Genomic DNA, 115,343 nt, shown 5'->3' on the forward strand with positions numbered 1-115,343 from the left:
TCGAAGAAGCGCTGCGGAACGTCGCCGAACGCGAACCGCGGCCGGTGCGCGTCCAGATCGACGGCCCCGCGCGACCGTTGCCCAGCCGGGTTCAGTCCACCTTGGTGCGGATCGCGCAGGGGGCGCTGGCCAACGCGCGCGAACACGCCGACGCGTCGGGAGTGGCGCTCACCCTTACCTACCTAGACGATGAGGTCGTGCTGGACATCACCGACGACGGCCGCGGTTTCGACCCGGCTGCCCCCTCCGCCGACGGCCGCGGCCACGGCCTGCCCGCCATGCGCGCGCGGGCGAGTCAGCTCGGCGGCCGGTTGACCGTCGAATCCACGCCCGGGCAGGGCACCGCCATCTCGGCTGCGATTCCGTTGGGACCACACCATGTCTGACGAGCAGTCGATCCGCGTCGTGCTGTGTGACGACCATGCCATGGTCCGCGCCGGATTGCGTGCGCTGCTGGCCGGGGCTGGCGGGATCGAGGTCGTGGGGGAGGCGGCGACGGGGCAGGAGGCGATCAGTCTCGCTGCTGCGTTGCGGCCGGATGTGGTGTTGATGGATTTGCAGCTCGGTGACGGGATGGATGGTGTGGAGGCTATTCGGCGGATTCGTTCCGCTGCTGAATCGCCTCGGGTGCTGGTGTTGACCACTTACGACACTGATGCGGATATCACGCGGTCTATTGAGGCTGGGGCTACTGGGTATTTGCTCAAGGCTGAGTCGGCGGACGAGCTGTATGCGGCGATTCGGGCTGCTGCGGCGGGGAGGACGGCGCTGTCGGCTCCGGTGGCGGACCGGATGATGGCGCAGTTGCGTTCGCCTCGGCCTGCGTTGACTGATCGGGAGCGGGACATTCTCGGGCAGCTCGCGCAAGGGGTGGGGAATCGGGAGATCGCTCGGCGGTTGTTTATCAGCGAGGCTACCGTTAAGACGCATTTGGGGCGGATTTATGAGAAGCTGGGGGTGGATACCCGGGCTGGGGCGGTCGCGGTGGCCAAGGAGCGGCGGTTGCTGGCGTGAGGTTTGCCCCGGGAATCGGACACCGGTTTCCTGCCCGGAGAGCCTCGGCGAGCTCAAGCGAGGGTAATGACCGGAGATAACAGAAATCTCCGTCATTTCAGACGTCACCGCTTGCGCGCCACCCCGGCGAGCAGCAGCGACTCGTTGGCCGTGTCGAGCGGGAGGGTCTGCTCGCCCGGGCCAGCCTCTTCCGGATGCCACAGCGGAGTCCAGGTGACGCCAGGCTCGAGCAGGGCGAAGTCGCCGAACAGCCCGGTGATCTCGGCTCGGCTGCGGTAGATGAGGTCGGTGCCCGCGTCGGCGTACCGCTGCTTGGCGTCGGCGAGCAGCTGCTCGCTGCGCGGCGGGACGCCCTCGTCGGTGACGTGGGACAGCGCCAGGTACGACCCGGGCACGACGAGGTCGCGGTATTCGGCGGTGAGGCTGGGCCCGAGGTCCGCGGTGGCGCCGCTGCAGGGCGCGGGCGGCTGCTGGATGTGCAGGACGCAGATCAGCAGCAGCGCGACCGGCTGGTCCGGGTCGAAGACGCCCGAATCGGCGAGCAGGGACCACAGCCGCGGCGGGTCGCGCAGGTCGGCGTGCAGCGCGACGTGCCGCGCCGGGTCGCCCCTCTCCCGCAGCAGGCTGGTGGAATGCGCGACGGCGACCGGCTCGCTGTCGACGTACGCGACTTTCACCTCGCCCGGCGCGATTTGCTCGGCGATTTCGTGCGCGTGCCCCATCGTGGGGAGGCCGGAACCGAGGTCGACGATTTGCCGGACGCCCTTGCGCACCAGATGCCGGACCGCCCGGTGCAGAAACCGGCGATTGGCCTGCGCGATCGGGCGCACCACCGGATAATCGCGCAGCATGCGTTCCGCGAACTGCCGGTCGATTTCCCAATTCGCGGTTCCGCCGAGGTAATAATCGTAGACGCGCGCCACGCTGGGATGGCTGAGATCGATCCCCGGCGGCGGAAAGCGCTCTTGATCCAGGCCAGTCACAAGCGTCTCCTTGTGGTCGACGGCGCGGGATCAGCGTAGCGGCTCTCCGGGCCCTCCGGCAGCGGGCGGACGGGTGCTGATCAGATCGGCCTCGGCTTCTTCGAGAAGAATGGCCGATTCCTCCGCCGAAAGGGCGACACTCGAAAGGGATTCCCAGGATTGCAGATCGGTGTCGTAGGTTTCGGAGTCGTTCATGAAAGTCTGGACGCCGTTCGACGTTTCGGCGAACGAACGGTCGAGTTTGCTGTTGGCGAACTGCAAAATCGTGAAATCGGGCCCGACGTGCAGCGGGCCGTTTTCGAACGGCACGAACCGGATGGTCGCCCCGGGATGGTTGCGGGCGAGATGCAGCAGATGCCGGACCTGGCCGAGCGCGACGTACGGGTTGGCCGTGCGCGCCCAGGTCAGCCGGTGGAGCGCGCTTTCGCTGAGAATGAACTTGTACGTCCGTTCCGGGTAGTCGTCGAGGAGTTTGGCCCGCAGCTTGCGTTCGTGCACCGCGTCGTTCACGTCCGTGCGGCCGTAAGCCTGGAACTGTTCCATCATGTAGTCCTCGGTCTGCAGCATCCCGCTGATGCGCTCGCCGGTCCACTTCAGGATGATCGCGGCCTCCTGCTCGGCCTCGAACACCGGATGGAACCAGGCCGGGCTGGCCGCGAGGCGGTGGGCGTTCCACACCCGGTCGGCGCGGGCCGCCTGGTTGTACTGCCGCATCGGCTCCGCCTCGTCCGGGCCGATTCCGAGGACGTCGATCCATTTGTCGAGCAAATGCGGATGGATGCGGGTTTTGCCGCGTTCCATCTTGCTGATGTTCGGCTGCGTGTAGCCGAGTGCGTCGCCGAGCTCGCCTTGGGTCAGCCCGCGTTCGACGCGGGCGGCGACGAGAATTCTGCCCAGTTCGACGAGCTGGGCCTCGACGGAAAGACGGCTCACGAGGAGTGAGCCGTCCGATCGGGGGAGGGGGACACACCGTTGCCGGGCACGAATGCATAGTAGTCCTAGCATTACCGAGGGCCAAGGCGGCCGGGTCCGCCCGGGAGTCCGGGCTGGGCGCCGAATGGGGGCCGGGAGGACGAGTCGTGCGCGGTCAGCGGTCGAATTGCCCCTCGCGCAGCGCGCCGGCGAACGCCGCCCATTCCTGGTTGCCGAAGACGAGCGCGGGCGCGTGGCCGATCTTGGAATCCCGTACCGCGACGACGTCGGGATCGCTGAGATTGATCTCCACGCAGTCGCCGCCGTTGCCGCCGCACGCCGACGGACGCTGCCAGGCGGTGTCGTCGAGAGAAGAGCTCACGGTGTTCGGATCGTAGGAATTCATGATTCCGTCCTTGTCAAGCCGTTGGCCTTTTCCGGAATATTCAACCTCGATGATCGAGGAAGGAATATGCCGAAGCAAGGCGCGGACTTGCACAATGCCGAAATGGCCGGACGGGTTCACCTGTTTGGCGTCGGGACAGTTTTCTCGCGGTGATCGCGGCCGTGTTCCTGTCCTTTTCCTGGCCGGGATTTGTCCAGTGCGGCGGCGTTAGCGGCTGGTCGGCGGCTTTCGACAGGCGTTGGCAGGGGCGCCGGAAACCGTGGTGGCGAGGCATGTCAGAATATTCTGCCCAGGCTCGGCGGCATGCATATTCCAGTCGGCAGATGCCTTAAGGTATGCGGCGAACGGACGACTTCGCGGTAGGTTGGCTGAATGCCAATTTTCTGACCGCGGCCGGGTTTTCGCGGAAAAATCACTGGTCAGGGCTCCGTATGGGGTCGGGTGGCGCTGGTTTCCCGGTTCTTCGTGATCTTGTTCTCGGCAAGCTCATGCTACCACTCTTGTGAGTGATGAAAATCCGGCGCCGGTGCGCTAAAAATCGCCGCCTTCCGCAGGTGCGACGAGCTTTTCGCCCCTGTCGAGACGGTGCGTGCAATTCCTTGGTGCGACCGTTAACGCAGGTGGGGGCTGGTCAAAACCAGATTGGACACGCGTGAACCGGAGCTGAGCCGAGAGGTTCGCCGAGGCCGAAGTGTGCGGAACCGCTGGACTGAACCGGGGAACTGATATTGCGCACGGTAGTTCGCCGTGTCTCTTTGCCGTTAACCGACGGCTGAGTGCCGCTCAGCGAGGCAACCGTCAGTGGGTATCGAGGTCTGCGCGAGCTCCTGGCCAAGATAAGAAGCATCGATCTGGGTCGCGCGCCCGGAGAGATGGAAGTGGCCCCCTGCGGGAACAGGGGGCCACGGGAGTGTCTGAAACCCGCTGCTACGCAAAGGACAGACTCGATGACCCTACCGCTGGAGAACACCGGCCCGCTAGACGACGACGGCGCCGGAAGGGTGGAACGCGTCGAATTCGGCGCGGCCGTCGCCCCGGCCCGCGGCGGACGGCGGATCGCCACCCGGGACGAGATGATGGCCGCCGCGACCAAGGTCTTCGCCCGCCGCGGCCCGGGCCGGCACCGCAAACCCGTCGCCCGGGGCCGATGGGTGTGCGCGGCGTCGGATGCGCTGTCGTGGCTGGCGCCGGTGTTGTGGGGGTGCGTGCAGCTGTCGTTCGCCGCGAGCGTGATCAGCGCGGTGACGCTGCTGATCAGCCCGGTGGTGGGGGTCGCGGTCGCCGGGCTGGTGCTGATTTGCAGCGTGGTGCTGTTCAACCAGGCTCGGCCCAGTCATCGCCGGTAGGTTCGACCTCGGCGGCCCGTGTCATGCGCCGCCCACCCGGTCCGGCAAGCGCTTGGCCACGGCCTGATCGTCACCCTCAGCACGAACAGCCCGCCCCTCCCTTGTCCAGATGGAGTGTCAGGAGCGCTGCTGATTCACCCGGAAACCGCTTCCGCTAACTCGGAGCGCACCGAAACTTCAGAAAGTTCACCCGGCAAGGTGGCGGGCGTTGTCCAACTCAGAGAGCAGGGTATGACGGCTGTCCACGCTGACATCGATCCGACCACGCCGGAAACGGACCCGGTCGGCGGTGCTCGCGTCCTCGGCGCGATCGCCAACTACGGACCGGACCTGCAGCGCGCGCACGTAGCGATCGGCAAGGGCCTCGCGAAGGCGGAAGTCCCGGCGGCGAACCGCACTCTCGCGGTGACTGACGCGGGTGCCATCCCGTACTTCAGCGGCTGGGAATCGATCGACTACATCGGCCTGAATGATCGCGCGATCGCGCACGGAGCGGACCCGACCGACGTGGTCGCGAACGCCCGTCCGACGGTGGTCGTCGTGACTGCCGTCGAACCGGTGCCGACGGCAGGACGGTACGGCTTCGACCTGGCTCGCGGCACCGCCGGGTACGTGCGGGTCAACTCCGTGGAGCTGCGCAAGGGGTACTGGCAGGTGGTCTACGCGCTGCCGCAGTACGCGGGGACTGTGGGCTCGCAGGTTCAGGAGGCTGTTGCGCAGGCCGCTCCGGCTAACGACCCTGGGCAGTCGCAGGACACGGTCGAACGCTGGCTGAACCGGTTGCGGCGGCAGCTGCCGTTCTGACCGGGTCTTGGCTGCTCACTTGCCGAAGCAGCTTCAACGCTTCCTCCGAAGCCGACCCCGCCGGAGTTGTGCACACGATCAGCACCTGTTCCGGCGACCGCGCCACCGACAGCGTTTGCTGCGTCACCGTCACCCGGCCGATCACCGGGTGCCGTAGTTCGTACGAATCGGCGTCGCATGGGCTGACCCGGTGGTCCCGCCACAGCGAGACGAACTCCGGGCTTTTCATCGTCAGCTCGCCGATCAGCTCGGCCAGCAGCGGGTCGTCCGGGTGTTTCCCGACGGTGCTGCGCAGGTTGCCGACCACTGCGCGGGCCTTGCGTTTCCAATCCGCGTACAGCTCGCGGCAATGCGGGTCCAGGAACAGCATCCGGCTCAGGTTGGGGCGTTGGGCCAGGTCCAGGTGCCCGGCCAGCAAGGCGTGCCCGAGGGTGTTCCACGCCAGCACGTCTGTTCGGCGGCCGAGCACCAAGGCTGGGACGCTGTCGAGCGCGCGCAGGAGGTCGCGCGTTTCGTCGGCCAGCTTTTCCGGGCGTGGACGGCGCGGTTGCGGCGTGCGACGGGCGGCCTCGGCGAGGCGGTCGAGGTGGGCGCGTTCGTGGGTGTCCAGCTGGAGGGCGCGGGCGATCGCGTCGAGCACTTCGGCGGACGCGCCGCGGGAAAGTCCCTGCTCCAGCCGGGTGTAGTACGAGACGCTGACGCCGGCCAGGTGCGCCAGCTCTTCTCTGCGCAGCCCGGCGACCCGGCGGCGGGGGCCGACCTCCCGCAAGCCGACATCGGAGGGACGCAGCCGGGCGCGTCGTGCGTGCAGGAAGTCTCCTAGCGGGCCAGCGGTCATGGATTCCACTATCCGCCGCTTGAGATATTACTGCCACACCCTGCGCGGGGTAGGAAAACGGGGGAGTGGTCCGGCCGCGCCGGTCCGCGCAGGCTCGGTCGCATGGACGAGATCATTCTGGGCGACGTCACGGTCACCCGCGTCAAGGAGTTCTACGGTTCGGTCGAGATGGGCCCGGACCAGTTCTTCCCGGACAGCCCCGCGGGCTCGTGGGACGAGCATCGCGGCTGGCTGGCCCCCGACTTCTGGGACCCGGAGACCGGCGAGTGCCAGTCGGCGATCCAGTCCTGGCTCTTGCGCAGCGAAGGCCGCACGATCCTCGTCGACACCGGCGTCGGCAACCACAAGGACCGGCCGTACGCGCCGGTGTGGAGCCGCCTCGACACCGGGTACCTGGACCACCTCGGCGCCGCTGGTATCTCACCCGAGGACGTTGATGTCGTGATCAACACTCACTTGCATATCGATCACGTCGGGTGGAATACCCGCCTTGACGGCCGAGCCTGGGTGCCGACCTTTCCGAACGCCACGTACCTGATGCCGTTGCGGGACTTCGAGTTCTGGAACCCGGCTAACGAAAACGAGAGCGTGCTCGGACGCGGGAACCAGAACGTCTTCGAGGACAGCGTCGCACCGGTGCAGCAGGCGGGACAGGTCCGGCTGTGGGACGGGACTTACCAGATCGACAAGAACCTGCGGCTGGACCTCGCGCCCGGGCACACCCCAGGCTCGTCCGTGCTGACGCTGGACTCCGGCGGTGACCGGGCGGTGTTCGTCGGCGATCTGGTGCACACCCCGTTGCAGATCGCGGAGCCGGAGGTCAACTCGTGCTTCTGCGAGAACCCGGCGGAGGCGCGGGCGACCCGGCGCGCGCTGCTCGGGCGGGCCGCCGAGGACAACGCCTTGCTGTTCCCGGCGCACTTTCCCGGGGCCGGAGCGGCGGAGGTCGAACGGGACGGGTCCAAGTTCGCGATCAAGAAGTGGGCCGGGTTCTCCCGGATCTCCTGAAGGGATTCTCGTGGCTCAGAAAGAAAATCCAGTCGTCGAAACCCCGGCGGGCGCGGTGCGCGGTCTTCGTGACGCAGCGGGCGAACTCTACCGGGCCATTCCCTACGCGGCGGCCCCGATCGGTCTTGGCCGGTTCACCCCGCCCGCGCCGCACCCCGGCTGGTCCGGAGTCCGCGACGGTACTCAGCCGTCGCCGACCGCCCCGCAGCCGACGCGGGACTTCGGGCGACTCGACCTGACTCCCTACTTCGGCCCGGGTTGGGTCCCCGGCGAGGAATATCTGACGGTCGACGTTCGTACACCAGCCGCGGACGCTGGCCGTCGCCCAGTCATGGTTTTCGTGCACGGCGGCGGGTTTGTCACCGGATCGACCCGCGCCGCGCTCTACAACGGGAGTGCTTTCGCTCGCGACGGTGTCGTGCTCGTGACGGTGAACTACCGTATCGGCATTCCCGGTTTCCTTGCCCTGGAAGGAGCACCGGACAATCGCGGGCTGCTTGATGTCATCGCCGCGCTCCGGTGGGTGCGTGAGTCGATCGCCGCGTTCGGCGGGGATCCTGGGAACGTCACGGTGTTCGGCCAATCGGCGGGGGCCACGCTCACCTGTGCGTTGCTCGCGACCCCGGAGGCCAAGGGATTGTTCCGGCGCGCGATTGTCCAAAGTGGAAGCGGCACGGGTGCGTTCACTCCGGAACAGGCGCAGCGGGTTACCGCTGCCGCGGCTGCTGCATTGGGGATTGAGCCGACAGCAGCGGCGTTCGCTGAGATCTCAGACGAGCGGTTCCTGGATATCTTGCCCGCGCTGGCCGGGTTGGACTTACGCACCGATAGCGCCGCTGACCCGCTTGCCGGACTCAGCCCGTTCAGTCTCGTTTTGCCGGTGCAGGCCGCGGAATGTCTGCGCGGTGACGTCGATCTGATGATCGGTACGAACACTGAGGAAGGGCGGCTTTATCTGGTGCCGCAGGGAAAATCGGACGAGCCCGCCGACCAGTTGGGCGAATTGCTGTTCGGGGCTGGCACCGCTCGCATGGCACAGGCGCATGCTGAGATATCACCTGGTCGCACTTATGTCTATTCGTTCGGCTACCGCTCGACCGCGCTGGACGGACGGCTCGGTGCGGCGCACACCGTCGAGCTGCCGTTCGTCTTCGATCTCGCGGACGCACCGTGGCTGCACGGCGACACCGGGTTGCTCGGTCCGGACCCGGCTCCGGCGGGTCTTGCGGCGGAGGTGCATGGCGCTTGGGTGGCGTTCGCGCGGGATGGGAGTCCGGGCTGGGCGGCTTATGAGCGGTCGCGGCCTAAGGTGCGTCGCTTCGGTGGGTGAGGGTTATTGGGCTGGTTCGGCGGATGCCGGTGCGATTGGGCGGGTGCGCCTTGCACGGGGGAGACGGTGTGTCACCGGCAGCGGTATGAGGTGCGTTGCCTCAGTGGTTGAGCTGGTTCGGTGGCTGCTGGAGTCACGAATCCGCAGGGCCGATCTCCATCGGCGCGGCACCGCCACCGCCAAGCTGTCGCCGCTGGGTGACGGCATGGTCGAGCTGCCGCGCGAGATGCGGGACGTTCGCCGAGGTCAGGTAAGTTTCCGCACCGGCGTCGAGCAGCCGCCGGATCGGTCCGTGGTAGCTGACGCCCAGCTCCGCGTCCTCGACCTCGGCGAGGACGACCCGAGCCTTCGGGAACTTCGCCCGCAAGCCCCCGATCAGCTGCGGGCTGACCGGCGGCACGAGCAGCACGTCGGCGGTGGCGGGCGCCGAGTGCAGGTCCAGTACGAGATAGTCGGAGCCGAGCTCGGCGGACAGCGACATCCGGGCCGAGGCTGACAGCTTCATCGCGGTGGCGACCACGGTCACGTCGTCGTAGTCCGTCCGCGGCGGTTCGGAGCGGATGCCGGAGATGGTCGCGACCGGGGTACCGTCCCTGGTGAGGACCAGGTTTTCGCCGGGTTCGAGCGTCTCGATGAGGTCCGCGAGGTCTCGGGGAAGACGGCCGACGTCGATCTGCCGCATGCCCGGCACGGCGCGTTCGCCGGTCATGACCGGGCCGGTTGGCTGAGCAACTCTCTCAAGCTCACGGACTCGGCGGAGACAAGCGATAGCGTCGTCATGGAACTCGATCATCCCACAACAGCGAGCACCTCGTGGGGATCACGGGTGATGGCGTTTTCTCGCCAGCGTTCCCCGCCCCGCGCTTTCTACGCTCGGCCAGTGCATTCAGATATCACGCCGCGCCTTCGCGGTTCGGTCGTCGGATTCGTCTCGCTCGCCGCCGCGCTAGGCACTGCGGCCATCTACCCGTTGCAGCCCGCGATCGCCGAGGTTGGCGGTGCGCTCGGCGCCTCGCTCGGTTCGGTCGGCATCGCGCTCGCTTGCGGACCGGTCGGCTACCTGTGCGGGCTCGCGCTGCTGGTGCCGCTCGTCGACCAGTTTCCGCCGCGCTACGTCCTTTCCGCGCAGTTCGGCGCGCTTGCCGTCGCGCTGGGACTGAACGCGCTCGTCGGCCAGGTGTGGTTACTCGGCCTGGTGCTCGGCGTGCTCGGAGCGTGCTCGTCGGTCGGGGCTGGACTGAGTTCCGTGACCGCCCGGCTGGCCAGCCCGGACCGGCGCGCTACCGCACTGGGAATCGTCACCGCTGGTATCTCAGCGGGGATCCTCGCGGGCCGCATCGTCGGCGGCTGGCTGGCTGACCTGATCGGCTGGCGCGCCATGCTGGGCGTTTTCGCCGTCGCCTGCGCGATTGTCGCGGTCATGGTGCTGCTCGTGCTTCCTTCGGTGGCCGGCGCGAACCAGCGCGGCTACCTCGCCACTTTGCGCTCGATTCCCGGACTGTACCTGAGATACCCGGCTCTTCGGCTCGCGGCAGTCCGGGGGACGCTCTGGTTTTTCGCGTTCTGCGCGGTGTGGTCCGGAATCGCGGTCGCTCTGTCGAAGCCGCCCTTTGAGTACTCCGCCGAACGCATCGGGCTTTACGCTTTCGCTGGCATATTGGGAATCTTCGCTACCCGCGTCGCGGGTGCGTGGACCGATCGCGTGGGTGCGCGCCGGGTCGTCCTTTGTGGATTGAGTCTCGCTGGCCTTGTCAGTGCGGTGCTTGCCATCGCGCTGCCGAGCACTCTTTCGACGCTGGTCTGCCTGGCCCTGTTCGACGCCGGTCTTTTCGCTGCCCAGGTCGCGAACCAAAGCACGGTGCTGGCGATCGAGCCTAGCGCGCCAGCGCGGTTCAACAGTGCTTACATGGTCGTATATTTCGCGGGCGGAAGCCTCGGCACCGCATTCGGCGCGACGGCGGCTGAGCAGGTCGGCTGGCCGGTGACGGCGGTCGTCACCGTGGCGGTGATGGTGGCCGCCGCAATCGTCACTCTGCTCGCTCGAACACAGCACGCGGGAACCGAAAACCTGGCTGAGGACGCGGAACCAGCCGCACCGCGGAGTTAGGAACGAATCCCTCGCGCGCGGCGTCGGAGGATCGTATCCGCACCGCGCTTCGAAAGGACTCCATCGGTGAACGACGACTGGCCCGAGCAAATCGATGGCTGGGAACTCGCCCGGCACGACCGGGTCGAGGCCTACCGCAAACGCCTGGCCAACAACGTCACGGTCACCGCGACCTGGGACGGCGGTGCCGGTGCCGGCCGGGTGGAAGCCTACGTCGAACCGGCGGGGATCGGACGGACGTTGAGCCGGAGCCGCAAGGACATCCGCGGCAAAGAGGCATTCTGGACCGCCGCGCACTGCGTGGTCGAGATGGCCGCGAATCTGCCTTCGCTGAGCCAGGGACAGGAGAGCCCGGCCGAGCTGGTGGTGTTCGGAGACGTCGCGGGGACCGTCGAAGCCGAGCCGGGCAGTGCCGGAGTCCCGGAAGCGGAGCTGACGTTCACGCTGACCGACGGCCGCAGCGTGGCCCTGCGCATGTCCGACGAGCAGGCGTTCGACCTATGCCGTCGCATCGATCGGCTTGAGGACCATGTGTGGTCCGAAGAACGGGAAGAGGATGAGCCCGTCGAGGACTCCCTTGTGGACGCCGTCGCCGAGGTGCCGGACGCGAGCGGGCACCGGTCGAGCCCGGATACCGGCCATGACGTCGTCGGTCTTCTGGGCACGCGGTTCGGGGTCGCCGAGGACAATCTGCTGGCCCATGTCGACTGGTCGGCGGTGATCGTCGTCGGCGAACCCGCCGTCGGCCCGCTGATCGAGCGGGGCGACGAGCTGGCCGCTGCTGTCGGGCCGCGCTGGCATCCGGCGGTCGTCGACCGGCCGGGAGAGCAGTGGGTGGTGCTGCGTCGCGCGCTGAGCTGACATATTACGGCGCTGGACGCAGATAGGTCAGCGTGTGATGGGAGACCTGCCGTCCGCCGCCGTCGGTGACTGTCGCGGTGCCGTAGATCGTCCGGCGGCCGGTCCGGGTCAGGGACGACTCGCAGGTCAGGTCCGACCTCGCGGCGCCGAGGAACGCGGTCGTCATGTTCACCGTGACGGCCGGTTCCTCGGGCCCCAGGACGGAAAGGATCGCGATCCAGCAGGTGACGTCGGCGAGCGTCATGGCGCACCCGCCCTGCAGAACGTTGCCGGGGCGGAAAAACTCCGGCCGGGCGGGCAGGGAAAGAGCCGCGGCGCCCCGATCGACGGAGTTCACCCGGAACCCCCACCACGGCCCGAACGGGCTGCTGTCGATGATCTCCTGAGCCCGTACCGTATCCACACCCAAAAACATAACATGATTAGGTAGATGGATGCGGCGAACGAACGAGGAACGCTCCCGGACGACCCGGCAAGGCCTGGTCGAGGCCGCGCGCCGGCTCTTCGCTGAGCAGGGCTACGCGGGTGCCTCGCTGGCCCAGATCGCCGCCGCGGCGGGGACCACCACCGGTGCGGTCTACCACCACTGGGAGAACAAGCAGGAGTTGTTCCAGGCTGTGGTCGAGCAGGTGCACGCCGATTTGCACCGAGTGTTGCGCTCTCGGGGCGCCAGGGGAGCGCCGTCGGACCGGCTCAAGGCGTCTGGGTCGATCTTCCTCCGCCGGTGTGCGGACCCGGCCGTGGGGCGGATCCTCTTGGTCGACGGCCCGTCCGTGCTGGGCCAGGAAAAGTGGCGAAAGCTGGACGAACAGTGGTGGAGAGAACCGACTGTCGCGCTGCTGCGCGAGGCTGGCGGTTCCGGCAGCGGTCTCGAAGAGCTCGCGGTTGCCCTGCTGGGGTCGCTCACCGCGCTCGGGCAGGAGATCGCGCGCGATCCGCGTCCGAGCCGGATTCGGCGGTGCCAGCAGGCATACCGGATGCTGGTCGATGCGGTCTCAATCCAGGTGATCTGAGATATCACGGAGCGGCAAGAAGAAGCGCGGCCCGCACCGCTTCCTCGATGTGCGCGCTTGCCGTCCCGCCGTGCCGCAACGCGTCCTCTGCCAGCTTTTCCAGTCCGCCGAACAAAATCAGCGCGCGGTTCCGCGACAACGGAGTGCCTCCGGACTCCCGGAATTCGGTGCCGCCCGAGATGGCGCGGACCACGTTGACGTACGCGTCGCGGTTCAGGCCTGCGGAGATCGGGGCGTCCAGCAGCGGTACGTCACGGAGGTAGCTCAGCATGACGGCCGGCCGGGCGTCGACGACGCCGATCCAGGCTGTGACGAGCTGGCGGAGTTGCGTCTGCCAGGGCGCGGTGCGGTCGACCGCGGCGGCGATCTGCGCGGATCCCGTTTCGGCCGCTTCCTTGAGCAGGGCGAGCAGGCAGGCTTCTTTGGAATCGAAGTGCTCATAGAAGCCGCGGCGGGAGGTGTGCGCCCGGCCGACCAGATCGCCGATCGTGACCTTCGCGAACCGTTTTTCCGCCAGCAGCGACTCCAGCGCGCCGGTGAAGCGGCTCCGGTAGGCGCCGGGGCGCTCGACGGGCGTTTCCGGCTCTGCAGCGCGTGGCACCGCGCGGGTCCTTCCTGTCCGCGATTATCGCGCGATTCTACCAGTCCTGGAGCGGGTCGTATTCCGAAACGGGAGCGGGGTATTCGGCGAATGGAAGACGGAAAGCGGGCAGCGGCATTCGGCGGTGCTGGCTGGTCTGGGTGGCAGCGACCGGTGCGCCGCGCGAGGAGCGGTTGCGCCATCTCGGTGACATCATCGAGAGACCTTTGGCCGATTGCGGGCACGTTCGGTAGTGTTTTGTTCCAGCGTCAGATGGGGGAGTCGAGCGCTAGGGGGATTCAGGTGTTTTCACCGCTTTTCGCCGAGCCGCGCGGGAGACGCGGCACTCTGTGACGAACTGACTTTCACCGCAGGTCAGTGAACACGTGATGACGGGCGCGGGTGCGTCTGTCCGCGTAGAACGCGCCTGCTCGCCGGAATGCTCCGGCACGCGCGTCCCGTCGGCTGGGGGCTGACGGGCGGAACGCGGCTGTCCTCGTCCGGCATTACTGCGCCGGATTGAACCTGAATGTTTTTCATTCGGGTCAGGGGGTCGGTTTGCTCAGTGAAAATAAGGAAAAGAATGGGGAAATCATGACAATGGGGTCTGCTTCTCTGAAGATCGCCAGGGTGGCTTCGGTCGCTTCGCTCGCGGTCGTCATGTCCGCGGGGATCGTTTCGGCCGCGAACGCGGCGCCGTCCCGGACGGTGGTCCCGGCGGGCTGCGGCAGTGCCGGCGGCGGTACCTGGTGCCACGGTTCCGGCGCCGACGGGATCTGGAAGGGCTGCTACTCGAATTACAACCACCCGCGGAACTACCACAGCTCGACGGCGGCGATCGGGGCCGCCAACGACAAGCGGTACAACTACGCCGGTTCCTGGTCCAACGCGCACGCCCACGCCGGCTGGGCCTACACCTGCTACACGTACTACAACCCCAACGCGTGATCGTGTCCTGACGTTCCGGGCATGATCACCCCGGTGCGGTGCCGGGCCAACGGCGTCCCGGCATCGCATCTCCACCGCGTCTCCGCCACCGCAAGCACGCAGCGACGAGAGCGAGCCTCCCGTGCGACTGATCCTTTCTCTTCTTTTCGCGGGAATCCTGTTCGCCATTCCGGCGGTCGTGCTGATGGACGTCGCCCTTGACCAGGAAGCGCGAAGCGAGACCGCGGCGGACCGTGTCGGCGTGCCGTTCGAGTGGCCGGAACGTCCGCAGGCAGCCGATCCTGGTACCACGCTGCGCATTCTCACCGACGCGGCTGAAGAAACCGGTGCCACGGTGGTGCGCACCACCGTGAGCATCCAAGCGGACCGCAAACGCATTACGCACTACGTCTTGCTGGGTGGCGATCGGACCGCTCTGTTCAGTGAATTCCGCCTTGCGCAGGGGCGCTGGCTGACTGAGGCGGAGTCGCGCGGCAGTTCGGCTACCGTCTCGTCTGCGGGCGAGACGGCAAGCGTTGGATTGCCAGCGGTTTTCGCTGACCGATATGATCTTGCGTTCGCGCCGTTGTGGCAGGCGTTCGATTCCTTGCCCTCATCTGGTCGATACATTGTGGACGCGGGGCCAGCCACGGATCGCTTTCTCGGGCTCGTCCGCGAACGATTGGCCAAGGCAGGCGTCACGGGATTGACTCCTGCCGACTTGGTTCCGCCTGACCGTGGTGCGCAGTCAACGCCAACCGTTTCCGGGCTTCGAATCCTGACATATCTTCTGGCGGCTGTGTCCACTGTGGTCATCGCGTTCCGGTTGCTGCGCGAGGGAAAAAGGATCGGAATCCTCCGGTTGACCGGGTACTCCGCGCCCAGGATCTGGTACGCGATCGTGGGCAGGACACAGCTCGGCACTGTTCTCGTCGGACTGGGCGCGTGCGCCGCAGTCGTCCTCGTCGTTCCCGGCGCGGACTCGTCGTTTGGGTACGCGCTCGCCGCCGCGATGGCACCGGTGACCGTCGCCGGATTCGCGGCGACGCTGGGCATCGGACTGTTCATCGTCCACCGGGTGCGCGTTTCGGATCTCGTCAAAGGAAGTCTGCAGTGAAGCACAGGACGCGGCACCGTTCGCCGTTCGGCTTGGCGATCGCCGCACCGGCCGTGGTGAAAGCGGTGTGCGGAGCGATCCTCGCCGTGCTGGCCGTAGTGGTCTGGCAGCAGTTCTCCGAACTGGCGAAGCAGCGGGAGCTGCTGGCACCGTGGGAAAAAGTCCAAGGCTATGCCGTCTTTTACCCGCGGCTGATCGGAAACGACCAGCAGGAAATGGAAACCGGCGGCAACGCCTCGTCGGTCGCCGAAGCGCGAGACCTCTACCCGGTGCTCGACCGGGCAGGCGCGCTCTTCGTCGACGCCGCGAACTACGAGCCGGGCACGCCGCCGGACCCGACGTCGCGGTGGCCGGTGCCGCCGATCCGGGTCAACACGCATTACCTCGAGCAGTACCCGATTCTGGACACTGCGCGGAAGCCGATCACGGTCGCCGCCGACGATCCGGAATGGGTCGTCGCCGTTCCCGAGCAGTTCAAACCGCAGGAAGCTCAGCTCCGGCAGCTCCTTCAGGAAACCCGCACCGGCGGTCCGGAAATCACCGGTGCGACGCAGGCCGAACAACGTGTCACCGGCGACCGGCCGCGGTTCACCACCCAGCGGGTCCGGATCGTCTGGACCGCTTCCGGCCAGGGTGTGTTCAGTTACGATCCCCAGGTCAATCCGGGGCACGGAAACCTGATCACGGACCCGATCGTCGAGATCATGACCCCGGCGAACAGCCTCACTGTCGACCGGCTCAACGCGATCACCGGCGGCTTGGACACCGGGCTGAAGGTCCGCGTCGGCACCGATCCGGCGGGAACGCTGGCCGCACTCGGCCCGAAGCTCAAGGAACTCAAGCTCGACGACAACCTGCGGCACCTGGTCACCGTGCACGAAGCCATGGCCGCGCAGCTCGACCAGGTGCGCGGCGGCATCACCCAGATCACCGTGTTCGCGGGTGCGGCGCTGTTCGTCCTGATCGCCCTGACCGCGGTGATCGTGATCATCGGTTCCGACCGGCTGCGCCGGCGGCTCACCGTGCGGAGACTCCACGGCATCGGATTCGCCCGCTCGTACCGGGAACTGCTGGTCGCACTCGGCGGGACGTGGCTGGGCCAGACCGTGCTGGCTGGGATCGGACTGGCGGTGCTGGCGGCGAACACGCTGGCCCCGTCCGATGCCCAGACCAGCCCTCTGGACCGACTACCGGAACTGGTTGCCGTATCAGTGATATCTCTGGCGCTCGAGGTGATGTTCGTGGTGGTGACGGCCCGCGTAGTGGAACGCCGGAACACGGTCAAACGCTTGAAGGAGCTGTGACCCATGGAATTCGCGTGTGAGCTCCGGGAAATCCGGAAAAACTACGGTCGCCGCGAGGTCTTGGCCGGCTTCGGCGTCGGCATCGAAGCGGGCGAGTTCACCGCGCTGACCGGCGCGAGCGGGGCCGGGAAGTCGACGGTGCTGAACCTGATCGGCCTGCTGGAAGCGCCCGACGCCGGCGAGGTCCGGCTGTTCGGCGAGCGAGCGCCGCGACCCCGCTCCCGGGCGGCAAACCTCCTGCGCCGCAACCGGCTGGGATATCTGTTCCAGAACTTCGCCCTCATCGACAGCGAGACGGTCGAGCACAACCTGGAGGTCGCGCTCACCTACGCCAAACGCGGGACTCCGAAGCAGGACCGCATCCGGGAAGCTCTCGCGCAGGTCGGCTTGCGCCGGGCGGAACACCGGAAAATCCACTCGCTGTCCGGCGGCGAACAGCAGCGGGTCGCGGTGGCGCGGCTGCTGCTGAAACCGTGCGAGCTAGTCCTGGCCGACGAACCGACGGGCTCGCTCGACGCCAAGAACCGCGACCGGGTCCTGGACCTGCTGCAGAAGCTCAACGAGGCGGGTAAGACGGTCGTCGTGGCGACACACGACGAGGCGGTGGCTGAGCGGTGCTCGCGGGTGGTGGATCTTTCCGGATATGTCGCGGGGGCAGCGTCGGAGCGGGTTGGCAGCGGTCATTGAAGCTGGAGTACGGCTGGTTCCGCTGTGGCGCAGGGTGGTGCGGCTACGTGATTTAGCTCCGGGGGCCGGGGAGAGCGATCATGGTGGCGACGAGAGGGTGCGCGGGGCTGGAGGCAGTGTTGGAGCGGGTCGGCAGCGGTTATTGAAGTCGGGGCACGGCCGGTTCCGCTGTGGCGCAGGGTGGTGCGGCGGCCACGTGATCTAGATCCGGGACCTCGGGGAAGGTGATCGTGGTGGCGACCAGAGGGGTGCGGGGGGCTGGAGGCAGCGTAGGAGCGGGTCGGCAGGCGTCCTTGAAGCTGGAGTACGGCCGGTTCCGCTGCGGCGCAAGGTAGCGCGGCGGCCACGTGATCTAGATCCGGGACCCGGGAAAGGCGGTCGTGGTGGCGACGAGGCGATGCTCGGGGCTGGTGCCAGCGCAGGAGCCGGTCGGCAACGGTCATTGAAGCCGGAGCATCGCCGGTTCCGCCGCGGCGCACCCGGGTTCGTCGATCGGCGGCAGGATATTCGCCGGGTCCGCGCACACCCCGCGAATGACGTCCGCGACCCGGAGCAGCAAACCTAGCCGGGGATGGTGCGGCGGCCAGGCGATCCCGATTTCCCGCGGCGACACGATCTCGCTCAGCGAGAACCGTGTGACGCCCGGATGTCGTTGGCCCAGCGCGAGTTGCGGCACGATCGAATACCCGACGTCCGCGGCGACCAGCGGTTCCACGACGTGAATCTTGTCGGTGTCGAAGACCCAGTTCGGCTCGATGCCCTGACGACGGAGTTCGGCGGCGACCTCCAGTTGTTCGCTGGTCAGGCACACCATGGGCAGGCCGCGCAAATCCGCCGGGCGGATCCGGGCGGACGTCGCCAGCGGTGCGTTCCGGGGTGCGAGCAGGATGAACGGGTCGCTGAACAGTTCCAGGCCGTGGGCTTCCCCGCTTTGCAGGGGGAAGATGACGAACGCGATGTCGATCTCGCCGAACCGCAGCAGTTCCTGCAGGCGGACGTCGTCGTCGACCTCGATGGGCTTGATCCGGCACGGCAGGTGCTGCGCGCGCGTGGCGGCCAGCACGAGCGGCATCACCCGCACCGCGACGCTCGAGAACACGCCGATCCGGACCGTCGGCTCGCGGCCGTCCCGCATGTCCTGGATGTGCCTCGTCGCGGTGCGGAGGATGACCTGGACCTGTTCGGCGGCGTTGACCAGGGCGATCCCGGCGTCGGTGAGCCGCACCTGGCGTTGCCCGGACATCCGGCGGACCAGGACGACCCCGAGCCGGCGTTCGATCGACGCGATGCGCTGGCTGACCGCGGGCTGGCTGCACCCGAGCGCAGCCGCGGCGGCCGCGAAGGAACCTTCGTTCGCGACCGCGTAGAGCGCTCTCAGCTGCAGCAGGGTGAGGCGGCCGTTGTCGCACCAGATGGCGTCCAGCACAACCCGGCCGAGCCGGTTCCGTCGTTCCGCGCCGATCATGGGCTGGCCTCCTTGGCGGGTGGCGCCGGGTAGCTCAGGGTTCCCGCCGCGAGAAGTTCATCGGGTCCCTCCGGCGAGGCAGAACGCGGTCGCGAGATCGATCGTACTGGCCAGATCGGCGAGATCCGCCACCTCGCCGGAGCTGTGCATGTGCCGGATAGGGATATTAATGACGCCGCAACGGATACCAGCGGCGACAGCTGCCATGGCATCGGCGTCGGAGCCGCTTTCGTCGCCGTATGCTTCGATGGTGTAAGGGATTTCGAGTTCCTTCGCCAGGGTGCGCAAGCTGCGCGCCATGGTTTCGTCGGTGACGGCGCCGCGGCCGATCGCCGGTCCGGAGCCGAGCCGGTGTTCGCCGGTTTTGCGTTCGATGCCGTCTTCCGGGATGTCGCTGGCGAACGTGGTGTCGATCGCGAGCGCGAAATTCGGTTCCGTCGCGTACACGGCTCCCATCGCGCCGTGGTAGCTCGTTTCCTCGCGCACGCTGGCCACCACTGAGATCTCAGCGGTGACCGATGCCGTGGCTGCCGCGCGAGCCGCTTCGAGAACGGCCAGCGCGCCGAGGCGATTGTCGAGCGCGGGTGCGGCGATCCGTCCGTTGCGCAGGTCGACCGGGGCCGCGCCGAACACCACCGGGTCGCCGACGGTGATCACTGATTGCGCGTCGGACCGGCTGGTAGCGCCGATGTCGATCCACAGATCGGTCATCTTCGGTGACGAGTCTTCGTCGTTCAGATGCGGCGGCCGGGTGCCGATCACGCCGGGCACCCGGCCGTTTTCGGCGAGCACCACGACATGCTGGCCGTACAGGATCGCGGCGTCCCAGCAGCCGATGCTGACCGCCCACAGCCGTCCGGCGTCGTCGATATGGCTGACGCTCAGCCCGATTTCGTCGATGTGCCCGATCAAGGTGATCCGCGGGGTGCTGCCCGGATTCACCACCGCGTGCCCGCTGCCGAGCGGATCGACGTGCACGTCCGCGAATTCTGCCGCCAGTTCCATCCAGGCGCGCACCGGTTCGTCCTCGTAACCGGACGGCCCGCGCGCGGCGAGCAGCGGCAGGAGACGCCGGCGCAACGTGGCGGCGTCGGGCGCGTATCGCGAGGAACCGTCGGGGTTCGGCATGCCACTCCTTGTGCTGGGCGGGGATTGCGGGACGGGTCAGCGCAGCCAGGCGACCCCGGGCAGGAAGCCGAACTGGCCGCTGAACCGGTAATTGCCGAGCCGCGCCGAGGTGAAATCGATCCATTTCGGCACGTACATGGAGACCCACGGGGCCTGGTCGGTGACCGCGCGGTCCACCTCGGCCCACACCGCGTTCGCCGCGTCCGGGTCGGTGTTGGCCAGCCGCAGCGCCTCGGCCATCCGGGCGTCGACGGCCGGATCGCAGAAGCCGCCGACATTCGGGCTCGCGTCCGAATTCGGCACGAACGCGGCGCAGGACATCAGCACTTTCAGGAAATCGCTCGGAGCCGGATAGTCCTGGGACCAGTCGGTCAAGGCGGCTTCGACGTGGTTTCCGGAATTCTGGACAAAGGGATACTGCAATCCCTCGTCCATCGGTTTGAGTGTCGCACGGTAGCCCAAATCGGTCAACAGCGTTTGCATGTATTCGCCCATCGCGATATGCATCCGGTTGTTTCCCGGTACCACCGACACCGCGGCCCCGGCGGTACCGGATTCCGCGACCAGTTGTTTCGCTTTCGCGAGATCAGGTCCGCGCCACGGTCCGCGGCCGTTCGGGCCCGGGTTGCTCGTCCACGGGCAATACTGCTGGTAGCCGGGGATGTTCGGCACCAAAACCTGGCAGGTCGGCACCGCGAGTCCCGGACCGCCCGCCTGCAGCACTGCCGAATTGCGGTCGAAGGCATAATTCACCGCCTGTCTCGCCTTGAGATTGTCGAACGGCGGGATCCGGGTGTTCAGCGCCCAATACCAGACGTGCCCGAGCTGGTCGAGATGCAATTGCCGCGGATGGTCGACGCTGATCTCGTTCAACCGGTCCGGCGGCGGCTGGTCGGCCGCGAGATCGGCCTGGCCGTTGATCACCGCGGTGATCTGGTCGGTCGGTTCGAGACCGAATTTCTCCACGATCTGGTCCGGATATCCCTCCGGCGCGGCGAGCGGCGACCAGGAGCGGAAATACGGATTGCGTTTCAGCACGACGCGATCGGTCGGATCGTAGCTCGCCCAGTAATACGGTCCGGTCGAGCGCAGTTTCGCCACGTCCGAGCCGACGTCGGCCGGTGGGGTGTCCGCGGGCAGGATCGACGCCAGCGGCTGGCCGAGCTGCTGGGGGAGTTCGGGATCCGGTTCGGTCAGGGTGAAAGTGATCCTGCCGGTCGTCTCGTCGATCGCGATGCCTTTCGACAGATCGCAGGTTTCCGGCGTGTCGAGGCATTCCTTGGCTCCGGCGATGACGTCGAACTGCGAGGAAGTGGTCGGCCCGTGCACCTTGAACATCCGCTCGAATGACGCTTTGACGTCCGCGGGCCGGACCTCGCGGCCGTCGCTGAACCGGATCCCGGGACGCAGGGTGAATGTCCACTTGAGACCGTTGTCGGTGGGCTTCGGGATTTCGGTGACCAGATCCGGTGTGACGTGCTGGCCGGTTTCCGGACCGGACTTGGTGAACGCGGTGAGACCGTCGTAGGTGGCGGTGAACAGCGTCCAGGACGAAGTCGAGAAATTGACCATCGGATCGGCGGTGCCGACATTGCCCGACGACAGCAGCACCTCGATCCCGCCCTGGTGCCCGTGATCGCCGGGCGCGACCGACGTCAGATCCAGCGTGTCGTCCACCGCGCATCCGCTCGTGGTCAGCAGCACCAGCGTCGCGAGCACGGCTGACTTCCGTCTCATCGCGCCAGCCCTTCGCCGTCGACCGGCGGCAGGATCTCCGCCGAGCGAGCGCACACCCGCTGGATGATGTCGATGACTCCGCGGATGAACGCCAGCCTCGGGTGATACCGCCGCCAAGCGATTCCGACGGTTCGCGCCGGGACCGTGCCGGCGAGGGAAACCCTTGTTACGCCAGGGGTTCGGCCGCCGAGAGTGAGCCGGGGAACGGCGCCGTAGCCGAGGCCGGCGGCGACCATCGCCTCGACGGCGTGGTTGGTTTCCATTTCCAGCACCCAATTCAGCTCCATGCCCAGGGACGCGGCCCAGGCTTCCATCGGGTCCCGCTGGCCGCGCAAGCCGATCAACGGCAGCCGCGCGAGCCGGGCGGGCGAGACCGGCTCCGCGTCCGCCGGCCTGAGCAGCACGAACGGGTCGGTGAGCAGTTCCGCGGTGAGCAGCGCGGAATCGGCGATCGGCAGTTTCACGAAGGCGAGGTCGATGTCCCCGTTGCGCACCAGCCGGGATACTTCCGCTTGCTGGTCCAGTTCCACCAATTCGATCCGGTAGTCGACCGGCTGTCGCCGCAGCGCCGCCATCATCGGCGGGATCACGCGCTCGCTCGCGCTGGTGAACAGTCCGATCCGGACAGTCGCGTTGAGCCCCTTGCGGATCGTTTCCACCTGCCGGACGGCGACCGAGAGGATCCCGCCGACCTGTTCCGCGGCGGCGACCAGGGTGTCGCCCGCCTCGGTGAGCGACACGCGGCGCTGCTGCCGGGACCGGTGCACCAGCAGGACTCCGAGCCCGCGTTCCAGGCTCGCGACCCGCTGGCTCACCGCGGACTGCGTGCAGCCGAGCGCGGTCGCGGCCCCGGCGAACGACCCAGTGGCGGAGATCGCGATCAGCGCCGCGAGCTGCGGGAGCGTCGGACGGGCGGACTGGTCGGTCTCGGCGCTAGTCATCGCTCCCTGCCTTCGGTTCGGCTGGCACCGTCTGGACGGCCGGCTCAAGCGGATGGTGGCAGGCGACGTCGTGCCCCGGGTTTTCCTTCGCCAGCAACGGTTCCGTGGTCCGGCATACGCTGGTGGCCCGCGGGCAGCGGGGGTGGAACCGGCAGCCGCTCGGCGGGTCGAGCGGGCTCGGCACGTCCCCGGCCAGCGTGGTGTCCCGCCAGTCCGCGCCCGCCGCAGGATCCGGGATCGGTACCGAGGCCAGCAGCGCCGCGGTGTAGGGATGTCGCGGCGCGGCAAAGATCTCACCGGCCGGGGCCTGTTCGACGATCCGGCCGAGATACATCACCGCGACCCGGTCGGAGGTATGCCGGACGACGCCGAGGTCGTGCGCGATGAACACGTAGGTGAGACCGAACCGTTCCTTGAGATCGTCGAACAGATTGAGGATCTGCGCCTGCACCGAGACGTCCAGCGCGGATACCGGCTCGTCGGCGACCACGACGCGCGGCCGCAACGCCAGTGCCCGCGCGATCACCGCGCGCTGCCGTTGACCGCCGGAAAGCTCGTGCGGGAACCGGTCGGCGAGTTCGACGGAAAGGCCGTTCAGGGCAAGGAGTTCGGCGATGTCCGCTCGGGTCGCGGGCAGACGGTGCACTCGCAGCGGTTCGGCGATCGAATCGCCGATCCGGCGGCGAGGATTCAAGCTGGCGTACGGGTCCTGGAAGATCATTTGCACCGAGCGGCGCACGGGACGCAGCCCGCGCCGCCCGGTCCCGCTGATATCTCTGCCGTCGAAGGTGATGGAACCGCTGCTCGGCTGGTACAGCCGGACGAGACAGCGGCCGAGGGTGGATTTGCCGCAGCCGGATTCCCCCACGAGGCCGAGCGTTTCGCCGCGCCGCACGGACAGCGACACCCCGTCGACGGCGCGCAGCCGACCGGGACGGCCGAGCCGGTTGCCCCGTACCGGGAACCACTTGACGAGGTCCTTGGTCCCTAATATCTCAGCCGTCACGCCGGTCTCTTTTCGTCCGGGGTCGGCGCGTGCCGCAGGAGGCAGGCGTCCCAGTGCTCCACAGTGGACGGAAGCAGGACCGGCCGTTGCCGGACGCACACCGCCCGCGCCTCCGGGCAGCGCGGCGCGAACGCGCAGCCCGGTCCGATGTCCGCCGCGAGCGGCGGCAGGCCTTCGATGGACGGCAGCCGCGGCGGCCGGGGAAGGTCCAGCCGGGGAATCGAGCCGAGCAGCCCGGCCGTGTAGGGATGCCGCGGCCGGGCGAACAACTGCGCGGTCGGGGCCTGCTCGACAATCCGTCCGGCGTACATCACCTGCACCCGTGCCGCGATGCCGGCGAGCACGCCGAGATCGTGCGTGATCAGGATGACGCTGGTGCCGGTGCGGGCGCTCAGGTCGCGGATGATGCGCAGGATCTGGGCCTGCACCGAGACGTCCAGCGCGGTGGTCGGCTCGTCGGCGATCAGGACGTCGGGGTCGCAGGACAGCGCCATCGCGATCATCACCCGCTGCCGCATGCCGCCGGAGAACTGGTGCGGGTAGTCCCGCGCGCGGACGTCCGGGCTCGGGATGCCGACGAGGTCGAGCAGTTCGACCGCGCGGCGGCGGGCGGCTCGCATCCCTGTGCGGCGGTGCTGGCATATCTGCTCGGCGATCTGCCATCCCACGCGGTACACCGGGTTCAGCGAGGTCATCGGGTCCTGGAAGATCATCGCGATCCGGTTGCCGCGCAGGGAACGCAGTCCGGCCGGCGGCAGGGCGAGGAGGTCCTGCCCGTCGAACAGCACCCGGCCGCGCACGATCGCGTCGCCGTCGCGGAGCAGGCCGAGCAGCGCGAGCATGGTGACCGACTTCCCGGAGCCGGATTCGCCTGCCACGCCGAGGGTTTCGCCCTCCGCGAGCTCGAACGACACGTCGTCCACGACCCGGACGAGGCCGTCCGGCGTGCGGAACTCCACGGTCAGGCCTTCTGCGGAAAGGGTCGTCATCGCACTCGGATCCTCGGGTCGAGGGCGGCGTAGCCGAGGTCGACCAGGAGGTTCACCAGCACGACGGTGAACGCGCCGTAGAGCGTCACCGCCATCAGCACCGGCAGGTCGAACCGGCTGAGCGAGTGGAAGGTGAGGTTGCCGACCCCGGGCAAGCCGAACACCTGCTCGGTGAGCACCGCGGCCCCGCCGAGCATGGCCCCGAGGTCGAGGCCGAACAGGCTGACGAACGGGATCAGCGAATTCCGCAGGACGTGCCGGAGCAGCACCCGGGATTCGGAAAGTCCTTTCGCGCGCGCGGTGAGCACGAACTCGGACCGGTCGACCTCGATCAGGTCGGCCCGCAGCACGCGCGCGTACAGCCCGGCAGTGCCGATCGCCAGCGTGATCCACGGGAACAGCAGCTGCCCGAACCATTTCAGCGGATCCACGTTGATCGGCGTGTAGCCGAGTTCGGGCAGCCAGCTGAACACACTGGTATGCCAGGTGCCCTGCGTGAGCAGATTAACCACGCCGCCTAGCCAGAACACCGGAAGCGACATGCCGACCAGGCCGAGGCCCATCAGGAGCGGATCCACCGCCCGGCCGCGGAACACCGCCGCGAGCGTGCCCGCCCCCAGCGCGAGCAGCAGCCAGATCACCGCGGCTCCGCCGACCAGCGACAGCGTCACCGGGACCGCCTTGGCCACCCGGGAAAGCACCGGGCCGCGATCGGTGTATGACACCAGGTCCCGGTCGATGACCAGGCGTTTCATCATGGCGAAGTACTGCACCGGCAACGGCTGGTCGAGACCGAAGTCGGCCCGGATCTGCGCGATCACCTGCGGGGTGGCCTGTTTGCCCGCGATCTGCCGCGCCGGGTCGACGCCCGGGGTCTTGAAGAAGATCAGGAACACCAGGACGCTCACCGCGATCAGCACGCCCGCCGCGGAGAACACCCGGCGCACGACGTAGCCGATCACCGGGCACGCATCCGCAGCTCGGCCTTCGGGTCGAAGGCGTCCCGGATCGCGTCGCCGAGGATGTTGAGCACGCACACGGTGAGCGCGAGCAGCGCGCCGGGCACGATCGCCATCAGCGGCCGGTTGCGCAGCAATTGCGTGCCGTCCTCGATGATCGTGCCCCAGCTCGCGGCGGGCGGGTGCACGCCGATGCCGAGGAACGACAGGCCGGACTCCAGCAGCATCGCGGTCGCCGCCATCAGCGGGAACAGCACGATCACCCGGGACAGCACGTTCGGCAGGATTTCCCGGCGGATGATCCGGCCGTGCCCGGCCCCGTAGGACGTGGCCGCGCTGACGTAGTCCGCGGCGCGCACCGACAGCACCGCGCCGCGCACCGGTCTCGCCACATAAGGCACATAGACCACTCCGATAATCAGGACCGGCAGCGCGAGACTGCCGGAACCGACCCGGACGAAACCGAGGCTGATCCCGGACGCGAAGCTGATCGCGGAAATCGAGATCGCCAGCATCAGCACCGGGAACGCCCACACGACGTCCAGGATCCGGGACAGCACCCCGTCGATGACGCCGCCGACGTATCCGGCGATCAGCCCGACCACCAGGCCCCCGGCGCACGCGACGAGGCCGGCGAGCACACCGATCACTAGGGTGTTCCGGCCGCCGTACAGGATCCGCGCGGCGACGTCCCGGCCGTCCCCGTCCGCGCCGAGCAGGAAATGCGCCTGCCAGGTCGGCCCGATCGGCAGCACGCCGACGCCTTGGGACGCCGGCTGCAGCAGCGGCGCCACGGTCCCGTCGTCGAGCACGGCCGAGCCGACCGGGTTGGCCACGAACGGATCGGTGCCGGAGACCTGGCTGGCGTAGACCGGCGCGAACAGGCACAGCGCCACGATCACGGCGAGGACCGCCGCCGACACCATGACCCGGGAACTGCCGAGCAGCGTCCGGACGCCGCGCCGCCACGGTCCGCCGCCCGCTCGCGCGGCAGCGGTCGCCGGCTGCGCGGGATGGGGCTCGGTCACGCGGCCACCCCCTCGGATTCGCCCTCCTGTGGGCAAAAGCTAGAGAAGGTGCACGTTTACCGGCAAGAAGACCGGCATCGCATTCGATAAGAAAGCCTAATGGCCTGACCGATTCGTTCCCGCCCGGAACACTTTCCGGTAGGCGCCCGGCGGCACGCCGACGACCTGGCCGAACTGGGAACGGAAGTTGCTCGTCGTGGGAAATCCGGTCTGCGCGGCGATCCGGTCGACCGTGTGGTCGGTGGTTTCGAGCAGTTCCTGCGCCTGCCGGATGCGCACCCCGGCCACCCATTGCATGGGACTTTGCCCGGTTTCGTCCTTGAACCGCCTGGTCAGCGTGCGCACGCTCAGCCCGGCCGCGTCGGCGATGTCCGCGAGCGCGAGGTCCCGGTAGGCGTTTTCCTCGATCCACGGCAGAACGTGGTCGAGCGTGGTCGGGCGGCTGGGCGCGCGGTTGCGGACGATGTATTGCGCCTGTCCGCCGGGCCGGTGCAACGGTGCGACAGCGAGGCGGGCGGCATCGGCCGCGACAACGGTTCCGTAATCATTCGCGACGATGTGCAGGCACAGGTCAATTCCGGCTACCGCCCCCGCGGAAGTGAGGATTTTCCCGTTGTCGGTGTAAAGCACGTCGGGATTCAAGCGGACGGCCGGGTATCGGCGCTGGAATTCGTCGGCGGCGAGCCAATGCGTGGTCGCCTCCATGCCGTCGAGCAATCCTGTTTCGGCGAGCGTGAACGCCCCGACGCAGATCGACGCGATGCGCGTACCGCGGCCGGCGGCGGCTCGCAACGCTTCCCGCACCTCCGGCGGGGACGGCCGCAGCGGGTTGCTCCGGCCGGGCACCACGATGAGGTCGGCGCGCTCGAGAGCGTCCAGGCCCTCCTCGACCGCGAGCCGCAGCGGGCCCGACTCGATCTCGCGCTCCGGACCGGCGACCAGCGTGCGGTACCCCGGGCGGCCGTCGGGGAGGCGCACGCGGCCGAACGTCTCGATCGGAGTGGCCAGATCGAAGGGGATCGCGTCCGGGAGCGCGAGCACCACTGTGGTGTACATAGGTGCAGAGTAAGGCATCTCTGGGCTGGCCAGATCTAGGCGAAAGCTGTCCGGATAGTCATGGCGAAGATCATCGCCGATGGTTTTCGATGGACGAAAGCGTCCTTCGGAAGGAATCACTCATGCTGCGGGCCCAGTTTGTGCTCTTCGACGGGTTCGACCCGCTCGACGTCGTCGCCCCGTTCGAGGTGCTGACGGCCGGGAGCGAGTTCCTCGGAGGCAAACTCGCCGTGGAACTCGTGAGCGCGGACGGCCCCGGCGTCGTGCGCTCCGGCAACCCAGGGCTCACCCTGACCGCGACCGCCGCGTTCGACCCGGACGCGCCGGGCTACGTCCTGGTCCCCGGAGCGGCCGGCCCGGTGGACGGCGACCCGGACACCGGCGTCGAGACCATCCCTGTGCTGTTGTCGCGCTTCGCTTCGGGGGACGCGATGCCGCTGATGCGTCGCGCGTTCGACAATCCGGACTGCACGGTCGTGACCGTCTGCGGGGGTTCGCTCGCGCTGGCGATGGCGGGTTTGCTCGAAGGCCGGACCGCGACGACGCATGTGCTCGGCATCGACCTGCTCGAAGCCTCGGGAGTGCACGCCATCCGCGCCCGCGTCGTCGACGACGGCGACCTGATCAGCGGCGGCGGGGTCACCTCCGGTCTCGACACGGCGCTTTACGTGCTGGAGCGCGATTTCGGCTCACCGGCCGCGCACGCCGTCGAGGAGCTTTTCGAATACGAGCGGCGCGGCACCCCCTGGAAAGTGTCGAAATCCTGAAAGGAAATCCATGTCCACCATCGTCGGCACCTGGCTGCTGCGCATGAAAACCCCGATTGGCACGATGGAAGCCACTTATACCTTCACCGAAACGGACGGCGTGCTCGAAGGCAGCGCCAGCGGTGCCGGTGAAACGACGCCCCTTACCGATCTCGAGTCTTCTGGCGACCGGTTCACCTGGCGGCAGCGCATTACCCGGCCAATGCGCCTGAACCTCTCCTACGACGTCACCGTGACTGGCGAATCCCTAACCGGGGAATCCCGCGCCGGACGGCTTCCGCGCACCAGCGTGACCGGGGAGCGGATCGCCGCGTGAACGCTTTTCTGCTGTCGGTCCACGTACTGGCGGCCATTCTCGCCGTCGGCCCGGTCGCCGTGGCCGCGAGCATGTTCCCGGGCGTGGCCCGGCTCGCCGACGACAACCCGAAGAAGGCCGCGACCCTGCAGATCTTGCACCGCACGACCCGCGTCTACTCGGTGATCGGGATCCTGGTACCGGTCTTCGGCCTCGCGACCGGCGCGCGGATCGGAGTGCTGGGGAATGCCTGGCTGATCGTTTCGCTAGTCCTGACCGTCGCGGCTGCCGGGATTCTGCTCGCTTTCGTCCTGCCCGGGCAGAAACAGGTAGTCGACGCACTAGGCTCCGACCGGCCGGCGACTGTCCGGCTGGCGATGCCGACCGGAATTTTCAACCTGCTCTGGGCGGCGGTCGTCGTTTTGATGATCTACCGTCCGGGCTCGACGACAGGAGTGGGATTGTGAGCCCGCGAAGGATTTTGGAAATCATCGGCGTGGTGGAATTGGCGACGCTGGTGCTGATGCTGGCGAATGTGGCGACCGTGCACCAACCGCAGGTGTCGCAGGTGCTGGGGCCGGTGCACGGGCTGGCTTACATGACGTCGGTGATCGGAGCGGTTCTGGTGATGAACGGCAGGCATCGGGTGTGGCTGCTGGCGCTGATTCCGGGAATCGGCGGGCTTTTGTCGGTACGGGCCGCTTCGGCGCGGAGGTCTTCGCCGGCGGAAAGCGCTTAGTCCGCGTCGCGGAGGTCCGGCATATCTCTGAGCTGCCTCCGTGACGTGATACCGAGCTTCCGAAAGATATTACGCAGATGGGCGTCCACCGTCCGAGGGCTGAGGAACAGCCGCGTCGCCACCTCCTTCGACGTAGCTCCCGCAGCGACCTCGCGCGCGATGTGCGTCTCCTGCATGGTCAACCGGTCATAGGTATGCGAGGAGCGGCTGCGCGCCACCTCCCCGGTAGCGCGCAGCTCGTCGGCGGCTCGTTTAGTGAAAGCTTCCATCCCGATCTCCGACAGCTGCTCATGCGCGGTCCGCAGCTGTTCGCGCGCATCGCGACGCCGGCCCGCGCGGCGCAGCCATTCCCCGTACCGCAGGTGTGCCCGCGCGATCTGTACGGACAGCGGACTGTCCGTGAGATACGAGAGCGCGGCGACGTAGTCGTCCTCTGTATCGCTGACCATCGCCCGTGCGCCCGCCGCGACGCCGAGCGCGAAGTTGGTGCCCGCGGGTTCCGTGCGCTCGACCAGTGCTGCCAACGCCGACCGGGCAACGGCGTCCTCCCCGCACCGCACAGCTGCTTCGATCTGCTCGGGCAGTGCGATGCCGGTGAGGAAGAGGTCGCCGCTCGCCACTGCGTGCGTCGCGGCTTCCAGCGCGGCCGGGTAGTCGCCGAGGCCGTTGTACAGCACGGCCGTCGCCCAGTGGGCGTTCGCGGTCAGCTGGCCAGTGTTCCGGCTCGTGGCCTCGGCGAACAGGTCGAGCACCTCCTGCCGGCGGCCCCGCATCGCCGCCAGGTGCGCTCGCGGGTAGAGCTGCGGCGGGTCGCCGAGCGCGTCGGCGATCGCTTCTTCCTCGGCGATCGCGGACATCGCCTGTCCGAAGTTCCCGGTGAACACCGCGTACAGCGCCGCCTGGGACAGCCCGAGCCGGACGGTCATCGGCGATCCGGTTGATTCTCCGGCCCGCGCCAGCCAATCGACAATCCCGCGGTGCAGGCCGAGATCCCACAGTTCGCCCGCGAGCACCGTGGCCAGGGCGGGGGTGCGGGTCCACCCCTCGTCGTCGCCGGTGAGCGCTTGCCGGATCGCGGGCACCCCGGCGCGGTGTCCCTCGCTGGTCAAGCGCACGAGCGCGGTGAGGAGATCCGGTGGGCCGGCCGGAGGCGCGGCGGCGAGCACCCGGTCCAGCACTCCCGCGGCCCGCCCGACGACGAGCCCCATCTCCAGCGCCGCCACCAAGAACTCGCGCGACCGTTCCGGATCGCTGGCGGCGAGCTCTTGCGCGGCCCGCAGGATGATCTCCGGGCCGCGCACCGCCCCGTCCGCACCTTCGACGAAGGCGATCTGCCCGCGTAACAGGTCAGCGGAGGCGCGCTGAGATACCACCAACGTCGAGGTGTCGATGCTGTTCAGAAGGTCGGACGCGGCGCCGGTCCGGCCTGCCGCGAGTGTTGCTCGGGCGGCCGCGATCGTGCGTTCGACCTGCTTGCCGTGGTCGAGCGACAGCGCGGCGGCGCGCTCGAGAAAAGCGGCAGCGGCCGCGACCCCACCACGGGCCTGCGCGCGGGACGCCGACACTTCCAGCGCCGCCGCGACCTCTTCGTCCGGCCCCGCAGTCGCCTGCGCACGGTGCCAGGCGCGTCGGTCGCCAGCGGTCTTCGGGTCGGTCGAGTCCGCCAGTGCCCGGTGCACCGCGCGACGCTGTTTTGGCTCAGCCGCGCGGTAAGCGGCCGAACGGGCGAGCGGATGGCAGAACCGGGCCCGGGTGTCGAAAACGATCAGCCCGGACGCCTCGGCCGCGGCGCTCGCCGCGGGCACGTCGAGGTCCAGCTGGCGGGCGGCCGCCCAGAGGAGGCCCGGGTCGCCGGTGGGGTCGGCGCTCGCGAGAACCAGCAGCTCGCGGGCGTCCGGGGACAGCTCCGCCATTCTGGCAAGGAAACTCCGCTCGATCCGGCTCGCAATCGGCGACGGCGTCGGGAGGGCGAAGCCGCCTGCCTTCGGCAGCTCGATCAAGGCAAGCGGGTTGCCGCGGGCCTCGGCGAGCAGGCGATCGCGCACGCGCTCGTCCAGCGTGCCGGTCTTTTCCACGGCCAGCAGGGCGCGCGCCTGCGCGTCGCTCAGCCCGCCGAGGGTCAGCCCCGGCAGTTCGTCCAGGCCCGGGACCGGCTCCTGGTCGCGAGCGGCGAACACCATCGCGATCGGTTCCGCCGAGACGCGCCTGGCCAGGAACGTCAACGCACGGGCCGAGGCGGCGTCGAGCCAGTGCGCGTCATCGATCACACACAACAGCGGGCGTTCCGCGGCCGCGGCGGACAGCAGTTCGAGAGCGGCGAGACCGACGCGGAACGGGTCCGGCACGCCGTCTGCCAGCCCGAACGCGACCAGGAGGGAGTCGCGGTAGGGCGTCCCGAGGTGCGCCAGGAGCGGAACGCACAGCTGGTGCAGCGCCGCGAACGGCATCTCGCCCTCGAACTCCGACCCGGACGCCCGGACGCGGCGGAACCCGTCCGCCGCCTGTTCGACGTGGTCCAGCAGGGCGCTCTTGCCGATGCCCGGCTCGCCGCGGAGGACGAGAGCCCCGCCCTCGCTCCGCTCCGCGGCCCGGAGCAGCGCGAGAAGGCGCTCGATCTCGTCGTGGCGGCCGATGAGGGAGGACGTCGTAGGCATGGTCGAAACCTTAGAGGTAGGCGAAGTAGGCGATTGTCGCCGACGCGAGCGGGCGGGCACCGGGGCGAGAGTGATGGCAGGACATCGGAGAAAGGACTTTCCACAATGGACACCGTGCTCGTCACCGGCGCGACCGGGACCGTCGGCTCCGCGCTCATCCCCGCCCTGCAAGCCCGCGGCAGCACCGTCCGCGCCATGACGCGGGGCCGTCCCATCGACGGCGTCGAGACCGTCATCGCCGACTTGCAGGACCCGGCCTCGATCGCCGTGGCGCTGAAAGGCGTCGACGCGGTCTTCCTCAACAGCCCCTCCGCGCCGGACGCGGCCGCACTCCAGATCCAGTTCGCGAACCTGGCCCGCGACGCCGGTGTCGGCCGGCTCGTGCTGCTGTCCCAGCACGCGGCCCGCGCCGATTCGCCGGTGCGCTTCCTGCGCTGGCACGCCGAAGTCGAGGCGCACGTCGAGCAGCTCGGGCTCGACTACACCGTGCTCCGCCCGAACCTCTTCTTCCAAGGGCTGCTCAACTTCTCCGCCACCATCGCACAAGGCTTCTTCGCCGCTCCGATCGGCGACGCGGCCGTCAGCGCGATAGACACCAGAGATATCTCAGCCGCCGCCGCTGCCGTACTGACTTCCGCCGGACACTCCGGCCGCACCTACACCCTCACCGGACCGCGGGCCGTGACCCACCCGGAGATCGCCGCCGCGCTCTCCGCCGCCACCGGGCGGGACATCGCCTTCCACGACGCCTCCGCGGACCAGTTCGCCACCGCGCTGACCGGCTTGCTCCCGTCGTGGCAGATCGGCGGCCTCGCCGAGGACTACGCGCACTACTCCCGGGGCGAGGCCGCCGAGGTGCACACCTCCGTCGCCGACCTCACCGGGCGCCCCGCCCGGGATCTCACCGATTTCGCTCGTGACTACGCCACCGCTTTCGCGGCTTTCTGAAAGGAAATTCCGATGATCTACCACAGCATTCGCTTCACGTTCAAGCCCGGCGTCACGCCGGAGGAAAAGGCCGCGACCGGCGTGAAAATGCGCGAGCAGATCGACGCGATCCCGGCGGTCAAGGCGCGCGTCATCGGTCCCGATTTCGGCGGGAAGTACGAGTACGGCGCCGTCCTGGTGCTCGAGGACATCGAGGCGTACGCGGACTACATGAACCACCCGGCGCATCTCGAGCTGGACCGGATCGGGCTGCCGCTGGTGGAGGAGTTCATGTCGTCGGACATCACCGACGATCCGGATCCGGAGATCGGCGCGAAGATCGCCGAGGTCCACCGGACCCGGTTCGAGAACGTGCCGGACATCGCGGACCTCGTCTCCGGGCTCGCCTCGTACACCGGCAGCGCGGCCCCTGGGAAGCACGGCAACTGACTGGCAGCGGGCGCGGTCTCCCTGGGGACCGCGCCCGCCGCGTAAATTCGTTTGCGCGGCCTGGAGCCCGTTGCGTAAACTGGCACCACTTGCTGCCGTTCATCGGAGAGATGACCTTGATCTTCTGAGGTGTATAGACACCGCGACTCCGGGCTGTTCCTGCCCGTCGCGCGTCTGGCCTCGGATGACGGCAGCCGGAATCCGGCAATCCCGTCTCGGTGCACGCGTGTGTCCCGCGGTGTCTCCACGTTCTTGTCCCATCCGTGAACGGGGAGGTACGCCTATGTCTACGTCCATTGTGTGCTCGGACCTCAGTTTCGCCTGGCCGGACGGCGAGGTCGTGTTCGACCGGTTCAGCCTCGCGATCGGCGAGGGCCGCACCGGCCTGATCGGAGTGAACGGTTCGGGCAAATCCACCTTGCTGCGCTTGATCTGCGGGGAACTGCGGCCTGCCGCGGGCACGATCAGCGTGTCCGGCGAACTCGGCTACCTGCCGCAGAACCTCATCCTCGCCGCCGAACGCCGCGTGGACGAGGTGCTCGGCGTGGCGGAGGTCCGGTCGGCGCTCGCCGCGATCGAACGCGGGGAAACCGACGAACGTCATTTCGCGACCGTCGGCGAGCAGTGGGACGTCGAGGAACGTACCCGGGCGACGCTCGATCAGTTCGGCCTCACGCAGGTCGCCCTGGACGCGCGGGCGGGGGAGCTGTCGGGCGGCGAACTGATCCTGCTCGGCCTCGCCGCGCAGTTCGTCCGGCAGCCGGACGTGCTCGTGCTCGACGAACCGACCAACAATCTCGACCGGCGCGCCCGGCGGCTGGTCGGCGAGGCGGTCCAGGCGTGGAAAGGAGTGCTGATCCTGGTATCTCACGACCGCGAATTGCTGCGGCACGTTGACCGGATCGGCGATCTCCGGGCTGGGGAGGTGACCTTTTACGGCGGCAATCTGGAGGATTACGAGGCGGCGGTGGCCGTCCAGCAGGAGGCGGCCGCGCGCATGATGCGTGCCGCGGAGTCGGATCTCAAACGGCAGAAGCGGGAGCTGATCGAGGCGCGGACGAAGCTGGACCGGCGCGCCCGGTACGGCCGGAAACAGTGGGAGAACAAGCGCGAGCCGAAGGTCCGGATGCGCAAACGGCAGGAGGACGCGGAAATCGCCGCTGGCAAGCACCGCACGATGCACCTCGGCAAGGTGGCCGAGGCGAAGGACCGGTTGAAGGAGGCGGAGGAAGCGGTCCGCGTCGACGAGGAGATCCGGATCGAGCTGCCGGAAACCTCGGTGCCGTCCGGAAAAGAAGTGCTCACGCTGTCCGATGTGGAGCTTCGGAACGGGCTCGCGGTGAACCTCGCAGTGCGCGGGCCGGAACGCATCGCGCTCGTCGGGCCCAACGGTTCCGGCAAAACCACGCTGCTGCAAACGATCACCGGCGCGATCGAGCCGCGCTCCGGGACGGTCCGGGTCCCGGTACCGGTGCGCTGGCTGCCGCAACGGCTCGACCTCCTGGACGACACGGTGTCGGCCGCGGAGAACGTGGCCCGGGCGGCTCCTTCCGCTTCGAACAACGAGATCCGCGCGCAACTCGCGCGCTTCCTGCTGCGCGGCAGTCGGGCGGATTTGCCAGCCGGAAGCCTCTCCGGAGGCGAGCGTTTCCGGGCGACGCTGGCGACGCTGCTGCTGGCGGAACCCGCGCCGCAACTGCTGTTGCTGGACGAACCTACGAACAATCTGGACCTGTCCAGTGTCCGGCAGTTGTCGCAGGCGCTGGAGTCGTACGCTGGTGCGCTTGTCGTGGTCAGCCATGACGTGCCGTTCCTGCGCACGCTCGGGGCGACGAGGTGGGTGCGGCTTGGGGCCTCGGTGGAGGAAGTCGCGGCGGGGTAGGGGGCGGGGATCGTGAGCGTTCCCGCCGCGATCGCCTCGGCGGGAGTGAATCCGGCTGCCGAGTTTGGCGATCGTGGTGAATCCGGCGAACCCTGGGCTTCTGGGACGCCTTGGTTCGGGGCGTCAGCGGGGAAGTCGCGGCGGGGTAGCGGTTGGGGATAGTGGGCGTTCCTGCCGCGATCGCCTCGGCGGTGAATGCCGTCGCCGAGGTTGGTGATCGTGCGGGACCCGGCGCTCACGGTGGCGTGCAGCCCAGTCGTCGCCAAGGCCCGTTTCCGGCGGTGCCACTTCGAGGACACGCGCGGCTGGGCTGGCTTGGGCGAGCCTTCGGTCGCAGCCTCATGGCACCAGGTGTCATCGCTGAGGTATCGTGATGTCACCAGATGACATCACGGAGGTCCGGCATGGCGAAACGCATTCAGTACCACCAGTACGGCGGCCCCGAGGTGATGCGGCTGGAGGACTTCGAACCGGCCCGTCCCGGCGATGGCGAGGTGCTGGTCCGGGTGCGCGCCGCGGCGGCCAATCCGATGGACTGGGGGATCCGGCGCGGCAACCTGGAACCGGTGACCGGCCAGCGCTTTCCGCGCGGGCTGGGGCATGACTTCGCGGGTGTCGTCGAGGCGGTCGGCAGCGGCGTCGCCCGGCTCAGCGTCGGCGACGAAGTGCTGGGCGGGGCGCAGATCGAGGATTCCGGAGCCTTCGCCGAGGTGGTGGTCGCCGATGCGAAAGCCGTAGTGAAGAAGCCCGCGGGGCTCACGTTCGAGGAGGCCGCCGCGCTTCCGACCGTCGGGCTCACCGCTTTTCAGGCCTTGATCCGCGCCGGGGAGCTGCGATCCGGGCAAGCCGTTTTCGTGCACGGCTGTCTTGGCGGGGTCGGCCGGGCTGCTGTCCAGGTCGCGTTGGCGCACCACGCTCTGGTGGGCGGTAGTTGCCGTCCTGGCGCGGAGAAGGATGCGCACGACCTGGGGGTGACGCCGATTGTCGGGTTCGATTTCGATCCGGTGCCGCTCAGTGGACAGTTCGACCTCGTCCTTGCCACTGCTGGCACGCTTCCGTTTGAAACATCGCGAATGCTGCTGAAACCTGGCGGGCGCGTTCTCGACATCAATCCCACTCCGGAGAAATTCGCGAGAAGCGCCCAGCCGGGGCCGTTTCAGGTCTTGATCGCCCAGCCGGTCACCGAGGATCTCGAAGAGGTCGCGCGAGCTGCTGGGCAGGGCACGTTGCGGTTGCCGATCGGCCGCGCGGTAACGCTTTCCGGTGCGATCGAGGCGCTTACGGAGCTTGAACGCGACCGTACGCCGAAGGGTGGAAAACTCGTGATCGTGCCTTGAGGGTTCATTCGTTAATCGCGCGGGAATTCCGGTCGCAACGGCTCCGGTCAGCAAACCACCGGTGCGAGCAGGCTGACTATCGCCAGAATGTCTCGACAGTCGTATCCGCTCAAGGCGTGTCACCAGTGCGCCTGGGCGGCACTTCACCGGGCTTGCTCCGGTTTCTCTTCGTGGGGCTGGCGGATCCCTCGCCATGGGCGCACGGGTTCAAAGCCAGCAAGCCGCCGTTCAGGCCAGTTTTCCCGCGCCGCGGAGCTGGAGCCGCTGTTCGGCGGCGATGGTGTGGCGTTGCCGTCGCTGGACTTCGGCGGTCAGCCGCGCGGCTCCCGCTTCGGTCAGCCGGTAGTAGCGGCGCAGCCTGCTGTCCACGACTTCCTCGCGATCCACTTCCACCCAGCCCTCCGCGTGAAGCCGGTCCAGCGCGGCGTACAACGTTCCGGCGCGCAGGGTGACCTGGCCGTCCGAGATTGTCTCGACATCCCGCAGCACGCCGTAGCCGTGTTGCGGCTGGGCGGCGAGCGCGGTGAGGACCAGGAAGGTCGGCTCGCGTAGAGCACCGTCGTTCATGCCGGGAGCATATACCGGTGAACTGCATATGGAGAACCGGACGGCGCGCCAATGGTCCGGGCTGTCGGCGAACGGCGTTCGGTGAACGAACGGCGGCCACGCCAGGTTAGGGTGAGCCTGTGGACCCCAAGGAACGGCGTGCGGCCCGGCATCAGCCTTCGAAGACTGGAACCAGCCCGAAGCCTCGGCGGCGTACGGTGCCGATCACGGTCGAGCAGGTCGTCGACGCCGCGCTGGGGATCATCGCCACCGAGGGGTACGAGGCATTGTCCATGCGCCGGGTGGCCGACGCGCTGAATACCGGCCCGGCCTCGCTTTACGCGCACGTGGTCAACAAAACCGATCTCGACGAACTGCTCGTCGCGCGGCTGGCCGCGAAAATCGTCCTGCCGAAGCCGGACGCCGCGAACTGGCGCGGGCAGGTTCGCGACGTGTGCGTCCAGTTGCGCGACCTGTATCTGGCTTACCCCGGGATCTCCGGCGCGGCGTTCGCGGTGGCGCCTACGGACCGGGACACCGCGCGGCTCACCGAGGGGATGCTGGCGATCCTGCTGAACGGCGGAGTCCCGGCGCAGGCCGCGGCATGGGGCGTGGATTCCCTGCTGCTCTACGTGGCCGCGTACTGCCTTGAGACGTCGATCGTTCGGCGGCGGGTGGCGGAGAAGGACGCCGTGTGGGTGGTCGGGCGGGACGAGATGCAGCATCGGCTCGCCTCGCTGCCGGAGGATGAATTTCCTTATACCGCAAGCCATGCTGTCGAACTGACTGCCGGGGAGGGGCACGATCGGTTCGACTTCGCGCTTGAGGTGCTGATCGACGGTCTGGCTCGTCGGTAGGACGGTTCGGTCTCCCGGCGGTTTCATTGAGCGGCGAACCGGCCGCTAGATCGGTATTGGGCACGTCTGCCGAGCTCAGGGCCTGGCCCGATTAGTCGCGCGCTCTCTGTGAGTGTGTCCTCTGCGTCTTGACGGTGGGTCCGTGCGGTTTGACAAGAACACCGTTCGTTGATAGAACGGTGTTCGTAAGGCGACAGCAGGCCTCAGCCCAGCGCTGACGAGAGCGTCTGCCGGAACAGCCGCCCGCGAACCCGCGGGCGAGCCACGATTTCCCGTGGCTGCCTCTTCGATCCTCGGCATCGGCCGGGAAGGGAACACCTCGTGAAATCGGTCCGGTTCAGCACCTTCGGCGGCCCGGAAGTCCTCGAACTCGTGGACGTCCCGGACCCGCACCCCGGTCCCGGTGAGATCCGGATTTCCGTGCGTGCCGCGGGAATGAACGCGAGCGACTGGAAGAAACGCCAGGGCTTGCTGGACCAGGAACTCCCGCAGACCATGGGATACGAAGCGGCGGGCATCGTGGACGAGCTGGGCGAGGGCGTCACGGATGTCGCGCTCGGCGACCGCGTGTTCGGATTCGCTGCTTCCGGTGGTGCGCAAGCGGAACTGGCTGTGCTGTTCTGCTACGCGCCTATCCCGCCGTCGCTCGGCTTCGCGGAGGCCGCTGCACTGCCCGCCGCGGCTGAGACCGCCGCGCGTGCGCTCGATCAGCTCGACGTCGAGAGCGGCACTACGGTGCTCGTCAACGGTGCTTCCGGCACTGTCGGCAGCGCGGCGGTGCAGCTTGCCGTGGCCCGGGGCGCACGGGTGATCGGCACGGGAAGCCCTGCCACGCATGACTTTCTGCGCTCTCTTGGTGCTGAACCCATTGCCTACGGCTCTGGTATGTCAGAGCGGGTCCGAGCTATCGCGCCTGAGGGCGTCGACCTGGCGCTGGACGTCGCCGGAAGTGGTGTCCTGCCGGAGCTGATTCAGCTCGCGGGCGGTGCTGAGCATGTCATCACCGTCGCCGATTTCGCTGGCGCGCAGCACTACGGCGTGCGGTTCAGCCGCGGCGACGGCGGACACGCGCTCTATGTGATATCTCAACTTGGCGAGCTGGTCGAAGCTGGCCAGTTCACCCTGCCCGTCGGGCAGACGTTCCCGCTGACCGAGGTCGCGGAAGCGCATCGGGTCGGCGAATCGGGCCGCGTGCGCGGAAAACTCGTGCTCCTGCCCGGCTGACGGATCTCCTTCCTCAACCGAGAGAACTTCATGAATTCTGACCTCTCGCCGACCGGGACCACCCCGTCGGCTCCTCGGAGCGCGCCCGGAAACGCCCTGCGCCACAAGCATCGCTGGCTGGCGCTCGTCGTGCTGAGCCTCGCCCAGCTGATGGACATCCTCGACTCCACGATCGTCAACATCGCCCTGCCGAGCGCGCAGCACGCCCTCGGTTTCCCCGCCGATGACCGGCAATGGGTGCTGACCGGCTACGCGCTCGCGTTCGGCAGTCTGCTGCTCCTGGGCGGCCGGCTCTCCGACTACTTCGGCCGGAAGCGGCTTTTCCTCGTCGGCATCGGCGGGTTCGCGCTCGCCTCCGCGGTCGGCGGCGCCGCCGGGAGCTTCGCGACCCTGCTGGCCGCGCGGATCGGCCAAGGCGCGTTCGCCGCGCTGCTGGCCCCAGCCGCATTGTCCTTGCTGTCCATCACTTTCGCTGATGACGCGAAGGAACGCGGTCGCGCGTTCGGCATTTTCGGCGCGATCTCCGGCGCGGGCGGCGCGGTGGGACTCCTGCTAGGCGGCGTCCTTACGCAGAGCTTGTCGTGGCGCTGGTGTCTCTACGTCAACCTGATCATCGCCGCGTTCGCCTTCGTCGGCGGGCTGATTCTGCTTCACGACGGCGATCGGCCGCAGCGGGTCCGGCTCGACCTCGCGGGTACAACCGCCGTGGTACTGGGCCTGATCGGGGTTGTCTTCGGTCTCGGCACCGCGGAAAGGAACGGCTGGCACGACATCCGGACGTTCGGGCCGGTTCTCGCGGGCGTCGCGCTCATCGCCGCCTTCGTGGTCATCGAGCGCCGCGCCGCCCATCCGCTGCTGCCGCTGCGGGTGATCCTCGACCGCGTCCGCGGAGCGGCGTACCTGACCCTGGGCATCACCGGAACCGGCATGTTCGCCGTTTTCCTGTTCCTCACGTTCTATCTCGCGAACACGCTGGGATTCAGCCCAGTGCAGACCGGTGTCGCGTTTCTTCCGATGATCGCCCTGGTCATGGCGGGAGCGGTGTTCTCCGGGTCGGTGCTGCTGCCGCGCTGGGGGCCTCGGCCGATCGTCCCGCTGGGCTGTCTGCTCGCCGCGGCCGGCATGGTCGTCCTCACCGGAATCGGCGCGGATTCGAGTTACGCGGCCAATATCCTGCCCGCTCTGCTCGTGACCGGCGTGGGTTTCGGGTTCATCTTCGGGCCGGTGCAGAACGCCGCGACCAGCGGTGTCGAGCCGCACGACGCCGGGGTGGCGTCCGCGCTGGTGACGACCGCCCAGCAGATCGGCGGGTCCATCGGGACCGCGGTGTTCAGTTCGCTCACGACGTCCGCGGTCGCCGGATACCTGGCCGCGCACCCGGCGGATGCCACCCGGCCGGAGACCCTCGCCGCGGCGACTTTCGCCGGATACCACCTGGTGTTCTGGGTCGCGGCAGCGGTTTTCCTCGCCAGTGCGGTGCTGGCCGCGCTGCTTTTTCGGCGCGGACCATTGCCGTTGCCCGTTGATCCGGAAGCTGGCTGATGGCGGGGAATTTTACTTTGCGCAGCAAAAAATCCAGTTCAGTGAAGTGCCGGGCAAAGCCCTCGAAATACGCCGGGGGCGGCGTTTGCTCGCGGAGACGCCTGGACAGGGCGGAGCGCGCGGTTCTATCGTGGAGAATTCGAAACCTGGGGAGGGGTCATGATTCGCCGGACAATTGTGGTGCTCAGTGCGCTGGTGCTGGCCGGGATCGGGGTGGCGGCGCCCGCGTCGGCCACGTCGCAGCTGACGCTCGATCCGAACTCGGGCGCGCCCGGCGACACGGTGACGATGAGCTGGCAATGCAGCAAGGACGACGGTCCGCTGCGCCAGCTGTGGTCGAACGTGCTCACCGGTTTGCCGGACAATCCGCACACCTACGTCGGCACCGCGCTGGTGACGGTGCGGCCGGACGTGACCCCGGCGGGGAACGGAAATTACTGGGTGGCGCTGGACTGCCAGCATTCGTATTCGATTTTGCCGTTCACCGTCCGCTGAACCGGGTGGCCTAGACTGGGTCGCGTGCCCGGCCGCGAACTTCTTGCATTCCTCCGCGAGTTGCCGGCGACCACCGAGTGGACGGTGGTCGCCGACGACGCGCCGGTGAGATGGCAACTCAGCGGGCTGACCTGGCAGGCCACTGTGATCGTCGATCCCCGGCGCTGGCTCGGGGTGGAGTTCGAGGCACGCGATCCGGCGACCGGCACCCTGGTCACGTACGACATCGACACCGATCTGTACGACATTTCGCAGGACAAATACCGCGGATTCGCCGCGGAGATCGAACGCGACATCGTCGAGTTTCTCGGCACCCTCCGGAAGGGTTCGATGCTGCGCGGAACCGACGGGGCCAAGCTGGTGCTCGTCTTCCCTCTGGACGGTTCGTGGGTCCGCGTCGTCCGGGGGCGTTTCCTGACCACAGCCTCCACGCACGCCGATCTCGCCGCGGCTCGGGCTGGCAGCGACTATGTCGTAGTGCGATAGCCTGTTCGCCGCTGGGCCGATTGCTCCAAGGCTCCTGGTGCGTCACAGAGTTGCCGCCGCGAGGGCAGTTAGCGGTCTGGTGCTGGATGCCTGGGGCAGCAGTCGCGCGACGATGGCCCGACGAGCGATCAGGCCGGGCGCAACAGCCGTCCGCGGGCCGCGTTAGGCCTTTCGCCAGGGCGCTCCGCAGAAATGGGCGATTTGTCTTCGGCCAAGCAGGAGAGCGGCAAAACAGTTCTCGCGCACCGGGCACGATTGCCGCTATCATTCCCGGGCTGATGTCGACCTGTCGGGGGCAGGCCCAGAAGGAGGTCGAATTCCCCGTCCGTGGTCAATCCAAAGAAAACAGCGGAATGCGGTGCGGCCGAAAGAATGAGCAGCCGTGCTCCGAACGGCCGTGCCGCGACCGGGGCGGATCAATCCTTTTTCTTGTGTTGTGCCGAGTATGGAGTGGGTGATCAGCTGTCATGAAGAAGGTTATTGTCGCAGCGTTGTGTGCTCTCGGCTTGCTGGCCATGAGCACTTCCGCGAGCGCCGACCCGGCGCCGTCCAGCACCGTGAGCATTACGCCGGCCACTGTCGCGCCAGGGGCGGCCCTGTCCTTCTCGGTTACGCTGTCGAACGCGGACGCTGATCCGCTGAAAGGCGGAAAGCTGGGCCTCGAGGTGGCGAACGGCGCGATCAATCAGGTTTTGGACGTCAGCACGTGCGCCGGGTGCTATCAGGCCGGAAACACTATTCGGTACGACGTCGGCGATGTCCCGATCAACGGCAGCAAAACCTTCACCTTCTCCATCGGGGTTTTCGCCAACGCGCAGCTCGGCCAGTACGTGATTCAGCACCAGTTCGTCGGGGACAATTACTCGTACGAGATATTGGACGGTCCGACGATCACCGTCTCGCGGTAGCCAGCGAAGGGGTCACTGTGTCGCTGGGCTGAGCCGGGCGGCACAGTGACCCCGGGTGGTCGCCGAGAACGCGGTACTACGCGGCGGTGCCCTCGATGTGCGCCTTCAGCAATTCCAGTCCGGGCTGGATGCGCGCCGAGTCCTCGACCGGGTGCGGTCCGGCCGGTTCGGTGGGCGGGACCAGCCGCTCGAACAGGCGGCAGAACAGGGTCGTCCCGTCGCCGAGGTCGAAGGTGGTGAAGGTGGCGATCGCGTGCATCGCCGGGGCCAGGGAGCCGTCGTCGAGCACGTCGCGGCCGACCACCGTCCAGAGTTTTCCGGGGACCCGCGCGACCACCGTGTACAGCTTCGGCTTCTCGTTCAGGTCCGGAACGATGGTCTCGAGCAGCTCGTCGCCGAGTTCCGCGGGAACGTCCGCGGTGCCGCGGCGCACTTCGGTCCCGGTCGCCATCGGCAGCCACTTCGGCAGGTTCGACCAGGTGGTCACCCAGTCGTACACCTCCTGCGCCGGGCGGTCGACCACGATGCGGTTTTCGACGAAGCGGATGTTCAGGTTGTCCGGGATCTGCGGAACGTACAGTGCGGTGGACATGATTTCTTTCCTTTTCGGGGTTATTGGGGGGAATGCTGTCCGGTCATGAGCGCGCCGAGGTCGTCCGGTTCGAGGAACGACGGCGGCGGGGGCGGGCCCCAGCTGAACAGGCCCTGGGCGCCTTCGAAGACCTCCGGCGTCCAGACCTCGTCCTCGGGGATGCAGTCCATGTCGGCGTAGTACTCGCTGAAGTTCCCCGCCGGGTCTTTGAGATACCAGAAGAAATTGGAACCCGCGTGGTGGCGGCCGAGCCCCCAGACGTGCCGCTCGGGACGTCCCTTCAGCATCGCCGCGGCACCCCGGCCGACGTCGTCGATGTCGTCGACCTGCCAAGAGGTGTGGTGCAGGAAGTTCACCGGCGCGGCGAGTGCGAGCACGTTGTGGTGGTCGACCGAGCACCGCAGGAACGCGCCCTTGTGCCCGATGTAGTCGCTGACCTTGAAACCGAGGGCTTCGGTGAAGAACCGCATGGTGGCGTCGAGATCGGTGGTGCCCACTACGCAATGCCCGAGTTTTTTCGGCCGGATCGGGCTGTCGCGCAGCACGCCGGGCGCGCGGCCGGACCGCTCGATGCGGCCGGGCCCGTTGTACGGCGTGGCCAGGACGGGCTGCTGCGTGATCCGCGGCGAGATCTCGACCCGGACGGTGAATCCCGAAACCGGCTCGATCGCGGCGACCGCGGTCCCGGTCTCGGTGCTGACTACGCCGAGGCAGTTCAGGCGCGCCGCGATTCGCGCGATGTCGTCGGCGTCGTCGACCCCGACGCCGAGTTCGAGCAATTGCCGGTAAGGCGCGTGCCGGACGCGCAGCTGTTCACCGCCTTCGAGAGTGGTGAAGGATCCGTCGCCGACGTGCGTGAGCCCGAACTCGGCGTAGTAGGCAATGGTTTCCCTGACGTTCGGGACCCCCATCGTGACCCGGGTCAGCCGGTGCATTCCCATGTCAGTCCTCCCGCGCGGCCACGAAGGTCTGCCGCATTTCGCCGAGACCTTCGATCCGGCTGACCAGTTCCTCTCCGGCCCGCAGGAACCGTTGCGGCGTACGGCCGACGCCGACCCCGGCCGGGGTTCCGGTGAAGACGAGATCGCCCGGGTACAGGGTGATCGTCCGCGACAGTGCGGAAATCAGCTTCCCGACCGGGAAGATCAGCTCGCGAGTGCGGCCGTCTTGCACGGTCTCGCCGTCGACCGCGCAGCTCAGCGCCAGGTCGTCGCGGTCCGCCAGCTCGTCCGGCGTCACCAGCCACGGCCCGACCGGGGCGAAGCCCGGGAACGATTTGCCCAGGCTGAACTGCGGGGCCGGACCGGCCAGCTGCGAGACGCGCTCGGAGAGGTCCTGTCCGATCGTCACCCCGGCGATGTGGTCCCACGCCTCGGATTCCTCGACGCGGTAAGCAGTCCGGCCGATGACCGCGACCAGTTCCACCTCCCAGTCGACGTTGCCGCCCGGCGGCAGCACGACCTCGGTGTCCGGCCCGGTCAGCGCGGAAACGAACTTGGTGAACACTGGCGGAAGGCCGTCCGGGACGGCGAAACCGGACTCCGCCGCGTGGGCGTCGTAGTTGAGCCCGATCGCTACGATCTGCCGTGGCTCCGGGGAAGGTGGGCCCAGCTGGGGACGGGTGAAGACGACGTCGGGTTCGGCGGCGAGTTTCCCCGCCCAAGCCTGGAATTTGTCCCAGTTCTGGTAGAGGGAACCGAGACCGAACAGGCCTCCGGACGCCTTGGCGACGTCGATTCCCTTGTCCTGCTCGGTCAGCAGAACGGCACGGCCGTCCACATTGGCCAGTTTCACGGTTTTTCCCTTCAGAAGCAGAGCGTCAGAGCGATGCGGGTCGGCAGCGGGAGAGTGACGACGAGGTCGGTCCCCTCGGAGCGGACGCGCAGGCCGGGTGCTGCCGGCCCGGCGGAATCGGCGGCGAGCACGTCGTCGCGGAACAGTCGCCAGGGCCGGTCGACGTTGGCGATCCGCAGCGTCACGTCGGTCTGTTTTCCGGCCACCGGTCGCAAAGTCAGTGCCAGCAAAGACTTTTGCCGGTCGTACCAGGCGCGGAGGAACTCGGCCCGTCCGTCGACGCCGGTCACGCTGGGCTCGCGGAAGTGCTCCGCGGTCCACGGACGGTGATACATCTTCCACAGTCCGTCGGTGACGTTGAGCCGGGCGTAGCCGAGCATCGCGTTCCCGGTCAGCCGGTCCATGAAGATCATGTTGCCGTTCTCGTCGAACGACCGGTCTTCGCGCGGGTAGAACAGGCCGCCGTTCTCCCAGGTCGGATTCAGGTAGGCGTCGGCGTAGCCGAGCAGGCCGCGCAGGTTCTCGTGGTCGCCGACCTCGGCCATGCAGGCCGCGACGTATCCGAAAGCCGGTGCGCGCCAGGCGAACTCCAGGTCGCGGGTGAACTCCGGTTCCCGGCCGTCGTGGCGGGCCTTGCGGGCTTCCAGGGCCGCGGTCGGTTCGGCGAGGGTGACCAGGCCGTCCGGGGTGCGCCGGATCTCGTCGCGGATCTGGTCCGGGTAGAGCTGGTGCACCAGGTCGCGGTTCCAGGCGTTCAGGTTCAGCGCCGTCCAGGCGTTGCCGCCGCCTTCCAGCGGCATTTCCGGACGGTTCTGCTCGACCAGCCAGAGCCGCCAGTATTCGCCGTATTCGTTGAGGAATCCCCGTTCGTCCCACGCCGTCTGGTAGGCGCAGGTGACCTCGTCGGCGACCGAGGTGCCCTTCCGCAGGTCGAGGAACCGGAAACCGAGGATGGGGAACTGGTTGCAGACGAGGAAAAGACAGTTGGGTTCGCAGACGATGCCGTACCAGCCCTGTTCGGCCATCTGCCAGTACAGGTTGTCGGCGAGCGAGCTGAGCGAGTACTCGTAGACCTCGGTGCCGAGCCCTTGGAACAGCGGGTCCCAGCGGAAGGAAAGGGCCCCGTCGCGGTCGTACTGGTCGCTGTCGAAAAGCATGCTGTGCATGCCGAGGATCGCGAAGAACCGGCCGCTGTACATGATGTTTTCTTTGACGACCGGGTCACGCCAGCCTTCGCGCAGGCGCGTGAGGTCCGGATTGTTGCGGCGGCTTCCCCGGCTGGTCTCGCGCCAGTACGCCCACGCTTCCGGAAGCTGCATTTTCCGGATGATTTCCTCGAAGGCCGGACGGAACGCGCCGGGTGCCGCGGGAAGATGGTGGAAATGCGCGAAACCCAGCGTGTAGGCCATCTGGGTCAGCTGGTAGCGATAGGCGTCGGTCCATTCCTGGCCCCACAGCATGCTGCCCATGTTTGCCCATTCGTTGTCCTGCTGGGCGATCAGATTGCGCACGTGCTGGACGTGGCCCGCCTGGCGGTCGTCGAGCGCGGGATACCCCGAGACGTCCGGGGCCGCCGTCCTCACCGGGCCGCCAGGAAAGATTCCAGCGCGGCGACGATGTCATCGGTGCCCGCCGGAGGCGCGAAGTGGGTGAGGTATTCGCCCTCGGGACCCATGAGATAGGTGAACGCGCTGTGCGGCATCCGGTAGCCATCCGGGTCGTCGACGCGGCGGGAGTGCACGTGGTAAGCCTGCTGCGCCGACTCGATTTCCGCGGCGGATCCGGAGAGCCCGGTGATCCGCGGGTGATTGGCGGCCAGAAACGCGCGCATAACCTCCGGAGTGTCGTGTTCCGGATCGACTGTCACGTAAAGGGCTTGCACGCTATTCGCGAAATCGCCGAGTTCTTCGAGCGCCCGGTCTATCCGGGTCAGCGCGGGCGGGCATACCGTCCGGCACCGGATGAATCCGAAAAAGACGAGCAGATATTTGCCGAAATAGGAGCGCTCGGTGACCGCGGCGCCGGAATCGTCGATCAGCCGGAAACTTCCGCCGACTGTCGGAACCGGGCGCACCACTGTCGCCGAACCGGAACCGGGAGGGGTGCGGCAGGAGGAATTCATTTCCATGACTCACACGCTAAGAGCCGTGGACATGCCCGTCCAATGCCAGGGTGGCGCTCGGCTATGTCGGCTGGGCATAGCCGGTGATCGACGCCCGGATCTCGGCCGCGACCTCGTCCAGCTTCCGCGTCATCAGCAGCATCGTCGGGGTGAGCTGCCTGCCCGCGGGCAGCGTGACGCCGACCGATTCCACGATGCCGAGGTCGACCGGGAGCGCGGTCAGCCCCGGTTCGGTTTCGGCGACCAGTTGCGGCATCACGACCAGGGTGTCGGTCTCCAGCGCGATGGCGCGCACCGCGAGGAACGAACCGCATTCGATGCGGTTGGCCGGGGTCGAGAAGCCGCGGCGCAGAAGGTGCTCCTCCAGTTGCCGCCGCTGCGGGTTGTCGGCGGGCGGCAGAGACCAGAGTTCGTCGATCAGGTCGGCGATCGTGAGTCCCGGCCGCTGGTGCGCGGGATGCTGGCTGCGCGCCACCACGCGGGCGGGTTCGTAGTAGAGGTGGTGCTGGCGCAGCCGGTCGTTGTTCGCCGGTTCGAGCGTGCCGACGACGAGATCGACGTCCCCAGCGAGCAGGGACTCGTGCAGCGCGTCCGGGCCGCCGTGCCGGATGACGACGGTCAGGTCCGGCGCGACGGCTTTCACCCGCGCGACCGCGCGGGGCAGCAGCACGCTCGCCCCGGCGAGGAAGGCGCCGATCGTGACGGTGCCAGCGTGCCCTTCGACCAGTTCTCCGAGATGCCGCCCGGCCTGGCGGAGTTCGGCGAGCACCGCCCTCGCGTGGTCGGCGAAGACCTCCCCGAACAGGGTCGCCGTCATCCCGCGGGGGCCGCGCTCGAACAGTTCGACCCCGAGGATCGCCTCGAGTTCGCGCAGCCCCCGGGTCAGCACCGGCTGGGTGACGTGCAGCCGCTCGCCCGCGGCGACCAGCGAGCCTTGTTCGGCGATGGCGACGACGTAGCGCAGATGCCGCAGTTTGAGCCTGCCGTCGACGAGATCTGCTCGGTCGGTCATCGGGAGCCCTCGCGTCGCACTGGTCGCATGGGCTCGATTCTGCCGGTCTCCTCAGTGGTGGCCGCCCACCGGAACCATGAAACTGACGGTTTTGCTGTCGAGGACTTTGTGCGTCGGGTCGGCCAGCCCGATCCACACCTTGTGCGGTCCGGGCGGCAGCGCCTGGATGATCAGCGGTTCGCCGCTGCCGTCGGCCCAGTGCCACGGCGCGTCGTCGACCGTGACGTGGATGTGGCCGATGCGCGGGGAGACGTCGAGCGCGGCCGGGCCGTAGACCGGGACGATGCGCAGGTTCTCCGCTCGGTAACGCAGAACGACCAGGCCTTTGGCGAGCTGCTCCGGCAGCGGTGCGTCGACGACGAGTGCGGGCGGCGGCTGGCTCGGCAGCGGGACGACGGGCGCGGGCGGCCAATCCGAGGACGCCGCGGCAGGGGCGGGCGCCGGGGGTGCGGAGGGGGTGGCCGACGGGCTCGAAGGAGCGGAGCACGCGGCGAGGAAGACCGCTGAACTGAGGGCGGCGATGCGAAGAAAACGAGGCATAGCAAGAAAACTAGGCCGCTGTTGATCTTCTTCGCGGCCGTCGCCTGACTGTATTGCTGTACGTCACGAAGGAAGTGCCGTGCGTGCCGCTGGGGTCGGCACGCACGGCACAGGTCAGCGGCAGCGGTAGCTGGACGCTACGGCCGGGTCGCCGTAGCCCTGGTACCGCGAAACCCGCGGGTACGCGCACAGGTCGCGGGTCTGCTTCCCGTCCGCGGTCGCGGCCGCCAAGGTGGCCGGGGCCTTGCCGTGCTCGACCCAGTCGACCAGCGCGCCGAGCGGGTTCGTGGGCGCCGCGCCCGCCCCGCCGCCGCAGTGTTCGACGCCGGGGGCCAGGAAAAGCCGGTAGAAGTCGTTCACCCGGTGGGAGCCGCCCATCGCCCGTTCGACCTCGGCGCGGTAGCGCAGGGTGCCGCCGGGCGGGATGAGCTGGTCGTCCGAGCCGACGAAGGTCAGCAGCTTGCCGCCGGTCCGGCGGAAGGCCGAAAGGTCCGGGTCAGCGGTGCCGATGACGTCGTCGTACTCCCGCACCGACTGGCGGAACACCTGGGCGAACTGAGCGTAGCTGAGCTTCGAGACGTCGAAGTCGGCCTGCTTCTCCACGAACGACTGCACCCACTTGACCGCGACCGGGAAGCCGGTGGCGTACGGGCTGTCGCCGGTTCCGGCCAGCCAGGTGAAATCGGCGCCCTTCGGGAGGCCGTCCCACAGCTTGCGGCCGCGTTCGTCGGTCGGCCCGGCCCAGATCTTGCGCATGACGTCGGCGTCCTTGGCCGTGACGGTGACTTCCTTGCCGTCGCAGAGGACCTTCGTGCCGATCAGGGAGCGCGGGTCGTAGCTGCACTCGTCCGGCCGGTCGACGATGCCGTTCTTGACGCCGTCGTTCGCGTCGCACGCCTTGACCGCGGCCTGCCGGAACGCGGTGAAGACGCAGGAACTCGGGAAGTCGTGCTCCTGGTTCATCACGATCTGCGGCCAGAGCGTCGCGACCGCGAACTGCGTCCAGTGGACCGCAGGCGCGTTGGCCAGGATGCCGTCGAAGTCGCCGGGGTAGTTCTGCGCCTCGGAGTAGCCCTGACGGCCGCCGGTCGAGCAGCCGTTCCAGTACGAGTAGGTCACCGGCCGGTGGTAGAACCGCTGCGTGACGTCCTTGCCGATCAACGCCGCCTCGTGCACGGAGCGGGTCGCGAAGTTCGTCAGCAGCGGCTGGTTGACCTTGCCGGGCGCGGTGAGCGCCCACGAGGTGTCGAGGCCGGTCAGGACGCCGGCGTCGGTGGTCACGCCCGCGTAGCCGTCCTTGGCGGCCTGGGCCAGCGGTGCGCCGAAGTCACCGGCGGCGTACGCGCTTCCGCCGACTCCCTGCAGCCGTCCGGTCCATCCGGTTTGCGGCAGTGCGACGCCGACCTTGACGTGGTCGTTCGCCCCGGGGTGGGTGAGCGTGACGGTGATTTCGCAGTAGCCGGGCTTGGGCTCGGCCCGCACCGATTCGATCTTCGCGCCGCTGGGCGCGGTGACTCCGGTGGCGGCGCAGGAGGTGGTCTCGGCCGCGGCGGCGCTGGGCGCGAGCTGAGTGACGGTGGTCACCAGCAGCGCGGCGAGCGGCAATGCCGAGAGAAGTGTTCGGGTGCGTCTCATCGCTTTCCTTTGTGGAGGGTCGCTTTCGCCTGAAACTAAGGCGGCCGCCGCACCCTTCGCGCCCGTCGGACGACGCCGTCGACGTACGTCGTCTGCCGGTATCGTCGGGGATCATGACGCTGCGCGGACGGGACGCCGAGCTCAAGGAGCTGACCGAGCTGGTGGACGGCCCGGAAGGACGCGTCGGCGTCCTCATCCGGGGCGAGGCCGGCATCGGGAAGTCCGCGCTCGTCGCGGCGGCGGTCTCGGCTGCTTCGGTCGCCGGGACGCGGGTGCTGCGCACGACCGGCGCCGAGGCCGAGCAAGACCTCGCTTATGCCGGGCTGCACCAGCTGTTGCACCCCGTCCGCGCGGGCGTGGCCGGGCTGCCCGCGCCGCAGCGGACGGCGCTGGAGACCGCGCTCGGGCTCGCGGAGGGGCCGGAACCCAGCGCTTACCTCGTCGGGCTCGCCGCCTTGACGCTGCTGGCCGACACCGCCGCCGCGAAACCGGTGCTGGTCGTCGCCGAGGACGTGCACTGGCTGGACCGCGCCAGCGCGGACGTCCTGGCGTTCGTCGCCCGGCGGATCGAGACCGAGCCGGTCGCGCTGATCGCGACGCTCCGGGACGGACCCGGCCCGCTGCTCGACGCCGGTCTCTCCCCGATGCCGCTCGACCGGCTTCCCGGCGACGCCGCCGCGGACCTGCTCGACGCGGTCGCGCCACGGCTCGACCCGATGGTCCGGACGCGGCTGCTCGCCGAGTCCGCGGGCCATCCGCTCGCCCTGACCGAGCTTCCCGCGGCGGTGGCCGACCTCGACGTGCTCGATCCGGTCCTGCCGCTGACCGACCGGCTCGAGCGGACGTTCGCCTCGCGGGTCGCGACGCTGCCCGAAGCCACCCGCGCCGCGCTGCTGGTCGCGGCGCTCAACGAGACCGGCTCGATCGCCGAAACCCTTGCCGCGACGGGGGTTTTCCTCGGCACGCCGGTCGAACCCGAGGTGCTGAGCCCCGCCGTCGAGGCCCGGCTGATCGAGTTCGCGGTCGGCTGCGTGACCTTCCGGCACCCGCTGATGCGGTCGGCCATCCCCGCCGCGGCGACGCTCGCGGACCGGCGGCGGGCGCAGCTCGCGTTGGCCGAGACGGTGCGCGAACAGCCCGATCGGCACGCCTGGCACCAAGCCCGGGCGGCCGCCGGTCCGGACGAAACCGTGGCCGCGGCCCTGGAATCGGCCGCCGACCGGGCTCGCCGGAGGGGCGGGGCAGCGGCGGCGATCTCGGCACTGGAGCAGGCGGCGCGGCTCAGCGAAGACCCGGACGCGCGGGCGGAGCGGTTGCTGCGGGCCGCCGAGCTGGCGGTCGAATCGGGCCGCCGCGAGACCGCCGAACGCTTGGTGCGAGACGCTCGGAGCGGCCCGCTTTCCGCGCGGCTGAAAGCGACCGCGAGCCAGTTGCTCAGCGGTTTCGAGGACGGTGTCCGCGAGGACCCCGCTCGGATCGGGGAGCTGGCGGCGCTCGCCGAATCCGTCGCCGCCGACGGGCAGGACGACGCCGCGATACGGATCCTGTGGGGCGCGGCGATGCGGTGTTTCTGGGCCGAACCCGGCGCGGCGGCCCGCAGGACGCTGCTGGACGTGGCCTCGGCGCTGCCCATCCCGGACGACGACCCGCGCCTGATCGCAGTCGCCGCGTACGTCGCGCCGTTCGAACGCGGCACCGCCGTGCTGGAGCAGCTTCGAGTGCTCGCCGGGGCGGCCGGAGCTGACCCGGAAACCGACCGCTACCTGGGCAGCGCGTCCATGCAGGTAGGCGCGTTCGACCTGGCCGCCCGCTTCTCGACGGCCGCGGTGCCGGGTTTGCGGGCGCAAGGCAAGCTCGGGGTGTTGCCGCGGGCGCTGGCCGTCCAGGCGTGGAGCCGGGTCCGGCTCGGCGATCTGGCCGGTGCCGCGCCGTCCGCCGCGGAGGCGGTCCGGCTCGCCCACGAGACCGGTCAGCCGTTCATGGGCGGGCTGGCGCTGGCGGTGCAGGCCGAGATCGCGGCTTTGCGCGGCGACCACAAGCAGGCGAACGCCCTGGCCGACGAGGCGGAACGCGCCGGGCTCGCCGCCGGTGCGCGTCCGGTGCTGGCCACCGTCCAGCTCGCGCGCGGGCTCGTGGGGTTGAGCGAAGGCCGGTACGAGGACGCGTTCGCCGACCTGCGCCGGTTGCTCGACCCCGCCGACCCGGCTTACCAGCTGGCGTTGCGCGCGTACTGCGTCGCGGAGCTGACCGAAGCCGCAGTGCGGGCTGGGCAGACCGACGCGATGCGGGAAATCCTGGCCGAGCTGGAACCGTTGGCCGTTACGTCGTCCGCACCGGCGTTGCACATCGGGCTGCGGTACGCGCGGGCCGTGCTCGCGCCGAAGGAAACCGCCGAAGACCTGTTCACGGCCGCCTTGCAAGCGGACTTGAGCGGGTGGCCCGCCGAGCGCGGGCGGGTCCACCTAGCCTTCGGAGAGTGGTTGCGGCGACAGCGCCGGGTCGTCGAATCGCGCGCGCACCTGCGTACCGCTCGGGAGGCTTTCGACGCGCTCGGCCTGACGGCGTGGGCCGAGCGGGCGCGGCGGGAACTGCGCAGCGCGGGGGAGTCGAGCCCGAACCGGAGCCCGGACGCGCGCGACAAGCTGACCCCGCACGAGCTGAGCATCGCGCAGCTGGCCGCGGAGGGGCTGACGAACCGGGAGATCGGGCAGCGGCTCTATCTTTCGCACCGGACCGTCGGGACCCACCTGCACCGGATCTTCCCGAAGCTCGGCGTGAGCTCCCGCGCCGAGCTGGCCGACGCGGTGCGGGCGCTCGGCGGCTGACTTACGCCGGTTGCGTCATCCGACGGGCGCGGGCGGCGGCCGGGCTCCCTAGCGTCGAGACCGTCCGACGGTTTCGCGCACAGGAGTTCAGATGATCAGCAGGAGACGATTCACCCAGATGTTCGCGGCCGGGGTGGCGGCGACCTCTCTCGCTGCCTGCTCTTCGCCTGCCTCCCCGCAGCCCGCCGCTCGGGCCGATCTGCGCGCGGGCTCGGGCGAGCACACCTCGCTGGGCACGATCAAGCACGCCGACGCCGGTCTCGTGAGCATGGCGTACGCCGAGTTTGGTCCCGCGGGTGGCAAGCCGGTGATCCTGCTGCACGGCTGGCCGTATGACCCGTACAGCTACGCCGACGTCGCGCCATTGCTTGCCGCGCAAGGGTTTCGAGTGATCATCCCCTTCCTGCGCGGGTTCGGGCCGACGGTGTTCAAGTCGGCTGACACGGTCCGCAACGGCCAGCAGACGGCTATCGCGCTCGACGTCGTCGCGCTGATGGACACGTTGAAGATCGACAAAGCGATTCTTGGCGGGTACGACTGGGGTTCCCGGACGGCCGCGGTGATCGCGGCGCTGTGGCCCGAGCGGTGCCAGGCGGTCGTCCCGGTCAGCGGGTACATCGTCGCCAACCTGAAAGCCAACCTCCAGCCGCTGCCCCCGGCCGCCGAACTGGGCTGGTGGTATCAGTACTACTTCGCGACCGAGCGCGGGCGCGCGGGCTACGCGGCGAACCGGCACGATTTCAACAAGCTGATCTGGAAGACGGCCTCGCCCGCGTGGAACTTCGACGACGCGACGTATAACCGCAGCGCGGCGGCGTTCGACAACCCGGACCACGTCGCGATCGTCATCCACAACTACCGCTGGCGGCTCAGCCTTGCTCCGGGCGAACCGCAATACGACGCCTACGAACAGAAACTCGCCGCCGGCGCGACCATCGGCGTCCCGGCGATCACGCTGTCCAGCGACTTCGACGGCGCGGCCAAGGACGGCAAGGCCTACCGGGCCAAGTTCACCGGAAAATACGAGCACCGGATCCTCGACGGCATCGGGCACAACGTGCCGCAGGAGGCGCCGCGGCCGTTCGCGCAGGCGATCGCGGACGCGGCCAAGCTCTGACGGTTCGCGGCCGGGTGCCCTGCTGCTTCTTCTGCGGGTTCATCGAAGTTTGATCGGGGGCGGATATTTTGCGCACGCCTCTCGCCGGAAACCGCTGTGCCCGTTCGGGATTCGGCGAACCCGGCGACCGTCGAACTGAGGAGTGCGATGAGACGCAGAGCGTTCGGAACCGTTGCGGTGGCCGTAGCGGCGGCCTTGACCGGGCTGGCCGCCCCGGCCTCGGCGGAAACCCCGGCCGAAATCCTCCAGGCCGGGGCCCAAGCCGGAGTCAGCGCGGGATACCCCGGCGTGATCGGACTGGTCCGGAACGGCGACAGCGCGCAGTACATCCACGCCGGGTACGGAAATCTCACCACCAAGACCCCGGCGGACCCGAAAGCGCAGTTCCGGATCGGCAGCGACACCAAGGCGTTCACCGCGGCCGTGCTTCTGCAACTGGAAGGCGAGGGCAGGCTCTCCCTCGACGACACCGTCGCGCGCTGGCTGCCCGGCGCGGTGAACGCCAACGGGAACGACGGCACGAAGATCACCGTGCGGCAGGTGCTGCACCAAACCTCCGGCCTGCCCGACTACGCCGGAGACCTCCGGTTCCTCAGCCCGTACGTCGCGAACACCAATCCGCGACAGGCGTGGCCGCCGCAGACGTTGCTGGACATCGCGACGTCGCATCCGTCCTTGAGCACGCCCGGCGCGGCGTTCCACTACTCGAACACCAACTACGTCATCGCCGGCATGGTGATCAAGGCGGTGACCGGGAACGAACCGGCCGCGGAGATCCAGCGGCGGATCTTCGAGCCGCTCGGCTTGCGCGGCACCTCGTTCCCGACCGCCGATCCCGGTCTGACCGGCAACTACCTCAACGGCTACTACATCTCGTTCGGCGCGTTCTACAACGACTTCACGGTTTCCAATGTGCAGGCGTTCGGCACCGCGGGCGCGATCGTGTCCACAGAGGACGATCTGGCGACCTTCGAACGCGCACTGTTGAGCGGAAAACTCCTGCCGCCGCAGCAGCAGACGGAGCTGAAGACGACGGTGCCGATCGACAACGCGGGCAACGGGTACGGGCTGGGCATCGGCCTGTCGCAGACGGCCTGCGGGCCGGTGTGGAATCACAGCGGCGGGGTGCTGGGATATTACAATCTGTGGCTGACCAGCGATGACGGTGCCAAGCAAGTCCTGGTGGCGGCCAACGAGAACCATCTGGCTGGTGCCGCGACGCGTGGCCAGACCACGCTGGGCAATGCCGCGCTCAAGGCTTATTGCGCATCCTGATCCTGTTCCGGCTTTCTACGACCGGGCGGCCGCCGGACTCGGTGGCCGCCCGATCCGTCCCGGGCGCGGAAGCGACGCGCTGTTCGGCTCACGTCCCACGAGGCGGGTCACGCCAAGTGCCATTCCACCGGACCTCGGTGAGATCTCAACACGGTCGCCTGGTGTCGCCGCCCCGCGACGCGAGACCCCAGACTGATCTGTCCGATATGTCCTGCCCCCTTGGTCCGATGTGGACACCCGGCGGCCCGCTCGTTCCGTTCAGCGGGAGCCGTTCCGGGCAGATTCCCAGCATCAGGCGGTCGCCGCGAATTTTCTCCAGGTCACCTCGTGACAACGACTGGTCACGGGTGGTTCACTTCATTAGGAAGTTTTCCTAATGAAGGCTGGAGGTCGCCCGGTCATGTCATCCTCCCGTAGGCGTTTCGCTGTGGTCGGCGCCGCTCTGGCGCTCGCCGTACCGCTCGCGGTCAACTCGGCCCACGCGGCCACCGCGGAAGCCACTGCCAAGTCCTATACGGCCGCAGAAGTGCTGGCCGGCGTCAAGAAGAACAGCACGGACGCGAACAAGGTCAACTCCAAACCGCACATCAACACCATGACGCGGGCCAAGAACGTCAACGTCTACCAGGTGGCGAAGGGCGTCTACGCCTACGGTTCCGGCCTGGCCGTCGACACCGACGGAAGCGACCCCGACCCCGATCCCGACCACCAGGGCACCACGACTTTCAAGGACAGCAACGGAAAATCGCTCGGCGCGCACCACGTGCCGTTCTACGTCCTCGGCGACGACTGCTACGACAAGAAGAGCCCCTGCCCGCATTTCTTCTACAAGGAACACGGCATCAAGGGCAGGCAGTTCGCGCTGATGTTCTACAAGAGCAAGGTCATCGGCGCGATCTTCGGCGACACGCAGACCGCGAACGACCAGGACACCTCGGACAACGACTCCCGCGAATTGGGCGAAGCCTCGGTCAAGGCGGCGTCGCTGCTCGGAATCAACAGCAGCGGCACTGACGGCGGCGTCGACAACGGCGTAACCGTCGTGATCTTCTCCGGCCCGGACTGGGTCGTGAACGGCACCAACTCCAACCTGAACGCCGCTGCGCAGGGCTTGGTCAACAAGGCACTGGACAGCCTGGGCGCGAGCATGGGCATCTAGTTTCCGGCACCGAATGCGGTCACTGCTGAAGGTTGGCAGTGACCGCATTCCAGGTTGCGTTCCAGCTCTCATGGCGAAGCGTGACTGCGACATCCGCCGGAAAACGTTCTACGGTGAGGCGCGCCGGGCGGGTAGCTTGCTGGCCCGCTGATGGACCGCCTGGAGGTATTGGCATTGAGCCCGCAGGCGCCCCGCGCCGCTCCGGCCGGTTATCGAAGCGGAATCGGCTCGAATGCGGTGGAAGTTGTCGCACACCCTCTACGCATAAGGCGATTCCGCTCGATGCGCTCAACACGTTCCGGCGTCAGCGGAGATCGGGCGCAGACGACTGCTTCGCGATCGGCGGCTGGTCCCGCCGGGGAAGCGCGGCCAAGTCGTTGCACGCCCCGACTACCACGTTCCACGCGATGCGTGCGGCATCCGCGGTGGGGCGGTACGACTGGGTCCACTGCTTCTTCGGGTGGACCAGGTTGCGGTGATTCCGCAGAACGTCTGCGTATTCGGTCACTTCGCGGGAAATCCACTTTTCCTCTCGCGCGGTGATGATCAGCTGTTCCAGCCGGTCTGTCGGCTTGGGCCCGGTGGTGTGCATGCTGAGCGCGACGTCGTACAACACGCCCTCCAGCAAGCTGCCGAGCATGATGATCGCGGCCGTGGGAGCGCCTGTCTGCCAGCAGTGATAAGCCTCGTCAAGTCTGCTCTTGAGCTGTGCGCCGAAGTCCTCGTCGCTGACGATGTCCGCCAGGCTGGCGGTGAGCTCGGCGGGAGACTCGGCAAGAACGCGGTTGACCGTCGGATCCTGCTGCCCCAGCTTCGGGCGGCCGCGCTCGTAGCTGATCCGGTACCCCTCGACCGCAAGGATCCGGTTCAGCTCCGCCACTGTCGCTACCCTGGCCTCTTCGTCGTCAAGGTACTCGCGGGAGTCGGCGAGCCGCAGCAGCAGGCTGCGCAAAGCCGCGGGATCGTCTTTGCGTTCGAACAGCCGGTCCTGAGTCCACGCGCGACGGTAGCCATCGACTTCGCCAACATCGCTCCACCCTGCGTTCCGAAAGAATTTCTCGATCTGATAGCCCTTGCGGTAATACGGAGTCGTCTCGTCGCCGCAGATCACCCAGGCGAGGCTCTCCAGGACGTTTTCGTCGAGAGTGACCGGGAAGTCGTCGTCAGGCAAGGGAATTCTCCTCCGAGGCTTCACTGTCCGCGAGACGCACCGGGTTCCAGGATCCGGCTTCACCGGCGGAGTGTTCGCGGGGCTCGATGTTCTTGTCCGACAACGCTTTCCACAGCGGAGCCAGTTCCAGGTCAGGGTCGTAGGAGAACTCGCTTTCCCGGATCCGGATCGTGCACCAGCCCATTCGCGCCAATTCCCGGTCTCGCCGGGCGTCGTTGATCTGTCCGTCGGCGCTGGCGTGCCAGACGTGCCCGTCGCATTCCACGGCGATTCTGCCGCCTTCCCCCGCGACGACCAGGTCCAGGGTCCGCCTTCCGACGGGGTACTGCGGCACGACGTGATAGCCGCGTTTCTTGATCTCACGGAATACTTTCTGCTCGAACAACGACTCGAACGGCTCGGTGAGGGTTTTCTCGCTGACCTCGTCCAGTCCGGGGGACCGGCCGAAGACCGGCGGCGGATCCAGCAGATAGCTCATCAACGAGGCCCGAAGATCGTGCGGCCGGAGATCGGCCAGAGCCACCGAGGAGAACAGCCAAAGCTGGTCCTTGGCGCGGCTTGCCGCGACGTTGTAGGACTGCCGGTAGCTTTCGGCCGTGGCTACCTGCGGAGTGCTCGCGACTACCATGGACAGGAAGATCACGTCTCTCTCGTCGCCCTGGAAGTTGGGTGCCGTTCCTACCCTGATCTGCCGTTCCTGGCGTACTTCCACCGGAATCGACTCGCTGATCAAGTGGTCGAGCAGGTGAATGTGGCCCACGGCGTTCTGTAACACGACGATCCCGAACGTCTTCCCGGCGTAGGCCGGGTCGGCCAGGCACGCGGCCAGGGTTTCGACGATCTTTCGGGCTTCGACCGGGTTGCGTTTCCTGCTCTCCCGCCCTTCGACGGTCGCGTCGTCGACTTTTGTCACCTTCAGCGGAGCCAGGCTGTCCGAGGTGCGTTCCCGGAGTGGAATGAGCGCCGATCCACCTGTCCCGTCGTCGTAGAACTGCGTGGAGGACCAGGTGATGATCTCCGGGACACACCGGAAATGCTCGCGGAGGCGGACCAGTGCCCCCTTGCCCGCGCGCGCGGACAGGACGTCGTACAGATTCGACTTCGGGGTGATGACCCGCCGGATCTCCGGTGCGATGTCAGCAAGGTGCTCGTCGTTGCGGGCGAAGACGACATCGAGCTGGCCGAGCCCGGAAGCACCAGGCGTGCACTGTTTTTCGTCGCCGACGACGATCACCCTCGGCGCCATCCAGAGCAGGTACAGGTGCTCGATGCCGACCTGGCTGGCCTCGTCGACGATGACCACGTCGAACCGGTCGCGCTCAGGCCGGATGTTTTCCAGGAGATGCGGCAGCGGGACGACCCAGGCCGGCACCGCGTCCTGGGCCTTGTCCATCGCGGCGCGCGCGGCACGGCGGAATTCGTTGGTCTTCCGCCCGGTGCCGGCTCCGATCTTGCTCATGTGCGACCGGTAAGTGTTGAGTGCCCGCTGCTGATCTTCGGTCAGCCGCCGGAGGCATTCGCGCGTCGCTTCTGTTGCGCCGAGCCAGGTGGTCACCTGCTTCAGCCGGTCTTCGGTGGTCTCGAACTCCTCCGACAGCCGCCGTTCTTCCTCAGCATTGCGGTGTGCCGTGGCGAAGCGGTCGGCCAGTGACCACGCCCATGCCGCGGCGACGTCCCGGTTCGTCCACTCCGGGCTGTCCGGTTCCTGCTCGATCAGCCGGAGCAATTCCGGGTGAACCCCGGCGAGGGTGCGTTGCAGGCTCCGGCAGCGGTTCTCGTCGAGTTGCTCGGCGGCAGCCTTGGCGAGGTCGGCGAGGCCTCCTGCGTAGACCTCCGGTTCACGGTCCGCCACAGCGGCGATAACCCGCCCGAATTCGGGACAGGTCGACTGGTCGGACGCGACCGCGCTGAGCCGGGCATGCATCGCGTCGATAGCGCGCTGGGCAGCGGCGAACTCGTGTCGCCGCCGCGCTGCCGGGACAGCCTGGAACACTTGGAACAGCGATTCTGGGGTGGAGGTGTCCAGCGTGGCTTTACCCTCGGACAGCAGCTCGGCCACCGTGCGCCGGACCTCGGCGAGCTGTTGGGCGGCTTCGAGTGTTTTCCCGTGGTCAGCGAGCTCCGAAAGCACCGTGATCGCGGAACTCGCGTGAACTGGGACGCCGAGTTCGGTCCAGTGCCGAGCCAGTTGCATCGCGGCGACTTCCGCTTCGATGCGGTTCAGCGCCGCCAGCAGCTGGGCCTCGGTCTGCGGAGGTTTGCCGTCCACCAGAACCGCGTTCAGCAGCGATTCCGCCTCTTTCTGCGCCCTCGCGGGCATTCGCTTGCGCAGTTTGCCGCCGCCGCGGTAGTACGCGAGCAGCGGCTGGCCGACGTTGAGCCAGCTTCGCGCAATGCCGAGAGACGACGGGGTGATGGACTGCCGGAAGTCGATGACGAACTCGACTCCTTGGCTCTGCAACGCTGTCAGGAGACGCTCCGGCTCGGCGCGAACGGCCCAAAGCTGACTCCAGACCCCCGCGTTTCTGCCGCTGAACATGTCTCGGACGGCTCGCCACACCCATGGCCGCTCGGATGCGTCCGGACTGGCGTTGAGGCCGGCGTGCTGGAAGACGGCCCAAGCCTGCTGCCACAACTGCTCCAGCCGGTCGAGCCGTTCCGACTCGAACGTGGCAAGCTCTCGTGAGATCGCGGTTTCCGCTTCGCTGCTGAGTTCGGCGGCGGTGCGCTCCCGGTGCACCAGTTCGGCGAGCTCACCCGGCGAAGGCAGTTGGTCGAGGCTCGGTATGAATTGCCCGGCGCGAAGGGCGCGCTCGGGGGAGCGCGTGGCTAGCAGCTGACGCAATTCTTCGAGGTCGGCTGAGCCCAGCGGAGGGACGTCGCGCACGTTGTCGCCGCCGGGTACAGCAGGCATCCAGTCGTGCAGCCTGGAATCGTCGCGGACCTCTTGGACTATCTCCGCCAGGGTCCCGCGGTAGCGGTCTGTGCGGTAACCGGGCGCGACCGGCGGATGCTTGACGAGCTCGACAGCCCTCAGCTCGCGAATGCGTTCATTGAGCGCGGCGCTCTTGCCTTGCAGGACTTCACGTTCCTCAGCGTGCGCACGGGCGCGGGAGGCCAGATCGCGCTCGTCGGTCAGCGCGAAGTTCGAGGACAGGGCGTCGAGGCCGCGTTGCAGTTCGGCCGACGCGTCCCGGCTGCCGCCGGTGAGCAAGACGCAGAGCTTCCGAAGATCCGGCGGAATCTTCTCCCGGAGCACGCGCAGGGCCTGGTCCTTCTGGCTGGTCACCAGCACTCGTTGGCCTCGTGCCAGCAAGGCTGAGATCAGGTTGGCGATCGTGTGTGTCTTCCCGGTTCCCGGCGGCCCCTGCACGACGACGCCGGTCTCAGTCCGCAGCAAGTCGATGACCCGTGTCTGCTCCGCGTTGGCGGGAAGGGGAAACAGGGGATTTTCGCCGAGGACGTCGCCGCGAGTGGCACCGCGAGCCTCCAGCCAGCCTTCGCGCTCGGCTCGGTCGGTGTCGACCACGAGCTGGGCCAGTGCCACCGGGACGTCGGCATCGTCGTCCCGCAGCGACGCGGCGATTCGTCGGTAGGCCTCCGGCAGCTGTGCTTTGGTACGCCGGCGCAGCAGCAGCGCAGGAGCCGGGCTGAAGACCAGATCGGCCGTGGGAAGCGCGGACAGCGGCGGACGAACCGTGCGCTCTTCCCAAGTCGCGTCGATCGCCAGGGCCAGCCACTCGCGCAGCGCCGCCGTCGTTTCGTCGCCAACCGAGGGGTTGTCGCTCTCCGCCAGCGCGGCTTTGGGGGCTTGCGCCCGGTCCGGCCTGTATTCGGCCAGCCCCTCGAACAACTCGCGATCCTCCAGGCGGCGCAGTCCGCCGAGCCGGGTGACGGTGATCGTCCCGTTCCGGTCCAAGGCGGGGGCCACCTGTTCGGTCAGCAGATGCCGGCGGATCTGCCTGCCGTCCGGGCCGAGCCAGGTGACCAGCCCGGCGGCCAGCACGAACTCGAACTCGTCGTCTTGCTGTTCGACCTGCTTCGCCGCCTTTTCGAGCCGGTCGTAGAACTCCCGCAGCCGACGCCGCCGCGGCTCCTGCCCGGCCCACGCCCTCCATTGCCGCAGCCATCGCTCGAACCCGGGCCGCAGCCGGGCGAGGTCCACGGCCGCCTTCTCTTCCAGTTGTGCGGACGGGGGCTGGATGGTCGGTTCCGGGCCTTCGGCCGATCGAACGCTGGAAGGGTCGACCCAGTCCGTCAACTCCTCCGGCACGGCGGGAGGTGCCTCCATCCGGACCGGCGCGAGATCCAGGAGAACCTGGTCTGCGTCGGCGCGGAAGACGACGCCTTCCGGAAACTCGTCCAGCCACAGCAGGGGATCCGGCGCACGGGCGGTGTCGGCTGTGATGTCGCGGACCGGGTCGCGGTTGGCCGCGTCCGTGAGGTCCGCGAGATAGTCGATCAAACTGGTCGTCTTGCGCAGCACATCGGCCGCGCGGTCGTCCACCGGCACCTTTTGTCCTCCCTCGGCCAGGCAACGGATCAGAATGCAGGCCGACAGCAAAACTGGCAACGGCTCGTTGTCGGGTTCACTCGAATGCCGTTGTCGCTTGTTTCGCGAGGAATGCAAGACGTGCCTGCGAACCCGCGTCCTGGGGAGGTGTCGGCCGCCGCCGTTGCCGAGCGGTGTGCGTGAATATTCCACCGTGACGTGGCGCTGATCGGCATTCCGTTGCAGAACTGGTCGCTCGCATCCGCTGCGGTACGGGACAGCGTTGTCAGGCTCTGACCAGCCTCTTTCCCGCGCCAGTCTAGGTTAAACGACAGTGCGCCCGGCTGTGAAGCCTATTTATTGCCAGAGTAGGGACAAAAACATGACAGCGGTTCGCCGGAACGAGTGGTTGGTGCTTGCAATAGTGGTTCGACTGGTGGAAATCTGTTGCTGGAACGATCCGTGGTCCGTATCTTGATGCCTGCCGAGTCGTAGTTTTCCTTTGGCGTTTTCAGTGGCGATGAATCCGGCTGTCAAACCAGTGGGGCCAGTGCCAACACGAGCGGCGGGAATCACGACGCCGACCAGGGTGCCGGGCGCGAGTGCCACTCGTCGGCCAGCTGCCGATGACCACAATTACCGGACTCGGCGCAGCGATCCGGTCGACAACAGCGCCAGGGCGGAACGGTGGCGAAACCTGAGCGGTACTCCTTCGCCAGTCCGCGAGGGGGGAGAGAACGTCGTCCTGTCCGCGCCGTCGAGCCCGGGCAGCCCGGCGACGCGACAAGTCTGTAGGCGTGTCGTGCCCGCGGCGTTCACGGCCCGAGGGCCTCGGTGAGCGCCATCCGGATGGTCGCTTCCTGTTCGACCGGGTAGCCGCGGCTGAGACAAGCTCGGGCGAATCGCGCGATCTGACCGGTCCCTTCGGCCATCGCGGCGAGTCCGGATACGCTCGTCTCGCCGAACGGCGACCGGGCCGGGTGGGGATGCACGCCGGCGTCTGCGACGAGCACGTTCGGATGGCCGGCCAAAGCCGCGTCGATCCGGCTCGCGATACGGACGCCACCGAGGTCGGCATCGGTCGCGATGATCACTCGTTCGACGCTCGAGGCCAGACGGGCCACCAAGCCGACGACTGCGTCGGCGGGCTGTCCCGCGCACCACGTCACTGCGATCTCCGGGAAGCGGTCGCACACCGCTTCGGCTGCCTGCAGGTTCTCGACCACCGCCATTGTCGCGGTACCAGGGCGGATGGCGGGGGCGAGTACTGGCAGACCGCTTGCGCGGAACTGGACCGGTCCGGCCAGCCCTGCGAGGAGGAGCTCGTGGCGGTTCAGGTCACGGACGGTCATGGGGCCGCCCAGGCCCACGTACGGACTGCGGAGCAGCCCGAGGGCAGTGAGCGTCGTTTCCGTTGCACCACAGTCAGCAAGGATCTTCGCAGCGTTCTCGCGGTCCTTGGTTCCGTCGAAATAGGCCTGGCTGAAGGCTCGAGGCCCGTCGTGGACGACTCCGCCGACGAGGTCTTCGGCGGCATGGGCGAGGACACTCAAACGTGCGTTCGTCGCCGGAGCGGTTCTTAGCGCCTCAGCCAAGCCTGGATCGATCGCCTCGACGAGTTCGGCCGCGGTCTCGGCACGGCTCCGCCAGCTTCCGGCCTCGTTTCGCTGGAATTCCTCACGACTCCGCCGCTGTGCTTCCCAGCCGGCGGTGAGATCCCAGCGCCGCAGTTGGCCGAGGCGGAGGTCTTCGCCGATCGTGCAGACGAGATCGACGACTCCGGCCGCGGTCAGCCTCAACGCCACCTCCCACGCCGCCGAGCCAAAACGCCGCTCGAGAGATCTCCAGTACCTCCGGGAGCGGTCGAGCACCCACTTCTGGTCGTTGGCGCCGATGCCGTCTATGCGCGTTCCTGGCACGACACCACCGTCGCTCGCGGTCAGCCGGACATGGGTGGTCTTCGGACGGCCACGCCGATCGCGGGGGACGCTGCCGTCCTCGCGGGCGACGGCGGTGGCGACCACCCCGTCCGGCAACCCGCCGATCGGGATGCGCTGCTCAGACAAGGGACCGGCCCGCGGTGAGCCAGTCGCGCACCAGTTCCACGCGTTCGCCGTTCGCGTCATAGCCCCAGACCCGGGTCGGCTGGTTGTAGGCCTCGGTGTGCGACTGGTGACAGAACCAGAGGATTTCCCCGCATACGCCGGCCGCGTCGCCGATCACGGAGTCCTGGCACGTGCCGAGAATCGTCACCTGCTGCTGCGCGGCCACTTCGTTGAGGTCCCGCAGAACGTCCTTGCGGTTGACGTCGCCGAGACTGTTGCCGAGCTCGTCCAGCACCAGGACCCGGCCGCTGGCCCCGTCCGCGGCGAGGAGCGCTGCAAGCACGAGCTGGATGGCGAAAACCTTGACCTGCGCCCCGTTGGCGACTTCGCGGTAGGAGACCATTCCCCCCGACGGCGACCGCCGCCAGCGGGGCGAAACTTCCCACGCCCACGGAGAGGTGGCTGCCGGCGGTCTGGTCTGGGTGATGCGCAGTTCGGCGCCGAAGCCTCCGCGAGCCCGGTTGAGCCGGTCGAGGGCCTTGCTGATTCTGTCCAAGGACGCTTCGATCCGGCTGCCGATCGCGTCCTGGAGCCGGCCCATCTCTTCGTCCAGCAGCGTGGTTTCCGCCGTCATTTCCTCGATCTGCGCAGCGCGTTCGCGCTGTGACCGGACGATGCGGTCTTCGAGGATGCGGTCTGAGTCCCTGCGGGAGTCGAGCAAGTCGCGCAGGGGCTGGGCGATGCTCGTGAAGTCGGAGTCGCGTGCGGCGACCCCCGGCTCGCCGTCGGCGAAGCGCTGCCGCCGTTCCTTGGCCTCTGCGAGCTCGGCCGGGATTCGCGGCGACGCGGCAAGGTATGCGTCGAGAGCTTCTTTGAGCTTCTCCGCCGCACGGTGCCGCAATGACCGAGGCCGCAGTGCACGGACCCGGTCAGGCTGGGCGTCCAGCAGTTCCGTGGCGGCCTCCGGTGTGTCCGCCCATCCTGCGAGCCAGTAGGAGACGTTGAGGTTCTCCCGCTCAGTCTGGCGTTGTCCGATCTTGTCCCGGACTTGTTTCAGTGTGCCGTCGAGTTGACGCACGGCTGCTGCTGCGGCTTCGACCTGCAAGCGGTGGCTTTCTACGGCAGTAGCGGCCGCAAGCCAGGCTTCCTCTGCGGCTTGAAGGTCTGTCCGGAGGGTCTTCAGAGATTCGTCGAGGGCGGCGACGGCGGTTTGCAGTCTGCGTTCTTCTTCGGCGATACCGGCCAGCTCGACGGAGGCCTCAGCGGCGGCGAGCTTTTCGCACGCAGCTTCGAGAGCCAGGCCTGCTGTCCTTTCGGTGTTTCGAGCGCCATCCAGCTGGATCGATGCGCGCTGCGTCTCGCGTTCCGCAGCAGCGATCCTGGCTGCACGTCCGGCGATTTCCTCGGCAAACCCTCCGATGACGGCTTCGCCGAGGGCGGAGTCGACAGCTCGATCGGGCGCGGGAACGAATTCTGTCCGAGTGGCCAAAGCGTTCAGGAAACCAGCCACCGGGACATCCGCGGTGACCCCGTCGGGAAGCTGGGCCGGGAGCTCCGTGAGCGCAGCGTCGGCGACGACGACACTGACCCCGGGGAATGCCTCGATCAGCCTCAGTGCGGCTGTTTCGTCATCGGGACCGACGACTACGGCGTGTCGGTGCGGCCACAGGCGCGGTTCCCACGAGGGACGCGCGTCCGGTGCCAGTGTGATCTCGTCCAGCAGCAATGCCGCCGGGACGTCCCGCGAGCGCAACCGGGCGAGCGCGGCGCCGGCAGGACCGCCATCGCCGGACTGAGCAGCCCGTAGCTCGTCCTCGGCTTTGCCGAGCCGCTGGTCCGCCTCACGACGGTCGACTCGTGCCTGGGCAAGCACTTCCTCCGCCTCGGCAACGAGATCTTTCGCGGCGTCGACGGTCGTTCCCGTCCATGCGTCCAGGCGCGGCAGGAGGTCGGCACGCCGGTCCGCCAGCTCGCGAAGCCGTCGTGCTTCGTCCCCGCGCTTGTCGCGGCAAGCATCGAACCGTCCCTGTGCCTGCTCGCGCAGAGACGCTGCCTCCTTCAACCGCTGATCGAGGTTCTGCTGACCGCGGAGCGCGTCCAAAGCTTCTTGCCCGGCTTCCCGCTGCCCGGTCAGCTCGTCGATCTGCTCCTCGAGTTCCTCGACCATCTCAGCCAGTTCGACCTCTTTGCTGCTCACTTCGAGGAAGCCCCTGGCGAAGTGCAGCCGCCACATGTGTTCGCCCTCAGCCAGGCATCGCCTCGACTGTTCTCGGTCTTGAACGGCCTCAAGGTCGGCCTGTTCGTCCACCCGGGCGCGTGCATCCGCCTCCTCGCGTTCAGCGAGCAGGGCCTTCTGCTCGGCCAGCTTGCGACGCTGGTCGGCCTCCGTCTCCAGCAGGCGTTGCCGGCCGGTGAGTTCGATGAGGGCTTCACCGATCCTGGCGGGAGTCATTTCCGTCATTTGCTGGGACAGCAGCGACGGAGCAGAGGGCCGCATGGGAGTGTCGAGGTAAGCCATGCAGCGCGGGGCGTCGCCGTAGAGGTCCGTGGCGAACCGCTTGGGGCCCAGTTCATGCGCCCGGGGCAGGGTTTCCCAGAGACCGTCGGCCAGCGCGTCTCGCTCGAGGTCGCTGTCCGCGATCGCGACGTGCAACCCGTGCGCCCAGCGGATCTTCAGATATGGCGTCGTCGCGGAGATCCGGACCCACACGGTCAAGGCTGTTTCCCCGGGAGCGGACGGATCGGCGAAGACGCCCACGACGTAACCGCGGTCGGCCTGGGCGTACCGGTGGGTCGGGTCCAGGCCCGCGGACTCGGGTTTGAAAAGCAAGTTGGCCGCGTACTGCGAGCCGTTGGCCTCCAGCCTCCATTGGGCTTCGCCGAGGAGGAGCGACACCGCCGCGAGGAACGACGTCTTGCCCGAACCGTTGGAGTCGCCTTTGGGGCCTTGACCGGACACCGCGACGAAGGCACCGGGCACCAGCGGCACCGCGTGGGTGGTCAATCGGGCGATGTCGAAGGTCTGCACGGCGACCAGGTGCCGGTTGCCGACGATGCCCGTCGCGGCCGAGGGCTGTCGGGACTCGGTCATGGCTTCCCCTTCTTCGGGTGTTCCTCGCGGGCAAGGCGTCGTCGGCGGATGACGTCGCCCATCACTCCATCGGGCTGCGCGAGGAGAATGAGGTTTTCCCATAGCTGCGCCGAGACCTGTGGGGTGAGCCGAGCGAACTGTGGTCCCGGCAGAATGCTTCGGCGGGCGCCGTAGCGAAGGATGCCGGCGTTGCGCAACCGCTGGACCGCGCCGCGCACCTTCGACTCGGGGACTTGAGAGAGCACCAGGTCCTGCTTCCTGACTGGTTCGGCGTCGAGCCAGGAGTCGCTTCGCAGCCGCCCGGCTGCGCGCGGGATGGCGACGCAATGCAACAGGATCAGCGCTAGTACGGCGCGGTCGTCGGGAGGCAGGACTCCAGTGCCTTCGGCGGCGAGGCGCTGGCCGATGTCGTCCTCATACCCGGACAGAAACCCGTCCCCGACTTTCAACAGGACCCGTCCCTGGGCACGCAGACACCGTTCCAGAGTCGCGCGCAGCGACGGGTCGAGCAGTCCGCGGAACCCCTCGGACGCCACCGGCTGATCCGCGGTCTCCACTGCCGCGAGCGCAGCAAGGACAGCGACCTGTCTGCTTGCGGGCAGGTCGCTCAATGCCATTGCCGTCATTCGAGCTCCTTCTCCCGGGGAAGGCGGTCGTAAACCGATCGCAATGCCATCACTTGCTCCTCCGGCCAGAGCGCCACAGCCGGGCCTAGACGGACCTCCGGCCCGTTGACGGCGACCAGCCGCGCATTGTCGAGCCTGCGGAGCGCGCCCTTGCTGTGGTGGCGGCCGGATGCGCTGCCCTCGGCCGCCGCCACGGTGATGGGTCCTAGTGCGGAGACGGCGGAGAGAACAGTGTCTTCGTCGGTCGCGACGCCGGGAAACGGATGCTCCGACCGGTCGGTCCAGCACGTTCCGAGCACCGCGGCGAAGGTCAGCAGGACGACTTGGGATGTTCTGGTCCGCTCGACACCGGTGTCGCCGCCCGCGATCGGTTCGGCGCCGTCCAGCCATCCGAGCAGCACCACCGGGAGCTGGCCGGGCACCGCGACCTCGACCAGCCGCCGTCCGGCGTCGGCGGCCTGCCGGTGCCAGGCGGCAGGCACCTGAGCGGAGCGTGGAACCGGCACTTGCCCCGCCGCGCGCATTCTGGCCAGAGCCAGCGCCTCCGGCTCAGCCACGGCCTGCCTCCTCGGTCGGTTCGGGAATCGGCAGCGGAGATCCGGTGACGCGGTAGGCGATGACCGGCGTCAGGTGTGTCACCGGGCCGTCGGGCTCGACGAGGAGCTCGTCGCTCATCCGGACCCGGTACGGGAGAGCCGGATCGGCGTGGACGGCGAGCAGTTCGACCAGAACGGCCGCGAGACCCGGCCAGCCCGCTGCTCGAAGCCCGCTGGTCAAATCGGCCTCGGTGCCGCCCTGAAGATGCAGCTCGGCGGCTCTTGCCCGGCGCGCCCGGGCAGCAGCCGCCCGTTCTTCGACCCGCGCCATCGGGTCCGGGCCGGGCGGCGGGTCGGCTGGGCGGGCAGGACGACGGCGAACCGTGGCGCGAGGCTGGAAGCCGGCTACGCCCTCCGCGATCACGCCCGGGTCCAGCCAGGGCTGCGGCGGGTCGAACACCGTGCACGCGAACACCTCAGCCAGTTCGTCGGGGGAAGCGCCCCGGGCCGCTTCCAGGTATTCCTCCGGATCCAGCAGGGAGAAGTCACGCGCCGCGGCGCCTTCGTCGAGCAACCGGCCGACGAACTGCTCGCGGGCGCCGACATAGCGCTGGGTCTCCACGACGAGGCGGTAAGCCTCCGGGTCCAGTTCCGGGAAGGCATCTCTTACCTGTTCGTTCAGCTCGAAGACGTCGTCCATCAACGAAGCGTGCCGATGGTGCTTGCGTTCGGCCACGAGTTCGGAAAGGGGGCTGGCAGCGACCATCCGGAGCAGCTCGTCCGCCGAGATCGTCATCATTCTGCGAGCCTGGAGCAGGCAGGTGCGGATCTCCTCCGCACCGGCCCGCCCGGACGCGAGCGCGGATCGAGTCCTGTCCAGGAGGGTGACCAGTTCGTCGACCCCGCCGCGTTCGCTCAGCCGCTCGAACACCAGCAGGCCCGCCGCGCTGGTCGGGTTGAACACGTAACGCTGCTGGTGCGCTTTCTCGAAATGAGGACGCAGCATTCCGAGCTTGCAGAACAGCTCGAACCGGCTCTGGAAAGCGCTTTCGGGGCACACGTCAGCGCAAGCGTCCGCCAGCTGGGAGCGCGTCAGCCCGCCGATCGCGTCCTGGTCGCCGAATGCCTCGTACACTGCTCGTGCTACGTCGAGAAGCCCTGGGTCGTCGATTATCGCGCCGGCGTTCGCCGCGATCGGCGCGACCAGCGCTGAAACGCGGTGCAGGAAAGCTTCCCGCTCCGCGTCGTCGTCCGGGTCGAACAACGGGGCTTTCACGCTCTCCCCAGTCGGAAATGGAGTCCGCCGTGTTACTGGCGGCGCGGGAAAGCATGAATCGGAGTGTTCGCTCGGCACCGCCCCCGAATCGTCGGGGGAGTGAGGCATGCTGTGCATCTCAGGCTTAGGGAGGAAAGCGTGAAGGGTGATCTGCGAGCGGCGATGCGGTCTGGGCCGAGGTGGGCTCGTGCATGACGCCGTATGGGGAACGCTGGCCGGGCTTTCGTCGCTGTCCGGCGCACAGCTGAGCGGTCTCATCACCGCGCTCGCGACCGTCCGGCCCCAGTTGCTGCGCCAAATCGCGCTCCGGGAGGACCTCACCGAGGAGCACCGGATCCGGCTTGTCGAAGCCGCGCCGGACTATCTGGTCGTCGATCTGCTGGAATTGCTGCCCGCCGAGCCAGAGCTGATCGAGACAGCGGCTCGCGCACACCGAATGCTCCCGGCCCTGATCGGGTTGTGCGGCAGGCGCGGCTGGCACGCGAAAGCAGTCGAGCTGGCAGGCGGCGCGGAGGCGGCGGAAGCCAGCCAGGTCGCCGATCACTGGAAGCACGTGGTCGGCGAGGAGCTGCCGGAACCACTCCTCGTCGCACTCGTGAACTCGGCGCTGACCAGAAGAGGTGAACCTCCGGCATTCGAAGGCTTGAACCGGTGGCAGCGCAACCGCTTGCTCGAACAGCTCAGGGCTGACCACGAACAACGCGAGCAGGCGGCATGGTCGCTGATCGAGGACCGGCCGGCCGTGTGGCTGGTGCTGATCGCCGGGCCGCACGGAGACACAGTCCGCTCGATTCTGCTGGGCCGGGCTGCCACCCTCTCCGACGAACTGCTCATGGACTGTTTGCCACTCCTGACCCGTCGTCTGCCGGGCGATTCCAAATACGTCGAGGGCATCCGGCTGCAGGTGGCTGGGGACCATGTCCGTCGCTGGCCCAGGCTCAAGCAGATCGCTGCCGCACCGCTTGCCGAACTCGTCCGGGAGGTCCTGGCGAACGAGTGGGTTCCGGTGCGGGAGTTCTTCGGTCCGGACTGGAACGACATCGCCGCGCTGGCCGAACTCACTGAAGACAGCGAACTTCTCGGCTCTGTCGTCGACGCGGTGCGCGAGAGTTGCGCGAACGGTGACCGCAACCGAGCACTTTCGCCGGAAGGCGCCGATGCGCGAGCGAATGCGGTCGAGCTGCTCGTCGCGAATCCCGGCACCCCTCGCGAACCGCTTATCGAACTTGTTCCGCTGCTCGACGAGCCGTCGCTCCATGCCGTCGTTCGCCGCAGCGACGGGGAGTTGAACTCCGCGACTAGGTCTCGGTTGGCACAGCTCAACCAGCGGTCCGCAAAGAAGCCGCCCCTGATCCGGATACCGAGCGATGCCGAACTAGAAAAGGAGAGCGACCCTGCCGCAGTGCTGGCCGGGCATCTGCGAAATCTCCGCGGTCGCGCGGCGCAGCGAGACGTTACGGTCGCCGGGCTTCTCCAGTCCCGGTATACGACTTCTGAGCTGCTGCGCGCACTGCCTGCCCGGCAGGTGCTCGACAGTCCTGGCCAGGTGAGGCACGTTGCAGAGATGGTCGCCGATGTCTGCGGCGCAGCGGAGAAAAACTGGTCTTCGGTGGCGACGACGGACTACGAGAACATCCCCCGCGCACTGACCTTCGGCAAGTGGCTGGATCAGCTCAAGGAGTCCGACGGCCGGTGACGATGGACGCCCAGTCTCCGTGGGAATCCGGCAAAGGCCAGGTCGATGCGTTCGCCAAGCGAGCTGACAACAGCCAGATCCCCGCATCGTCGTCCGGCCCTGCTGTGCGGATTCGGCGGCGGGATGCCTGTCGGAGCAGTCCTGCTGAACTGGACTGCAGTCCCCTCAGGAGGTGAGGGAACTGCGATCGCAGCACCATGGGGACACCAGCTGGAGCGCTCGTGTGAGAGCTAGGGCGCCGTCAGCGGGGCCAAGAAGGCGATCCCGCTGCGCTGCCCGGCATGGGGAATGCCGGGCACCTGCCTACTGGTCCTGACGCCCGCTCGACCGGACTGAGCGGTCAGCCATCGGCGGGTTCATCCCAGGTGAGCTCAGCGCCAAGCGCCGCCGCGAGACGGCCGACGAGCTGACGGCTGGCGTGGTCGTCGGCATGCTCCGGCAGCCAAGCGCAAGCGAAGTAAGCACCGGCCAAGTCCACAATGTCGCGGACAGCAGCGAGGCATTCCTCAATGCGCGCGAGCGACGGACCGGGTCCCGAAGGGAAGCGCGCGCCGGGAAGTTCGGTGCCGTCGATGACGTCGATGTCGAGGTGCAGGTACACGGGAACCGGGCCGAGGTCGGCGAGGGCGGCGGAGATCGCGGCGGGATCGGCGGGTACGCGGCGGACCTGGCTGGCGGTGAGCGCGTCGCGTTCGGCGGGGTCGAGGTCGCGGGCGTCGGCGAGCACGACGCTGGTGTCGGGGACGGGGCGCAGGCCGAGTGCGTCGTCGAACAGGTCCGGGGTGCGACCGGTCACCATCGCCAGTGCCATGCCGCCGAGGTAGCCGCTGGTGGAGATGGCGGGGGTGTTGAAGTCGCCGTGCGCGTCGAGCCACAGCACGGCCAGGTCGCGATGGCGTTGCTGCAGCGCGGCTAGGGCCCCTCGACTGGTGGGGCAGTCGCCGGAGAGCACCAAGGGCCGGACGGTTTGCGTGACTGCGTCGGCGGTCGCGCGGTGGAGCAGGTTCATCCGGGCGGGGACGGGTCCGGCGGGCAGGTCCGGCGGGATGACCCGCGTCGCGGTGGCGGGGACGGGGAAGCGGGGGATGGGCTGGTCTAGGTGCCAGGGCGTGACGATCAGGTCCCAGGTGCGGTCAGCCACGAGGTTTCTCTCTTTCGTCGCGATCGGCGAGCAAATCGAGCAGTCGCCCCAATTCGGCGGCACCGGCTTTCAGGTGCGCAGTGAGTTCGGCCCTGGCTTGGCGCGGGCTGCCGTGCAGGGCGTCGAGCAGGCGGCGGTGATCGTCCGCGGTGCGGCCGAGTTCGCGGCGCGAGCGTTCGGCCAGTGCGAGGGCGAGGCGTTGTTCTTGCTGGAGTTGTGCGTGGAAGCGGCACAGCCGGGGGCTTCCGGTGGCCGTGACCAAAGTGGCGTGGAAGAGCCGGTCCCCGTCGAGCGCGGCGGTGGTGTCACCGAGCTCGAAGGCTTGCTCGATCTGGTCGACCAGCTCGGCCAGTTTCCGGTAGATCGCCGGATCCCGGTGCTTGGTGAGGGCGTCCGCCGCGGTCAGCTCCACGGAGGTGCGGGCGGCGTAGATATCCGCGACGTCCGGCCCGGTGACGTCGGCGACGACGATGCCGCGGTTCATCTGATACCGGACCAGCCCCTCGCTTTCCAGGGTCCGCGCGGCCTCGCGCAGCGTGCTGCGGGAGACCCCGAGTTCAGCGGCGAGCGCGGCCTCGCGCAAGGGGGTGCCCGGTGGCAGCCTGCCGGACAGGATCGCCTGCCGCATGGCTTCCGCGGCCTGCCCGGCGGTGCTCTGCCGCCGGATGCCCGCGCCCAGGCCGTCGATCGGGTTCGAGGTCATCAGCGCTCCTGGGGCCGGGGTGCGGCCCAGGTTGCCAGATTGTCCGACAATCTGGCAAGGCAGGGTTTGCCGTTCAGCGAGGCTCAGGCGTCGATCACCGCGAGCACGGTGCGGCAATCGCGCTGGAAGGCTTCGTCCCCGGCGATATCGAGGTCGTTGCCTAGGCCGTCATCGGACTCGCCGACGTGTTCGATGAGATAGCGTCTTGGCGACGCGAGCGCCTCCCGCAGCAATGGCGCGGCAGGGGCCGCCGCCGACCCGAGTTCGGCGAGGTCACGTGCGATGTCAGGCCACCGGTGCCGGCTGCGCGACCACACCGACCGCAGGACGGCGACTGCGGGCTCGGGGTCGCCGGTGATCCGCCACAACGCGGTGGCGGCGTCTTGGTGCAGCCACCCGTATTCGTCGTCACGATCGAGCAGGGCACGCAGTGCTGGAATCGCGGCAACGGCGGCCGGGCCCAGGTCTCGCACACCTGCCGCGGCCGCGCTGGCCGTGAACACGCTGTCCCCGCTCAGCGCTCGAAGAAACACCGACAGTGCGGCGGCGGTATCCCCGTCCAACCGCCAAAGTGTCGTCGCGGCGGCGACCGCAGTGCTGATGTCGGGGCTTTCGAGCAGTGGCCGCAGCAAGGGCACAGCCTCGGCACCGGCGCCGATCTTGACCAGGATCGAGGCGGCCAGCTCCGGTTTGGACTCCAGCGCGGCCAGGACCTCCGGGGTCGCTTCGGCCGAGGCAGGCACGATCTCGGCCAAGGCGTAGCACAACGAGTCTCGCACTCGCTCGTGGTTTTTTCCGTTGCCCGTAACGAGATCTCGCAGGCGGTGCCGGATCAGAGGCACCAGCTCCGCCGCCATCGGACCCAGGCCGGCGACGTGCGAACGGAGGGAGTCCGGTAACGGTTCCTGTTCGAGAAGCCATCGCAGCACCGGTACTGCCCGGCTGTCGCCGATGCGGCACAGCGCGTGGATCGCCGGGCTGATTTCGCCGCCGGTGTAGGGATTCGGTGTTATCCACGCCAAAGAGGATTCGCCCGTGCGAGGCGCCGATTCGATACTGACCGCGAGCGCGTCCGCCGCCGGAGCGGCGAATTCCCCGATGATCGCCAACTTGCTGGCGGCCTGCTTCCGCAGCCGGGTGTCGCTCAAGTGGTCGCCGATCAAGGAAACCAGTTCGCTGTGGTCGCCTCGCCAGCCGAACATGAGTGTCTGCGCGGCCTCGAGAGCGTGGTAGCGCTGCGTCCAGCCGCGGGCGCGCAACTGCGCCGCCAGGAATGTCCGGCGCTCCGCGACCCGATCACCGAATGCCCAGCTGACGTCCCCGATGAGGCGCTCAAGATGCGGCGCCGGCACGCTGTGCCCGGAGAGCAGCCGACGCTGGTGGAGCATGCCGCGCAAGGTTCCGGTGCTGATCGGATCCGGCCGCGACGGTGGCGGCTCCTCGGCGTAAGCGTTCTCCATCGCCACCGTGAGAGCGGCGACGACACCGTCCGGAACCTGCACGGGTCCGCTGCGGACGCTTTCGGCCAGCGCAGCGACCCGAACCCGGACGGACTGCGCTTCGACGGCCAGCACCTCCAACGCGGCTCTGATTTCCTCGGCCGCCACGCCCGGCGCTTTGCCCGCACGGGCGTGCTTGGCCACCGCGCCCGCCGCTTCGACCAGCGCAACCTGCACCTCGGCGTCGGACTCGATCGGCAACCGGGCCAGCACCGCCGAAGCCACGCGGGCCAGATCGTCGCGGCAGCCGGGCAGGACCGCGGCGACCACCCGGCGCACCTCGCGATCAGCGTCCGAGAGCAAGCCCAGCAGGACCGGGCCCGCCGACGCCAGCGTCCGTGCCGCGTCCGCGGCATGGCCGGGACGCGTTCCCTCCTGGCCCACGCCGCCGATGCTGGCCATCAGCCCCAAGATCTCGGCGCGGCCGGGCAACCCTGGCGCCGCCGCCGCTTCCAGCAGGAACGGCATCGCCGCGACCGTGCTGTCGTACACGTCGGACTGGTGATGGACCGCGCCCTCCATACCGTCCAGGGCTCGCTCCCGCACCGCCGGATCCGGCGAGACTAATCCCCGCAGCAAATCCGGGACATCGGTCGCCGCCCCGTACGCGTGCGTCATCCGCGCCCAGTCGACCTTGTCGAGACCGGAGAACACCGGCTACCCCCATTCGGCTCCGAGACGAAAATACCGGGAAGGTTCAGCGACGCACCGCAGCCCGGTAATCGCAAATTCCCACAACGGCCAATGCCACAGCGACCACCCCGGCACAGCAGACCTGCGCGAGCACCGTCGTGTCGAACGGGATGATCTCGTTTTTCAGCACCAGGTTATGGACCACCGCCAGTGCGATGCACAGGGCCAGCGCCAGCATTCGCGGCGGGTGGGTGCCGCGGCGGTACCGGAGCAGCAGATACCCGGCCCCGGCGATCGCGCACAGCCAGACGAGGGGCGACAACCCGGTGAGCCGGTCCAGATCGCTCCGGAGGCTGTACCGGAACGCGAGGGCGGAGGCGAGGACCAGGCTTCCGCCGACGGCCCACCACCATGGCCGCGTCGGCGGCAGTGGGGCATCCGTGTGGAAAGCCGCTAGCAGCAACAGCAGCGGAACCCACAACGGAGCGAAGTACACGGCCGATTCGAGGGAGAAGGAATGCTTGGCCAGGAACCAGATCGCGCCTGCCGCGAGGATCGCGCCGGTGGCGATCCGGGCTGTCCGGCGCCATCCGTCGACGAGCAGCACGAGCGGGATCAGCGCGACCGCGAGCAGGACGAGGTCCGTGCTCAGGCCGGAGGTCAACGACGCGCGGAAGTTCCCGGGATAAGAGCCGGAAAACGAGAAGAGCAGCCAGAGCGTCAGGCCGACGTTGCTGGCTGACCTGAGCACGTCCCAGAGCAGGCCGAGAAGCGCGATCTGCCGCACAAGGTCGCCGAGTGCGATCGTTCGCGCGGGGGCCGCTCTGGCCGCAAGCCGGGTGCGCACGCCCAGCGCCAGCAACGACCCCAGCTCGCTCCACAGTGCCTTGCGGTCCCGTTCGCCGTGCAGGTCAAGGAGGGTGCCGACCATTTCGTCGCCGCGTTCGGCGCGGTACCACGCCGGGAGCACCCGGACCAGTGCGCGGTAGTGAGCCTCGGTGCCGATCATGCCCGCCCTTTCGTCGCGCCTGGCCGCTGGCCAGCGCCGGGAAGGCCGGTTCGAAGACGACTCGCTCCGCCATGGGCTCGCATACCTCCTAAGACGGTACATACCGGCTGGCGTTGCTTCTCCGGCGGCGAAATTTCCCGGAGCGGCCGAGGGGCGGATCTTCATCCGGTTGGTCTAGCTCTGTAACGCCGCTGTCCGGATGGCGACCCATTCGTCGAACCGGCGGCGACAGTGGGGAGGACGAGTGGTCGATTCGGGCACTCGCGTCGAGGTTGCCGGGGACTTCCGCGGGCAGCTGGTGGTCGGCGACCACAACATCACCGTCTACGCCGAGCAATCGGTGGTCACTGTCGTGCCCCCGGGCGAGCAGCCGCGACCGCAGCGGCGGCCCAGCGCACGGCTGCTGCCGCGGAAGACGACCCCGCCGGTCGGCCGGGAGCAGGAAATGGCCGCGGTGCGCGCTGCGGTCGCTGAACACGATTTGGTGCAGCTGTACGGGGTCTCGGGCGCGGGCAAGAGCACGCTGCTGCGCCACGCCGCCAGGGTGCTGGCCAAGGACCGTGCGGACGTGGTGTTCCTGCCTGCCCGCGGGCGGGACGTCGCGGATTTGGCGCAGGAAGTCTTCGAAGCCTGTTACGAAGCACCTGGTTACCGTCCGTCCCCGGCGGAACTTCGCCGTCTGATGGCCGACGTGCCGTTGGTGCTGCTGGTCGACGACCTCGACCGGCCTGCCGACGAGCGGGCCGTGTTGCTGGACGGGGCGCCCGAGGCCACGGTGGTGTGCACGGCCGTCGAGCGCAGCGTGTGGAACGACGGCGTGGCGCTGCCCGTAAACGGTCTACCCGAGGAATCCGCGCGCAGTCTGCTGGCCGCCGCGTTGGGGCGGCCGTTGCGGGCGGATGAACAAGCCGCTGCGGCGGAGTTGTGGCAGGCCAGCGACGGACTCCCGTTGTTGCTGCTGCGCGCGGTCGTTGCCGGAGCGGGCGGCGAGGCGGCATTGGCAACCGCGGCGAGCATGGGGGCATTGCTGCCCCGGATGCTGAGTGTCCTCAGTGGACCGGCGAAGGAAGCGATCGCGTTGCTGGGCCTGCCTGGTACGCCGGTGCTCTCGCCGGTGGTGCTGCCTTGGCTGGTCGAGGACGCGGCCGCGCTGCCCGCGGCGCTGGCCGAATTGACCGCGCGCGGCCTGGCGCTGGAGGACGACTGCGGTTACCGGCTCGCTCCCGGTGTTGCCGACGCGCTTGAGCCGGACATCAGACCGGATACTGCGGAACGTCTTGCCTCCGGCCTGTTGTCCTGGCTCGGTTCGCCGCAGCTGCCGCCGCGATTGGTCGCCGAGCACGCCGAATTGATCGGCGCGGTCGTCGACGCCACGGTGGCCGCCGGAGTCGCCGACGCGGGCGCGCGGCTGGCCAAGGCGGCAGCTCCGTTCGCCGCGTGTTCACTGCGGCTGAGCGCCTGGGAGCGCATCCTCGGCCGAGGGAAGATCGCCGCCGAGCGCGCCGGAAACCGTTCGATACTGGCGTATCTCACCCATGAGGATGGGATTCGCGGCCTGGTGACCGGAAAACGGGCGGCCGCGGCGGTCGCTATCGGGGCGGCGGTGGCGGTATGGCATGAGCTTGGCCAGTCCGCCCAGGTCGCCGTCGCCCAGCACACCCAGGCGATCACCGGCTCGGCCGTGCACGCGGCGGGGCACACGGCCGTTCCTGCCGCGAAGGCAGCGGCGGTCGGTGCGAAAGGCGTTGCGGGAGCGGCCAAAGGCACGGCGTTCGGGATGAAGGCCGGGGTCGGATTGGGGACGAAACTCGCCGTCGCCGGGGTGGCGACGGCGGTCGTCGGCGGGGCTGGTTACCTTGGGGTGCAAGCCTTTCTGCCCTCTGCCGCGCCACCCGCGACGGCCGAACGACCGGCTGCGGTGGCCGCGCCGCGACTGACCGGTGCCCAGCTGGCCTCCGCGCTGCCGCCGCAATCCTCTTTCCCTGACGACATGGGGATCGTGCCGGGCAGCGAAGTGAGCAGCGGCCCGGCCCCGAATCCGGCTCAACCGCAGCACAATCTGGCCGCGATGAGCTGTACCGACTGGTCGGTGCTGCTGCTGAAGACCACGTTCGGGCAAGGTTTCGGCGAGTCGGCGTTCGCCGCGAACACCCATGCCGACGATCCCGACCGCCAGCAGGCCATCTTCGTGGACCAGGCGATCTACCAGTTCCCGTCGGCCGCCGCCGCGTCGGCGTTCTTCACCGGGCTGCGCCGGGTGCTGTCCAGCTGTGGCAAACTGGACAGTCAAAGCGGGCCTCCGGTGAGCGATGCCGCCCTCGACGGACATCCAGGGTTCACCGCCACCCTGACCCCGTTGCTGCGCACGGCCAATAGCTACGACCTGTACGGCGTGACCAATCCGCGTTACGTGCTCGACGGTGCCTACGTGTACGCGATGGCCGAAGGAGTCGGGCGCGACAGAGCCGTCGGCAAGCTCACCGGACTCGATTACCTGATCCCGCAGGGATTGTCGCACATGATCAGCAAGGTCGCCGCGTTGAACCCGGACGCGAAACCCGCCCCGGCAACCACTTCCGCCACGAGTGCGCCGCCGAGCACCGCGCCGCCGTCCGGACCGGCCGACGTGGTGCGAAGCTACATCGACGCGATCAACGCCCGTCACTATCAGCAAGCGTGGACGCTCGGCGGCGACAACCTGCACGAAACGTACGGCCAGTTCGTCGCTGGCTTCGCCAAAACCGACCACGACGAGCTGACGATCGTAGGCGTCCAGGGCAACGTGGTCACCGTCGAGCTCACCGCGACGCAGACCGACCGTACGCGGCAGACCTACGCTGGCACCTACACCGTCAGCGGCGGTGCCATCACCGCCCACTCGATCCACCGCACCGGCTGATTCCCCCTCGCGCAAGGAAAGGCCAGACCTGATGACCGAACCAGGACAGGACCGGATCACCATCCACGTCGGAGGCGATCTCGCCGGCCAGGTGGTGTTCGGCAACGACAACGTCACCACCTCCGGCGACCGCCGCACCGTCGATCCGGTCGGCCGAGCCGAGCTGGAGACCCTTCTCGCGCTGCTGGGCGAGATCCGCGCGGCACTGCCCGCCGACCTTGCCGGGACCGGCGGTGACCAGCTCGACGACCTCGAAGAGGCGATCACCGCGGACACCCCGGATCTGACTGCCATGCAACGGGTCCGGGAGTGGTTCGCCCTGCACATTCCAGCGCTCGCCGGGGCGATCAGCCGGGTCGTGCTGCATCCGATCATGGTCCGGCTGGTCGACGCGGCGGGCGAGACTTTGTCCGCTGATTTCCGTCGCCGCTTCGGCAATTGAGACCCTGGACCGGAACGCGCCGCGCTGCCGGGTCACGGGCAGAACATCGCGGTCAGAATCCCGCTTTCCGTGCCATGCGCCGGGTTCTTGTCGGTGGTGACCGAGAACGCGCCCTGACGGCTGCCATCGGCGCTGGCGAAGGCGTGGGTCGCGTATCCGGGGATGCCGCCGGTGTGGCCCCAGACCGTGGTTCCGCACGGCAAGGTGGCGCTCATGATGCCCAAGCCGTAACGGATTCCGAGGTTCGTTTCGCGGGGCGTGAGCATCTCGGCCAGCTGGGCGGGCAAGAGCAGCCGTCCGCCGAGCAGGGCGCGGAAGAACTCGTCCAGGTCGGCGGTGGTGGAGATCATCGACCCGGCGGCACCCGCCACGGTGGGGTTCATTTCGGTCACGTCGACGGCTTTGCCGTCGAGCCGGGCGTATCCGCGCGCGTACGGCCACGGCAGGGTCGCGCTGTCGCCGGGTTCACTGGTGGCGTGCAGGCCCAGCGGCCGGATGATCCGGTTGGTCACCTCGGTGCCCCAGGAGCGGCCCGTGATTTTCTTGATGAGCAGACCGGCCACGAGGTAATTGGTGTCGGAATACGACCAGTCTTTCCCCGGCTCGAACAGCAGCGGCTTCGCCACGGCCATGGCGACGAGCTGCTCGGGAGCGAAGTGCCGGAACCGGATTGCGGGGAAGCCGCGCGTGATCTGGGTGGCGCCTTCCCCGAACGGCAGATCGTCGGAGTAGCTGTACAGCCCGCTCGTGTGCTGCAGGATCATGCGCACGGTGATCCGGTTCCCGCCGGGCAGCAGACCCGGCAGGTAGTGGTTCACGGGGGTGTCGAGCCCGACCTTGCCTTCCCCGGCCAGCTGCAGGATCACCGTGGCCACAAAGGTTTTCGTGACGCTGCCGATCCGGAACCTGCCGTCGGTCGAGACCGGCTGGCCGCTGCCCAGCGCGCGGACTCCGGCGCTGGCGGCCCAGTCGCCCCGGCTGTCGTGCGTCCGCGCCTGGACTCCCGCGACTCCGCTGGCGACGACTCGGCCGATCGCCTGCCGCAAGGGCGTGTCGTCCCGGCCGGCGGCGGACGCGGCAGGTGCGGCCAGGACGTTGAACGTCAGAACGCCGGCGGCCGCCGCCGAGAGAACCTTCTGCCATCCCTGTGCGAGCACGGGCAACTCCTGCGAAATCGGTGGAAAGCAACGGTCGTTGCTGGCACCAAGGATGGCGGGGCGCGACTGCCCGTGTCGTTGTCCCTGACCTCCGTTTTCCGGTAGTGCTACCCCTACCCGGAGCGCTACTGGCAGGCAGACGCTCCGGGAGGAGAGCATTACTCGAAGGGGAACCGGTCGCTGAAGGCGGGTTTGAGATCGCTCAGCCAGACCGCGGCAGGGTCGTATTCGGCGTAGAAGGGCTTGCCGACCAGGCCGGGATCGCGGGCCTGGATCAAATGCAGCGCGAAAACCTGGCGCCCCGCCAGCTCGGCCACCCCGTCCACGCACACCTTGCCCGCCGTCGTCGACATGGAGGGTCCCCGCACGGTCCGCGCCAGGCCGGAAACCGCGGCGTAGGCGTCGCGGAAGATCTCGTGCGCCCGCGCGAGCGGCACCGCGAAGTAGTCCGCGGGGCCGGTGTCGCGCTCCACGAACATGTAGTACGGGACCATGCCCAGGCGCACCTGCCGCCGCCACATCGATTCCCACGCCTGCGCCGAGTCGTTGATGCCGCGGATCAGCGGCGCCTGGGTGCGGATGACGGCCCCGGTGTCCCGGATCGCGGCGATCGCCTGCTCGACGATCGGGGTTTCGAGCTCTCGCGGATGGGAGAAGTGCGCCATCAGGGCCAGGTTCTTGCCCGAGCGGACGACCTTCTCGAACAGCGCGAGCAGATCCGCGGCATCCGGGTCGGTCACGAACTTGCGCGGCCAGAACGCCAATGCCTTGGTGCCCACCCGGATCGACTCGAGCTGGTCGAGTTCGAGCAGGGGTTCCACGTGCTGGCGCAGCACCGCGGCGCTCATGATCATCGCGTCGCCGCCGGTGATCAGCACGTTGGTGACCTCGGGATGGGCGCGCAGGTAGTCGACGAGTTCCTGGACGCCGCCGTCGGCGGCCATCCGCAGGCCGGGTTCGCCGACGAACTGCGGCCAGCGGAAGCAGTAACTGCAATAGGCGTGGCAGGTCTGCCCCTGGCGGGGGAAGAACAGCACCGTCTCGCGGTATTTGTGCTGCAAGCCCTCCAGCACGTGTCCGTCCAGGACAGGCCGGTTGAGCTGCATCTGGCCCGCCGGGTGCGGGTTCAGCCGCACCCGCACCCGGTGCGCGGCCTGCTGGACCTCCTGGGGCGGCGCGTCGCGGCGCAGCAGATCGGCGATGCGGGCGACGTCCTCCTCCGGCAGCATGTCCTTCTGCGGGAACATCAGCCGGTAGATCGGGTCGTCCGGGGCCGCCGACCAGTCGATCAGCTCGTCGACCACGTAGTTGTTGGTCCGGAACGGCAGGACTTCCGCGACGGCCCGCACCGCCAGCCGCTCGTCGGGCGACAATCCTGCGCGGGCGGTCAGCTTATCGAGGTGTCTCGCGCTGTAGGCACGGAAGCCGCGGCCCACGGGGGTGGTCTGGGCGGTATCCAGCAAAGTCACGTGCGCGCCTCCATTCCGCTGGTGAAGGCCGCGAAGCCCTCGTCAATCCTGGCCAGGCGCCGCGCCGCGGAGGGCGGCGCCAGCGGGTCGGGGTGGTGAGGACGTCTTCGCTGCGCAGCGTTCATGATCGTCGTGTTCCTCCTCGAGAAAAGGGCGTCGAGAAGCCATCGCGAAAGAGCGGCCCGCCAGAAAAGAGCCCGAAACTGCCCCAGAGGACTCCGCGCGCTGCTGTTATGGCCAGACGCCACCTATTTCGGCCACCCGAAAGGGTCGCCTCCCCCATTCAGCCGAGCCCGGACGACCGGCTCAGCGTCGATTTCCGTTTCCAGGGCGGGCATCCGCCCCGGAAACGGCACTGCTGGTCACTCGGCTGATCACGCCACCATCGGACTCCTCACGGCCGAGATCAGCGGTTCTTGAACTGCGGTGTGCGTTTGGCGAGGAAAGCGTCCATGCCCTCGCGCTGGTTTTCCGTGCCGAACACCGCGTGGAAGGTGCGCCGCTCGTAGGCCAGCCCTTCGGACAGCGGGCTTTCGAACGCCCGGTTCACGCATTCTTTCGCCAGCATCACAGTGGACATGCCGAGGCCGCAAATGGTTTCGGCGGCGGCGAGCGCTTCCCGCATCAGGTCGTCGGCGGCCACCACCCGCGACACCAGCCCGGCGCGCTCGGCCTCGGCGGCGTCCATCATCCGGCCGGTCAGCACCATGTCCATCGCCTTGGCCTTGCCGACCGCACGCGGAAGCCGCTGCGTCCCGCCCGCTCCGGGAACCACGCCGACGGTGATCTCGGGCTGGCCGAACTTGGCGGTGTCGGCGGCGATGATGAAATCGGCCATCATCGCCACCTCGCAGCCTCCGCCGAGTGCGTACCCGGCCACCGCGGCGATGACGGGCTTGCGTACCTGGCGCAGCGTTTCCCAGTTGCGCGAGATGAAGTTGGTTGTGTAGGCCTCCATGAAGTCGTAGTCCTTCATCGCCGCGATGTCGGCCCCCGCGGCAAAAGCTTTTTCGGTTCCGGTCAGCACCAGGCACCCGATGCTCTCGTCCTGGTCGAAGGCGAGCAGTGCCGCGCTCAGTTCGTCCATGACCTGGTCGTTGAGGGCATTCATCTGCTTCGGCCGGTTGAGCTGGATCACGCCGGTTTTCAGCGAGCCTTCGCCGTGCTCGCTGATCAGCAGATATTCGTAGGGCATGCCGTTCCTCCCGGGCTGGTGGTCACGAGGGCTGACCGCTGTGCTCATCGTAGGATTGGATCAGCCGCTCCGCGGCCGGACGCTGCAGCAGATTCACGCCCGCGGCCGCCGCCAGCATCACCGGCGACACCCAGAATCCGGCGGAAATGTTTCCGGTGGCGTCGGAGATCGCCCCCGCCAGCATGGGGGAGACGGCCTGCCCGAACGCGAAGGAAACCGTCAGCAACGCGATGGCAGCCGTCCACGACGAAACCGGAAGCTGCCGCTGGGCCACGATGGTGATCGCGGTCGGCCCGGCCAGGAAGCTGCCCCCGAAAAGAATCGCGGACACGAACATCGCCGCCGCGCTCGACGGGAAGAGCAGCACCGGCAACGTCCCCAGCATGACCGTCGCGAACACCATGGACGGCCCCCGGGCCTCCCGGAGCGCTCCCAGCACCTTTCCCCACAGCAAAGTCGCCACGGCCGACACGAGCCCCAGCACGGACCAGAACCAGATCACCTGCCCGCTGCTGCGCCCCTGCGCCTGCAACAGCGCGATGATGAACGTCATGTAGCCGACATAACCGGCGCCGAACAGCCCGTACCCGATGAAGGTGGGCAGGATCTGGCGGAATTCCCGGCCTTTCAGCAAAGCGACGCGCCCGCCCGCCGGCTCGCGCACGCTGCGGGCGGCCCACCAAGCCCCCGGCAGGCACACCGCGCCGATGACGCCGAGAACAATCCATCCCGCCGGCCACTGCCGCGCACCGCCGTCCAGAACGATCGGAATGGCCACGCCCGACACGAGAATGCCGACACCGACGCCCGCGACATAAAGACCGACCAGCGTGCCGCGCCGGCGCGGATCCTGTGCCGGGCAGATCGCCGACGCCAATCCGGCTCCTAGGATAAAAGTCAGAGCCGTCGAAGCGCCTCCGACAGTCCGCAGCGCCATCAGCAGGAACACATTCGTGGTCGCCGCGGTAACCAGCAGAATTAGGACACTTACGGCGAAACCTAGAAGAAACGTACGAGCCATTCCCCAGCGGTAAGCGATCCAGGCCGCGACGAGTGCCCCCACCACGTAGCCCGCGCCGTTCGCCGTGTTCATCGCGCCGGCTTCGACGTAGCTCCATCCCAGGTCCGTGCGCATCGGCGGCAGCAGCAGGCCGTAGGAAAACCGGGAGAGCCCCAAGGCGACCGCCGCGCCGCCGGACAACCCCAGCGCCGTGACGACCTCCCTCCACCTTCGCCTGCTGCTGTCGTCAGCTTTCGGGGGCAACTCTGCTGTCACGGCCAATTACCTCGAGACGCGGTCGGAAAGGAACACCGGCAAGCTCGGCTCCGCGAGCCCGGCGAACGTTACCGCTCGCCGGCAAAGCCCGCAGACTCCCTCTTGGACGCGGACTCGTCCGCGGCCCGGTCCAAGCGGGAGCCTGCTGGCTCGCCTTCGCTACGGAGCAGCCCGTTCCACTGTAGCGAGCGGCTTCTCGTTGTTCACGACGAAGAAGCACAGCACCTTCAACGGGTCGGGGCCGGGGACCCGCGCGTAATGCACGGCGTCGGCCGGAACCGTGTAGGAACTGCCCACCACGTGGTGCTGATCAGGCTGGCCTTCGACGCACAAGTAGAACTCGCCGCCGATCACGTAGCCGGTTTCGATGCCGGGGTGGGTGTGCGGGGACGCGCTCGTGCCGGCCGGGACCTCGATGACGCTCGTGTTGAGGACGTAGCCGTCGGGGAACTCGGTCTTCTCCAGAAGCGTCCGCTTGATGCCTCCCTGGACGTGTACCGCGCCGGACGCCGTCCCGACGGCCGGTTCGTTGGTTGCTGCGACGTCTCCCATGCTGCTCCTCCTAGGGCGGATTTCCTGCGTTGCCTGGTCAGTCACTGCGTGGGCACTACCTCTTGACCCCGATCGCGGCCAGCGCGGTCCGCGGGACTTCCGCGACGTAGTGCTCTTGTTCGCGCCGGACCGAGACCGGTCCGAGCGTTTTCTCGACGAGAGGTTCCAGGCTCGCCACGATGTCCTGCGGCGATCCGGAGATTTTGCAGAGGTCGTATGCGGTGGACAAATGCATCAGCGCGTTGCGTTTCGCTTCCCCAGCCGTCTGCCCCTCCAGTCTATACGGGTCGTTCATTTCCTGCATTCTCACCTCGGGAAATCCCGCGTCGGCGAAAAGACCGCGGATCTCTTCGCGGGTGAGATGTTCGTGGGGGTGGCCCGTGCGCGAATACGGATGCACGACCTCGTCGAAGAACAGCGCCGCGGGTTGGCCGGCCTCGAACGCGTGCAGCACGAGCCGGGCTCCGGGCTTGAGCGTGCGGTGTGCTTCTGCGACGGCCAGCCGCCGGACCTCCGGACTCAGAAGCTGCGTGCCGTAGCCGATGAGCACGCCGTCCAGCGAGTCGTTGCGAAACAAGCTTTTCGCCGCGGACTGGCGAATATAGGGAAGGCCGTGCGCGCGGCACGAGCTGATCATCAGGTTCGAGATGTCAGCGGTGAATACCGTGGGCGTATTGCTTCCGAGGGTCGCCGCCAGCCGCGCGACCGTGCCGCTGCCGCCAAGGACGTCGAGCACCCGAAGTGCGGAGCCGGGCGTTTCCGGAGAGAACTGTTCCAGGAGGCTCTTCATGCCGGTGCTCCGGCTGTTCGAGCTGTTCTGCGCTTGGCTCCAAGCCTGCCCGCGGCCCCCGGTGTCCTGGCTTTCGAACTCCCAGGACAACGCGTTCAGTTCCTTGAGGTAGTCCTCGATCGCGGCGCCCTCGATGCGCTCGGGGTCGAGCAGCTCGTGCAGGTCGGGATGCTTTTCGCGGATTTCCCGCAGATACTCCGGAAAGGTGAGTTCGGCGATGTAGTTGTCGCTGGTCATCGGACTGCCTCCGAACGAATATCAGGCGCAGCCGTCGAGCGCGCGGGGTCAGTGGTGGCGATGTCGTCGAAAATCCCGAGCACGATCCGTTCAGCATCGGCCGTTTGTCTCGACGCGATTCCCGGACGGGGCAGGGCATGGGTGTAGAAGTGCGGCCCTTCGACCACGAACCCGAGGGCCCACAGCCCGGGATGAACCCGGCCGTCGGCCTTTTTCACCCGCAGGTCCTCGTCGATGTCGATCCCGGACGGATGGTAATCGCCGTTCCGGAACGGCCTGACCAGGCCGCGCCGCAGGAGGTTCGCCGACAGCGGGGAAGAGTCGGTGCACGGCGAGTACTTGTCGAGCCTCGCGGCGACGACCACGTCGGCCGGGACGGATACCGGGCCGTCGGGGAAATCCAGCGAGATCCGATAGCTGGGCTCGTCGCCGGGCGTCTCGATCCTGCTGGCCGCTCCACCGGCGACCTCGAGGATCCCGGCTTCGAACAGGGCCAGCCATTCTTCGTTGCGGCGCAACGGCGGGCCAAACGCGACCCGGTTTACGATCGGATCGAATCGCTCGACGAAATAGCGATGCGAGGCCGGGGTCAAGCCGCCGTACTCCACCGCCGCGCGGAACGCCTCACGAGCATCCCGCAAGACGTCCGTCGCGGCCTTGACCCCGCTGGTGCAGTTGCCGCGATACGCTTCGCCGAGATCGTCGGTCATGAGTTCCAGGAACCAGCGGCGAAACTCCGATGGCGAACGGAAACTCTGGTCCTCCAGCGGCCACAGAATCTGCCGGATCAACCGGATTTCCTCTGGTGTCGCCGTGAAGCCGGTGACGTCGACGGGCTGACCGCTTTCCGCGGTGCGATAGGCGTAGGCCATTTCAGTGAGGAGCAGCGGCAGGAGATCGGCGGTGAAGTCGATCCGCGCGTCGCCGAGTGCCGCGGCGCGGGCGCGCAGCCGAGCCACGGCTTGCGGAGTGAAGAACTGGCAAACGTGGCGTCCCGTCCGTCCCTTCTGGTTGATACCACGGGCCGCGAAAGGCAGCGCCTGCCGGGAGCAGAGCCAAAGCCGGGGCTCGCGTCCGGAAGCCTGGTAGACCAGCTTTCCCTGTTCGGTCTGATACTTGCCGCCACGACCGAGGGTAAGCGCTGAAACCACGTCGTGAGCAGTAAGACCGAGGCCTTGGATCGCTACTCGCGCGTCACTGCTGATCGCGTCCAGCTTACTAATGGGGTAGGGCGACGCGAAGTAGGCGAGACGCGGATTCGCGGCGCTGTTGTCCTGCGCGAAGGCTGCCAGCCGTCGATCCTCGTCTGTCTGCGCACGGAAACCGTGTCCCATGGCCAGCACGGAATAGTGCGCGAAGATGGTCTGCCCGTCGTCGAGGACAATCGCGTACAGATCATTCTCGAATCGCACGTCAATCGCCCGTGCGCGCACGTGCAGGACACGCATGTTGCGGGGCAGCGCGGAGACGACCTGGTGGCCGAAAGCGGCCAGGTATTCGCCAAGGACGACGCGAGAGAGGTGGCTTCGCTCCGTCAACGGCGGCTCTTCGGAATCCTGGCCTCCCGCCTGCTGGCGGTGGCGCCGTTCCGCAGCCCAGTCGAGCACCGATGGCGTGCTGTCGTCCCCGACGGAACTCAGCGGCGGGCGCATGGTGACCTGGGACGCGAGGGTGTTGATCAAAAGATGGCTGGGCTGATTCGTGGGATGGCTTCCCTCGCCGAGGTTTCCGGGATCGATCACCAGCACCTCGAGGCTGGTGGGGGACGGCAGCCGTTTCCGGTGCTCCACAAGTCGTTCGAGGATGCTCAGCGCCCGGGGACCGCCGCCGACGACGGCGAGCCGGAAGCTAGACATTGGCCGCGTCCGCACGCGAATCCTCGAAAGCCAGGCTGCTGACCGGATCGCGGTGCACCAACGAGATGTCCTGGCTGAACTCAGAGCGGGGGAATGCGGTCAGGGCCAGCGGATCGTGCCCCGGGATGATGTGGCCGAGGTCTTTCGCCCGCTCGGTGATCCGCGCGAAGCCGTCGAGATACTCCGCGATGTCGACGAAGCTCGGGAAGGGCACGTTCCGGCGAAGATTCTCGTAATAGTGCGCGGCATCGCTGGCGAGGATGATCTCCCCGCGCTCGGTGGCGACGGTGACGAACTGCAGGCCTTTGGTGTGGCCGCCGCACAGGTGCACCGAGATGCCCGGCGCGATCTCTTCGTCTCCGTCGACGAAGTGCACCCGGCCCTCGTACAAGCTCTGCACGGCGGCGGACACGTCCGCGGCCTCGTAGTTCTTCCGCAATTCCGGATGCCGCATGCTGTGCCCGGTGCAATACTGCATCTCGGTCGTTTGCAAGTGAATTCGCGCGGCCGGGAACGCGGCGATGTTCCCCGCGTGGTCGTAATGCATGTGAGTCACGATCACGTCGCTGACGTCCTGCGCGGCGACCCCCAGGCGCCCCAGCAGTTCGACCGGATGCGCGTGGTAGTGCCGCCCGCGCCGGACCGCGGTCTCCGGCGTGAAACCGGTGTCGACCAGCACTGTGCGTCCTTGTCCGCGAATAAGCCAGACAAAGAAGTCGAGCGGCATTTCCGACTGGTGGAGCGGATCCGCGCCGAGAAAGTTGGCGGAGCTCGTGCGGCCGTAGTGCGAGGCGTAGCGCAGGGCGAAAACCTCGTACCCGGGTGAAGGGGAAACCGCCGGGGTCATCGCCGGGCCGCCGGGGAAGATGCGATGGGCATGGTGGGGACTTTCGGCAGACCTAGGAAGATCATAGCTGTAAAACCTAGCCCATCTCGAAGATCAACGGCAATAGGTCGCGTTGACACGTGAGTTCGTCTCAGTGTTTTCTGGATAGTCCATTATGGACTCCTGCTGCCGTGCGGACGACGGCAGAAGTCCATTGTGGAATCATCTTCTCATGGGGAAAAGGGAAACTCTGTCCGGAATGGATTATAGTGTTGCTGGGGCGAATATTTTCGCCGCTTCGCTACCCGGCATTGCGTTTCGGCTGCTTGAGCTCCATGGCGAGATCTTTCCACCGTTCGGCGCACACCAGGGCGAGTTCGGCGAAGTTGTCGCGACGGTATTCCGGGACACCTTGAATGAGATTGTGTCGCTGGTCGTCGTTGATTTCACAGATGCTGAGCCACTGCAGCAATGTCCGCGCGACGGCATTGAACCGCAGTGCGGGATCCTTGCGGAGGCCCTGCAGGTCCGGGCCGGCTGGGCCGTGCCGAAGCGGCTCCGGGGCGATCTTGTTTTTCGCGTACTTCGCGGGCACCGGATCGTCGCCGCGCCGCAGCCGGTCGCGGACGTCGCGGGCCGTCCCCGTCGAAATCCCGGCCTTGCTCGCGATCTCGCGCAACGGGGCGTCCGGCCGTTCCGCGATGATCTTGGCGGCCGCCCGCCGCCCTTCCGCGGTGGACAACGGCCGGATCCTGCCGTCTTTGCCGATCCGGGCGTGCGACTGTGCGGAATTCGCAGTCGCACGGCTCCGGATCGCCGCCACCGTCGGCGCGCTCAATCCCGCCACCTCGGCGATCGCCCGATCCGACCACGTCGCCCGCGTCCGCAGGATCCGCACGACCGCCGCCTCGCGATCCGCTCGGCTCAGCGGGAGGCCATGCTGCACATTCGACTGCACAGACTGCACGAATGCTTCGAAATCCGTGCCGTCAAAGTAAGTAACCGAGATTTCCGTATCTCCGCGCAGGCGGGCCGCGTGCACCCGATGCGCCCCGTCGATCACTCGCATAGTGGGCCGGTGCACCAGAACCGGCGGCAGGCGCGCACCCGTGCCCGCGAGCAATTCGACGTGCTTCGGATCCTCCCCGTCCAGCCGCGGCGAGTCGGCGAGCACCAACGCGTCAAGCGACACTGATTCCGACATCTTTTCCCCCAGGATGCCCGAGCCGGCCACCGCCGACCGAGTTACCACTCTCGCAGACATGCTCCCTTGTTGGCAAACGTTTCCCCGGCTCAGCCGATGGTTCATGCCTCACTAACCGCACGCAGCTCTACCGCCTGCCCGAAGCGGAGGCGCGCACTTGCCGTGAGCGTGACGGCTCCCTAGTCCGAATGGCTGGAACAGGCATTCGGGCCAGGACTGGCGGCTTCGCTGCGTGACTGCGAATTTTGTCGGATCTCACCTTTATTTCGCGTTCGACCGCGAATGCGCAGGAGGGCGCGGAAATCGGATGGGACGCCTTCAGCCAGCGTTCGGGCTGTATTCGCGGGGGAGCGCGGCGGCGAAGTCCAGGATGAGTTCGCTGACCGCGGCGGGCTGCTCCAGTGGGGCGAGATGCCCGGCGCCGGGGATGACGACGAGGCCGCTCGTGCGGAGGTCGTGGGCCAATGCGTTGCCTCCCTGGAAAAAGTCCGGCATGTCGTGCTCGCCGACCCCCACCATCGCCGGGATGGACAATCCGTGCAGCGCTGCCGGGTCCTGGGCGAGCGGGTCCTCCGCCTGGGGTATTTCGCCGTGGGCGAGCTGAGCTTCCAGTTGGTCGCGCATCATGCGGGCCGCGTGCGCTTTCACTTCGGGGGAGGCGTTGTCGGCCGTCCACGCTTCGATTCCGGCCTGCACGGCCGCGTCGAGATCGCCGCTCGCCAATGCCGCTTTTTCGCGGTCCCAAGCTGTTTGCAGCCGCGCGGAGGGTTTTTGCTCATGGGGGCGGTATCCGATGAGCACCAAGCCCTCGACCCGATCGCGTGCGGTGACAGCGACCTGCAGCGAGACCAGCGCGCCAAGGGAGTTGCCCGCCAACACGAATCGGTCGATCCCGAGATCGTCGAGGGTGTCCAGGACGTCCGCCCATGGCGCCGCCTCGTGTTGGTCGCGCGCGGTCGCCGCACCATGGCCCGGCAGATCCAGGGCTATCGCGCGGACGCCACCCGCGGCGAGCAAGGGCAGGTGCGCCTTCCACATGGTGCGGTCTGTCGGACGAGCGTGCAGCAGCACGACCGTTCGTCCGTGACCGGCTTCGTCACCGGGCAAAAGCATCAGAAGGTTCCTCTCGATGAATGCGCTCGGCCACGTTCACGCCGCGTTGGTGAGGTCATTGACGTCCTGAGGGCTCAAACGCAGCGTCGCCGCCGCGATGTTGTCCTCCAGGTGCGCGACCTTGGACGTGCCGGGGATGGGCAGCATGACCTCGGACTTGGCCAGCAACCAGGCGAGCGCGACCTGACCGGTGGTGCTCCGGTGGGCCGCGGCGATCTGGTCCGCTGCCCCGCCCGGCTCGGCGAGTGCACCCGCTCCGACCGGTGCCCACGGGATGAAGCCGATGCCCTCGCGGGTGCAGTAGTCGAGCACGTCGGCCGAGCTGCGGTCGGCGAGGTTGTAGCGGTTCTGGACGGTCGCGATGTCCGCGATCCGGCGGGCCCGCTCGATCTGGCCGACCGTCACCTGGGACAGGCCGATCGCGGCGATCTTGCCTTCGTCCTGGAGGTTTTTCAGTTCGCCGACCTGGTCCTCCAGCGGCACCTCCGGGTCGACCCGGTGCAGCTGGAACAGGTCGATCCGCTCCAAGCCGAGGCGGCGCAGGCTCAGCAGCGCCTGCTGCCGCAGGTATTCCGGGCGCCCCAGCGGCGGCCAGGCCTTGGGGCCCAAGCGCACCAGGCCGTGCTCGGTTTCGACTACGTCCGGCCCGTTGCGGGTGAGGCCGGCCTTGGTCGCGATCAGCACGTCGTCGGGGTAGGGATGGATGGCTTCGCGGATGATGTCCTCGCTGACGTGCGGCCCGTAGGAATCGGCGGTGTCGATCAGCTGGACACCGAGCTCGACCGCGCGGCGCACCACGCGCACGCACTCGGCACGGTCGCGGGGTTCGCCCCACACGCCGAGTCCAGTGAGCCGCATGGCCCCGAAGCCGAGCCGGGCGACCTTCTTGCCCGCGATAGCGAAGCTTCCGGCGGCGTGGGCTGATAGTTCGTTCACTGGTAAAGGTTTCCTATTTCCGTGTCGTTCTCCTGGTCGGCCAGCCTGCGCAGCAGGAGCAGGCCGTCGGCGCTGGCGCTGCCGGGTTCGGCGCTGTAGACGGACAAGTGCTGCCCGGGAGCACTGGTCACCGCCAGCGCCTCGAAGTGCAGATGCAGCTCGCCCACCTGCGGGTGGCGGAAGTGTTTGTCCTCCTTGGTGCGCGGGCGGACCTCATACCGGGCCCAGAGGGTTGCGAAGGCGGGGCTGCGCACGCTGATTTCGCCGACCGTCCGCTCGACGCGCTCGTCGTCAGCGAACCGGGTCGAGACGTCCCGCAAATTGGCGACGGCTGTTTCGGCCGCGGTGTCCCAGTTGCCGTAGAACTCCCGCGCGAAGGGATCGAGGAAGATCATCCGCAGCAGGTTGTCGAAGCGCGCGAATCCGCTGTAGAGGGCTTCCGCCATCGAGTTGGCGGCCAAGATGTCCTGAGCTGGCCCCACGACGAACGCCGGGACGTCGTGCAGGTTGTTCAGCAGCCGCAGGAGTTCGGCACTGACGGTCACCGTGCTCGTCGCCGGTGCTGGCGTGGGCAAACCCAGCCGGAACAGATGGCCGGCCGCGGCTTCGTCGAGCCGCAGCGCCCGCGCGATCGCCTGGAGCACCTGCTCGGAGGGATGCCGCTCCCGACCCTGTTCGAGGCGAATGTAGTAGTCCGTGCTGACACCAGCGAGCAGGGCGACCTCCTCCCGCCGCAAGCCCGGCACGCGCCTGCTGGAGTCGTCGGGCAGACCGACGTCCCGCGGCGCCGTCAGATGGCGGCGGGCCCGTAGATAGTCACCGAACTTGTTGTCGTGTTCCACGGGATTCACACTAAGCGGGGTTGCTGGTCGACGGGTGGGTGTGCCGCACCCACCTTCGTGTGGCCGCGATGGGGTACTGCGGCGGCAGCTTGACGCCCGATGCAAAGCCAGACCTCGAAGATCGTAAAGTAGATTTTACTCAAGAGCCCGTCGCCGCGAGCCGGGCCGAATCGACCGATCTTGACGAAAGCGAGTCATGAGCGAGACACCCGACCGACTCCACCGAACTCGGTGGTCGCGCCGAGTCTGGGTCTACCTCGCACTCGCCGCCATGACGCTCGTCAACGTCATCTCTCACGCCGACGTCCAGAAGGACTCGCACACGCGCCTCTACGGCGACGCCCTGAACTACTACCGGATGTCAGTGCAGACCGGCGCGCCAGTCGACAACCCGTTCGCGCTGCGGATGCTCAGCCCTTGGCTGGTGCACCGCGCCCACCAGTTCAGCGGGCTGTCGCTCGACGCGCTCTGGCTCACCCTCACCGTCACCGCGACCTTCGCGGCGATCCTCGTTTTCTTCGAATTCCTGTGGAACCATTTGCACCTGCGGCTGTTCACCGCCGCGCTCACGGCGCTCGCGCTGTCCTGCACGTTCTGGTACGCGCCGTACGTATTCTCCAACGCCGACCTCGTCGACCCGCTCAACAACCTGATCTACGTGATCGCGCTCTGGCTCGCGTTCCGCGGCAAACTGATCGTTTTCACGATTGTCGTGATCATCGGTTCGGTGAATAAGGAAACGGCACTGCTGCTGGCCCCGCTCTACCCCCTTCTCGCCTGGACCCGGCAACGATCCTGGCGCGACCGTCAGGTCCTTTTCGGCTCCGCCGCGACCGTCCTCGCCGTCGGCGTGTATCTCGGCTACCGTGCGTGGGCCGAGCACCTGATCGGCGGAAACTACAGTCTCGGCGCCGGCCAGGCCAACATCAGCCTGCTGGACAACATTCGCTTCGCCCTGGCCGCAGGACAACGCACCTCGCTCGGCATCTTTTCCACATTCCACTTCTTCTGGCTGATTTTCGCCTACGGCCTCTACCGCTACTGCCGTCGCGGCGGCTCGCACAGCGACCTGCTGACCGCCAGCGTCTGGCTGCTCGCCTGCTGTCTAGCCGGACGATTGCTGGCCACCGACACCGAACGCGTGTTCGTCATGATGGCCCCGCTCGTCCTCGCCGTCACGGCCATCGTTTTCGACCAGCACCGCAACGAGAAAACCCGCTTGTGGATCGGGTTGCTCGTCGCTGGTTACCTTGCCCTCAACCTGCGGTGGGTTCCTGCTCCTGCCAGTCTGATTGTCGACGCGCTCGCGGCGATCGGCTTTGGGCTTCTGGTCCAGACCGGTCAGCTCGGTACGCCGCACCACCGGGCAATGATTGGTCTGGAGAGCTACCAGCCGATGGCAAAGAACTCCTGAATCGCTTACCGGCCGGTGTATCTCGCAGGCTGCGGGAACTGACGGTCAAGCCGGAACCGTAAGTACGTGCCGCAGCAAGCCAAAAGCCTCCGGTCATGCCCCAAAAGACGCTTGGCGTGTGTGGTCGGCGAAGTCCGGAAGACACCAGTGCCTGCCGGTGGTCCATCCGAGGAAACGCCGTCCTGTTCCGCCGTCCATCTGCCCAGCCGGGTCGAACTGGCCGCCTTCCACCACGTGCGCCAAGCCGGTGACGGCTGGCGTGAACCGGTCGGCCAGGCCCGCTCGGGCCACCTGCTCGGCGAGCTGGTTTACGGTCGCGCGCTGAGTGTCGGTGTCGCAGAAGCTCAGGAAGAACAACGCCTGCCGCCAGGCGTAGGCCGCGTTCTTGATCGCTTGCAGCGCCGCGTGGTGGTGGTCAGTGCGGATCGCGAGCCGGCTGACCACCCACGTCAGCGATTCCGCGGCCAGCTCAGGCGCCGACGCCCGGATCCGTTTCCGCAAATCCAGCGTGTGCACCAAGACCGCCAGGTTCTGCGTCGTGAGGATCTGGCTCTGCTCCAGCACTGTGCCGTTCGCGGCCACCGAACCGGGCCTGCGCTCCGGCCAGGCTTCGGCGGCGCGGGCCACGCACACGTCGGCGAAGTCGTCGGCGGTGCGCTTCGCGAATGCGCGGAAGGGGCGCGGGCGTGGTGCCGCAGTCCAGGCTTCCGGCAGGTCGTAGTAGCGGGCGTAGAGCGTGCCCGCCATCGTGCGGCTGGCGAGTTCCGCCGCCGTGCGCCATTTAGCGGTGAACGTTCCCATGAAGATGTCGGCCGCGACCTCCTCCACCAGCGGCATCGGCAGCTCGGCCTGGTTCGCCAGCGCGCCCAGTTCGCGCACCAGAGTGTTCGGCAAGATCGCCTGCGGGAACGCGCTGAGCGCCAGCAACACCGTCTGGGCCAACGTCTGGCGTGCCGCCCGCGCGGCGTCTGGACGCCGCGCTCGCAACAGATCGATCGCGTTGACCCAGGGCAGTTCCTCGATGCGGACCTGGTGCTCCAAGTCGAGCAGCAGCAAGCTTCGCCGACGACGGAAGGCAGCGTAAGTCTGGGCGTAAAGCGTCGAAAGCTGCTCGTTTTCGAAGTTCGCGGCCAGCAGTTGCGCGGTGATCTGCGGCAGAACCGTCGCGAGCACGTCCGCTGAGGTGATCACGTCCCGCGCGACCAGTTCCTCGATCGGCGCCTCCAACGCGCGGGCGACCTTGGCGACCAGGTGCGTCGGCGCGTCCCCGACGACCGGCTCGATCGCCGGGATCCCGCCGTCGGCCGGGAAGCGGTCCAGCCGCTCGGCCAGCGCGGCCGCGAGTTCGGCGTGGGTGGGCCGCGCGGCGACCGAGGCCTGCAACGATCGCAGCGCCGCCCGCGGTTCCGAGCCCGGCTCGCCGTGCTTGGTGATCGTGTTCGCCAGGGCACGACGGATCCAGCCCACGTCCCGGCCGGTCAGTCCCGTGCTGTCGTGCTCGCACAACAGCAACGCGCGGTGCAGCCGGGCGAAGTTGCTCTTCGGGCGGGTGTGGGCTTCCGACGCGGTGTGCCGGACGCTCGCGCTCGCATAGTCCGCGAGCCACTGGGCGCGCCGCTGTGCCCAATCCTGCGGCCAGGTACGGCACGGCCAGCCGCCGGTGACGCCGGTTCCGGACAGCCGCGGCAGATCACCCTCTACGGTGTCGCACCACAGCGCGACCAGCCGGTCGAACAACGGATGCCACACCTTTAGCGTCTCCAGCATCGCCGCGATCGCGGGCCGGGTGGCCGCCGACCGCAGCGATTCCCGGACCTCACCGACTGTGCTCAGCCGCACCAGCGCACCCGCCGGCCGCGGCGCCGCGCCGGGCAACGGAGCCAGGCGCAGGCGATGCAGGTGCGGACGAAGCTCAGCGACCAGATCGAGCGCGGCTTCGGCGTGCCCGTGCTCCAGCAACCACGCCACGACCGGCAACGCGGCGTCCTCCGGAACCTCGATGCGGTAGGACTCGGTGGCCAGCATGGCGCGCAGCGCGGCGAGCCCGGCGTCGGTGAGATACCAGAGGTTGAGCCGCTCGCGCTCGGTCGTGCCCGGCCCGTCCGCACACAGAGCGGCCTCGGCGGGGGAAAGCGGGACCTCCGCGAGGAAACGGCCGGTGGCGAACCCGCCGTGCGCGACTTCGAGCGTCACCCACGCCGGAGTGTCCGCGACCGGGACCCGCGAGCCGATCCGCAGGGACCCGTCGGCCATCCCGGCCAAGACGTCCCGCCACCGGTTCGCCTTCTCCCGCGCACGCTGGCGCGCCACCATGCCCTTCGCGGACGCGGCGGTGCGCAGCGCCCGCTCAAGCTGCCCGTACGCGTACCCCGGCGACGCTGTGTGTCCCATGTGGATTCCCCCTGCGGTCAAGACTTGGAGGCAGGATTCGAACCTGCGCCCTCCCGGAGAAAAGCCGGGTGTTCTGCCTGCTGAACTACTCCAAGGCGCGGAGGGACCGACATGGAGGCAGGACTCGAACCCGCGACCTCCCGGTCCTGAGCCGGGCGATCTGCCGCTGATCTACTCCATGCTGTTCCCCGCGCGGGGAAGCCTATGCCGCCGAGGGACGGCACCGCCACTGATATCCGGCGGCTCCCGACGCCTATCCGGTGATCCAGTAGCGCGGTCTGCGGCGCGGTGACATCGGCGGCTGGGGGGATGAAGGTGCTGCGGCGTTGCCAGACGACCGGCACCTAGGCGTCGTGAGACGGTTTCGGTCGGCAGGAGAACTGGGTTCCTCTCGCCGTGCCGGCTACGGTTTCGGCAGCCATACCGCGACCTCGGCCAGGGCATCGAGCACATCATTGTCAACGTGGCCTCCTATGGTCTCCGTTTCAGCGATGGCCACCTTGGTGCCGTCGCGGTGAGATTGATAGTGGTGGCCGGTGAAGTGGACCCCGGTGGGGCCGAGCAGCGCACCGGCGAGCGGGGTGATGTCACCACTGCCTTGAACCGCTTCGACTTTTTCGAAAGCGTTTGAGTCAGCACGGTTCGCGAAACTGGTCCACACCACGGAGATGACTGCGGAATTCCCCGCGGTGTCGCCTACGGCCAGAAGTATCCGGTCCAGCGACTTGCACGGGGTGCGGAGGAAGAAGTCGCGTACCTGGCCGGTGGATGCTGCGACGCATTTCAGATCTCGCTTCAAAGTCTTCTTCAGCGTCCGCATGCCCATACGGTGCAACGCTTCGTCAGTTTTGCCGGATCGTGCGGATTTCTTGCTTTCGTTCGTGCGTTTGCCGAGATCCTTCGCATTCAGTGAGCTGTCGGCGGCCGCACCGGTTTCCGTTGCCGTCCCGCCTGCGCCCAGCACTCCACTGGTTCCGCTGGCGAGTGCGAGGGCGACGGCACCCGCGGCGACAAGCCGACCTGCGCCGCTGCCAGGGCCAGGATCTGAGCCACCTCCTGCACCACCGATACGTCGCGCCACACCCAGCCCCCAAAGCGGTGTCATCACTGCAAGTGAGACGAGGCTACGGACAGGCATCAGTTGTTGCTGCCGCCGAATGGGCGACGTCCGATCGCGGTGGCTTTGAGCGCGGCCCTGTACTGGGCGTATTGCGCTTCCCTTTCGACGCTGCGAGCAGTTTCACGGCCGGGGCGGGCTACGCCTGCTCCATTTCATCCTTTACGGACTAGCGAGGGACGGCTGCCATGGTTTTGGTGTGCACCGGCTTGGGTGAGCCGAAAACGGACGAGTCAGTGAACGCGGTCGCGATCGACCAGGATGCCGCACGGTGCGGCCACGCTAGCGGCGGGCGTGGAGGTGAAGGCGGTGCTGCGGCACTCCTCGACCACCGTCACCTACACCACGGTCCCGCCTCAGGTGGTGTCATCGACGGCGGCGGGCGGTGAGCGTCAGTCGCGCTGACTTCTGTCCACAAGGCCGGTTCTGCTGTACTCAGCTTCTTCATCGTCGTCCTTCCGCAGATCCCCGTGGCCGACCACCAGCAGGTCAGCCGGGGGCAAGCACCTGGGCCAGTGCCGCGGCGAGCGTTTCTGCGGTTTCGTCGCTGTGCCAGGCTACGATTCCGTCGGGCCGGATCAGGACGGCGGCCCGCGGCGAGCCGTAACGGCTGGGCCATTGGCCGTCGAGGTCCGTGACGTCCGTGCCGATCCGGTACACGTCGAGCCGGACCCCGGCGGGCGAGCCGGTCGGGTCCTCAGCTTCCGGCCCGAGCAACAGCACGAAGTTCTTCCCGAACAGATCGAGCATGGACAGCTCCGCGCCATCGCGGCGGATCCAGCAGTGTGGCGCCCTGGTTCCGGGTTGTGCAGCCAGTTCCGTGGCCAGCACGGGATCAGCCGGCGAGCCCGGAGCGGACAGCACGGCTGTCGAGCGGTAACGGCAGCCGAACACGACCGCGTCCCTGTCCAGCGCGGCCGACTCGCCGGCCAGCGTCGTGTTCGTTCGCTCCCGCAGGTGCACCATGGCCTGGCCGAGGGCAAGCTCGTCCGCCGGATGCCGTTCGGCATGGTACGTCGCCAGCAGTTTCTCCGTGGCGGTTCCGCGGAGCACCGCGGCGAGCTTCCACGCAAGGTTGTACCCGTCCTGGATACCCGAACTAGCCCCGAACGCGCCCATCGGAGGCATCACGTGTGCTGCGTCGCCGACCAGGAAGACCCGTCCTTTGGAAAACTTCCTGGCCAGCTGAGCGCCGATTTCGAACTCCAGCGCGGTGGCCCGGCCGCCCGCCGACTGCGGGCAGACTGTCACATCGAGGTCGTCGACGCCTACCGCGGCACGCACCAGATCGGCGCATCGATCGGTCAATTTCTCCGCCGGAGTCTCGTCCGACGGGTCACGCGGCATGGAGAACACCCACCGCCGGTACCCGTCGTAGGCCATGAGCGACGTGCCCGGCACGGGTTCGTCTACATAGCACAGGTTGACCGGCCGGCCGCGGAGCGCGGGACCGAGATCCGCCTCGAACACGAAGGTGAGCCGGCGCATCAGCGCGCCAGGGCCGTCCATCGGGATCGCCAGCCGTTTGCGCACCAGGCTGCGATATCCGTCGCAGCCCAGGAGGTACCGGCAGTGCACAGTGGACACTTCGCCGGTCGCGCTGTCCGCGATCCTGGCCTGCACTCCGTCCCCGCGCCGAGTGAAGTCCACCAGTTCGGTCCCGAACCGCACGTCCACGCCGCGGTCTTCGGCACGCGCCAGCAGCACCCGTTCCAGCCGGTCCTGGTCGATCGGCGCGCGCTGGGCCGGGCTGATGTCGTTCTCCTCGCGCCGTTCGCGCTGCTCCGACCAGTGGATGTCCGGGCTGGCCAATGTCCGCGCCCGCAAGGTCAGCCATTGCCGCACGGCATTCAGAGCGGACGCGCGAGGGTTGGCCTCGATGATGGCTTCTTCGAGGCCGACCGACCGGTACAGCTCCATGCACCTCCGATTCAGCCCGCGTACCCGCGGGTGGGCGAGGATGTCCCGGTGCCTTTCCACCACTGTGCACGGAACACCATGGTGGGCAAGGAAAACTGCCGACGACAGGCCGGTGAGCGCGCCGCCTGCGATCAGCACGGGCGTGGTCGTCTCCCGCATGATTCCTCCCCACGTCCGGCACCGGGACACCGCTGCTCAGCGGGCTTCGATCAGGTTCCAGCCGGTCAGGCCGTCGTGGAACGAGGTGATCCCGTTCACCTCGAAACCCGCGCCGCGCAACAGTTCTTCGAACTGCCCGCGGTTGCGTACCTTGCCGCCGGACGCGATGAGCAGGCCGAAGTTGGCCATCGGCAGGTTCGCGGCCGGGTCGGGGCGGCGCGGGTCGTCCACGATCATCCAGTCGATCACCAGCAACCGGCCGCCGGGTTCGATCACCTTCCGCGCGTTCGCCAGGATCTGCGCGACGTGCTCGTCCGACCAGTCGCAGAGCACGCTCTTGATCGTGTAGACGTCGCCGCCCGAGGGGATCGACTCGAGGAAGTTGCCCGGAATCAAGGTCGTACGGTCGGCGAGCCCACGCTCTTCGAAGGTGGCGTGGGCCCGCGAGATGACCTCCGCGCGGTCGTAGAGCACACCCTCCGCCCGCGGTGCGGCTTCCAGAAGCCCGCTCAGCAGCACGCCGAGCCCGCCGCCGATGTCGACGATCTTCTTCGCGGTGGTGAAATCGTAGTGCTTCACCAGGCTTTCCGCGCACCGGGCAGTGAGGTGGCACATGCTCTCGGCGTAGTGCTTGGCGTCCTCCTCATGGGTGTCGTAGTACTCCCACAGGCTTTGGCCCAACGCCGCCTCGGTGGACGAACGGCCAGTCTTGAGCACTTCGAGCATCCGCTCGCAGGGCCGATACAGCGCAGGGCCGGCGAAGGTGATCGCGACGTTGCGCATCCGGGAGCCCTCGCGCAACAGCGCGCCCATTTCCGTGACGGCGAACTGCTCGTATTCGGGCTCCTCGGCAAGCCCGACCGCGACGGCGGCGCGGAGGTACCGGGTGAGCGCGTCGTAGTCCACCTCCATCGCAACGGCGATTTCCGCTGCCGGTCGCGGTCCTTCCGCGAGGTAGTCCGCCAGGCCCAGCTGCGCGAATGTGCGGGTGACCTGAGCCGGCCCGTACCCCATGATCAGCCGGTGGAGCCGGAACAACGGCGAGGTTTCCGGCAGCGGAGTCTTGCTCTTCTCGGCAATCGACACGGTTGCATCCTCCTGATGGGTTTGTGCGTTCGTTGCCAGGCGGTGTTCTGCCCGGCGGTTCATCCGGCCACCAATGACTCCAGTACCGGCACCACCGACGCGGGTGGTGGGCACCGGAGGTTTTCCGCCCGCAGCAGATCCGCTTTCCGCTGGTGCTCGGGTTCGGCAAGAAGCTCGGCGAGCCGTTCGCGCACCGCGGGAACAGCCAGGTCCGGCGTATCGACGTAGGCGCCCGCGCCGTATTCCGCGACGGCCAAGGCGTTGAGGAACTGGTCGCCGAGCGACGGCAGGATCAGCTGGGGAGTGCCGGCGGCCGCCGCGGTGAGCGTGGTGCCGGCGCCACCCTGGTGCACGATCGCCGAACAGGTCGGCAGCAGCAGCCGCAGCGGGAGCGATTCCGCCACCCTGACGTTCTGTGTCTCGCCGAGTTTCTCTCGGTGCCGCGGACCGACGGCGAGCACGGTCTCCACGTCGAGGCCGCGCACGGCGTCCATCGCGAGCCGGGCCAAGTCCATATTGCCGGTGATCCGCGGCATCGACGTGCCGACCGTGACGCAGACCCGCGGTTTCCGAGGGGGCTCGGCCAGCCAAGCCGGGCAGCTCGCGACACCGTTGTAGGGAACGTAGGCGATCTGTTCGCGCTTGCCGCCGTCGTTCGGCGTCTGGAGGCTGGGCGGGCAAGGGTCGATGGTGAGCACGTCCGGCTCCGCGACCGGGGCCACCCCGAACCGCTCCCACAACGGTTTCATGCCAGCCTGTTCGACTTCGCGGTACCCGTGCCACGCATCGGTGCCCCAGAGGTGGCGGACAGACGGCACACCCAGCAGTTCGGCGAGTACCGGAGCGATGAACGCGACCGGTTCGTGGACTACGACGTCCGGGCGCCAGTGCCGACCGAACGCGACGAGTTCGTCTGCCATCGCCTCCGAGGTCGTCATGAATCGCCGGAATACGCTTTCGATGACGGAGCGGGGGGTGTTGTGCCAGGCCCGCATCGACGGCGGGACCCGCGGAGCGCGGTCGCCGAAGGCGCGCCTTGCCATTCCGGGCAGGTCCACCTCGCTGCCGAGCGGAACCGCGGTGAGCCCGGACGTCTGGATCAGTTCCCGCATGCTCGGCGCGGCCGCGACCCGGATGTCGTGACCCGCCGCGCTCAGCGCCCAGCCGAGCGGAACCATCGGGAAGAAATGAGGCGGCAGCGGTGCTGTGACAAACAGTACGCGCATCTGCGAATTCACTTTCGTCGATTCGGTCCGGCAAGAAGCTTCGCCGACCGTGCTGGACGATCGGTCGACTCGGCGCCCTTCGTTTCCGGAAATCGGCACCATCCGGCTGCGAGGCGATCACCAGTGCGGGTTGTGACGATCGCGTGCGTGACGTGGTGTTCGGGCGCTTGGGAAGGATGTCATGATCGAAATTCCGGTGTTGATCGTCGGCGGGGGACCGGTGGGCTTGTCCACTTCGCTTTTCCTCGGCAGCCAGGGCATTTCCTCGATGCTCGTGGAAAAGCGGACGGGGACGTCGCTGTTGCCGCGGGCGCCGGGGCTGCAGGCGCGGACCATGGAACTGTTTCGCTCGGTCGGCGTGGTGGACGACATCCGGGCATTGGAGATGGGTGACTCGCATCCCTATTTCGAGGGCGGGATCCTCCGTGTGAAAACCTATTCGGAAATTGCCGACGCGGTGGTTCTCGAGGCACCGTCGCTCGATGGCGAAAAAGTGAGCCCGGAACGCGTCATGGGCTGCGGTCAGGACCGTTACGAGCGGGTCCTGGCTGAAAAGGCGCGCGAATATGGGGCTGACGTCCGGTTTTCCACCCGGTTGCTGGACCTGAGCCAGGACGCCGACGGCGTGACGGCCACGATCGAGAATTCGTCCACTGGTGAGCGGAGCACGGTCCGGGCCCGGTACCTCGTCGGGGCGGACGGCGCGAACAGCCTCACCCGCCGCCTGCTCGAAGTGCCGCGCAGCGGGCGTGGCAGCGTGTTCCACGCGCTGAGCATCTACTTCCGCGCACCGGAGCTGGAAAAGATCCTCGACGAGCGGAAGTTCATCCTCTGCTACGCGACCGCGCCCGGCACGATGGTCGGGCTCTCCCGGCTGCACGGATGCGACCCGTGGCTGGTCGCACCGCTCTACGACCCCGAACGTGGCGAGTCGCCCGCCCAGTTCACGTACGAGCGTTGCGTCGAGATCGTGCGCGAGGCGGCCGGAAAACCCGACATGGCAGTGGAAGTCGTGGCCACCGTGCCGTGGGAAGGTGCGCAGCTGGTCGCGGAAACCTTCCGGGCCGGCCGGGTCTTCCTCGCCGGTGACGCGGCGCACGTGCACCCGCCTGCCGGTGGCTTCGGCGCCAACACCGGGATTCACGACGCGCACAATCTCGCCTGGAAGCTGGCCGCCGCGTTGCGCGGCTGGGGCAGCGATGCCCTGCTCGACAGCTACGACACCGAACGGCGCCACGTCGGGCTCGCGATGGCAGAGCAGGCGCTGATCCGCAACCGGATCCGGCACGGCTACGCGACCGACGAGGATCGGCGGCAGATGGTGGACGACATCATCATCACCCTCGGATACCGTTACGCCTCGCCGCTGATCCTCGGCACCGATCAGCCCGGCGTCGTGCTGACCCCGGAGCTCGACCTCTCTGGGGAGCCGGGCACACGGGCTCCGCATGTGTGGCTGAACCGCGGCGGCGACCGGATTTCCGCGATCGACCTGTTCGGCGCCGAGTTCGTCCTGGTGACTGGCGCGGCCGGGGCGAGCTGGATGGCCGCGGCCCGGCAGCTCGCCGCCCAGTCGGGGATTCCTTTCACCGCGTACCAGGTGGACGCGGGCGACGGTTTGACCTCTCTCGGCGATAGCTGGGCACAGGTGTATGGCGTGAAGGACGATGGCGCCGTGCTGGTGCGGCCGGACGCGTTTGTCGCTTGGCGGTCGGTCACTGCCGTCGACGATCCGGACACGGTGCTCGCTGGAGTCCTGAACCGGGTAGCCGGCCGGGAATGACGGAAACGGCCGGGGCGCCTCGCTGCCCCGGCCGTTTTGTCTCGCCTTCACGCGGGTTTGCGGCCCACCACGAGGGTGTCGTTGAAACCGAGCGAGCGTGTCGCCTCGATCGAGAAGCCGGCGTCGGTGAGCCAGGTCTGGCAGTCCTGCGGCGTGTATTCCGCTCCGCCGCGGGTCGTCAGCAGCATATCGAGGCTGATCACCAGGTTCACCAGGTTCGGTTCGGCCGGGTTCAGCATCGGGTCGTACACCAGCAGCGCGCCGTGGGGGCGGAGTGCTCGGTACGCCTTCTCGACCAGCATCCGGCGCTCGCCTTCCGACCAGTCGTGCAGCACGTGTCCGATCACCACGGCGTCCGCCGCCGGGATCGGGTCGGTGAAAAAGCTTCCCGGTCGAAACGACACGTGGTCGCCTAGTTCGAAGCGCGTCATGTGCTCGGCGAAGAACGGCTCGACCTGTGGCAGGTCGAACACCGTCGCGCGCAGATGGGGATGTGCGGTCACCACGTTGGCCATCAGATTCCCGCGCGCGCCGCCGACATCCACCACCGTCCGGCATCCCGACCAGTCGAAGGCCCCTGCCAGCGCCGGACCGAGCGGAGCGTTCATCGTGTCCATCATGCCCAGGAAACTGCGCAGCTGGACCGGATCGGTCGACATCGTGTCGTACGGTTCGCCCGACTCCACTTCGCTTTGCGGCTCGCCGGTGCGCAACGCCGTGGCGAACCGGCCCCAAGCCGGGTACAGCATCCGGTGGGCGCGTTCGAGGAAACCGCCGATGTACTGCGGCTCGCCCGGAACCAGGTGCCGCTCGGCGCCGTGGCTGTTGCGGTAGCGACCGCCGTCATGGGCGAGCAGGCCGAGGCACACCAGCGCATCGAGGAAATCACCGGTGCCGCGAGGATGCAGGCCGAGCCGCGCGCAGAGCTGCGCCTTCGTTTGCGGCCCGTCCCGCAGGGTGGTGAACAGATCGAGCTCCAGTGCGGTGAGCAGAATCTGCGCCGTGCAGAACCCGGTGCCGATCCGCAAGTATTCGTAGGGACTGGTGGTCACGGTGTCAGCAGTCGTCATCTCTTGCCTTCTTCGATGGGTGGCGGGATCGGTCAGCCGGCGGTCAGTTCGACGACTACCGCAGCGTCCTTGTTGTCCTTGCCGCTGGCGACCGCTTCTTCGAACCGGCTTCGGGCACAGCGGACGATCGGCAGGTCGAGGCCGCCCGCGGTGGCTTCGTCATCGGCGAGCCGGAGATCCTTGGCCATCAGGCCGGCGCGGAACCCCGCCGGGTCATAGGACCGCTTTCGTATGAATTCGGCGCGGAAGTTGAGCACCGGCGACCGCCAGCCGCTTTTCATGATCGCGGTCAGCAACTGCTCGCGGTCGAGGCCAGCCTGCTCGACGAACTGCACCGCTTCGGCGAGCCCCGCGGTCTGCACGCCGAGCAGCAGGTTGAATGCGAGCTTCAGCACGCTCGCCCGGCCGGTGGAGCCGAGGTAGAGCGCACCGTGGCGGCTCAGGTCCCGCACCAGGTCCCGCACTGCATCCACTGTGGACTCGTCACCGGCGAGGAACACGCGAAGTTCCCCGTTGCGGGCCATTTCCGGGTTGCCGATCACGCAGAACTCCAGCCGGGTCACGCCAGCCGCAGCCAGCCGCTCCGCGGCGTCGCGCGCGTACGAGGGCGCCACAGTCGTGCCGTCCAGCACGATCGCGCCCGGCTTCAGCACCGGCAGCACGCCTCCGAACAGCACCTCCTCGACGGCCTTTTCGTCGCTCAAGCTGAGGATGACGACGTCTGCGTCCCGTGCCGCGTCAGCGGCCGAGGAGGCGACCGTCGCGCCGGCCGCGCGCAGCGGCTCCGCCTTGGCGGCCGTCCGGTTGTAGACCACCGTCTGGTGCCCGGTGTCCAGAAGCCGTTTCGCCATCCCGGAACCGACGCCACCGAGTCCGAGCACCGCGAGCTTTCGCCCGCTCACCGGCCCGCTCCGGCCGGATGATCGTCGATGGACAGCTGCGAGACACAGCGCATGACCGCTCGGTCGAAATAGGACTGGAAACCGGCGGGCGTCGAAGTATCGCGCGACTGCGTGAGAAATCCGGCGAGCCGCTGTTCGATCCGGTGCACGCCGGACTGGGTCGCCATCTTCCGCGAGATGTCCTCGAACTCGCCTTCGTAGTGGATGACCCGCACCAGGACGTCGTCCTTGACGAACACCGCGGTGCCCAGCAGCCGGCCGCGGGCAGCGCCTTCGGCATCGGCCAGCACAGGGTCGTCCACCCGCTGGAATTCGGTGAAGATCTCCGCGATCTCCTCCTCGTGGCCTGGTTTGACGCGATAGGTGATCGCGGCATACGGCATGGGATTCCTCCGGCTGGGGTTGGTTATTCGATGCGCAGCGGCAGAAGTGAGCGTCCTGATGCTGCGGGGTTCGGCTGGTGCCGGGCTGGTCCGGCGAGCGAGGAAGAGACCAGTGATCGACCAGCGGGTCGCAACGGGCCACCGGCATCTTCGAAGGAAGCGCCGAACCCCAGCCTGTCCCTGCATTGTTGCCCGGAGGTGTGCTCGTGCATCGCACTCTCATCGTCGCCCGGATGGATCCGTCCGAAGCGGAATCGGTGGCTGAGATATTCGCGGAATCCGACAGCGGTGAGCTGCCGCGCATGGTCGGTGTCTCGCGCCGTACCCTCTTTCGCTTCCACGACCTGTACTTCCACCTCGCCGAGGCCGATGCCGGGATATCGGAAAGCCTCTACCAAGCGCGGGCGCATCCGTTGTATCAGGACATCAGCACCAAACTGTCCCGGCACATCCGCCCGTACGACCCGAACTGGAAGGAGCCCAAGGACGCTATGGCCGTTCCCTTCTACAGCTGGGAGGCAGGACGTGACTGAACGCGGGGCTCTGCCGGCGAAGGTCGCCGCGGACGACGTGCCGGCCAACCGGCGTCGCGGCGGGACGATGAAAGTGGTGCTCAGCCCGCGAACCTGCGGGACGACGACGGGATTCATGGGTGTGCTCACGCTGCGGCCCGGCGAATTCGTGTCGGAGCACTACCACCCCTATTCCGACGAATACCTTTACGTGGTGCGAGGATCGGTGACGGTCCGGGCAGGCGGTGACCAGTCGATCCAGGTGGACGCCGGGGAAGGCCTTGCGATCCCGCGCAACGTCCGGCACCGGGTCACCAGCTCCTCGGACGAGCCGGCTTTCGCGGTATTCCACCTGTGCCCGCTGGCGCCGCGGCCGGAGCTCGGCCACGTGGACACCGAACCGCCGCCGAATCCGGCGGACGACCACCCGCGCGTTTCGAGTCCCGCCGGCGAGGAGACCGGCCGTGACGACTGAGCGGCGCGTAGTGGTCACCGGTATCGGCGTGGTGGCGCCGGGGGCGATCGGCGCCAAGAACTACTGGGACCTGCTGACCGGCGGGCGCACCGCGACCCGCGGAATCTCCCTGTTCTCGCCGGAGGGGTTCCGTTCCAGAATCGCCGCGGAATGCGACTTCGATCCAGCCGCGGAAGGCCTGTCCCCGCAGGAGATCCGCCGGATGGACCGGGCCGCGCAGTTCGCGACGGTGAGCGCGCGGGAGGCGTGGGCCGACAGCGGGCTCGAGGCCGGCGACGTCGCGCCGGACCGCCTGGCGGTAAGCCTCGGCAGCGCCGTGGGCTGTACCACCGGGCTGGAAAACGAATACGTCGTGCTCAGCGACGGCGGAAAGCACTGGAACGTCGACCCGGACTACGCGGTTCCGCAGCTGTACGGCTACATGGTGCCGAGCACGCTGGCCTGCGAGGTGGCGTGGGCGGTGGGTGCCGAGGGCCCGGTTTCCCTCGTGTCCACCGGTTGTACGGCGGGGCTCGACTCGGTGGGCTACGGCTGTCAGCTGCTGTGGGAAGGCGCAGCGGACGTCGTGGTGGCCGGCGCGACGGACGCGCCGATTTCGCCGATCACCGTCGCGTGCTTCGACGCGATCCGGGCCACGTCGGCAGACAACGATCAGCCGGAGCGGGCTTCGCGGCCGTTCGACGCCACGCGCGGCGGGTTTGTACTCGGCGAAGGGGCGGCGGTGCTCGTGCTCGAGGAGCGCCGTGCGGCGCAACGGCGCGGCGCGCACATCTACGCGGAGATCCGCGCGTTCGCCAACCGCAGCAACGCCTTCCACATGACAGGGCTCAAGCCGGACGGCCGGGAGATGGCCGAAGCCATCGAAAACGCGCTGCGCGAAGCCGGCCTGGGGCCGGACGACATCGACTACATCAACGCGCACGGTTCTGGCACCCGCCAGAACGACCGGCATGAAACGGCGGCGTTCAAACGCTCTCTCGGTGCTCGCGCTTACGACGTCCCGGTCAGCTCGTTCAAGTCCATGATCGGGCACTCGCTCGGCGCCATCGGATCGCTGGAGCTCGCCGGCTGCGCGCTCGCACTGGAAAACCAGGTGGTGCCACCGACGGCGAACCTCACCACGCCGGACCCGGAGTGCGATCTGGACTACGTCCCGATCGTCGCGCGCGACCACGCGATGGACGCGGTGTTGAGCGTCGGCAGCGGTTTCGGCGGGTTCCAGTCGGCGGTGATCCTCGCCCGCGAGCCGGTGTCCTGATGAGCGACGCTGTCGTCGTCACCGGCATCGGGGTGCTGGCGCCGAACGGCGTCGGCACCGAAGCGTACTGGTCGGCAGTCCGCGAAGGCCGCAGCGGGATCGGCCGGATCACCCGGTTCGATCCGGCCCGGTACCCGACCCAGGTCGCCGGAGAGGTCGACGGGTTCGACGCCCGGGCAGTGGTGCCGGGCCGGTTGATCCCGCAGACCGATCGCTGGACCCAGCTGGGCCTGGCCGCCGCGGACCTCGCACTGCGCGACGCTCGGGTGGACCCGGCCGAGCTGCCCGAGTACGGCATGGCCGTGATCGTGGCGAGTTCTTCGGGCGGGACCGAATTCGGCCAGCGGGAGATCGAGAATCTGTGGAGCCGCGGGCCCGGCTGGGTGGGTGCGTTCCAGTCGATCGCCTGGTTCTACGCGGCGACCACCGGGCAGATCGCGATCAAACACGGGTTCCGCGGCCCGTGCGGGGTGCTCTGCGCCGAGCAGGCCGGCGGGCTGGATGCCATCGCGCAGGCACGGCGGGTGCTGCGGGAAGGGCGCTGCCTGGCGCTCACCGGCGGGACGGACAGCTCGTTGTGTCCGTACGGCCTGGTCGCGCAGCTTCCCACCGGGCGGCTCAGCCCGGTTCCCGACCCGGCGCGGGCCTACCTGCCGTTCGACGAACAGGCCGCCGGATACGTGCCGGGCGAAGGCGGCGCGATTCTGGTCGCCGAACCCAGGACCGCCGCTGTGGAACGCGGGGCCTTCGTGTACGGCGAGATCGCTGGCCACGCGGCCACCTTCGATCCGCCCGGCGCGGATCGGTCGAACCTGGCCCGCGCCGCGCGCCAGTGCCTTGCCCAGGCCGGAATCCAGCCGGGCGAAGTGGACGTCGTGTTCGCGGACGGTGCCGGTGTGCCAGAGCTGGACCGCCAGGAAGCCGAGGCGATCGAGGCGGTCTTCGGACCGCTCGCCGTACCGGTGACGGTGCCGAAAGCGATGACGGGCCGGTTGTATGCGGGCGGTGCCGCGCTCGACGCCGGGACCGCGCTGCTGGCCATCCGCGACGGGATCGTACCGCCGACGATCGGTGTGCGCGCTCCGCGTTTCGAGAACTGCTTGGACCTGGTTACCGAACCAAGACACCTGCCGATCCGGCGGGCGTTGATTCTCGCCCGCGGTTACGGCGGATTCAATTCCGCGTTGCTCGTGACCGCCCCGGAAGAACGGAGCAAGAAATGAACCAGCTTACCCTGGACGATATCAGGGACCTCATCCGGAAGAACGCGGGAGAGTCCGAAGAGATCGATCTGGGCGGCGACATTCTCGACGTTCCGTTCGACGAGCTGAACTGCGAATCGCTCGCGTTGCTCGGCATGGCGGTGCAGATCCAGAATCTGTGCCAGGTCGACATCTCCGGCGATCTGGTGACGGACCTGCGCACCCCCAGGATGATGCTCGCCTATGTCAACGAGCGGTCGTTCGCGCCGCGGGGAGATCACGCCCGCACCGACAACTCGATCCTCATCGACGCACCGATGGATCTGGTCTGGGAAATGACGAACGACGTCCGGTCCTGGCCCGAATTGTTCAGCGAGTACTCCTCGGTGGAGGTATTGGAAGAGCGCGGGAACTCCGTCGTGTTCCGGCTCAGCATGCGGCCCGACGAGAACGGCAAGGTGTGGAGCTGGGTGTCCGAGCGGGTGTGCGATCCCGAACTCCGGACGGTGCGCGCGCGGCGGGTGGAAACCGGGCCCTTCGAATACATGAACATCTACTGGGAGTACGTTCCCGTGCACCAGGGCGGGACGACGCTGGTCCGGATGAGATGGGTGCAGGACTTCCACCTGCGCCCGGACGCGCCGATCGACGACGCCGGAATGAAGCAGCGCATCGACCGGAACTCCGCGGTGCAGCTGGAGCGGATCAAGAGAACTCTGGAAAAGGCCGCAGGCCGCCGAGCCGGCGAATGACCAGCCTGCTGATCGCGGTGGTGCTGCTGGCGAACGGCCTCGGCGCCGGGGTGATGTTCTCGACGGTCGTGGGCATCACGCCGTTCACGCTCACGCTTTCCTACCCCGACTATGTGCGGACCATTCGTTTTCTGTGGCGGCGTTACGACCCGTTCATGCCGATCGCCAACGTGGCCGGCCTCGGTGCCGACGTGGCACTCACGCTGGTCGCGGACCGCCCGGCCGGGCTGCTCTTCGGCTTGCCCGCGGTGCTGCTGGCCGCGGTGATCGCGATTTCGCTGCTCAAGAACGTTCCCATCAACAAGTACGTCGTTTCGCTGGACGAAAAGCGGCAGCCCGCGGATTGGGCCGACCGCGATCCACGAAACCGGTGGAGGCTCTGGAACACGGCACGGACGGCGCTCGCCGTCGGTGCGTTCCTCGGCAACCTCATCAGTGTGATCATCCTTTACTAGGAGGACATTATGCGGCTGGAAGGAAAGAAAGCACTGATCACGGGGGGCACCCGCGGGATCGGCCGGGCGATCGTCCTCGCGCTGGCCGAGGCCGGCTGCGAGGTGCTCGCCTGCTATCGCAGCGACGCGGCGGCGGCCGGCGACCTGGCCGCCGCACTCGACCGGCTCGGCGCGAAGTACCGCGTCGTCCAGGCCGACGTGACCGACCCCGCGGCCGTGGACCGGCTCGCGGAGGAATGCCGCGAGCTGTTCGGCAGCCTGGACGTCGTCGTGCACAACGCGGGCGTGATCAGCCACATCCCGTTCCCCGAGCTGGCGCAGGACGAATGGGACCGGGTTCTCGACACCAACCTCGGCTCCGCCTACCGGGTGATCCAGCGGGTGCTGCCGCTGCTGAACGACGGCGCGTCCATCGTCAATGTCGGCTCCCGGGCGGCTGCGGTGGGGGTGCCGTTGCGTGCGCACTACACGGCGGCCAAGGCAGGGCTTGCCGGGCTCACCCGGTCTCTGTGCAAGGAATTGGGATCGCGCCGGATCCGGGTCAACGTGGTCGCGCCGGGCCCGATCGAGACCGAGGCGCCGACGCCGCCGGAGGTCCGTCAGCGCTACCAGGCGATGATCCCGCTCGGCAGGCTCGGCGATCCCCGCGAGATCGCGAACGTGGTGGTGTTCCTGGCCGGTGATCTGGCCGGATTCGTCAACGGCGAGACGATCAACGTCGACGGGGGAATCTGAGCCATGACGGCGAATCCGGTGTTCCGGGTGATGTTGCGGATGCAGATTCACCCCGGCATGGAAAAAGACTTCGAAGAGACCTGGCACTCGGTCGGTGGCATGATCACCGAGGTTCCGGCGAACCTGGGCCAATGGCTGTCCAGGAGCCTGGACGAGGACTCCGTCTATTACATCGTCAGCGACTGGGACAGCGAGGCGCGGTTCCGGGAGTTCGAGACGAGCGCGCGGCATCTGGAACACCGCACGAAGCTGCATCCCTTCCGCTCCGGCGGCACGATGACCACCATGCGGGTCGTGTATTCCCTGACCGGGGCGGGAGCTCGGTGACCGGCCGGGTCCGCGTCGTGCTCCACGTCCGGGCTCCCGGCGAGGGCGGGCCGGCGAAGATCGCCGAGGCGTACCACCGGATCAGCGTGCGGCTGAAAGGAACTCCCGGCTTGCTCGGCAACGAGCTGATGCGCTCGGTGCTGCGCGAGCAGGAGTTCGTGGTGATGAGCGAGTGGGCTGACCTCGATGCCTTCCGAAGCTGGGAAAAAGGGGCGGGGCACCGGGAGCAGACCGCGCCGCTGCGGCCGTACCAAATATCCGCTTCGCCATTTAATGTCTATATTGTCGAATCGGCATACTGAATGGTGTTCGCGAGGTTTGCCCAGAGGGCGGCCGCCCGTGCCGTGATGGCAACGTATTCACGTGCTTCATGATCGCCTGTTCGGCGGCTGCACGGTTGGCTAACCTGGTGCTAACCTGGCGGGAAGGCGGAAATTTTGTGCCGTGGAGTGGCCTGATGCCATTTAACGTTGGCATGGCTGGATGGCGTTCCGATCTAGTCGTGAACCGGGCGGCCATGGCGTGGGCCGCATTTCCCGTTTTTTCCACGGACAGGTGGTCACGGTAAAATTTTCGGGGGGGATGGGGGGAACATCGATGGATTTCTTCGTGCTCGGCCCGTTGCGAGTGATGGCGGCAGGCAGAGACATCACACCCAGCGCGCCGAAGATACGCGAACTGCTGGCCCTGCTGGTGCTGTGCCGGAATTCGCTGGTCCCGGCGGATTCGATCATCAATGAGCTCTGGGGCGAGGCGCCGCCGAGTACCGCGTTGTCCACCCTGCAGACCTATATCTACAAACTGCGTAAGATCTTCGACGACGAATCGGTCCTGCGGACCAACCCGTTCGGCTACAGCTTGGTCGTGCCGGATGAGAACGTCGACATGTCGAGGTTCGAAATGCTGTGCCAGCGAGGGAAAGCGGCACTTGACGACAAGAAACCGGAGCAGGCGAGCCGTGTGCTCGCCGAGGCGCTCGCGATGTGGCGCGGCCCGGCGCTGAGCGACGTGGCGCACGGCCAGACCGTGACCGCCCACGTGGTCCGGCTCGCGGAAATGCAGCTGCGAGCCCTGGAAATGCGGTTGGACGCCGACCTGCGGCTGGGGCTGCACCGCGAGGTAGTGCCTGAGCTGAAGGAGGTCACGCTCCGGCATCCGCTGCACGAAGGGCTGCATTCGCGGCTGATGATCGCGCTGCACCGGTCGGGCCGCCGGTCCGAAGCACTGGAGGCGTACCGGCGGCTGCGCGAGTCGCTGGTCGAAGAACTGGGGCTGGAACCGTCCAGCAAGATCGTGCAGCTGCACAGCGCGCTGCTCAGTTCCGACCCGACACTCGACGTCGCGACCAACGAAACACGCGGCAAGAACGAGAACGAGCTGAATAGACCGGCGGCCCAGGTGCCGATCCTGCGGGAGCCGCGGCCGGAAGTCCTGGAACACCTGCCACCGGATATCTCGGATTTCACCGGGCGCAGCGGCCTCGTCGCCGAAATCGAGCAGTGGTTGTCCAATGGAAACGGCGACGAGGCTGGTCGGCGGTCCGCGGTCATCGTGGGAATGCCGGGGGTGGGGAAGAGCACGCTCGCGATCCACGTCGCGCACCGGGTGAAACACTTGTATCCCGACGGGCAAGTTTACATCGGTGACTACACCGGCACGAAACCGACGAAACCGGCCGACGCATTGCGCTCGCTGCTCCGGGCGGCAGGGTTCTCCTCGGTTGCCATCCCGGTCGGGCTGATCGATTGCATTCAGCTGTTTCGCCAGTGGTGTGCCGGACGATCGATGCTGTTCGTGTTCGACAACGTCGATTCGAGTGCGAAAATCGCACAGGCGTTGCCGAGTTCGCGATGTGCGGTGATCATGACCGGCCAGTCGCACATTCCACCGGGCGGCCGGATGTTCACGGTGAACCGGATGGAACCGGCCGAGGCGGTGGAGATGGTCGCCAAGATCGCCGGAGAGGATCGGGTCGAGGCCGAGCTGCCGGAGGTGAAGATCCTGACCGGCCTCTGCGACCACCTGCCGCTCGCCCTTCGAGCCGCCGCGACCCGGCTTGTGACCAATCCTTCTCTTCTGGTCTCGGACCTGGAGCGGGCGCTGTCGCCGGTCAACCGGCGGCTGGACGAACTCCGGGTGGGGGACCTGGATGTCCGGCTTCGCTTCGAGGAAAGTTTTCAGAGCCTGTCCCCGCTGCAGCAGATGGTCTTCACCGTGGTGGGCACGTTCGGCGGCCAGAAGTTCTCCGCGGACGAAGCCGCCGAGATGATCGGGCGATCGGCGGCCCACACCGAAACCGTGCTGGGGCGTCTCGTCGAGAGCCACATGATCGTCGTACTCGGCCGGAACAGCAGCAATTCCCTGTATTACGAAGTTCCGACGCTGGCCCGGCTTTACGCGCGTGAGTGCCTGTTGCGCCAGGTCGGCGAGGGCTCCGTCGACGTGCTCGGCGAATCCGCCAACACCTGCTGAGAAGCCCTGGCGCGACATGGCGAGATGCGGGCGCTGAGGACCACGTCTCTTCCCCGGAAATCCCTGCCGTGTTCCGCTTTCCCGCCCCCGTCGGGCGAACTTCGGAAAAGCCTCGCCCCCACCCGTATGGGCTCGCCGTTCTGCCCTTCCGGATGCGCAGAGGCCGCGCTGCGGGGGCGGGGTGCGGGAATGGGCGTCACCACCCGCTTTTGCTCAAGCTGCACCGGCTGTGCGAGGTGGCCGGCGACATCGCGATGCCTCCACTC

The 115,343-nt window shown here is 68.0% G+C and carries 103 protein-coding genes and 2 tRNA genes (1 of these 105 only partly in view); 46 read left to right on the plus strand and 59 right to left on the minus strand.

Annotation, left to right across the window (positions count from 1 at the left end; all coding sequences use genetic code 11):
- Together ACZ63D_RS13515 and ACZ63D_RS13520 are read left to right on the plus strand one after the other, a co-directional pair.
- On the plus strand, positions 1–386 hold the 3' end of the coding sequence (locus ACZ63D_RS13515; protein WP_465354576.1) for a sensor histidine kinase. Its footprint begins 733 nt before the window's first position; the window shows 386 of its 1,119 coding nt (coding positions 734–1,119); the start codon falls outside the window, past its left edge; the stop codon is at positions 384–386.
- Entirely contained in the window at positions 379–1,014 is a 636-nt protein-coding gene (locus ACZ63D_RS13520; RefSeq protein ID WP_465354577.1) for a response regulator, read from the plus strand. Before ACZ63D_RS13515 ends, ACZ63D_RS13520 begins: the two co-directional genes overlap by 8 nt.
- A 104-nt stretch (positions 1,015–1,118) precedes the next feature.
- On the opposite strand, the gene ACZ63D_RS13525 is transcribed toward ACZ63D_RS13520, so the two are convergent.
- The 3 genes from ACZ63D_RS13525 to ACZ63D_RS13535 form a co-directional block, all read right to left on the minus strand.
- Positions 1,119–1,997 carry an SAM-dependent methyltransferase gene (locus ACZ63D_RS13525; protein ID WP_465354578.1) on the minus strand — a complete coding sequence of 293 codons (879 nt, stop codon included), beginning with the start codon at positions 1,995–1,997 and terminating at the stop codon, positions 1,119–1,121.
- A 30-nt stretch (positions 1,998–2,027) separates the two neighbouring features.
- A complete protein-coding gene (locus ACZ63D_RS13530; RefSeq protein ID WP_465354579.1) occupies positions 2,028–2,930 on the minus strand; it encodes a Scr1 family TA system antitoxin-like transcriptional regulator in 903 nt (300 codons plus the stop codon).
- A gap of 154 nt (positions 2,931–3,084) precedes the next feature.
- Complete coding sequence (locus tag ACZ63D_RS13535; protein WP_465354580.1) at positions 3,085–3,315, minus strand: DUF397 domain-containing protein; 231 nt, start codon at positions 3,313–3,315, stop codon at positions 3,085–3,087.
- Positions 3,316–4,262: 947 nt separating this feature from the next.
- Between ACZ63D_RS13535 and ACZ63D_RS13540 the strand changes: the two genes are divergently transcribed.
- Entirely contained in the window at positions 4,263–4,661 is a 399-nt protein-coding gene (locus ACZ63D_RS13540; RefSeq protein ID WP_465354581.1) for a hypothetical protein, read from the plus strand.
- Positions 4,662–4,892: 231 nt separating this feature from the next.
- Positions 4,893–5,465, plus strand: a complete 573-nt coding sequence (locus tag ACZ63D_RS13545) for a hypothetical protein (RefSeq protein WP_465354582.1) — start codon at positions 4,893–4,895, stop codon at positions 5,463–5,465.
- Here the strand turns inward: ACZ63D_RS13545 and ACZ63D_RS13550 are convergent.
- Entirely contained in the window at positions 5,392–6,303 is a 912-nt protein-coding gene (locus ACZ63D_RS13550) for a helix-turn-helix domain-containing protein (RefSeq protein ID WP_465354583.1), read from the minus strand. The two genes, ACZ63D_RS13545 and ACZ63D_RS13550, sit on opposite strands and share 74 nt — an antisense overlap.
- A gap of 102 nt (positions 6,304–6,405) precedes the next feature.
- Between ACZ63D_RS13550 and ACZ63D_RS13555 the strand changes: the two genes are divergently transcribed.
- Together ACZ63D_RS13555 and ACZ63D_RS13560 are read left to right on the plus strand one after the other, a co-directional pair.
- Positions 6,406–7,311: an MBL fold metallo-hydrolase gene (locus ACZ63D_RS13555; protein WP_465354584.1), complete on the plus strand. Its 906-nt coding sequence runs from the start codon at positions 6,406–6,408 to the stop codon at positions 7,309–7,311.
- A gap of 10 nt (positions 7,312–7,321) precedes the next feature.
- Complete coding sequence (locus ACZ63D_RS13560) at positions 7,322–8,641, plus strand: carboxylesterase/lipase family protein (protein WP_465354585.1); 1,320 nt, start codon at positions 7,322–7,324, stop codon at positions 8,639–8,641.
- 133 nt (positions 8,642–8,774) lie between these two features.
- On the opposite strand, the gene ACZ63D_RS13565 is transcribed toward ACZ63D_RS13560, so the two are convergent.
- Positions 8,775–9,350: a type II toxin-antitoxin system Phd/YefM family antitoxin gene (locus tag ACZ63D_RS13565; RefSeq protein ID WP_465354586.1), complete on the minus strand. Its 576-nt coding sequence runs from the start codon at positions 9,348–9,350 to the stop codon at positions 8,775–8,777.
- 171 nt (positions 9,351–9,521) lie between these two features.
- On the opposite strand from ACZ63D_RS13565, the gene ACZ63D_RS13570 reads away from it, so the two are divergent.
- Together ACZ63D_RS13570 and ACZ63D_RS13575 are read left to right on the plus strand one after the other, a co-directional pair.
- Positions 9,522–10,748: an MFS transporter gene (locus ACZ63D_RS13570; RefSeq protein WP_465354587.1), complete on the plus strand. Its 1,227-nt coding sequence runs from the start codon at positions 9,522–9,524 to the stop codon at positions 10,746–10,748.
- A 66-nt stretch (positions 10,749–10,814) separates the two neighbouring features.
- Positions 10,815–11,609, plus strand: a complete 795-nt coding sequence (locus tag ACZ63D_RS13575; RefSeq protein ID WP_465354588.1) for a hypothetical protein — start codon at positions 10,815–10,817, stop codon at positions 11,607–11,609.
- Positions 11,610–11,613: 4 nt separating this feature from the next.
- On the opposite strand, the gene ACZ63D_RS13580 is transcribed toward ACZ63D_RS13575, so the two are convergent.
- Complete coding sequence (locus ACZ63D_RS13580; RefSeq protein ID WP_465354589.1) at positions 11,614–12,012, minus strand: PaaI family thioesterase; 399 nt, start codon at positions 12,010–12,012, stop codon at positions 11,614–11,616.
- A gap of 31 nt (positions 12,013–12,043) precedes the next feature.
- Here ACZ63D_RS13580 and ACZ63D_RS13585 point away from each other — a divergent pair, with 31 nt between their 5' ends.
- On the plus strand, positions 12,044–12,622 hold the full coding sequence (locus ACZ63D_RS13585; RefSeq protein ID WP_465354590.1) for a TetR/AcrR family transcriptional regulator: 579 nt from the start codon (positions 12,044–12,046) through the stop codon (positions 12,620–12,622).
- 4 nt (positions 12,623–12,626) lie between these two features.
- Here ACZ63D_RS13585 and ACZ63D_RS13590 read toward each other — a convergent pair whose 3' ends face one another.
- Complete coding sequence (locus tag ACZ63D_RS13590) at positions 12,627–13,223, minus strand: TetR/AcrR family transcriptional regulator (RefSeq protein ID WP_465354591.1); 597 nt, start codon at positions 13,221–13,223, stop codon at positions 12,627–12,629.
- Positions 13,224–13,832: 609 nt separating this feature from the next.
- Between ACZ63D_RS13590 and ACZ63D_RS13595 the strand changes: the two genes are divergently transcribed.
- The 4 genes from ACZ63D_RS13595 to ACZ63D_RS13610 all read left to right on the plus strand — a co-directional run bounded on the left by ACZ63D_RS13595 (position 13,833) and on the right by ACZ63D_RS13610 (position 17,237).
- Entirely contained in the window at positions 13,833–14,150 is a 318-nt protein-coding gene (locus ACZ63D_RS13595) for a lactococcin 972 family bacteriocin (protein ID WP_465354592.1), read from the plus strand.
- 121 nt (positions 14,151–14,271) lie between these two features.
- Complete coding sequence (locus ACZ63D_RS13600; protein WP_465354593.1) at positions 14,272–15,246, plus strand: hypothetical protein; 975 nt, start codon at positions 14,272–14,274, stop codon at positions 15,244–15,246.
- Positions 15,243–16,550: a hypothetical protein gene (locus tag ACZ63D_RS13605; RefSeq protein ID WP_465354594.1), complete on the plus strand. Its 1,308-nt coding sequence runs from the start codon at positions 15,243–15,245 to the stop codon at positions 16,548–16,550. Before ACZ63D_RS13600 ends, ACZ63D_RS13605 begins: the two co-directional genes overlap by 4 nt.
- A gap of 3 nt (positions 16,551–16,553) precedes the next feature.
- Positions 16,554–17,237, plus strand: a complete 684-nt coding sequence (locus ACZ63D_RS13610) for an ABC transporter ATP-binding protein (protein WP_465354595.1) — start codon at positions 16,554–16,556, stop codon at positions 17,235–17,237.
- A 439-nt stretch (positions 17,238–17,676) separates the two neighbouring features.
- Here ACZ63D_RS13610 and ACZ63D_RS13615 read toward each other — a convergent pair whose 3' ends face one another.
- The 9 genes from ACZ63D_RS13615 to ACZ63D_RS13655 form a co-directional block, all read right to left on the minus strand.
- Positions 17,677–18,702 carry a LysR family transcriptional regulator gene (locus ACZ63D_RS13615; protein WP_465354596.1) on the minus strand — a complete coding sequence of 342 codons (1,026 nt, stop codon included), beginning with the start codon at positions 18,700–18,702 and terminating at the stop codon, positions 17,677–17,679.
- Positions 18,703–18,759: 57 nt separating this feature from the next.
- Positions 18,760–19,830, minus strand: coding sequence for a zinc-binding metallopeptidase family protein (locus ACZ63D_RS13620; protein WP_465354597.1), 1,071 nt, complete (start codon positions 19,828–19,830; stop codon positions 18,760–18,762).
- Between the two features lie 36 nt (positions 19,831–19,866).
- Positions 19,867–21,567: an ABC transporter substrate-binding protein gene (locus ACZ63D_RS13625; protein ID WP_465354598.1), complete on the minus strand. Its 1,701-nt coding sequence runs from the start codon at positions 21,565–21,567 to the stop codon at positions 19,867–19,869.
- A complete protein-coding gene (locus ACZ63D_RS13630) occupies positions 21,564–22,508 on the minus strand; it encodes a LysR family transcriptional regulator (protein ID WP_465354599.1) in 945 nt (314 codons plus the stop codon). Before ACZ63D_RS13630 ends, ACZ63D_RS13625 begins: the two co-directional genes overlap by 4 nt.
- The gene (locus tag ACZ63D_RS13635) at positions 22,501–23,514 is read right to left on the minus strand and encodes an ABC transporter ATP-binding protein (protein ID WP_465354600.1); all 1,014 of its coding nucleotides are present in this window, start codon (positions 23,512–23,514) and stop codon (positions 22,501–22,503) included. The genes ACZ63D_RS13630 and ACZ63D_RS13635 overlap by 8 nt, the downstream gene beginning before the upstream one ends.
- Positions 23,511–24,503 carry an ABC transporter ATP-binding protein gene (locus tag ACZ63D_RS13640; protein ID WP_465354601.1) on the minus strand — a complete coding sequence of 331 codons (993 nt, stop codon included), beginning with the start codon at positions 24,501–24,503 and terminating at the stop codon, positions 23,511–23,513. The genes ACZ63D_RS13635 and ACZ63D_RS13640 overlap by 4 nt, the downstream gene beginning before the upstream one ends.
- Positions 24,500–25,465, minus strand: a complete 966-nt coding sequence (locus ACZ63D_RS13645; RefSeq protein ID WP_465354602.1) for an ABC transporter permease — start codon at positions 25,463–25,465, stop codon at positions 24,500–24,502. The genes ACZ63D_RS13640 and ACZ63D_RS13645 overlap by 4 nt, the downstream gene beginning before the upstream one ends.
- The gene (locus ACZ63D_RS13650; RefSeq protein WP_465354603.1) at positions 25,462–26,490 is read right to left on the minus strand and encodes an ABC transporter permease; all 1,029 of its coding nucleotides are present in this window, start codon (positions 26,488–26,490) and stop codon (positions 25,462–25,464) included. The genes ACZ63D_RS13645 and ACZ63D_RS13650 overlap by 4 nt, the downstream gene beginning before the upstream one ends.
- Positions 26,491–26,586: 96 nt before the next feature.
- A complete protein-coding gene (locus tag ACZ63D_RS13655; protein WP_465354604.1) occupies positions 26,587–27,546 on the minus strand; it encodes a GlxA family transcriptional regulator in 960 nt (319 codons plus the stop codon).
- Positions 27,547–27,668: 122 nt separating this feature from the next.
- On the opposite strand from ACZ63D_RS13655, the gene ACZ63D_RS13660 reads away from it, so the two are divergent.
- Genes ACZ63D_RS13660 through ACZ63D_RS13675 form a run of 4 tightly spaced genes read left to right on the plus strand, consistent with a single transcriptional unit; the run spans position 27,669 to position 29,347 of the window.
- The gene (locus tag ACZ63D_RS13660; RefSeq protein ID WP_465354605.1) at positions 27,669–28,313 is read left to right on the plus strand and encodes a DJ-1/PfpI family protein; all 645 of its coding nucleotides are present in this window, start codon (positions 27,669–27,671) and stop codon (positions 28,311–28,313) included.
- A 10-nt stretch (positions 28,314–28,323) separates the two neighbouring features.
- On the plus strand, positions 28,324–28,629 hold the full coding sequence (locus tag ACZ63D_RS13665; protein ID WP_465354606.1) for a hypothetical protein: 306 nt from the start codon (positions 28,324–28,326) through the stop codon (positions 28,627–28,629).
- Positions 28,626–29,075, plus strand: coding sequence for a hypothetical protein (locus tag ACZ63D_RS13670; RefSeq protein WP_465354607.1), 450 nt, complete (start codon positions 28,626–28,628; stop codon positions 29,073–29,075). The genes ACZ63D_RS13665 and ACZ63D_RS13670 overlap by 4 nt, the downstream gene beginning before the upstream one ends.
- Positions 29,072–29,347 carry a hypothetical protein gene (locus tag ACZ63D_RS13675; protein WP_465354608.1) on the plus strand — a complete coding sequence of 92 codons (276 nt, stop codon included), beginning with the start codon at positions 29,072–29,074 and terminating at the stop codon, positions 29,345–29,347. Before ACZ63D_RS13670 ends, ACZ63D_RS13675 begins: the two co-directional genes overlap by 4 nt.
- On the opposite strand, the gene ACZ63D_RS13680 is transcribed toward ACZ63D_RS13675, so the two are convergent.
- On the minus strand, positions 29,344–32,001 hold the full coding sequence (locus tag ACZ63D_RS13680; RefSeq protein ID WP_465354609.1) for an AAA family ATPase: 2,658 nt from the start codon (positions 31,999–32,001) through the stop codon (positions 29,344–29,346). The two genes, ACZ63D_RS13675 and ACZ63D_RS13680, sit on opposite strands and share 4 nt — an antisense overlap.
- Before the next feature lie 105 nt (positions 32,002–32,106).
- On the opposite strand from ACZ63D_RS13680, the gene ACZ63D_RS13685 reads away from it, so the two are divergent.
- The 4 genes from ACZ63D_RS13685 (at position 32,107) to ACZ63D_RS13700 (ending at position 36,597) form a co-directional block, all read left to right on the plus strand.
- Complete coding sequence (locus tag ACZ63D_RS13685; RefSeq protein ID WP_465354610.1) at positions 32,107–32,949, plus strand: NmrA family NAD(P)-binding protein; 843 nt, start codon at positions 32,107–32,109, stop codon at positions 32,947–32,949.
- 12 nt (positions 32,950–32,961) lie between these two features.
- Positions 32,962–33,378, plus strand: coding sequence for a Dabb family protein (locus ACZ63D_RS13690; protein ID WP_465354611.1), 417 nt, complete (start codon positions 32,962–32,964; stop codon positions 33,376–33,378).
- 283 nt (positions 33,379–33,661) lie between these two features.
- Entirely contained in the window at positions 33,662–35,260 is a 1,599-nt protein-coding gene (locus ACZ63D_RS13695; protein WP_465354612.1) for an ABC-F family ATP-binding cassette domain-containing protein, read from the plus strand.
- A 404-nt stretch (positions 35,261–35,664) separates the two neighbouring features.
- Positions 35,665–36,597 (plus strand): NADP-dependent oxidoreductase, encoded by a 933-nt coding sequence (locus ACZ63D_RS13700; RefSeq protein WP_465354613.1) that lies wholly within the window; start codon positions 35,665–35,667, stop codon positions 36,595–36,597.
- A 228-nt stretch (positions 36,598–36,825) separates the two neighbouring features.
- On the opposite strand, the gene ACZ63D_RS13705 is transcribed toward ACZ63D_RS13700, so the two are convergent.
- Positions 36,826–37,164, minus strand: coding sequence for a PadR family transcriptional regulator (locus tag ACZ63D_RS13705; protein WP_465354614.1), 339 nt, complete (start codon positions 37,162–37,164; stop codon positions 36,826–36,828).
- 119 nt (positions 37,165–37,283) lie between these two features.
- On the opposite strand from ACZ63D_RS13705, the gene ACZ63D_RS13710 reads away from it, so the two are divergent.
- The 6 genes from ACZ63D_RS13710 (at position 37,284) to ACZ63D_RS13735 (ending at position 42,655) form a co-directional block, all read left to right on the plus strand.
- Positions 37,284–38,000 carry a TetR/AcrR family transcriptional regulator gene (locus ACZ63D_RS13710; protein ID WP_465354615.1) on the plus strand — a complete coding sequence of 239 codons (717 nt, stop codon included), beginning with the start codon at positions 37,284–37,286 and terminating at the stop codon, positions 37,998–38,000.
- Between the two features lie 321 nt (positions 38,001–38,321).
- Positions 38,322–39,224: an NADP-dependent oxidoreductase gene (locus ACZ63D_RS13715; RefSeq protein WP_465354616.1), complete on the plus strand. Its 903-nt coding sequence runs from the start codon at positions 38,322–38,324 to the stop codon at positions 39,222–39,224.
- A gap of 30 nt (positions 39,225–39,254) precedes the next feature.
- The gene (locus ACZ63D_RS13720) at positions 39,255–40,766 is read left to right on the plus strand and encodes an MFS transporter (RefSeq protein WP_465354617.1); all 1,512 of its coding nucleotides are present in this window, start codon (positions 39,255–39,257) and stop codon (positions 40,764–40,766) included.
- A 159-nt stretch (positions 40,767–40,925) separates the two neighbouring features.
- Complete coding sequence (locus tag ACZ63D_RS13725; RefSeq protein WP_465354618.1) at positions 40,926–41,261, plus strand: hypothetical protein; 336 nt, start codon at positions 40,926–40,928, stop codon at positions 41,259–41,261.
- 24 nt (positions 41,262–41,285) lie between these two features.
- On the plus strand, positions 41,286–41,747 hold the full coding sequence (locus tag ACZ63D_RS13730; RefSeq protein WP_465354619.1) for a hypothetical protein: 462 nt from the start codon (positions 41,286–41,288) through the stop codon (positions 41,745–41,747).
- 515 nt (positions 41,748–42,262) lie between these two features.
- Positions 42,263–42,655: a hypothetical protein gene (locus ACZ63D_RS13735; protein WP_465354620.1), complete on the plus strand. Its 393-nt coding sequence runs from the start codon at positions 42,263–42,265 to the stop codon at positions 42,653–42,655.
- 76 nt (positions 42,656–42,731) lie between these two features.
- On the opposite strand, the gene ACZ63D_RS13740 is transcribed toward ACZ63D_RS13735, so the two are convergent.
- From ACZ63D_RS13740 to ACZ63D_RS13775, 8 genes are all read right to left on the minus strand, one after another.
- Complete coding sequence (locus tag ACZ63D_RS13740; protein WP_465354621.1) at positions 42,732–43,247, minus strand: SRPBCC family protein; 516 nt, start codon at positions 43,245–43,247, stop codon at positions 42,732–42,734.
- A gap of 20 nt (positions 43,248–43,267) precedes the next feature.
- Entirely contained in the window at positions 43,268–44,188 is a 921-nt protein-coding gene (locus ACZ63D_RS13745; protein ID WP_465354622.1) for a VOC family protein, read from the minus strand.
- A 1-nt stretch (position 44,189) separates the two neighbouring features.
- Positions 44,190–45,041 (minus strand): fumarylacetoacetate hydrolase family protein, encoded by an 852-nt coding sequence (locus tag ACZ63D_RS13750; protein ID WP_465354623.1) that lies wholly within the window; start codon positions 45,039–45,041, stop codon positions 44,190–44,192.
- 11 nt (positions 45,042–45,052) lie between these two features.
- Complete coding sequence (locus ACZ63D_RS13755) at positions 45,053–46,624, minus strand: linalool dehydratase/isomerase domain-containing protein (protein ID WP_465354624.1); 1,572 nt, start codon at positions 46,622–46,624, stop codon at positions 45,053–45,055.
- Complete coding sequence (locus tag ACZ63D_RS13760; protein WP_465354625.1) at positions 46,621–47,169, minus strand: SCO family protein; 549 nt, start codon at positions 47,167–47,169, stop codon at positions 46,621–46,623. Before ACZ63D_RS13760 ends, ACZ63D_RS13755 begins: the two co-directional genes overlap by 4 nt.
- 55 nt (positions 47,170–47,224) lie before the next feature.
- A complete protein-coding gene (locus ACZ63D_RS13765) occupies positions 47,225–48,175 on the minus strand; it encodes a LysR substrate-binding domain-containing protein (protein ID WP_465354626.1) in 951 nt (316 codons plus the stop codon).
- A 51-nt stretch (positions 48,176–48,226) separates the two neighbouring features.
- The gene (locus tag ACZ63D_RS13770; RefSeq protein ID WP_465354627.1) at positions 48,227–48,715 is read right to left on the minus strand and encodes a DUF6130 family protein; all 489 of its coding nucleotides are present in this window, start codon (positions 48,713–48,715) and stop codon (positions 48,227–48,229) included.
- 114 nt (positions 48,716–48,829) lie between these two features.
- Positions 48,830–50,350 (minus strand): tannase/feruloyl esterase family alpha/beta hydrolase, encoded by a 1,521-nt coding sequence (locus tag ACZ63D_RS13775; protein WP_465354628.1) that lies wholly within the window; start codon positions 50,348–50,350, stop codon positions 48,830–48,832.
- Between the two features lie 113 nt (positions 50,351–50,463).
- Here ACZ63D_RS13775 and ACZ63D_RS13780 point away from each other — a divergent pair, with 113 nt between their 5' ends.
- The 4 genes from ACZ63D_RS13780 to ACZ63D_RS13795 all read left to right on the plus strand — a co-directional run bounded on the left by ACZ63D_RS13780 (position 50,464) and on the right by ACZ63D_RS13795 (position 56,726).
- Positions 50,464–53,175, plus strand: coding sequence for a helix-turn-helix transcriptional regulator (locus ACZ63D_RS13780; RefSeq protein WP_465354629.1), 2,712 nt, complete (start codon positions 50,464–50,466; stop codon positions 53,173–53,175).
- A gap of 91 nt (positions 53,176–53,266) precedes the next feature.
- On the plus strand, positions 53,267–54,292 hold the full coding sequence (locus tag ACZ63D_RS13785) for an alpha/beta fold hydrolase (protein WP_465354630.1): 1,026 nt from the start codon (positions 53,267–53,269) through the stop codon (positions 54,290–54,292).
- A gap of 147 nt (positions 54,293–54,439) precedes the next feature.
- Positions 54,440–55,567, plus strand: coding sequence for a serine hydrolase domain-containing protein (locus ACZ63D_RS13790; RefSeq protein WP_465354631.1), 1,128 nt, complete (start codon positions 54,440–54,442; stop codon positions 55,565–55,567).
- 400 nt (positions 55,568–55,967) lie between these two features.
- The gene (locus ACZ63D_RS13795) at positions 55,968–56,726 is read left to right on the plus strand and encodes a glycoside hydrolase family 75 protein (protein WP_465354632.1); all 759 of its coding nucleotides are present in this window, start codon (positions 55,968–55,970) and stop codon (positions 56,724–56,726) included.
- A 304-nt stretch (positions 56,727–57,030) separates the two neighbouring features.
- Here ACZ63D_RS13795 and ACZ63D_RS13800 read toward each other — a convergent pair whose 3' ends face one another.
- The 7 genes from ACZ63D_RS13800 to ACZ63D_RS13830 form a co-directional block, all read right to left on the minus strand.
- The gene (locus ACZ63D_RS13800) at positions 57,031–57,897 is read right to left on the minus strand and encodes a hypothetical protein (protein WP_465354633.1); all 867 of its coding nucleotides are present in this window, start codon (positions 57,895–57,897) and stop codon (positions 57,031–57,033) included.
- The gene (locus ACZ63D_RS13805; RefSeq protein ID WP_465354634.1) at positions 57,890–62,410 is read right to left on the minus strand and encodes an AAA domain-containing protein; all 4,521 of its coding nucleotides are present in this window, start codon (positions 62,408–62,410) and stop codon (positions 57,890–57,892) included. Before ACZ63D_RS13805 ends, ACZ63D_RS13800 begins: the two co-directional genes overlap by 8 nt.
- Positions 62,411–63,204: 794 nt before the next feature.
- On the minus strand, positions 63,205–64,413 hold the full coding sequence (locus tag ACZ63D_RS13810) for a DUF2399 domain-containing protein (protein WP_465354635.1): 1,209 nt from the start codon (positions 64,411–64,413) through the stop codon (positions 63,205–63,207).
- A gap of 34 nt (positions 64,414–64,447) precedes the next feature.
- Complete coding sequence (locus tag ACZ63D_RS13815) at positions 64,448–67,525, minus strand: coiled-coil domain-containing protein (RefSeq protein ID WP_465354636.1); 3,078 nt, start codon at positions 67,523–67,525, stop codon at positions 64,448–64,450.
- Positions 67,522–68,151 (minus strand): hypothetical protein, encoded by a 630-nt coding sequence (locus tag ACZ63D_RS13820; protein ID WP_465354637.1) that lies wholly within the window; start codon positions 68,149–68,151, stop codon positions 67,522–67,524. Before ACZ63D_RS13820 ends, ACZ63D_RS13815 begins: the two co-directional genes overlap by 4 nt.
- Positions 68,148–68,708, minus strand: a complete 561-nt coding sequence (locus ACZ63D_RS13825) for a hypothetical protein (RefSeq protein WP_465354638.1) — start codon at positions 68,706–68,708, stop codon at positions 68,148–68,150. Before ACZ63D_RS13825 ends, ACZ63D_RS13820 begins: the two co-directional genes overlap by 4 nt.
- Positions 68,701–69,963: a hypothetical protein gene (locus tag ACZ63D_RS13830; RefSeq protein WP_465354639.1), complete on the minus strand. Its 1,263-nt coding sequence runs from the start codon at positions 69,961–69,963 to the stop codon at positions 68,701–68,703. Before ACZ63D_RS13830 ends, ACZ63D_RS13825 begins: the two co-directional genes overlap by 8 nt.
- A 187-nt stretch (positions 69,964–70,150) precedes the next feature.
- Between ACZ63D_RS13830 and ACZ63D_RS13835 the strand changes: the two genes are divergently transcribed.
- Complete coding sequence (locus tag ACZ63D_RS13835) at positions 70,151–71,659, plus strand: hypothetical protein (protein WP_465354640.1); 1,509 nt, start codon at positions 70,151–70,153, stop codon at positions 71,657–71,659.
- Positions 71,660–71,999: 340 nt separating this feature from the next.
- Here ACZ63D_RS13835 and ACZ63D_RS13840 read toward each other — a convergent pair whose 3' ends face one another.
- From ACZ63D_RS13840 to ACZ63D_RS13855, 4 genes are all read right to left on the minus strand, one after another.
- Entirely contained in the window at positions 72,000–72,800 is an 801-nt protein-coding gene (locus ACZ63D_RS13840; protein ID WP_465354641.1) for an arginase family protein, read from the minus strand.
- Complete coding sequence (locus ACZ63D_RS13845; RefSeq protein WP_465354642.1) at positions 72,793–73,503, minus strand: GntR family transcriptional regulator; 711 nt, start codon at positions 73,501–73,503, stop codon at positions 72,793–72,795. The genes ACZ63D_RS13840 and ACZ63D_RS13845 overlap by 8 nt, the downstream gene beginning before the upstream one ends.
- Positions 73,504–73,586: 83 nt before the next feature.
- The gene (locus ACZ63D_RS13850; RefSeq protein ID WP_465354643.1) at positions 73,587–75,656 is read right to left on the minus strand and encodes a hypothetical protein; all 2,070 of its coding nucleotides are present in this window, start codon (positions 75,654–75,656) and stop codon (positions 73,587–73,589) included.
- A gap of 43 nt (positions 75,657–75,699) precedes the next feature.
- Positions 75,700–76,644: a hypothetical protein gene (locus ACZ63D_RS13855; protein WP_465354644.1), complete on the minus strand. Its 945-nt coding sequence runs from the start codon at positions 76,642–76,644 to the stop codon at positions 75,700–75,702.
- 244 nt (positions 76,645–76,888) lie between these two features.
- Here ACZ63D_RS13855 and ACZ63D_RS13860 point away from each other — a divergent pair, with 244 nt between their 5' ends.
- Positions 76,889–79,543, plus strand: coding sequence for a sensor domain-containing protein (locus ACZ63D_RS13860; RefSeq protein ID WP_465354645.1), 2,655 nt, complete (start codon positions 76,889–76,891; stop codon positions 79,541–79,543).
- A gap of 31 nt (positions 79,544–79,574) precedes the next feature.
- Positions 79,575–79,985 carry a hypothetical protein gene (locus ACZ63D_RS13865; protein WP_465354646.1) on the plus strand — a complete coding sequence of 137 codons (411 nt, stop codon included), beginning with the start codon at positions 79,575–79,577 and terminating at the stop codon, positions 79,983–79,985.
- Between the two features lie 32 nt (positions 79,986–80,017).
- On the opposite strand, the gene ACZ63D_RS13870 is transcribed toward ACZ63D_RS13865, so the two are convergent.
- The 12 genes from ACZ63D_RS13870 to ACZ63D_RS13925 form a co-directional block, all read right to left on the minus strand.
- A complete protein-coding gene (locus ACZ63D_RS13870) occupies positions 80,018–81,142 on the minus strand; it encodes a serine hydrolase domain-containing protein (protein WP_465354647.1) in 1,125 nt (374 codons plus the stop codon).
- A 158-nt stretch (positions 81,143–81,300) separates the two neighbouring features.
- Positions 81,301–82,611 (minus strand): KamA family radical SAM protein, encoded by a 1,311-nt coding sequence (locus ACZ63D_RS13875; RefSeq protein ID WP_465354648.1) that lies wholly within the window; start codon positions 82,609–82,611, stop codon positions 81,301–81,303.
- A 406-nt stretch (positions 82,612–83,017) separates the two neighbouring features.
- Positions 83,018–83,806 (minus strand): enoyl-CoA hydratase, encoded by a 789-nt coding sequence (locus ACZ63D_RS13880; protein ID WP_465354649.1) that lies wholly within the window; start codon positions 83,804–83,806, stop codon positions 83,018–83,020.
- A gap of 22 nt (positions 83,807–83,828) precedes the next feature.
- Positions 83,829–85,082 carry a YbfB/YjiJ family MFS transporter gene (locus tag ACZ63D_RS13885; protein ID WP_465354650.1) on the minus strand — a complete coding sequence of 418 codons (1,254 nt, stop codon included), beginning with the start codon at positions 85,080–85,082 and terminating at the stop codon, positions 83,829–83,831.
- Between the two features lie 159 nt (positions 85,083–85,241).
- Positions 85,242–85,634 (minus strand): cupin domain-containing protein, encoded by a 393-nt coding sequence (locus tag ACZ63D_RS13890; protein WP_465354651.1) that lies wholly within the window; start codon positions 85,632–85,634, stop codon positions 85,242–85,244.
- A gap of 55 nt (positions 85,635–85,689) precedes the next feature.
- Entirely contained in the window at positions 85,690–86,661 is a 972-nt protein-coding gene (locus ACZ63D_RS13895) for a class I SAM-dependent methyltransferase (RefSeq protein ID WP_465354652.1), read from the minus strand.
- Complete coding sequence (locus tag ACZ63D_RS13900; protein WP_465354653.1) at positions 86,658–88,517, minus strand: FAD/NAD(P)-binding protein; 1,860 nt, start codon at positions 88,515–88,517, stop codon at positions 86,658–86,660. The genes ACZ63D_RS13895 and ACZ63D_RS13900 overlap by 4 nt, the downstream gene beginning before the upstream one ends.
- Positions 88,510–89,364, minus strand: coding sequence for an N-acyl homoserine lactonase family protein (locus ACZ63D_RS13905; protein ID WP_465354654.1), 855 nt, complete (start codon positions 89,362–89,364; stop codon positions 88,510–88,512). Before ACZ63D_RS13905 ends, ACZ63D_RS13900 begins: the two co-directional genes overlap by 8 nt.
- Before the next feature lie 280 nt (positions 89,365–89,644).
- Positions 89,645–90,547, minus strand: a complete 903-nt coding sequence (locus ACZ63D_RS13910) for a ParB/RepB/Spo0J family partition protein (RefSeq protein WP_465354655.1) — start codon at positions 90,545–90,547, stop codon at positions 89,645–89,647.
- Between the two features lie 318 nt (positions 90,548–90,865).
- Positions 90,866–91,660, minus strand: coding sequence for an alpha/beta fold hydrolase (locus ACZ63D_RS13915; protein ID WP_465354656.1), 795 nt, complete (start codon positions 91,658–91,660; stop codon positions 90,866–90,868).
- A gap of 36 nt (positions 91,661–91,696) precedes the next feature.
- Positions 91,697–92,596, minus strand: coding sequence for an aldo/keto reductase (locus ACZ63D_RS13920; protein WP_465354657.1), 900 nt, complete (start codon positions 92,594–92,596; stop codon positions 91,697–91,699).
- Positions 92,593–93,438 (minus strand): helix-turn-helix domain-containing protein, encoded by an 846-nt coding sequence (locus ACZ63D_RS13925; RefSeq protein ID WP_465354658.1) that lies wholly within the window; start codon positions 93,436–93,438, stop codon positions 92,593–92,595. Before ACZ63D_RS13925 ends, ACZ63D_RS13920 begins: the two co-directional genes overlap by 4 nt.
- 271 nt (positions 93,439–93,709) lie before the next feature.
- On the opposite strand from ACZ63D_RS13925, the gene ACZ63D_RS13930 reads away from it, so the two are divergent.
- On the plus strand, positions 93,710–94,852 hold the full coding sequence (locus ACZ63D_RS13930) for a hypothetical protein (protein ID WP_465354659.1): 1,143 nt from the start codon (positions 93,710–93,712) through the stop codon (positions 94,850–94,852).
- A gap of 93 nt (positions 94,853–94,945) precedes the next feature.
- Here the strand turns inward: ACZ63D_RS13930 and ACZ63D_RS13935 are convergent, their stop codons facing one another.
- From ACZ63D_RS13935 to ACZ63D_RS13965, 7 genes are all read right to left on the minus strand, one after another.
- Entirely contained in the window at positions 94,946–97,243 is a 2,298-nt protein-coding gene (locus ACZ63D_RS13935; protein ID WP_465354660.1) for a hypothetical protein, read from the minus strand.
- Between the two features lie 22 nt (positions 97,244–97,265).
- Positions 97,266–97,338 (minus strand) — tRNA-Lys (locus ACZ63D_RS13940).
- Between the two features lie 14 nt (positions 97,339–97,352).
- A tRNA-Leu gene (locus tag ACZ63D_RS13945) sits at positions 97,353–97,424 on the minus strand.
- Between the two features lie 222 nt (positions 97,425–97,646).
- Positions 97,647–98,207 carry a hypothetical protein gene (locus ACZ63D_RS13950; RefSeq protein ID WP_465354661.1) on the minus strand — a complete coding sequence of 187 codons (561 nt, stop codon included), beginning with the start codon at positions 98,205–98,207 and terminating at the stop codon, positions 97,647–97,649.
- Positions 98,208–98,849: 642 nt separating this feature from the next.
- The gene (locus ACZ63D_RS13955) at positions 98,850–100,439 is read right to left on the minus strand and encodes an FAD-dependent monooxygenase (protein ID WP_465354662.1); all 1,590 of its coding nucleotides are present in this window, start codon (positions 100,437–100,439) and stop codon (positions 98,850–98,852) included.
- 36 nt (positions 100,440–100,475) lie between these two features.
- Positions 100,476–101,525, minus strand: coding sequence for a methyltransferase (locus tag ACZ63D_RS13960; protein ID WP_465354663.1), 1,050 nt, complete (start codon positions 101,523–101,525; stop codon positions 100,476–100,478).
- Between the two features lie 59 nt (positions 101,526–101,584).
- Entirely contained in the window at positions 101,585–102,751 is a 1,167-nt protein-coding gene (locus ACZ63D_RS13965) for a nucleotide disphospho-sugar-binding domain-containing protein (protein WP_465354664.1), read from the minus strand.
- Between the two features lie 181 nt (positions 102,752–102,932).
- On the opposite strand from ACZ63D_RS13965, the gene ACZ63D_RS13970 reads away from it, so the two are divergent.
- Positions 102,933–104,534, plus strand: a complete 1,602-nt coding sequence (locus ACZ63D_RS13970) for an FAD-dependent monooxygenase (protein ID WP_465354665.1) — start codon at positions 102,933–102,935, stop codon at positions 104,532–104,534.
- 47 nt (positions 104,535–104,581) lie between these two features.
- On the opposite strand, the gene ACZ63D_RS13975 is transcribed toward ACZ63D_RS13970, so the two are convergent.
- From ACZ63D_RS13975 to ACZ63D_RS13985, 3 genes are read right to left on the minus strand one after another with little or no spacing between them, the layout of a single operon-like run.
- Complete coding sequence (locus ACZ63D_RS13975) at positions 104,582–105,604, minus strand: methyltransferase (RefSeq protein ID WP_465354666.1); 1,023 nt, start codon at positions 105,602–105,604, stop codon at positions 104,582–104,584.
- Positions 105,605–105,636: 32 nt separating this feature from the next.
- Positions 105,637–106,506, minus strand: coding sequence for an NAD(P)-dependent oxidoreductase (locus ACZ63D_RS13980; RefSeq protein ID WP_465354667.1), 870 nt, complete (start codon positions 106,504–106,506; stop codon positions 105,637–105,639).
- Positions 106,503–106,889, minus strand: a complete 387-nt coding sequence (locus tag ACZ63D_RS13985; RefSeq protein ID WP_465354668.1) for a SchA/CurD-like domain-containing protein — start codon at positions 106,887–106,889, stop codon at positions 106,503–106,505. Before ACZ63D_RS13985 ends, ACZ63D_RS13980 begins: the two co-directional genes overlap by 4 nt.
- A 206-nt stretch (positions 106,890–107,095) precedes the next feature.
- Here ACZ63D_RS13985 and ACZ63D_RS13990 point away from each other — a divergent pair, with 206 nt between their 5' ends.
- The 10 genes from ACZ63D_RS13990 (at position 107,096) to ACZ63D_RS14035 (ending at position 115,077) form a co-directional block, all read left to right on the plus strand.
- Positions 107,096–107,422 (plus strand): TcmI family type II polyketide cyclase, encoded by a 327-nt coding sequence (locus ACZ63D_RS13990; RefSeq protein WP_465354669.1) that lies wholly within the window; start codon positions 107,096–107,098, stop codon positions 107,420–107,422.
- A complete protein-coding gene (locus ACZ63D_RS13995) occupies positions 107,415–107,876 on the plus strand; it encodes a cupin domain-containing protein (RefSeq protein WP_465354670.1) in 462 nt (153 codons plus the stop codon). Before ACZ63D_RS13990 ends, ACZ63D_RS13995 begins: the two co-directional genes overlap by 8 nt.
- Positions 107,866–109,134 carry a beta-ketoacyl-[acyl-carrier-protein] synthase family protein gene (locus tag ACZ63D_RS14000; protein WP_465354671.1) on the plus strand — a complete coding sequence of 423 codons (1,269 nt, stop codon included), beginning with the start codon at positions 107,866–107,868 and terminating at the stop codon, positions 109,132–109,134. Before ACZ63D_RS13995 ends, ACZ63D_RS14000 begins: the two co-directional genes overlap by 11 nt.
- A complete protein-coding gene (locus tag ACZ63D_RS14005; RefSeq protein ID WP_465354672.1) occupies positions 109,134–110,357 on the plus strand; it encodes a ketosynthase chain-length factor in 1,224 nt (407 codons plus the stop codon). The genes ACZ63D_RS14000 and ACZ63D_RS14005 overlap by 1 nt, the downstream gene beginning before the upstream one ends.
- Positions 110,354–111,088 carry an SRPBCC family protein gene (locus ACZ63D_RS14010; RefSeq protein WP_465354673.1) on the plus strand — a complete coding sequence of 245 codons (735 nt, stop codon included), beginning with the start codon at positions 110,354–110,356 and terminating at the stop codon, positions 111,086–111,088. The genes ACZ63D_RS14005 and ACZ63D_RS14010 overlap by 4 nt, the downstream gene beginning before the upstream one ends.
- Entirely contained in the window at positions 111,085–111,543 is a 459-nt protein-coding gene (locus ACZ63D_RS14015; protein ID WP_465354674.1) for an anthrone oxygenase family protein, read from the plus strand. The genes ACZ63D_RS14010 and ACZ63D_RS14015 overlap by 4 nt, the downstream gene beginning before the upstream one ends.
- Before the next feature lie 9 nt (positions 111,544–111,552).
- Positions 111,553–112,278 carry an SDR family NAD(P)-dependent oxidoreductase gene (locus tag ACZ63D_RS14020; protein WP_465354675.1) on the plus strand — a complete coding sequence of 242 codons (726 nt, stop codon included), beginning with the start codon at positions 111,553–111,555 and terminating at the stop codon, positions 112,276–112,278.
- A 3-nt stretch (positions 112,279–112,281) separates the two neighbouring features.
- Positions 112,282–112,605, plus strand: a complete 324-nt coding sequence (locus tag ACZ63D_RS14025; RefSeq protein WP_465354676.1) for an antibiotic biosynthesis monooxygenase family protein — start codon at positions 112,282–112,284, stop codon at positions 112,603–112,605.
- Positions 112,602–112,907, plus strand: a complete 306-nt coding sequence (locus ACZ63D_RS14030; protein WP_465354677.1) for an antibiotic biosynthesis monooxygenase family protein — start codon at positions 112,602–112,604, stop codon at positions 112,905–112,907. The genes ACZ63D_RS14025 and ACZ63D_RS14030 overlap by 4 nt, the downstream gene beginning before the upstream one ends.
- Positions 112,908–113,202: 295 nt before the next feature.
- Positions 113,203–115,077 (plus strand): AfsR/SARP family transcriptional regulator, encoded by a 1,875-nt coding sequence (locus tag ACZ63D_RS14035; protein WP_465354678.1) that lies wholly within the window; start codon positions 113,203–113,205, stop codon positions 115,075–115,077.
- Positions 115,078–115,343 lie beyond the last annotated feature (266 nt).

This window comes from Amycolatopsis sp. NPDC104775 (genome assembly GCF_055583325.1).

Coding starts and splice junctions, on each gene's coding strand:
- ACZ63D_RS13520 (WP_465354577.1), top strand. CDS start 379: ATGTCTGACGAGCAGTCGATCCGCGTCGTGCTGTGTGACGACCATGCC.
- ACZ63D_RS13535 (WP_465354580.1), bottom strand. CDS start 3,315: ATGAATTCCTACGATCCGAACACCGTGAGCTCTTCTCTCGACGACACC.
- ACZ63D_RS13540 (WP_465354581.1), top strand. CDS start 4,263: ATGACCCTACCGCTGGAGAACACCGGCCCGCTAGACGACGACGGCGCC.
- ACZ63D_RS13545 (WP_465354582.1), top strand. CDS start 4,893: ATGACGGCTGTCCACGCTGACATCGATCCGACCACGCCGGAAACGGAC.
- ACZ63D_RS13550 (WP_465354583.1), bottom strand. CDS start 6,303: ATGACCGCTGGCCCGCTAGGAGACTTCCTGCACGCACGACGCGCCCGG.
- ACZ63D_RS13555 (WP_465354584.1), top strand. CDS start 6,406: ATGGACGAGATCATTCTGGGCGACGTCACGGTCACCCGCGTCAAGGAG.
- ACZ63D_RS13565 (WP_465354586.1), bottom strand. CDS start 9,350: ATGACCGGCGAACGCGCCGTGCCGGGCATGCGGCAGATCGACGTCGGC.
- ACZ63D_RS13585 (WP_465354590.1), top strand. CDS start 12,044: ATGCGGCGAACGAACGAGGAACGCTCCCGGACGACCCGGCAAGGCCTG.
- ACZ63D_RS13610 (WP_465354595.1), top strand. CDS start 16,554: ATGGAATTCGCGTGTGAGCTCCGGGAAATCCGGAAAAACTACGGTCGC.
- ACZ63D_RS13615 (WP_465354596.1), bottom strand. CDS start 18,702: ATGATCGGCGCGGAACGACGGAACCGGCTCGGCCGGGTTGTGCTGGAC.
- ACZ63D_RS13620 (WP_465354597.1), bottom strand. CDS start 19,830: ATGCCGAACCCCGACGGTTCCTCGCGATACGCGCCCGACGCCGCCACG.
- ACZ63D_RS13625 (WP_465354598.1), bottom strand. CDS start 21,567: ATGAGACGGAAGTCAGCCGTGCTCGCGACGCTGGTGCTGCTGACCACG.
- ACZ63D_RS13630 (WP_465354599.1), bottom strand. CDS start 22,508: ATGACTAGCGCCGAGACCGACCAGTCCGCCCGTCCGACGCTCCCGCAG.
- ACZ63D_RS13640 (WP_465354601.1), bottom strand. CDS start 24,503: ATGACGACCCTTTCCGCAGAAGGCCTGACCGTGGAGTTCCGCACGCCG.
- ACZ63D_RS13655 (WP_465354604.1), bottom strand. CDS start 27,546: ATGTACACCACAGTGGTGCTCGCGCTCCCGGACGCGATCCCCTTCGAT.
- ACZ63D_RS13660 (WP_465354605.1), top strand. CDS start 27,669: ATGCTGCGGGCCCAGTTTGTGCTCTTCGACGGGTTCGACCCGCTCGAC.
- ACZ63D_RS13665 (WP_465354606.1), top strand. CDS start 28,324: ATGTCCACCATCGTCGGCACCTGGCTGCTGCGCATGAAAACCCCGATT.
- ACZ63D_RS13680 (WP_465354609.1), bottom strand. CDS start 32,001: ATGCCTACGACGTCCTCCCTCATCGGCCGCCACGACGAGATCGAGCGC.
- ACZ63D_RS13685 (WP_465354610.1), top strand. CDS start 32,107: ATGGACACCGTGCTCGTCACCGGCGCGACCGGGACCGTCGGCTCCGCG.
- ACZ63D_RS13690 (WP_465354611.1), top strand. CDS start 32,962: ATGATCTACCACAGCATTCGCTTCACGTTCAAGCCCGGCGTCACGCCG.
- ACZ63D_RS13695 (WP_465354612.1), top strand. CDS start 33,662: ATGTCTACGTCCATTGTGTGCTCGGACCTCAGTTTCGCCTGGCCGGAC.
- ACZ63D_RS13700 (WP_465354613.1), top strand. CDS start 35,665: ATGGCGAAACGCATTCAGTACCACCAGTACGGCGGCCCCGAGGTGATG.
- ACZ63D_RS13705 (WP_465354614.1), bottom strand. CDS start 37,164: ATGAACGACGGTGCTCTACGCGAGCCGACCTTCCTGGTCCTCACCGCG.
- ACZ63D_RS13720 (WP_465354617.1), top strand. CDS start 39,255: ATGAATTCTGACCTCTCGCCGACCGGGACCACCCCGTCGGCTCCTCGG.
- ACZ63D_RS13725 (WP_465354618.1), top strand. CDS start 40,926: ATGATTCGCCGGACAATTGTGGTGCTCAGTGCGCTGGTGCTGGCCGGG.
- ACZ63D_RS13735 (WP_465354620.1), top strand. CDS start 42,263: ATGAGCACTTCCGCGAGCGCCGACCCGGCGCCGTCCAGCACCGTGAGC.
- ACZ63D_RS13740 (WP_465354621.1), bottom strand. CDS start 43,247: ATGTCCACCGCACTGTACGTTCCGCAGATCCCGGACAACCTGAACATC.
- ACZ63D_RS13745 (WP_465354622.1), bottom strand. CDS start 44,188: ATGGGAATGCACCGGCTGACCCGGGTCACGATGGGGGTCCCGAACGTC.
- ACZ63D_RS13760 (WP_465354625.1), bottom strand. CDS start 47,169: ATGGAAATGAATTCCTCCTGCCGCACCCCTCCCGGTTCCGGTTCGGCG.
- ACZ63D_RS13765 (WP_465354626.1), bottom strand. CDS start 48,175: ATGACCGACCGAGCAGATCTCGTCGACGGCAGGCTCAAACTGCGGCAT.
- ACZ63D_RS13770 (WP_465354627.1), bottom strand. CDS start 48,715: ATGCCTCGTTTTCTTCGCATCGCCGCCCTCAGTTCAGCGGTCTTCCTC.
- ACZ63D_RS13775 (WP_465354628.1), bottom strand. CDS start 50,350: ATGAGACGCACCCGAACACTTCTCTCGGCATTGCCGCTCGCCGCGCTG.
- ACZ63D_RS13780 (WP_465354629.1), top strand. CDS start 50,464: ATGACGCTGCGCGGACGGGACGCCGAGCTCAAGGAGCTGACCGAGCTG.
- ACZ63D_RS13785 (WP_465354630.1), top strand. CDS start 53,267: ATGATCAGCAGGAGACGATTCACCCAGATGTTCGCGGCCGGGGTGGCG.
- ACZ63D_RS13790 (WP_465354631.1), top strand. CDS start 54,440: ATGAGACGCAGAGCGTTCGGAACCGTTGCGGTGGCCGTAGCGGCGGCC.
- ACZ63D_RS13795 (WP_465354632.1), top strand. CDS start 55,968: ATGTCATCCTCCCGTAGGCGTTTCGCTGTGGTCGGCGCCGCTCTGGCG.
- ACZ63D_RS13815 (WP_465354636.1), bottom strand. CDS start 67,525: ATGACCGAGTCCCGACAGCCCTCGGCCGCGACGGGCATCGTCGGCAAC.
- ACZ63D_RS13820 (WP_465354637.1), bottom strand. CDS start 68,151: ATGACGGCAATGGCATTGAGCGACCTGCCCGCAAGCAGACAGGTCGCT.
- ACZ63D_RS13845 (WP_465354642.1), bottom strand. CDS start 73,503: ATGACCTCGAACCCGATCGACGGCCTGGGCGCGGGCATCCGGCGGCAG.
- ACZ63D_RS13855 (WP_465354644.1), bottom strand. CDS start 76,644: ATGATCGGCACCGAGGCTCACTACCGCGCACTGGTCCGGGTGCTCCCG.
- ACZ63D_RS13865 (WP_465354646.1), top strand. CDS start 79,575: ATGACCGAACCAGGACAGGACCGGATCACCATCCACGTCGGAGGCGAT.
- ACZ63D_RS13880 (WP_465354649.1), bottom strand. CDS start 83,806: ATGCCCTACGAATATCTGCTGATCAGCGAGCACGGCGAAGGCTCGCTG.
- ACZ63D_RS13890 (WP_465354651.1), bottom strand. CDS start 85,634: ATGGGAGACGTCGCAGCAACCAACGAACCGGCCGTCGGGACGGCGTCC.
- ACZ63D_RS13895 (WP_465354652.1), bottom strand. CDS start 86,661: ATGACCAGCGACAACTACATCGCCGAACTCACCTTTCCGGAGTATCTG.
- ACZ63D_RS13900 (WP_465354653.1), bottom strand. CDS start 88,517: ATGTCTAGCTTCCGGCTCGCCGTCGTCGGCGGCGGTCCCCGGGCGCTG.
- ACZ63D_RS13905 (WP_465354654.1), bottom strand. CDS start 89,364: ATGACCCCGGCGGTTTCCCCTTCACCCGGGTACGAGGTTTTCGCCCTG.
- ACZ63D_RS13910 (WP_465354655.1), bottom strand. CDS start 90,547: ATGTCGGAATCAGTGTCGCTTGACGCGTTGGTGCTCGCCGACTCGCCG.
- ACZ63D_RS13915 (WP_465354656.1), bottom strand. CDS start 91,660: ATGCTTTTGCCCGGTGACGAAGCCGGTCACGGACGAACGGTCGTGCTG.
- ACZ63D_RS13930 (WP_465354659.1), top strand. CDS start 93,710: ATGACGCTCGTCAACGTCATCTCTCACGCCGACGTCCAGAAGGACTCG.
- ACZ63D_RS13935 (WP_465354660.1), bottom strand. CDS start 97,243: ATGGGACACACAGCGTCGCCGGGGTACGCGTACGGGCAGCTTGAGCGG.
- ACZ63D_RS13955 (WP_465354662.1), bottom strand. CDS start 100,439: ATGCGGGAGACGACCACGCCCGTGCTGATCGCAGGCGGCGCGCTCACC.
- ACZ63D_RS13965 (WP_465354664.1), bottom strand. CDS start 102,751: ATGCGCGTACTGTTTGTCACAGCACCGCTGCCGCCTCATTTCTTCCCG.
- ACZ63D_RS13970 (WP_465354665.1), top strand. CDS start 102,933: ATGATCGAAATTCCGGTGTTGATCGTCGGCGGGGGACCGGTGGGCTTG.
- ACZ63D_RS13975 (WP_465354666.1), bottom strand. CDS start 105,604: ATGACGACTGCTGACACCGTGACCACCAGTCCCTACGAATACTTGCGG.
- ACZ63D_RS13985 (WP_465354668.1), bottom strand. CDS start 106,889: ATGCCGTATGCCGCGATCACCTATCGCGTCAAACCAGGCCACGAGGAG.
- ACZ63D_RS14005 (WP_465354672.1), top strand. CDS start 109,134: ATGAGCGACGCTGTCGTCGTCACCGGCATCGGGGTGCTGGCGCCGAAC.
- ACZ63D_RS14010 (WP_465354673.1), top strand. CDS start 110,354: ATGAACCAGCTTACCCTGGACGATATCAGGGACCTCATCCGGAAGAAC.
- ACZ63D_RS14015 (WP_465354674.1), top strand. CDS start 111,085: ATGACCAGCCTGCTGATCGCGGTGGTGCTGCTGGCGAACGGCCTCGGC.
- ACZ63D_RS14020 (WP_465354675.1), top strand. CDS start 111,553: ATGCGGCTGGAAGGAAAGAAAGCACTGATCACGGGGGGCACCCGCGGG.
- ACZ63D_RS14025 (WP_465354676.1), top strand. CDS start 112,282: ATGACGGCGAATCCGGTGTTCCGGGTGATGTTGCGGATGCAGATTCAC.
- ACZ63D_RS14035 (WP_465354678.1), top strand. CDS start 113,203: ATGGATTTCTTCGTGCTCGGCCCGTTGCGAGTGATGGCGGCAGGCAGA.